The following is a 102,693-nucleotide window of genomic DNA, read 5'->3' on the forward strand; positions in this document are numbered from 1 at the left end:
AGTAGGCAAGCCCGCTCAGCAGCAAGACGATCATGATTATCAGATTCGCCACGAAAGGCGGAGCAAAGTCTCCGGCTACTTTAAACTGATTCTCCGTATTCAAGGCGCTCAGGTAACCGCCTGCTGCCAGGATTGCGAGGACTGACAAGGCATCCGATATAATCAGCATCAGAACGCCGGCTTTCGCTCGGGCCACCTTGACCTGCGGTTCCAGTTCGAATGGATGCTCACTATGCTCTAAGGCTGTTTCCATAGTTTCCTCCTCTTACTCCTGTCCTTGTGGCTGTATAGGAGCCTGTGTCATGGCACCTGAAATGTCTACCGCCGGGGTTGGACGTTCAGGCGTAGGCGAACCGTAGTCATAGGGCAAGGAGGTTACTACCGGCAACTCCCCTTCGAAATTCTCAAGCGGTACTGGTGTTGGCACTGTCCACTCAAGAGTTTTGGCGCCCCATTCGTCGGCAGCAGCAGGCTCACCCCTTACAAGCGTAAGAATCACGTTGTAAGCGGCAACAAACACCGAGGCTGCAATCAGGATAGCAAACAGGCTGGCGATGGTATTAGCAGTCGCGAATGGCGGAGCAACATTTGCCGACCAGCGGGGTTCACCCTGCAGGCCTGCATAGAACAACGCTCCAAATGTCCCGACAAAACCAATCTCAAACAGCCAGAAATGGAGCCTGCCAAGTAGAGGATCGAGACGCTTCCCTACCATCTTGGGGAACCAGTAGTAGAATCCGGCGAAGAAGCCAAAGACCATACTACCCACGATAGTGAAGTGGAAGTGTGCTGTAACAAACATGCCACCGTGCAAAATTTCATCGGTGGGCAGATCGGCCAGGTAAATGCCGGTAATTCCTCCGATAACGAAGTTGACCAGCAGGCCGCATACAAACAGCAAGGGAACAGTGGCCCAGACTTTTCCTCTCCAGAATGTACCTACCATACACAGGAAGAAAACGCCGGTAGGAATAGAGATCAACTCGGTATCGAGCATGTAAGGGGCGGCCAGGGCATTTTCTGAACCACTCGTATAGAGGTGATGTCCCCAAACGATAACACTCAGTACAGCAATGCCGATCAATCCACTTAGCATAAAGCGGTAACCGAAGAGGGGTTTGCGAGTGAACACCGTGGTTACTTCAGCCGCCACTGCCAGGGCGGGTAAGGCGATTACATACACTTCGGGATGCCCCATGAACCAGAACAGGTGCTCATACAACCAGTTGCTACCGCCAGAGGCAGCAAGGAAGAAAGAGGTATTGAAGACCCGGTCCATGACAACCATGATCTGGGAGACGATGAACGAAGGGAAGGCCGTTAAACTCAGAATTACTGAGAGTACAACGCCCCAGACGAAGATCGGAAGTCGCCCCCACGTCATGCCTTTCGTGCGCATGACCAGCACGGTCGTCACGATATTCATGGCCGCTACTGTTGTTGAAGTGGCAAAGACCAGGATGAGGAAGCAGTACGCATCCATGCCGGGAGTCAATTCCTGCACCGATAGAGGTGCATATCCAGTCCATCCTGTTGGAAACCCACCAAGGAATACCGTGGAGAGGAAGATAGGAATAGCGGTGAACAGCAGCCAGTAGCTCAGCGCGTTGAGCCGTGGAAAGGCCATATCGCGCGCCCCAATCATGATGGGGAGGATGAAGTTGCCAAATGGACCGCTGACCATGATGATAGTGGTGGCAATCATGAGCATCCCATGCATACCCACGATGGTGTTATAGGTGCTGGGATCGAAGAAGATGGCGCCGGGCCTCGATTGCTCCAACCGGATCATGAAAGCCCCCATCGACCCCAGGAAGAACATAATCAGTACCGTGAACAGGTACTGCATCCCCACCACTTTATGATCGGTCGTCCAGCGGAAATAGCGCCAGAGTCCCTGACCCTTGCCTGCCAGTTCCATTTCTTCAGCAAATGTTGGCTCGTGGCGACCGAAGCCCCACTTGAAGATGCCGTTGAAAGCTCCTATGCCAATAAAGAAGAAGAGCAGCCAGCCTAAATAGACAGACACGGTAACGGCATCGTCATTCGGGACCATGTCGGGGCTATAGGCAGTTGTTATCTTGTTAATCACCACACCGAAGATGGCAGCGCCTATTACACCGAACACTATTCCAGAAACGACGCTTGGGAAAAGCATATTGATGAGATTTGGCCGTCTCACCTCAGTTGCGGTTGTACTTGCTGTGCTGCTCATAGGTGCCCTCCTTGGCTTTGTATCCAGGAATTGAACGAATCAACACTCACTACTTTTACCGATTCCCACATAAAGGAATGAAGGAGCCCGCATAATTCTACACATCTCACCGCGTATGTTCCAATCTGTGTAGGAGTCACAACCGCTGTATTCGTCGTCCGGCCCGGATTCGCATCGACACGTATTCCAAACTCCTCAATAGCAAAGCCATGCAGGACATCCAACGAGGTGACGTAGAATTCCACAGGGCGATTTACCGGCAGTTCAATGAGCTGCGCGCCCTGGCTGGTCGCACTATACTGTGGGTAACTAAAGGTCCACTGCCATTGCTGCGCGGTAACATTAACGATCAAGGTGTTAGTAGTTGAGGCCGCTGAAGTTTCCTGGTAAAAGGCGAAGAGTCCCCAGATGACAAGAAACAAGCATAGTATTGATGTGATGCCTATCCAGCTAATCTGGAGTGCCGGCCTGGGCAGCAAAGGAACACCATCTTCTGTAGGCCTACCACGAACTCTGAAGGAGAAGAGACTATAGCCAATAAAAACGAAAACGAACATGGCCACCGGTATGGATATGATGGTCAGCATGCTGAATGTGAAACTATCGGCTACGGCAAGTGAAGTCGCAGCCGTTGGCAGAATAAACTGGGATACCGGCACCCAGATCGCGATCAGAATCACAGAGAGCACCACCCAGAGGATAATGGCGCGAAGCAGGTGATTCGGCTCTCTCGGTGGCACAGTGTTCCCCGCGTTTCCTTCGATGTTTGGTTCTGACATGTTGCCCCCTTAATAGTTTGTTACAGTGATCGTCCCGGCCATATACCCGGTGGTAGACATTGGCCCGCTAAACCCATAGGGCGTTTCGCGATCATTGCCACAGGGAACATAGCAGTGCCAGACGTAGGTATGACCTGCTGGACCGGTCTTGAACTGGAACTCGATGACGTTAGGAGCAGGATACTGGTACTGGTTACCATCATTGCCAAGCACATTGGTGTTACTGGAAGCATCGTCAGGGACGCCAATGAGCGGAACACTGACAAATATCGGGCTTGTTGTATCGTCGGGTTCCGACTGAATGGTAAACGTATGAGCAATGTCATCCATCGGAACCTGGCTCTTGGGACCGTTGTATGTCCCCGAATTCGTTTTACCAGTGTAGGTTGCCGTCCCACCAAGCGTACCCTGCACGGTTTGGAAAAACCCGTTGTACAGGCCAGTAGCGCTGTCGTATTGCTTGATGATGACGGTGATGGTACTGTTGGCGGGCAATTCCCAGGTTGTGCCATGCTCATTGTTTGTCCCTGAACAATAAGTTACCCAGCCAATTTGGGGGTTCGGTGCGCCGGGATGACATACCTGACTGTCGGGAAAAGTGGCGATGTTGAGGGTCGCGGAGTCAGGTCCCGTTTTGGGTACCTGATACACGGCAGGTTCGTAGCCAAGGCCGCTCGCGGATTGAAAACCCAGCGCGACTACAGCTACTATGCCGAAACCTAGGACGAGTGCTACTACGAGGCCAATGATAAATCCTGATGAATGCTGTCTCAAAGCCGACCTCCTTATCTGCGATTTTGTTACAGGAGCCGACAAAAGCGACCTACCCCCTCGCTGTCGGACTGTGAATGTCGCTACATGCATTACACCGGATGGACGTCGTGCCGCTTATGATATGAGGATATCTGGAATAAAATAATCATAATGCAGACATCCACTGTGATTGAAGACTTCTCGATCTCCCATATTTCCTACCACACTCCGGGAACTGGAAAAAATCGAGGTGATCAGACAGATTACTCTCCTTTCTAAGGAAACTTACATGGTGTAAGTATACCATAAGCAAACCATAAAATGAAGTGTTTATGACTTTTTGTTCCCTAAAAGTTATAAGTTGCCCACAAAAAAAGCATTCTTCAGCCGCCTTCAGAGCATCATTGCGAAAGTTGTGATTACTCTATAATGCACAGAGTGAGATACTCCCAATCCCCTTGCCTCTGATGAACCCTACTGGGTATACTTTGAGGCATGGAAAAGTTTAAAAGTTCCCATACAATTTTCCAGGCTTTCTCTGTACTTGCGGAAGGGATGTTGTGAATTGATTGCTATCGTGCGTATCTTCTATCTTTGTTCCCTATCGATGCTTCTTTTATTTGTAGGGGTATCCGCCTCAGCAGCTCATGCAGATGGCGGAGCCCCTCAACTGGCCTATGTTGCCGGAACAGCCCGGGGTATTAGCATTATCGATATAGCGCAGCGGCGTATAACCGGGTCAATAGCGCTGGCAGGTGACCCGCACACTGTTTTGCTCAGCCCAGACGGCTCTATGCTCTATGTTTCTCAACCATCGCTGGGTCGGGTTGCGGTGATCGAAACGCAAACAAAGAAGATTCGCTGCATCGCCAACCTTCCCGGCCAGCCATCGCTGCTGGCACTGAGCCTGGATGCAACGGTTCTCTACGCGGCAGGCCAGGGAGATACGAGTGCGCGTGCCATTAATCCGGCAACCTGTGCTATTGAGCATACTTTCGAGACGCAGCAACCTGTTTATGGTTTGGCAGTCGCGGCATCGACCGCCCCTAACGCAACTCCTTCAACACCCAATCAACTCTGGATTACCGGAACCACATCGCTGACGGTCTACGAGGTCAATGGCCACCTGCTGGGTTCCATGCCTATTGCCGGCGGTCCGCAAAATATTTCCATCCCCGGCGGCTTTACTGCTTACGTCACGACACGCCAGGGAACAGTCGTCGCGATTGATCTCTATACACGTAAGGTAATCGGCACGCTCCTCACCGGTGGAACTTTCGGTTCGATGGATTATAACGCTATCACGGGCGAGGTTTACGTGCCTGATGAGCAGCACAATCGGCTGGATGTCCTGGTTCCTGTCACATTGGGTACAACCCCGATACCGCACAAACCAGCCCGTATCATCCCTCTAAGCGGTTCCCCATTGTCAGTCGCCATCACCAATGATGGACAGCTAGGATTCGCGGCGCTTTCTAACGGTCAGGTAATCATGCTCGACATTCCTGGACGAAGCACTGTTGCCAGTATCGCAGTCGGTGGAACTCCGCATTTCATCATTACCGGCCTCTATCCCCCGGCAAGTGGTTCTACCGCTACGATAGAGCATACGAGTTCTTCCTCGTCGCCGGCTTTGCCCATGAATATTTACCTTTTCATCGTTGTGATCGTGCTTGTGGTGGTGCTTGCATTCACTACATTCTGGTTCCTCCGGCGTCTCCACCAGAAGCGGTATACTGGCAGCCATGCTTTGCGCAAGCGTCTTTAACATCTTTTCCAGCACAAGCTGAGGAAGTGAGAAGCCAATGAGCTTGACATAGCCTGATGCCTGCACAATAATGGTGTTGGATTGCTACTGATCCGGATGAGATGGCATATCTGCAGAAATGGACTCTTACATGGCTGAACTTGCTGAAAGTACTCCCATTCAAGGGCAAGTACAGAAGAATAAGCGCCAGCGCAGAATAATTATATTTAGCGTAGTGAGCCTGATAAACCTGGGCTTACTTGCGTTTCTTGTGACACAATTGCTGACACCAGCATCACAGGCTCCCTCAGACCCCCTTATCGGCCATCCTGCACCGAATTTTTCACTGGCGATACTCAGTTCTAATCCTCACAAGGAGATGATTTCGCTCTCAAATTATAAGGGTAGGCCGGTTGTCTTAAACTTCTGGGCCTCGTGGTGCGACCCTTGCCAGCAGGAAGCACCGCTACTGGAGAATGCCTGGAAACAGGCACAGGGGCAGGGAAAAGACCTGGTCATCCTGGGAGTTGACTTTCAGGAGCCTACAAAAGACGGCCTCAACTTCTTGCAGCGTTATAACATCACCTACCCGACGGTTGAGGATGCCGATGGGTCTGTAACCAGCAAGTACGATGTAGCAGGTTTACCGGCTACTATATTCATCAATCGCGACGGGGTGGTTGCGGGCACAGTTCGACAGCAGCTAACCAGCCAGGCTTTATCGAGCAATCTGAAGCTGGTTATGTCGTAGAAGAAATAAGAATATCATTGAAAGGTAATATTCAATGGATGCGAACCTTAAAAAGCAAGTCTTACGTACCTTCACCTACGGCCTGTACGCGGTATCATGCGCGAATGAGGGTGAAGTGAACATATTTACGGCCAACTGGTTGACGCAGGTATCTTTCGACCCACCCTTGATAGCCGTTTCCGTTGAGAACGACTCGAAGTCACTGGGCATGATCCTGCGCAGCCGCGTTTTCACAATAAACGTATATCGTGCTGGCGAGAGGGAGCTGGCAGGCAAACTGGGGAAATCGGCCATTCAACATCCTGACAAGCTCAATGGAGTTGAGTTTACGCTGGGAGCAAACGGCTGCCCTATCCTGCATGATGCCCTGGCGTGGGTCGCATGTGAAGTACGCCATACTGCTCCTGCCGGCGATTCAACCCTCATCGTCGCCGAGGTAGTGGATGTGGGAATGCAGGGCGAAGGGTCAGCTTTGACCATGTCTGAGGCAGGTTTTCGTCATGCCGGGTAGATTTCTACTGCCTGCTAGATCTCAGGTGACTCATTTATGAACTGCGCCTTTTGCCAGCGTGAGGATATTTCCCACATATTCAAAGAGACTCCGCATTTTTTCCTGGCCGCCGATCATGCTCCTCTGGTTGAGGGGCATCTGCTTATCATCCCGAAACATCACTATACCTGCTACGGTGATGTTCCGGCAGTACTTGATGATGAGTTGTTTGCCTTAAAGCACGAGGTGCAGGAGTTTTTTACTCGATATTATGCTCCGCCAGTCTTCTGGGAACATGGCATCTTCCGGCAAACCGTCTTTCACGCCCACTTGCATTGTTTCCCCTGGGGATCGACAGGCTATGATCTCTCCGAAGGATTACACTCCAGGATCGTAAGTTCCCAGGAAGACGTGCGCCAATGGTACCTTTCCCAGGGTCATTACTTCTATATGGAGGATAGCTCGGCAGCGCTTCTATTCGAGCCTGAAATGGAGCGTTACCTGAGCATCATCAAGAGCGTATTCCGGCGCGGCATTGCCGCGCGTGGTGGTTCCGCTGAATGGCGTTCACCACAGCAACGCTATGAAGAAGGTGTTCCGCTCATCCAGGCAGTTATAGAGAAGTGGCAGGTATTCCAGGAGGGCTCGGATTTCGTTAATGAGGCTGCTACGTCCTGAATATCTGCTCACAATCCTCCCCAACTTCTTAATGCTGCCATATGAGCCTTAAGAGGATTCTGGGGTCACCGGTCACATGTGCCTGTGTTATAATCCTCCTATAGACTATTTGTTGCTCTCCACGGTCGCCTTTGGGCGTCAATCCCTTTCCAGGGCCGGATGATCGCAGACTAGAAGGAGCGGGCGGTGTTAACAAAACCAATACACGATGAATATATCGTCGCTGGAGATTTAACCTTTCATTATGTCCAGTGGGGGGAAAAGGGTAAGCCACTCATCTGCGTGCATGGCATTACGGCGAATGCATACTGCTTCCAGGCACTTGCCGATGGGCTGGCAAACGATCACCAGGTCTTTGCCTATGACCTGCGTGGGAGAGGAGATAGCGATAAGCCCGAAAGCGGCTACAGCATTTCCATACATGCGGCGGACCTGGCGGCTATAATCGATGAGTTGGGGTTAGACCATCCTGTCATCATCGGACATTCCCTGGGAGCATTTATAGCGCTCTATTTTGCCGCACACTATCCTGGGAAGCTGAGTAAACTTGTGCTGATCGATGCAGGAGCTCCGCTACCCTGGAATACAGTAGAAGAGCAACCGGCCTGGCTTACCGCGTCGATTGCCCGGCTCGGCGTTCCCGTCGCCTCGTTTGACGAATTTACTCAGCGCCTGAAGGTAGCGCCGTTCCTTGGGCCTTATTGGAACGACTACATCGAGACGTATTTTGAACACGACGTTTATCGCCACAGCGATGGATCGGTTGTCTCTAAAGGCTCCCGGCAAGCGATCCTGGAGGAGCAGCGTAACCAGCAGCAATTCAAGCCTGAGGAGCAATGGGCAAAGGTGAAAGTGCCAACGCTTCTGCTGCGCGCAGGTCTAGGGCTGTTTACTGAGAGCGATCAGCTACTCCCCGAGGCCTCAGCTGCCGCTATTCAGCGTGGCATTAAAAATTGTAAGTATGTGAATTTCCCGAAGCTGAATCACTATACCATTATTTTCGGCGTATCCGGTGGTCCTGCTCGGGCGATTCGTGAGTTTGTTGATGGAGATAAGGAGCAATAGACTATGGCTATAAGAAAAGTCGGAGTCGTAGGCTGCGGTCTCATGGGAGCCGGAATTGCGCAAACCTGCGCGCAATCCGGCTATGAAACCGTTGTGCGCGAGGTAAACCAGCAGCTTCTCGACAAGGGGATGGCTCGTATTAAAGGCGCCTGGGAGATGATGGCCGGCAAGGGCAAGATCACGCAGGGACAGGCGGAAGAGAATCTTGCTCGCCTGCATGGCACGCTTGACCTGGCGGATTTCTCCGATTGCGACCTGGTCATCGAGGCGGTGATCGAGAATATGGAAGAGAAGTTACGCCTCTTTCCAGCGCTCGATAATATTCTTAAGCCCGAAGCCCTCATTCTCACCAACACTTCATCCTTGAACATCACCCAGATGGGCGCGGTGACGAAAAGGCCGGATAAAGTCTGCGGGCTGCATTTCTTCAATCCGGCTCCCGTAATGAAGCTGGTGGAGATTGTGCGCACCATTTCTACCTCGGACGAAACCATTGAAACAGTTAGAGCATTCGCAATTTCGCTCGGCAAGACTCCTGTACTGGCGAAGGATACGGCCGGTTTTATCGTCAACTTCCTGTTGATCCCCTATCTACTGGCAGCGGTCCGCATGTTGGAAAACGGACAGGCCTCACGAGATGATATTGACACGGCAATGAAGCTGGGCTGCGGCTATCCCATGGGGCCATTCACGCTGCTTGATTACGTTGGGCTTGATACGACGTTGTGGGCAGCCGAGGCTATTTACGAGGAATACAAGGATCCGCTCTACGCGCCACCGCCGCTGCTCAGGCGCATGGTGCAATCAGGTATGTACGGCAGGAAGAGCGGCCAGGGCTTTTACGACTATCGAACGAGCATGTAAAAGAGAATAGATGTAAGTTTTGGATGCGCAATACGGCGGCTCATCAAAGATGCCGCCGTATTGCATTCCGGCTGGATATGCCCTTTCATGCTTTAGTAGTCACATGTTGAGGAACCAATGTGTAATGCTTAGCGTCGAAATGGCGCGTCCGGTGCCGGAACTCAAAGGTAAAGCCAGGCCAGAGCGTCGTATTGCGGCCATGCGCGTCGAGGTACCAGCTTGCGCACCCCGAAGTCCATACAGTACCCTGCATGCGCCGCTGTATCTCATTTTCGAACGCCTGCTGAGTTTCAGGTTGTACCTCGATAGCTCCCAACTTCTTCCTATCCATGGTACGCAAACAATCCAGAATATACTTCAGCTGCGACTCGATCATATAGACCATACTGTTATGGCCAAGCCCGGTATTTGGACCGATGAGCAAGAAGAAGTTGGGAAAACCTGAAACAGCCGTACCCAGATAGGCACTCAAACCTTTCTCCCATCGTTGAGCAAGTGATTGACCCCCACGACCATAAATATACTGGTGGAGAGGCGCGTCGGTCACGTGAAAGCCTGTCGCACAGATAATCGCGTCGACCTCATGCTCCCTACCGTCCCCGGTCACGATACTATGTTCCCTCACCTCGCAGATCCGATCAGTAACTACCTCAACATTGGGCTGCCCAACCGCCGGATAAAAATCATCAGATAACAGGACACGTTTGCAACCCATGATATAGTTTGGAGTGAGCTTCGCCCTCAGTTCAGGGTCCGCTACCTGCCTTTCCAGGTGACGCTTCGCCAGCTGCATGGCATTTTTGATCAATGCCGGGCGGTAGACAAATCCTACCGCCAGCAGTTCGTGCTGCCAGTACATTTTGGCACGCACGAAGCGCTGCGCAAGCGGCAGCACTCGATACAACTTGCGATGCCTATCAGGAATTGCACGATCCAGGCGCGGCACAATCCAGGGTGGTGTGCGCATAAACAGAGAGAGCTGTTCCACTTTGGGCTGGATGTGTGGCACAAATTGGATGGATGACGCGCCCGTCCCAATTATAGCTACACGCTTTCCCCTAAGGTCGTAGTCGTGTTTCCATTGTGCCGAGTGGAAAAGCGTACCCGCGAAATTAGTGATGCCTGAGATAGGTGGAAGCGAGGGCTCACTGAGCGGACCGTTGCCCAGGACAAGAATATCGGCAAGTAGTTGACCCTGTAAAGTTTCAATATGCCAGCATTGCTCATCCTCTTTCCAGGTGGCACTCAACAATTCGCAGTTCCACCGGATGTGGGGAAGAATGCCGTAGCGCCTCGCGCAGTCTCGCAAGTACTTCCAGATTTCCGGCTGCGGCGAGTATGTGCGCGTCCAATTGGGATTGAGCGCGAAGGAGAACGAGTACAGGTGCGAGGGAATGTCGCAGGCGCATCCAGGGTACGTATTATCGCGCCACGTTCCGCCAATATCTGCTGCCTTCTCGATCACCACAAAATCTTCCTGGCCTTGCTGCTTAAGCTTGATCGCCATCCCCAGTCCTGAGAATCCCGTTCCCAATATGGCTATACGAACATGTTGGAGCGGCATGTGATCATCAGCCGAGTCATCTGATATACCAGTAGCATGATGGCTATAAGAAGTGAGATGGCTTCCACTGGCTGCAAAATCCCAGAACATACTTGCTATCTCCGGTATTCTAGCTGGTTATACGGATGTTGATAAGCATTATACCATGAACGGCCCTGAGCTTGCGCGTGGATCCATGCCAACTGAGAAAAGCAGAACCTTGCGTGCCAGAAAACGGTCAATTGTAAGATGCCGAGCGGAGAGAGGAAACGACGCTTGACAGCCAGAAACGCCCTGTGATAAAGTGAACACATCTTTTCAAAAAGCAAATAGCAAGTATACCACAGCAAATATATCGATGAAGCAAGGGTGAAGCGCTGACAACTCCTCCAACAAATCTTCATTGTCAGCGTTCTTGCTCATCGTACGAATGTGTTTTCGCCCCATGTGGCGCACGGCGAGGAGAGAGAGCAACAAGAGAAGCTCTGCCATAGCCCATTCTTTTTGGGGCAAAAACCATTTCTTGTCCGTGAAGACCATTCGTAAACAGGTGTGCAGCGTATCTACCGCGCGAGAAAGCTGGGACTTGTTTGAAAAGATTCATGCTCCTCCTTCACATGTGGAGGAGGATAGAATTTTTTACAAAGGTAGAACACTTCCATGAACAAATCAGCTGGTCCTACAAACACGTCTGTAGGACGCACGTCTCTCGTGCTTCTCCTCGTTATCGCACTTTTGAATACGATAGGTATCACGATCATTGTCCCTATTGTTCCGTTTCTCACGCTACGGTACCTGGCTGATCCGAATAATCTCGCGGCTATTGTGGGATGGCTGTTCGCAGCCTATGGGATCTGCCAGTTGATCGCCGCGCCAGGTTTAGGCGTGCTTTCCGACCGTTTTGGGCGACGCCCCATGCTCTTCATCTGTCTACTTGGTTCCGTGTTTGGCTATCTTATCTTGGGCCTGGGCGGTGCGCTCTGGTTGCTCTTCCTCGGACGCATCATCGATGGCTTGACAGGCGGCAACATCAGTATCTTGTTTGGCTATGTCGCTGATATCACGGAACCAAAGGACCGTGGCAAGTACTTCGGCATGCTCGGTGCTGCGGCAGGGGTCGGTTCTCTCATTGGCCCTGCTGTTGGTGGACTGCTGGCAACGATCAACTACAGTGCCCCATTTCTTGCCGCCGCTGGCCTTCTCCTGCTTACCCTCGTCTGGGGGTATTTCTGGTTGCCAGAGAGTTTGGAGAAAGAACACCGCATCACCTCGATTGCTGTAAGCGAACTCAATCCCTTGAAACAACTGGTGTCCATGTTTCGTTGGGCAAACTTGCGCTGGTTACTGCTGGCCTGGTTCTTCTATGCTTTCCCAGTAGGCATGTTGCAAGCGACGCTTACGGTCTTGATGAAAGACAGCCTTGGCTTCAATGTCACGCAGGCCAGTCTCGTGATCACCTTACTCGGCGCGGTAGACATTCTCGTCCAGGGTGTACTGGTTAGCTGGTTGCTTTCCAGGCTGGGAAATATCCGGCTCGGTCTCATCGCTTTAGTGCTGGTCGGCATCAGCTATCTTGTACTCGGTTCCATCGCGTTTCTCGCCGCACCAATTCTCTTGCTTGCCGGTATTATCCTTTTCGCAGGGTCGGGGAGCCTTGTTGAAAATGCTCTGCGAGGTCTCATTTCTGAAACGGTTGGACGGCGCGAACAAGGTCGTGTGAGTGGAACGACGCAATCGTTGCAATCGCTTGGATGGATTGTCGGACCCCTTCTTGGCGGTTTCATCTATACCGCCTGGGGGCATTTTCAAGTCTATGCCTCAGCTTCGTTCATTATTGTCCTCGCCATTGTGTGTGTATGGATCGCTCTTCCTCTTGTTCAGAGGCACCAGGCGAAAAAGCAAACGCCTGGTGCCTCTGAACAAGAGGCCGCATTGCTCCCGAATGAAGAGAACTGAAAAAATTTTCCTTTACAATAGTGCTAGGAAACCTGCAAATCAAATCCCCTTTTGCGCAGCTCCTCCACAAACCTTGACCCGGGAATCGCAAGTTCGACGGGAACTGCGCCACGTGGTGTCTGGCCACGAACCACAAAACCCGCCATAATTGCGGCATGCCAGCCCGTTGTCCGTTCCATAGCCGTGAAGCCTGTCGATTCGTCATAGTAATCGAGCAGATCAATAACTATCTCCTTTTCCTGCCCATTCTTGAGACCACGTGCAAGCACGCGCACTATGACCATATCACGGTCGTCTGGGCGAGCAAGAAGCTGGGATTCCAGAAGCGCATGAAGCACGTGTCTTGGCACAACAGGCACACCATCCACCATCACCGGATCGAGTCCGATCAGACCAGCGTCATTGAAGGTCTTCCACTGAGCATAGTGTCCGGGCCAGCGCAGGGTTTTGTTTTGCAGTGTGCGCAGTTTTCCGGCATAGGTCCAGGGCATCGTACTCGTACCCCCGGCAGTGGTGAAAGCCTCGAGCTGACCGATGGGCGCAGGAAAGTCGAGCAGTTCGTACTCTTCAAAGCAGGGCATTTCAATCTGCTTGCCATCTCTCAAGAAGAGCGTTGTACCAAAGTACTCGTTGGTAAGTCCTTCGATATTGAAAGTCAGGATATAGTTCCAGGGCGGGCGGGGATGCTGCGGAATGCCCCCATCGTACATGATGATATCACGCGGCTCATCAAAAAGCGTCATCGCGTAGGCACAGAGCGATGTGCCTAATCCGGGAACCTGCCCGCAATCAGGAATCAGTGTGATGCCGGCAGATCTGGCTTCGGCGTCGAGCGCCAGTTGCTGTCTCACCTGAGCGGTATTGCCACCAAAATCGCACATGCTGGCACGAGCGCGAATAGCAGCCTGAGCCAGATTCAGGTTATAGAAATAAGGCACTCCCGAAATGAACGCTTCAATTCCAGCATCCCTTAATAAGCGCACAACCGCATCCTCATCCCTCACCTCTACCTGCATGGGAGCAGCTATCTGCTTACCCACCAGCTGATTCACGCGAGTGGAGGCACGTTGGGCCTGCGCAAGAGATTGATCTGCCAGCAATATCTCTCCGGCATCTCCAAAACGAGCAAGGTCGTAAGCGGCAGCCGTGCCCTGCCGGCCTGACCCTATAATAGCGTAGCGATAACCCATGATTTCTTATGCTCCCATTCTGGCTTACAAATCGCGGTCTTAGAAGGCTCTATATCTTATTATAGCCTGTTGTCTCATCAAGAAGGCAGCTTTTCGGGTTTTCTATATATTTCATGGCTATATGAAATGATTGAATTTATAAATCTCTGTCTTAAGATTAAGAATTTGTAACAGATTTTTTCAATATTACGTGATCTAAATAGTTAACCTTTTGGAGATGTAGGCTCCTGAGAAAGTGGTCTACTATCCAAGCAAACTCCCGTTGGACATGTTTTTTAGCAGGTGACGAATCACAAGGAGGTTCGATCATGAGACGTTTATTTCTACGCTTTGCCCACGGGATAGCCATATCCCTGCTGGTAGCAACCACATTGTTATTCTTTTCAACATCCAGTGTAGGAGCAGCGGGCTTCGCATTCAGTACGTTTGAGTTGAGCAGTACACCGGGAGTAGTTTGCCCGCAGAAAAAAGGCACCAGTTGTACCAATACCGCGGCTGAACCTGCCATCCGCGCCGACAAGACCGGGCATTTCTATGCCTCATCAGAGAACGGGCTGGGCGCAGGTACGGATGCCTGGAGAGGATCCAATAACGGGTTGCACTACACGGCCCTCCAGTCTCCCGATTCTGTCTCCAACAACAATGGTAACGGCTTTGCTCCAGGTGGTGGCGATACTGACCTGGCAGTGGCACCGGCCAAGAACTCGCAAGGAAACTACAACGTCTACGTTGCCAGTCTCAACCTTGCCAATGTTGACGTGAGTACCAGCACCGATAAAGGTCAGACATGGAGCCTTAATCCGACCAGCGCTACCATTCCGGGTGATGATCGCGAATGGATTGCCGCCGACCAGGCCTCCAAGGTCTGCATCTCGTACCACGATGTAGCGACCTTCAATATCGATGTGGACTGTAGCTTCGATGCAGGAAAGACATTCACCCAGCTAGGCGAAGCATTTGACACCAACCATGTATGGCTTGCACAAAACAACGAGATCGGGAATCTGGTCATTGATCCAACGAACCACTACATCTATCAGACCTTTAGCGGTATTGCTAACGCTAACGAAGTTACCTGCTCGCAACAGGGAACCTGCGGATATCACGTGGTCTGGGTCGCTGTCTCGACAGATGGTGGTAAGACGTTCACAGACAACATGGTGTATAACAACCCCGATATCACCGTCAGCTATGGACACCAGTTCGTGAACCTGAGCATTGACAAGGCAGGCAACCTCTATTCCGTGTACTGCGACAACCACAACATCTACTACAGTTATTCGACCGACCACGGCACTACCTGGTCCGCACCGGTTCAGGTCAATAGCGATCCATCCGCGACGGCAATCTTTCCCTGGAGCGTTGCGAACAATGCCGGGCACCTCGATATCGTGTGGTATGGCACCTCATATTATGATGGGATCAATCCGCCCGATAACTATCCGATGAGCGCCGCCTGGTATGTCTTCTTCGCCCAGAATCTTAGCGCGACTACACCCGGCAGTGGTTTTACGCAGGTTCAGGCCACGCCAATTGTCCATTACGGAGGTGTTTGCGAAAGCGGCATTTCTTGCACAGGTAATCGCGACCTCTATGACGATTTTGGAGTAGCTGCCAATCCGAAAACAGGGATGGCCTCCATCGTTTACAGCGATGACCAGTACATTAACGATCAGAAAGATCCGCCCTCGTCTGGATGTACTCAGAGTACAAGTAACACTGCATCTTGTGACCATACATCCATTGCTGCCCAGACTTCTGGCCCGGGCATCTAAGGATTTTATCAAAGCACAGGACGGCTTTCTGTCAATCTCATTGCCCATAAATTGACAGGAAGTCTTCCTCGCTAATTGGAAGAGGGCGGCTCAGACTTCAATATATTTGCCTGAGCCGCCCTCTATTGCAACCTGATAAAAACGCTACTCCTCTTTTACTTCTTCGACCTGGGCTGTTTTATCCTGAGCAACGTGTTCCGAAGCTATAGGCAAGGGAGTGTGCATATCTGTATTCATCGCGCTCTGTATCTGAGCCTGATTACTGGGATGGGCGCGTTCTAAGGGAAGATGCTGGTGATGATACAGCCGGTTTGAGAGCAAGGCATTGTTCGCCGTCATTGCCACCTGCATTGATTCAATAATACGCTCAAGATGTTCAATACCGTGCAGGACCTCCTGAATGTTCGTCATGCTGCCGTTGTACGATTGAGGACGGGACTGGCTGTGCAAAAACTCGTCACGCAGGTTATGCAGGCGCACCGAGAGATATTGTTCCAGGTTCTTAACCGTTCGCTGCACCGAATCGCTGAGAATCGCGAAGCGCTCATCAAGAGCTTTGCCGATCACATCCATCAAATCTTCCCAGGGGAGATCAGTCTGGACCTCAATGGCCTCCAACTGCGGCTGTGACGCCCCTGCCGGCAGTTCTGATTCGTCGAGCGATTGCACCGATAACTGCTGGACAAGCAACTGCTCAATCCCAAGCAGTTGGGCCGCCAGCATGCGATCCACGCTGTTTTCAAATTGCTGCTCTCTCTGTTCCGCATCCTGGCTAATGATCTCGGCAAGCGATCTTTGCTGCGTTCTGAATTTTTCATTCAGGACCGCATCTACGACATTCTGGTATTCAGATACCTTCTGCGCCAGTTTACGTATCGTGTCTTGCTGGACGGCAAGAATGCGCTGCTCAATATCGTGGCGAAATTCATCAACACGCTCATCTATAATACGTTCCGTCTCTCTCAGCTGTGCCGCCAATCTCTGCTCGAGAATATCATGGAAGGACTGTAGTTCATCTTCGGTGAATGACATGGAAATGCTCCTTGCTCTGTCGCCTCACAGTGCTGTATTATGAACAAGTATAGAGTCGCTTTAATGAACGTGTCAATGCATCAGATATTTCACGCCCAACATGGCTATTGGAGGATGATTATGCCGCGTGCCATCGACTTTCACGTGCATCTGCCCACGACAGAGTTCATGCAGATCACGCTTGGCCCCTACGCTCAGGCCGCCGAACGATATTTTCGTACCGAAGTAAAACTCAAAGATATTGAGCAATTGGCCGCCGATTATGCTGAAGTGGATATGATCGGTGTCCTGCTGGCCTGGGATGCTGAGACCGCGACAGGATTGCCACCCCTGGGCAATGATTATGTCGCGAAAATTGTGCAGCGCTATCCACAGCAATTCATCGGCTTTGCCAGCGTCGACCCACACAAGGGCAAGGCAGCTGTCAAGGAAATGGAGCGCGCTATTCAAGAGCTAGGATTGGCAGGCGCTAAATTCCATCCAGGGGTTCAGGCATTTTATCCCAATGATCCCACTTTCTACCCACTGATGGAAAAGATTCAAGAACTGGGAGTACCCGCGCTTTTCCATACCGGCACAAATGGCCTGGGAGCAGGCACACCCGGTGGCATGGGCATCAAGCTGGATTACACGCGGCCAATTTACCTGGATTCCCTGGCCGCCGATTTTCCCGGCCTGACTATTATTGGCGCTCATCCTTCCTGGCCCTGGCACGAGGAAATGCTGGCCGCTATGCAGCACAAAACCAATATTTACAACGACCTGTCCGGCTGGTCGCCCAAATACATCCCCGAAACGCTATTGCGCGAGGCGGCCACTCGTTTGCAAGATCGCTTCCTGTTCGGCTCGGATTATCCATTTATTACGCCGCAGCGGTGGTTGAAGGACTTCGAGGCGGTGAAGATCGAGTTCAAGCCGGAGGTGCGGGAGAAACTGTTCTGGAGGAATGGGCAAAAGTTGCTGGCGCATACGGCCGTTGGGCAGATGCATTTCGCCTGGTAATATAGTTGGAATATAGCCCTCCTTCGTTCGGTCCTCAGGCGCTCTTGCTTGCTACCGCTCTTCTTGTCGCAATCCATCAAACAATACGCCGCTCATCAATAGCCAGGCGGGATGAACGAGGACACACCCTGCTCACTTAACTTGACCAGGGTGTGTCCTCGCGAACTTACTTATCTTTGTACTGGCCGTTGCCGCGCATACATGATATCGATTTCGCCATCGTGCCATTCTGGTTCGCCTTCGAGCAGCGGCAGCCACCGGCTAAAGCGAGCATCCTGCTCAGGCCTCTGTGCGTTCGCCCAATATGCCTCTTTGCTCTCGAATACCGCAGCCAGAAAGAAGTCGTTCGGATCTGCATCCGTGCGATAGACGTAGCTTGCCACGAACCCCGCTACCTGTCCGCTTTCAAACGGATACGCCTGCTCTTGAAGGAGCTGCCTGAACTGGTCTTCCCTCCCTGGTTTGATGCGCAAACGCGCGATCGTTCCGTACATGTTCGTCTCCTTTTATAAGCTCCGGTACCAACTACAACGTGACCTCGTAGAGGCTATTGAAAGGATTTTCCATCGGCACTCGCTGCACCTTGCTGAAACCCGCTTCTAAGCACAATGCTCGTACTTTTGACTCTGGCATCCCCATCGTCCCCAGACCTTCTCCGTGCTCAGCCAGTGATGAGGTCATGCAGTAGAGGACGCTGAAGCCGTACAGGAAACTCCCCAGTGGTCCCGCATTCTGCTCCAGTGTTTCCGCCGCATTGATTTCGAGACACACATACCGGCCATCGGGTCGTAAGGCAGCACGAATCGACTTCAATAGCTCTCGTGGCTTTGCTGAATCGTGAATGACATCAAAGGTGGTAATGATGTCGTACTGTTCGGGAAGTCCCTGCGAAGCGTCCAATTGTTCGAATCGAACTCGCTCTGTCACGCCGGCCTGCTGCGCCAGTAGCCCGGCGCGCTCAATTGATGGGCCATACACGTCGTATCCTACGAAGTGGGAATTGGGATACGCCTGTGCAAGCTTCACGATAGCGCGCCCGCGACCACAGCCAATGTCGGCAAGTGTAGTCCCTCGTTCCAGTCTCGCATGCACTTCGGGCATTAATGGCATCCAGACGGGAATGAGTAAACTTTCGAACCAGGTATTAGTGAAGCGTTCCTGCCCGTCCCACGTGATCTCGTCGTAGGCCGCCTGGGGAACGCCGCCCCCATCCCGAAAGGCCTGGATGATGAGTTCAATTTGCCTTGCTAGCGCCGTGACCCACTGGTGGATGCCACCAAAGAACATGGGGCCGCTTTCCTGGACGAGGACCGGACTATGCACTGCTGGAAGCGCGAAACGTGAACTTGCCGGATCATGGGTGATATAGCCGGCACTCGTCATGGCACATAGCCATTCTCGGACATAGCGCTCATCGGTGTGGGTGCGCTGCGCCAATTCTGCGCTGGTCGCGGGGCCTTCAGCGAGATTTCTAAAAAGCCCCAGACGATCACCGATGCTTGCCATGATGGTCGTCGTCAAACCATTCGTGTCACTGAGTACCTTGCCGAGGAACGCCTCGGTCCTGGCCTGATCAGTTGTCGTATACGTTGTCATGTCTTTTCCCTCCATCATTTTTGAGATGAATACATTGAGTAACTATTTTCCAACTCCTGTTCATTTCACAGCTTCTGTTGCCTGCCAATCGGTCTTCCCGGCCTGCGGGCCTCAGGCCTCGATCGGCGTTTGTGGCTGTGTACCCCACTGCGCCCACGATCCATCGTAGACACGGACATCGGGATAGCCCAGCAGATACCGCAGGACCGTCGCTGCCTCGCTAGCGCGGGCACCGATGGTACAATAGGTCACGATGCCGCGCGAAGCCGCCACACCTCGCTCCTGGAAGAGTTGCCGAAGCTCTGCCGCGCTCTTGAAGGCACCATCGGCGGTATGCAACAGATCGATGTGTAGATGGACAGCGCCAGGGATGTGACCGGGGCGACCGGCACCTGCCGTGGCACCTGATGGCCAGAAGCGCTCTCCAACGAATTCGGCCTGCGAACGCACATCGAGGATGAGAGGGTCTCCACTCCCCAGGGATGCTTGCAGCGCATCCAGCGACATGAGTTGGGTAACCTCGGCGTCAGACAGTGTGTAGGTGGACGGAACAGGTTCAGGATGAGTCGTCGTCCAGGGCAAACCGGCCTCGCGCCATTCTTGCCGCGTTCCATTCAGCACCAGTGCGCGCTCGTGCCCGTAGGCCTTCGCCAGCCAGAATCCCAGATAGGGGCCATAGCCATAAAAAACGATGATGGTATCGGGTGTAAAGCCGGACCGGCGCAGCAGCTCTTCAAACTCACTCCGCTTCAACGGACGGTAATCCTCCGCATGATGGAGGTCGGTGTAGGCGTTCCAGAGAATGGCTCCCGGGATATGACCTTGCTCATATGCCGCCCGGCTGACATCCACCTCGACCACGCACACATCTGGGTCGTCGAGGTGCTCCGCAAGCCAGGTCGGTTGCGCAAACACACCCGCAAGCGCCGCACCGTCGGCCAGCATAGAAAGGGTATCTGTCAACGTGTTTCTCCTTGCATCAACTTCTATAAACAGTATCGGTTGGTAGACGGGAGGAATCCTTCTTGATTCCGCTCGTTGACAGTAGTGTACTTAGAAAGCGCGCACATTCCATCGGGGAAAACACAGAGGTTTTTGGATGAACTGCCCGGAGACTGAAGGAGAAGACCTCAGAGAAAAGGTCTTACTGGGAGGTATGAAAAGAGGCATATCACTCTTGCTTCTGCGTGATTTCACCCAGTTTTGTTCATCGTGTTTGTTTGACAAGCCCTACTTCAACGGCCCACACCGCAATTTGGGCCCGGGAGGAAAAGGCGAGCTTAGATAAGATGGCGCCGACATGGGTCTCGACAGTGCGGTAGCTAACGACCAGCTGTTCGGCTATCTCACGATTCGATTTTCCTTTCGCAATCAGCGTCGCCACTTCGCGCTCGCGCTCGGTTAATCCTCCAAATGCTTGCTTGGCGGCACGGCGAGGCGAGGAGGTCACATGGGTGTGTGGCAGTAGAGCTCCAGCGGCCTGGAAGAACTGCTTCTGCATGTGTGCGTCTGGTATGTTCGCTGCAAGTTCCTCGATGATCGCACGGGCAGTCGAAAATACCTGTTCTGCTTCGGCCTCTCGTGATTGGGTTTGATAGAGCGTGCCGAGCGTCACGCAAATGCCCCACAGCAAGGGCCTGGCCCCCTGTGCCATCGTCATCTCTTTGGCGCTTCGCAGCGCCGTTTCTGCTTCTGCTGTCCGGTGGAGCGCGATCAGCGCCTTGCCACGTAATTTCGAGAGACGTGGAATGCCCCGTTGTTCAGAGATGTTTGCCGCGGACGCGCTCAATCGATCCGTGATCTGCAAGGCTAGTTCTGGATCGCTTCGGGCAAGCGCGAGTTCTGCATACGCACACCAGGCCATGCGCTGCCCCATTGTCTGAGCGGGAGCATCCCTACCGAACTCAGTATTGAGGAGGGCTTCTGCCTGGGCAAGCTCGCCGCGCAAAATCAGGGCTGACGCAAGGCTTCCGGCAGCGGTGTTGATCCAATGTTTTGAGCTAATCTCATGCGAGAGCCGCAGAGCTTGCTTCAGATGATGCTGGGCTATGAGCGGGGAAAGAAGATCGAGGTAGAGCGCTCCCATCGCCCAGTGTGCGGCGATCATCCACTGGCGATGTTCAAGTTCTTCTGCGATTAAGAGGCTCTGCTGTAAGGCATCCAACGCGCGGCGGTACTCACCTTGCGCGCTCAAACAGAGTCCCAACTGGTAAAGCGCATAGGCCTCGCCGGGACGCTGGCCGATGTCACGAGCGATCTTGAGCGCCATCTCAACGTCGGGCAGCAGCTCTGCGAGAATAGCCGCGCCTGCAACCATCGTATTGCTGATGGAAACGGCGCCGCGGAGTGTCAGCGAGGCCAGGCTGGAAGTGAGGCCAACCCTATCGTCCAGCTGGTGAAAGAGCGCGACCGCCTGTTCATAATACCTCGTGCCCTGCACCAGGTCGCCGCCCAGGTAACTCGCCATGCCCAGCAAATCAAGCGTCTCAGCAATGCCGTGTTGGTCGTTGAGTTGCTGGAAAATGGCCAGGGCCTCCTGGTGGCACCGGAGCGCCTCGAGCGGCTCTTCCACATTGAGATGCCAGTTCCCTACCCGGTTCAGACTGCGTGCGAGCATAGCTGGCTGGCCCATTGCCTGTGCGTGTTCATAGGCGCGCTGGAAAAATGCGCTTGTTTGGGTGTAGTCGCGTTCCGCCCACAGCGCGCCCAAATCAAGGAGGCTCTGCCACTCCACGACAGCATCCTGGGCAGTATGGGCAGCATTCAGGGCCTGCTCATAATCGCTACGCGCATGCTCAAAGTCGCCCAGTAGTTCATACGCCTGTCCGCGTGCCCGGTAGGTTGCCGGTGAGGGTAGAACCCCCAGGTGATGGGCGGCATCCAACGCCCGCGTAAAGTGTTCGATAGCCGCCCATAACGAATAGAGATGTTGTGCCTTTTCTCCTGCGCGATGAGTATAAAAGAGCGCCTTCTCCCACAGGCCGGCCTCGTAAAAATGGTAGGCCAGTTCCGCCACGTGGGTCTCGGCTGGCGCGTAGAGGCGCTCCATCGTTTCGGCAATCGTGCCGTGCAGCTTCTTGCGTTCGCGCACCAGCAGTTCTGCATACACAGCTTCGCGCGTCAACGCATGACGAAAGGCAAACCGCTCCTCTGATTCTTCGACGACCAGCTGAGCCGACATGAGCTCTTTCATGAGGGTGAGCAACTGCTGTTCATCGTGTTGCGTCAACTGCTGGAGGAGCGCAAAATCGAAGCGACGCCCGGCGACCGCTGCCAGGCGTAACACCTGCCTGGCGGAATCGCTCAACCCATGCGTACGCAGATGTAATGCATCGTGCAGGCTGCGCGGGATATGCAGCTCATTGAGCGGCCTGCGATTCCAGGTGCCATCTTCGTAAAAGATCTCTCCCGCTGTAACCAGTGATTTGAGTATCTCCTCGACGAAAAAAGGATTCCCTTCTGTGAGCGTATATAACCGGTCTGGAAGCTCTAACTGCCGTGAGTGGGGGAGCGCGAAGATGGCGCGCAGCATCGTGTCGAGATCACCGCGTGATAGGCCCACAAGCATCAACTCCTGGGCCAGCCGCTCACGATCAAACTGCGCCAACCAGTGGCTGAGAGTGGAACCAATCTCCTCACTGCGATAGGTCACCACGAGCAGTAATGGATGAGCGGCACAGCGCCTTGCCAGGTAATGGAGCCACTCCAGGCTGGTATTGTCACCCCAGTGTACATCCTCGATGACTAACAGGAGCGGTTGCTTGGCCGCCAATCCGGTGAACCAGCGTGTCAGTGCTTCAAAAAGGCGACGTTTCTCTTGTTCTGGTTCAAGCCGGGAAAGTGGAGACAGGGGAGCCGCATCGGGCAGTCGATGAACCAGATCAGGGATGAGTTGAGCGAACTCGCGCACAAATGGTCCTAACTCCCTGGCGACCTCAGTTTCGGTCTGGCCAGCAAAATGCGTTCTTAGCAGGTCGAGGAGAGGAGCATATGGGCAAGAAGTATCCCCTGGAAAGCAATTTCCCCGTAGAAATCTAAAGCCCTGTGCAAGAGCATAGTTTTTCGCCTCAGCCATCAGGCACGATTTACCAATCCCTGCCTCGCCACTGAGCAGCACGACACGTGAGTGCCCACCCGCGACCTCGTCTACAATGGAATGGAGGGTGGTAAGTTCGATCGCGCGACCGACAACGGTTGGACAAACCAAAGGCTTGTTCATCACCGGTAGCTCACTCATAACCTTAATCCTGGCAGTTGCAAAAACCGGGCGTTTTCCCTCACCTCAGCAGTTAAAAGTCTCTTACACTTGCACTCCCTGGTACTGCTAAGCTATCTTAGCGGCAGTATAACACATAATAAAGAAGATAGTAGCTCGTCATCAGTTAAGAAACGCTGCTTAATATACGCTGCCTCATAGAGTTGGTGCGCAAGTGGAAGCATTACTGCATACCATCGTCCTTGTGACCAACGTCGAGAGGTGAGGGCTAAAAAGAAGACATCAGTACAAAAGTACCCCGGTTTTCATGTGAAAAAACCGGAGTACTTTTTCTCTGCCATCCAATTCTTCTCAGTATATATACCGTGTCAATTCATTTCATTTTATATGATCTCATATCTTTTCATCCATCTTTGTCATCACGATGCATGTAATAGTTGTGCTTGCTCGTCTCTTTGCCCCTCAATATACTTGACTTAGTAATGGTTCTGATTGTCTCTCTATTTGAGGGGGAGGGATAATAAGCGTGAAAGAGAAACAAGGGATAAGCTCTTTAGCGCCCAACACTCAACGTGCCTTTTATGATATCTGGGTTGAATCTCGCGTGCGCAAAAACCGGCGAAAGTTTCAAATCGCTACTTTGCTGATGGTGATAGCAAGTATGCTGGTTATTTTCGCTTTTGTACTCACTGCCTGGAACCTGACCACCTCTGCTGCACCGCTTGATCGCACTCCGGTTCCTGCGGCGCAGGTTGCTACTCGAGTACAAAAGCCGACTCTCACTCCCACGCAACAGGCGACTCCCAGCCCACAGATAAGTCCGCAAATCGCTTCTCAGATTGATAGTCTGCTGGAGAATAAGGCTTCACAGCAGCAGTTCAGCGGCTCGGTACTGATCGCAATAAACGGCCAGGTACTGCTTAGCAAGGGTTACAGCATGGCCGATTGGAACAAGAATATACCCAACACTGCTCAGACAAGGTTTTACCTCGGCTCGGTCACCAAACAATTCACCGCCATGGGTATACTTATATTGCAAGAGCAAGGCAAGCTGAACGTCCATGACCCACTCTGCAAATACATCCAGCCCTGCCCTCCGCCCTGGCAGCCATTGACCATTCACGAACTATTGACACACACTTCCGGCATTCCGCAACTGGACGACTCCCAACTATCGGGCAGCTCTCCTCAAGCGTGGATGAACAGTTACGACAATGTGCCCCTGGAGTTCACACCGGGCACCCAATTCGATTATTGCAGCGTCTGCTTCCAGATTCTGGGCTACGTTATCCAGCAGGCTTCAGGCAAACCATACAGCGAGTTCATCGAGGAATCAATCCTTGACCCCTTGCAAATGAAACATACAGGCTTCGGCTCAGACTACTATTATTCACTGACCAATCATGCTACCGGATACGCTTCCTGGCAGGTTCCAGCCATGCAACTTGGTTGGGATGTTGATCCTCAGTGGTCATTCCTCTTTGGCTCAGGATTGATGCAAAGCACTGTTGGAGATCTCTATATCTGGGACCAGGCCCTCTACACACAAACACTGGTCTCCCGGCAAACACTGAACGAGGCTTTTACTGAATACGACGCTACTTCAGAGTTCGCGGGATCGGGCTATGGCTACGGCTGGTTTATTGCCAAATCGCCTGTAAGGGGTCACCGCCTGATCTGGCACGACGGGAGAATCGATGGCTTCAGAACCTACATCGGACGCTACGTCGATGACCATGTCACCATCATTTTCTTGAGCAATCTGGCATCACTGGATGAATTGGCGCTTGCACAGCAAATCCAGCAGATCGTCTTTGCCAATTATCATAAATGAGAAGAAAATACTGCTACCGATACTTTCCTTGCCACATCTATTAGGACATGCTAGAATAAGTACATATTCCACTGAATGGAACAAGTTGGCAGAGAGAAACAATATGGGATATATGCTGTGATGACTTTTCTTATTGAGGTAGAGGCAGTTTCTCAAGAGTACGATGCTCAAGCAAACAAACTTGCTCGTGAAATACTCTTTTTACCTATTGCCCATCTTCCGTCGCTTGCCGCAATCGTAGCTAACAAGACTCCCCTTACCACCCGCACCGCTCACCTCTACTACCTCACAGGCAACCTTTCCCTCATCGAAATTGACCGGCTCGCACAGCAGTTATTGATCGACCCGGTAGTGCAAAGGGCCACCATCCTTACTTCCTCAGTAAAGCCGACCACGCATCAGGAAGAGTACAAAGAGCAAATATCGGCTTATACCATCGATGTTTTTTTTCACCCAGGTGTCACCGATACATTGGCCGAGAGCGTAATGGATGGAGCCTCGCTGCTGGATATTCATGGCCTGGAACAGGTAGCAACAGGTAAGCGCTATATACTCGATGGACGTTTGAGCGAAGAGGATGTGCAGTTCATCACGGGAGCGCTGTTATATAACCCGGTGATCCAACGATATACCTTGTATCGTTCTGGGCAAGATGGTTTTCAAACCGGTGACCTGCAGGATGTACCTGCTGAAAGGTTACAAGCACAGGTAGAAGCTAGAAGTAATGCAAGCCGGTTCCATATGCTCGATATGACGGATGAAGAACTGCTCGAACTGAGCAAAGCAGGCATGCTCGCGCTTGACCTCGCTGAGATGCGAGCTATCCAGGCGTACTATCGAGAGCAGCGACGCGAACCAACGGATGTTGAGCTTGAAACCCTCGCTCAAACCTGGTCTGAACATTGTTCGCACAAGACCTTCAAGGCAATCATTGACTATCGCGAAGTGAATAGTGCCGGCACCATCCTGAAAGAAGAAACCATCGACGGCCTGCTCAAACAGTATATTATGTGTGCTACAGAGCAAATCAACCCACCCTGGCTGGTATCCGCATTCAGTGATAACGCCGGAATCATTCGTTTTACACAGTCTCACGATATTGCCTTCAAAGTCGAGACACATAATCATCCCTCGGCCATTGAGCCTTTCGGTGGCGCAAATACCGGCGTCGGAGGTGTGATTCGCGACGTATTGGGAGTTTCGGCCCGGCCCATCGCCTGTACAGATGTACTCTGCTTTGGACCTCCTGATACACCTATCGAGGATTTGCCTCATGGTATTCTCTCGCCTCACCGTATTGCCAGCGGCGTCGTCGATGGTATTCGCGACTATGGGAACAAGATGGGCATTCCTACGGTCAATGGCGCAGTACTTTATGATCGTGGCTACCTGTTCAATCCGCTGGTCTTCTGTGGATGTCTTGGTTTATTGCCACACGGGAGCCATCCACGCCGGGTACGGCCAGGTGATCTCATCGTCGTCCTCGGTGGGCGCACGGGTCGTGATGGTATTCACGGTGCGACATTTTCCTCCGGCGAAATGAGCAGCGAGATCAACGCCCGTGCCGGTAGCGCGGTACAGATTGGTGCGCCCATCACCGAGAAAAAAGTCACAGATGTGCTGATCCAGGCCAGAGACCGCCATCTCTATACAGCTATTACTGATTGTGGGGCCGGTGGATTCTCATCGGCAATCGGTGAAATGGGCGAAGAGACGGGAGCAAGGGTGGAACTGGCAAATGCCCCACTCAAGTATGCGGGACTGGCGCCCTGGGAAATCTGGCTCTCAGAGGCACAAGAACGCATGGTACTCGCCATCCCGCCCGATCATCTCGCCGACCTGCTGGAAATCTGTGCTATTGAAGAGGTAGAGGCCAGCGTAATCGGCAGCTTTACAGCCGATCAACGCCTGGTAGTCAGCTATCTCGGTGAAGTCGTTGCCGACCTTGATATGGCATTCCTGCACAAGGGCAGACCCGGGAGAAGGCTGGAGGCAACCTGGACAGGTAGGCAGGAAACGCCTGTTTCTGCCTCTAACCTTGCCGCGTTAAAAGAAAACAGCCTCTCCGTGAAAAATCACTCTGACATTCTCCTTGCGCTCTTACGTCATCCCAGCACCGGCTCGAAGGAAGCCATCATACGACGCTACGATCACGAGGTGCAGGGGGCAACAGTTCTCAAGCCACTGGTGGGCAAAGCCGGAAATGGACCCGGCGATGCCGCTGTACTCCAACCCATCCTTGATGAACCAACCGGGGCGGGAATCGTAATTTCTAGCGGCATCAACCCACTTTATGGCAGAATCGACCCTTACGCAATGGCAACCAATGCCATCGATGAAGCCTTGCGCAATCTCACGGCAGTTGGTGGAGACATAGAGCATGCAGCCATCCTCGATAACTTCTGCTGGGGCAACCCCACCGACCCTGCACAACTTGGAATGCTCGTGCGCGCCGCCAAGGGCTGCCACGATGCCGCAATCGGCTTTCGCGTGCCGTTTATCTCAGGCAAAGACAGCCTCAACAACGAGTATCGCGCCAACGGGCAGCGCCTGCCTGTGCTGCCCACGCTGCTCATCTCAGCAGTCGGCGTTATCGACGATGCGGTTCGCACTATTGATATGTCGCTCAAAGATTCTGGCAACCTGCTCTATCAAATAGGGATAACACACAACGAACTGGCAGGTTCCCATCTCGTGGAAGTTGTCAAAAGCACTACCTTTGAGCAATCGTTTCCTCAAACGAATGTCCCACAGGTTGATTTTCAAGCGGCTCGCACCCGGATGAAAGCCCTGGGCAATGCTATCCGCGCCGGCATGATTGTTTCGTGTCATGATCTTTCGGAGGGCGGACTTGCAGTCGCAGCGGCTGAGATGGCGCTTGCCGGTTTGCGTGGCCTGTATATCGATATTGGCAAAGTCCGGCATGATATTTCAATGCCAGAGGACTCCCTGGCTACATTGCTGCTTTTTAGCGAGAGCGCCTCACGTTTCCTGGTTGAGGTGGTACCTGAGCAACAGCATAGATTTGAGGAATATATGCGCTCGCAAGGTGTACGGAATTTCGCCTGTATTGGCGAGGTAACGAACTCAGACCGCTTCGTTGTGCAGTATGAGACACAAAAGCTGGTCGATCTACCTGTTGCGACTTTACAGAGTACGTGGAGTGGAGAGGAGGTGAAGCTATGACAAGGGCGCTCGTATTGCGCGCACCCGGCATCAATTGTGATCGCGAAACGGCACATGCATGTCGCCTGGTTGGCTTCGAGACTGAACTTGTACATATCAATCACCTGCTCAGGGCACCCGAACGTCTCTTAGCGTTTGACTTCCTTGTCATTCCAGGAGGCTTCTCCTATGGCGATGACCTTGGTGCTGGCACATTGCTGGCAAAAAATCTTACCGTTCATTTTGGCCAGCAACTGCACCAATTTATTGACGAAGGACGCCCCGTACTTGGCATCTGCAACGGTTTCCAGGTACTTGTTCGCGCCGGACTGCTCCCCGGTCAAATCGTCGATTCTCCCAACATTGCTGATACAAAGACTTCCACCCAGGTTTGCAGCCTCACTGATAATGCTTCAGCTCAATTTGAATGCCGCTGGATCAGGCTTGCCATACATCAAAGCTCCTGCATTTTCACACGTGATGAAGGACAGGTGATCGAATTGCCGGTGGCCCATGGCGAAGGCCGATTTGTTATGGTCAACTCCCAATCTTTGGCCCGGCTACGGTCAAACGGCCAGATTCCACTTGTCTATACAGAGCTAGAGTCTATGGCTATAAGAAATCGCGACGATATTGACCGGGCCATCCCTTACCCGAATAATCCTAATGGCTCCTCCGGCAATATCGCGGGCATCTGCAATGTGCGAGGCAATGTGCTTGGTTTGATGCCACATCCTGAACGATACGTCAACGCGCTCCAACATCCTCAGCACCGTGGGAGGGAGAATGGAGAGGGCGATGGCCTGCTCATCTTCAAAAATGCTTTCGAGTATGCCAGGCAGCAAGAGAGGATAGTGCTGTGATGCCACAGGAAATGGACAAATCTCTTAATACAGATAGCGTCTATGCTGCCAGCGGAGTTGACATCGCAGCCGCGGACCGCACCAGGAGGCTCATGCGTGATGCAGTCAAGGCCACGCAGGGCAATAGCGTGCTGGCAGGGATGGGAGCATTTGCCGGCATTCTTGACGCGAGCAGTATTCAGAACATGAAGCACCCGGCGCTTGTTGCTTCAACCGATGGTGCCGGCACCAAGACTTTACTGGCAGCACAGGCGGGCAGGTTCGATACCATCGGTTTTGACCTCGTGCATCATTCCGTGAATGACCTGCTGGCGCAGGGAGCTACGCCGCTCTTTTTCATGGACTACCTGGCGATGGGAAAACTTGATCCCGAACAGGCAGCGACAATTGTGCGCGGCGTCGCCCTGGCCTGCCAGGAGGTTGGCTGCACATTGCTCGGTGGCGAAACGGCCGAGATGCCCGATGTGTACCTGCCAGAAGCATTCGATCTTGCCGGAACGATTGTCGGCATTGTCGAGCGAGATGAGATTATTGACGGATCATCCATTGCTCCTGGCGACGTGCTGCTTGGCCTGCCATCGAACGGCTTGCACACTAATGGCTACTCGCTGGCACGACGTGTTTTCGCGCCATTTTCGCTCGAGACAGTTTTTCCTGAGCTGGGCGAGCCGCTGGTTGATGCTCTGCTACGTCCACATCGCTGCTACCTGCGCGAAATACAGGCACTGCGCGAGTTTTTAGAGAAAAAGACCACGAATCGCCCTGCGATGAAGGGTCTGGTACATATTACGGGAGGTGGGTTTGAGGGAAATATCAGCCGTATTTTGCCCGCCGGAACCCAGGCTGTAGTAGAAACAAGTTCATGGAGCGTTCCACCTCTCTTCCGGTTGATCGCCCAGCTGGGCCATGTTAGCCAGGAAGAGATGTACCGCACGCTGAACATGGGTATCGGCATGGTAATGGTCTTATCGCCTCAAGACGCTGAGGCAACATTGGGCTTTCTCCCTGAAGCGAGTACAATTGGTTTTATCAGGGAAGGCGAAGGAGTAGTCGTCGATTTTTCAGTTCTATAAGGAAAGGGCAACGTTGCTATGATTGAACAACCTGTTTTTGGTCCCCTGCTGGCAGAGGGCAAAACCAAATTGATTTACGCGTATCCTGATGATCCAAACCTGGCGTATATGGTCAGCAAAGATCAAATCACGGCAGGCGATGGGGCACGACGCAATGAACTGGTGGGGAAATCGCGCTGGAGTACGATTACGACCGCTAATGTCTTCCGCATCCTGAACAATGAGGGCATCGCGACCCATTTCGTCGAGCAAATCAACGACACAACGCTCCTCGTGCGCCGCTGCCGCATGCTACCGGTTGAGCAGGTCATGCGTCGCATTGCCACCGGTTCGTACCTCAAACGGCATCCCGAAGTGAGCGAGGGGACACGCTTTGATCCGGTGCTGGTAGAGACATTTCTCAAGGATGATGCGCGCCACGACCCTCAAATCTGGGAGCAGGACATCATTCAAATGGGCCTGGCAACGGCCACCGAAATTAGCTGGATGGCGGACCAGGGACGACGCGTTTTCGAGGTACTGGAAAAGGCCTGGGCCTCGATAGATGTGACCCTGGTTGACCTCAAAATTGAGTTTGGACGCGACGCAAACAATGATTTGCTGGTCGCCGATGTCATCGATAACGATAGCTGGCGGCTATGGCCGGGGGGTGATAAGTCGCGCATGCTCGACAAGCAGGTATATCGCAACCTGAAAGAAGTCACGCCCCAGGATTTGCAAGAGGTCGCGGATCGCTACGCCCTGGTAGCCGACCTGACCGGAAAAATCAAGGCGAGTTGAGAAACTCAAAAGGGTGCTGATGGAAGAAGCTGGTGGTTCACAAGGGGAGGGAGTAAATGGAACGGTTACATGACGCCTGTGGCATAGTAGGTATCTACCTGCAGGAACATGACGAGCACATCGATGTGCGGAACTATCTGGCATTAGCTCTCACATCTTTGCAGCATCGTGGTCAGGAGAGCGCGGGCATCGCCGTCTATGATGGAGACGGCAAGATAGCCACCAGGGTTGGCATGGGAAAAGTGCGCGAAGTCTTTGCCGATTCAGGGGCGGGACTACCCCCTACCTGCTGCGGAATCGGCCACGTGCGGTACTCTACTACCGGCTCAAGCTGTGTTGAGAACGCAGGCCCTTTTGTGGTAGGTGAAGGACATGTCCATCCAGGCGCGATTGCTGTTGCGCATAACGGCAATCTGGTAAACGGCGATAGGTTGCGCGCGCAATTTCCATCCGGCCTCCTCAATTCGACCACCGACAGCGAGGCTATTGCCCTGTTGTTGCTATTTTCTGAGGGTGGAACGCTGCGAGAACGCTTGATTGAGACGATTCCCTTGTTGCAGGGAGCCTATAGCCTGGTAATTCTCTCCGAGGACAAGCTCTTTGCCATGCGCGACCCCTGGGGTATGCGCCCTCTCTGCCTTGGACAAATAGGGAAGAACTGGATGGTCGCTTCCGAATCATGCGCGCTAGATCGCGTCGGAGCAGTGTTTGTAAGAGAAGTCGAGCCGGGAGAACTCATCACTATTGATCAAGACGGCCTGCATGCCGAGACCTTGCTCGCGGAACCCCGTCACGCGTTGTGCGTCTTCGAGTATATTTACTTTTCCGATGCAACCAGCAGCTTAAATAACAGGTATGTCTACGAGGTGCGCGAGCAACTGGGCCGGGAACTGGCGAGGGAACATCCCATCGATGCTGATCTTGTAGTGCCTGTGCCCGATTCTTCCATTCCAGCGGCGCTGGGCTATGCTGCCGCATCAAACATTCCCTACGGGCAGGCGATCATCAAAAATCGTTACGCAGATCGCACCTTCATCAAACCAGATCAGCGGCTGCGGCAACTAGAGGTGGATTTGAAATTCAACTTCGTCAAGTCGAAGATCGCCGGGGCGCGCTTAGTGATCGTCGACGACTCAATCGTGCGCGGCAATACGATGAAGCGACTGGTAGCGGCGCTGCGGCATCAAGGAGCGAAAGAAATTCACCTGCGTTCGAGCGCTCCACCATTGCGCCATCCCTGTTACTTCGGCATAGACATACCGCGTGAGGAGGAACTGATTGCCGCCGGTCGCAGCGTGCAGGAAATCGCGGATTATATCGGAGTGGATAGCCTGGGCTACCTGAGCCTGGAAGGTCTGGGAAAAGCCTTACGCGTGGTAAAAGATGATACCAACCTTGACGATGCTGCCGCCATTGCATCTCTGCATGCCGAGTGCTGCTATGGCTGTATGCATACTGCTGGCTGGCCGTTCGATCCTACAAAGCCACCGCTTCTAATGCCGGTACGAAACGAAAAATTGCTGAGGGTGTCATAATGCAAATACTGGTGATCGGCTCGGGCGCGCGCGAACATGCAATCGTCCGGAAACTGGCGCAGAGTCCTCGCGTCAACCAGATTTACGCCGCTCCTGGAAATCCTGGCATGATGGCACAGGCCGAATGCATTCCTCTAGGAGTGACACAATTCACGGAACTGGCGGATTTCGCGGAACGCAAGCACATCGACCTCACAATCGTCGGGCCAGAAGTGCCACTAGTAGAGGGTATCGCGGATTTTTTCCGCCGCCGAGGTTTGCGCATCTTCGGGCCAGGCGCCGCGGGTGCCGCACTCGAGGGCAGCAAAGCTTTCGCGAAGGAACTAATGACCACCGCCGGTATTCCAACTGCGCAGCATCGCACCTTTACCGATGCCACAGCAGCTAATGCATACCTGGAAGAGCATGGTGTTCCCGTGGTCGTCAAGGCCGATGGAAACGCTGCCGGCAAGGGAGCGATTGTTGCACTCGACATGGAAACGGCTCGTAACGCTATACAGCAAATGATGGTCGAACGTGTTTTCGGCGCGGCAGGAGATATTGTCGTGATCGAGGACTACCTGCAAGGCGATGAAATAGGCTCGACCGCTATCTGCAACGGCACCCATTATTTGCCTCTACCCCTCAGCCAGGATCACAAACGCGCCCTGGACAACGACCAGGGCCTGAATACCGGTGGCATGGGCGTCTATACCCCTCTGCCATTTGTGAATGCAGTGACCCAAACGCAGATACAGCAGCGCATTATATCGGCCACTCTACAGGCACTACAAGAGCGTGGCATCCACTTCTCAGGCGTTCTCTATTCAAACATCATGCTCACGCAACGCGGCCCCATGGTACTCGAACACAATACCCGTTTTGGCGACCCGGAAACGCAGGCTTTCATGATGCTGTTGCAAGACGATATAATGAAGCTCCTTGAATTCGCAGAAACGGCATTGCCTGCCACCTATCCAGAGATAGCCTGGCATAAGGGATACGCCGCCAGCCTGACATTGGCATCGCGAGGCTATCCAGGAAGGTACCCGATTGGCCTACCCATTACGGGCATCGAGGAGGCTAACCGCCTGGAACACGTGCAGGTCTTTCACGCCGGAACAGCCTTACGGGACGGACGCCTGGTAACGGCTGGAGGGCGCGTGCTGAGCGTTGCTGCTCGCGGTGAAACACTGCAAGAGGCCGCAGCAAGAGTGTACGAAGCGGCGGCGCGCATTTCATTCGAGGGTATGCATTATCGCCGCGATATTGCGCATCGTGGCTTGAAAGCAAAGGAATAGGAGTACAATACATGACAGCACAAGTAATTATTATCATGGGTAGTAAGGGCGATCTTTCTCAGGCCGAAGGCGTCGCCAAGACGCTCAAAGCCCTGGAGATCAGCTACGAGATGCGCGTGTGTTCGGCGCACAAAGCAACTACGCGCCTGCTAGAGATATTGTCCGAGTATGAATCCGCCGGTCCGCTTGTCTACATCACCATTGCAGGCCGCTCAAACGCGCTCTCGGCGGTGGTCGACGCCAATACACGCTTTCCGGTAATCGCCTGCCCACCCTATAGCGACCGCTTCGGCGGCATGGACATACTTTCATCGTTACGGCTGCCATCAGGCATTGCCTCACCAACGATTCTGGAACCCGAAGGGGCAGCGCTCCTTGCCGCCAAAATGCTCGCGCTGTCTGATCCTCTGCTGAGCCAGCGTATCGTCAACTACCAGCAGCAGTTTGCCGCGATTCTGGCGCAGGCCGATGAAGAGGCACGTTCTCATGGCTAACAACTATGAGAACGCCAGCCTGCATCTCGGCGTACTCATCTCGGGCAGTGGCAGCAACTTGCAGGCCCTTATTGATGCGATTGAAAGCAAGGAACTACAAAACGTTGCAATCGCATTAGTGGTGAGCAATAGAGCCGGTGCCCAGGGGCTACAACGCGCTCTCCGGCATAAGATACCCACAATCTACCTGCCCTGGAATGAGCCGCAGGAAAGTGAAGCAAAGCTCGTTGCTCTCCTGCGGTTGTTTCAGGTTGATCTGATCGTGCTGGCCGGCTGGATGCGCATCCTGAGCGCCGGCTTCCTCGCACAATTCCCGCGGCGCGTTATCAATCTGCACCCCGCGCTCTTGCCCGACGACGGCACAGGTTCGCACTATATTACGAGCGATGGGACAACCATCCCGGTCTTCCGTGGGTTACACGCCATCCGGCAGGCCCTGGAGAGCGGTGTGACAATCACAGGAAGCACGGTTCATTACGTGACGGCAGAGGTGGATGCCGGACCCGTCATATGCAGGGAAGAAGTAAAGATCGAGTCGGGCGATACAGAGGAATCGCTGCATGAGCGGATAAAGAGGGTTGAGCACCGGTTGATTGTGGAGGCGGTGAGGAGATTGAGGAGCGAATTCGCTTAGCGCGACCCTGGATAAGCCCTTGATATGGCTACCCTTTTCTCCAAACCAGCGAATAGCGCCACAACAAATGCCTTCTCACCCTCGCTCCCGGCAAAACCTTTTTACAAATCTGGCGCAACTGCGCAAGCGTGAGATAGGTATCATGCTTCCCATGTTCAGCCCAGGCTTGCCGCACTGCTTCCGACTCCCTGGTGCGCCCCGTTTTGAGGAATTTCAGCATATAATTATATGGTACGGCTATAAGAAATATGGACAAATCGAATAAACTGGCCTGATAGAGATCAAGTACAATCAGCTTTCCACCGGGGGCAAGCGCAGTTTTCAACTTACTGAGGATGTCTTCCATAGGCAAATGGTGCAGGGTCGCGATGGAGACGATGCAATCGAACTGTTCAGGGGCGAAATCCCATGAGAGTACATCGGCTACCTGGTAGTCGATGTTGGTGTATTGCTGCGAACGCTCCTTTGCCAGTCTAATCATCTGCGGTGAGAGATCCAGCGCCAGTACGTGCTCGGCCTTTTGCGCCAGGAGACGCGCGAATGCTCCGCTGCCACAACCTATTTCCATTGCATTCCTGCAAGGCGATGGAACCTGGCGCAAAAGGAAATCATGATAATGGTTATTGTGATTCCAACTCTCGTCCCCTACTAACGCGAGCCGGTCAAAATCAGCCTGTATAGTGGCCATATCAACATACTCTGTCATGGCTTTAGTATGCACAATGATTATTAGCGAAGGCAAGGAACGATAGCGAAAGTACTAAGAATTAACTTACCTAGTGCCGGAAGTGCCGCCTGCCCGTAAAAATCATGGCAATTGCATACCTGTTAGCCATACGAATCGCTTCATCGTCACGGATGGAACCACCTGGCTGGATAATTGCTGTCACTCCGGCCCTGGCAGCGGTCTCGACGCCATCGGGGAATGGGAAGTAGGCATCCGATGCCAGTACCGAGCCGCGCGCGCGGTCGGCGGCTTTTTCGACCGCCAGTTGTACGCTGGCAACACGGTTCATCTGGCCCGCTCCAACGCCCACTAATACCAGCTTATGCGCTAACACGATGGCATTCGATTTGACATGCCGCACTACTTTCCAGGCAAAGAGCAGGTCCGTCAACTCTTCCAGATTTGGTTCGCGCTCGCTGACGACCTTGTATGTCAGTTCCGGCTCCCCCACGGCATCAGGCGTTTGCAAAAGCAGACCCCCACTGACACTACGAATATCGAAGCGCCCGGACTGGAGCAACCCGGTATTGATGCTGGGTGGATCGATGGGAGTATGTGTCGCCAGCAATCGCAGATTCTTCTTCTTACGCAATATCTCAAGCGCCTCAGGTGTATAGCCCGGGGCAATGATTGCTTCATAGAACAACTGGCTGATCTCGTGCGCCGTGGCTTCATCAATGGAACGATTTGAACCAATGATGCCACCATACGCTGAAATAGGATCGCCCATATGGGCTTTTTTGTAGGCCTCCACAAGCACATCGCCGCAGGCTAATCCACAAGGGTTCGTATGCTTGATGATGGCGATTGTCGGAGCGGTGAAACTACCGGCAGCTCCCATTGCCGCATCGAGGTCAATCAGATTGTTAAAGGAAAGCTCCTTTCCATGTAATACCTCCGCACTCGCGATAGTAGGCGTTTTAAGGGAGAAATTGGGCATCGCCCAACGATAGAAAGCCGCCTGCTGGTGTGGATTTTCGCCGTAGCGCAAGGACTGCACCAGGTGCAGGGGCAGCGTCAGGTCTTCAGGGAATAGTCCTTCGGACTGCACGCGAAGATGTTCAGCAATGGCGGTGTCATAGCTGGCTGTATGCTGAAATGCAACAGCGGCAAGATGGCGGCGTGTCTCAAAACTTACCTGTCCAAGCATATGCCACTCCCGCATTACAGGAGCGTAATCTTCGGGCCGCACCAGCACAATCACGTCCTGGAAATTCTTGGCCGCGGCGCGGATCAACGAGACACCGCCGATATCAATCTGTTCTTGCGCTTCACCGAGTGTTACGCCTGGACGGGCAATGGTTTCGGCAAAAGGATAGAGATTGACCACTACTATATCAATGGGGGCTATCTGGTATTCCTGTAACTCAGCAAAATGCGCCGGATCATCGCGGCGCGCGAGAATACCTCCAAAAATCGCGGGGTGCAGCGTCTTGACCCTTCCACCGAGTATTTCGGCAAAGCCGGTCAGTTCGCTGACTGCATGTACAGGAATCCTTTCCTCCTGCAATACACTGGCGGTTCCTCCGGTCGCGAAAATATCTATCTGATGAGCCTGTAGCTCCTGTGCTAATTCACTGAGACCTTCACGGTTGGCAACACTGATAATTGCTCGCATGTATTCCTCTTTCTACCCGGCAGGCAAGATGCACAAACCTGTTCTTTTCAATAGGCAATAACGCCTTTCCCACTCATTATAAGACATGTGAGAATAGTGCCATATGTGCTATACTCCCATTGTGACTTTATTCTCTTCAATTGACCAATGAATGATTTGTTCCTCAAGGAGGCCAGCATGCTTTTTCATCCTGATGCCCCTGGTGATTGGGGCCAGATGCAGGGATCATCCACTATCAAAGTAACCACAGAAGAGCTATCTACCTCTGATGGGTGCAAACTTTTCTTACGCAATTGGGATAGCGGGAGTAGCGAGATACTGCTGATTTTGCACGGTCTGGGAGCACACAGCGGCTGGTTTATCGATATGGGCAATTCCCTGGCTTCACATGGTCTGACCGTTTATGCTATGGATCACCGCGGATTCGGTCGCTCTGGAGGTCTGGCAGGGCATATCGATAACTACCACATGTTCCTGGCGGATATCGCGTTCATTGTTGCCCAGATACGCAAACGCCATCCAGGAGCCAAACTTTACATACTCGGTCATAGTATGGGCGGTATCTTCGCCACCTATTTTGCCGCACAACATCAGGATATGCTCAATGGTGTGCTTTTCCTTAATCCCTGGGTAGCTGATACCTCAAAGGTTTCCATACTGACGACGCTAGGAATTTTGCTGGGCGGCTTATTTAAGTCTAAACATTACTGGCAGGTGGCTTTCGGCACCGACAAGATGACGACTAACCCTGAAGCTGTAAAGATGTTGAATGCGGATACCTTCTGGCGGTTAAAAGAAACATCCTCGTTTTTCTTTCAGATATTTCTCATGCGCTCAGGCATACTCGCCAAAGCAAAGCAGATAGCTATTCCCGCGCTCGTCATACAAGCCGAGAATGATAAATCGGTCGTCCCCGAAGCATCACACAAGCTTTACGAGACAATAGCCAGCAAGGACAAGGCATGGATAGCATTGCCCCACTACGAGCACGACAGCGAGTTCGAACCAGACCGTTCACTGCTGGATAATACGATTGCTAGCTGGATCAAAGAACATGCGGCTCCTGGCACTAAAGCAACATCATAAGCCAGGAGCTGAAATGCTGGCTTATTACAGTATCTTCTGCAACCTCAGCAGATCATCCATATTACCTGTGACCTTGAGCTTGCGAGTGATATAGGCCTGGATGGGATTGACCTTGCGGTCCATAATACCGGCCAGCAAATCACTGTTGCTGATCACTTTGACATCCGGTTGAGGAAGTGTCTCCTCGGACAGCGTGGCAGTCCCATTTTCGGCGATGTTCAGGACAAAGTTGCGTTGCAAATCGGGAAAGATGAACTGCAAGGTTTTGGCAAAGCCTTGGAACGAGGCCTGAATATCAGGCTGGTCAAACCGGGCGCGGATTCGCTCTAAATACGGCACAATATCAGTCATGCTATACTCCTATTCTGGATTGATGAAACGCGGAAGGTAGGCTCTCTGGGTAGAAGCCATCTCATCGAACATTTGCCGGATTTCTGGCAGCGAGCAGACCGCCGCGGTAAGCGGATCAAGCATCAAAGCATGCACTGCTGCCTCGCGGTCTTCATTGAGCAAGGATTGCACCAGCAGGTCATGTATCATCATATGCGCGCTATCTAACGCGGCAAGCTGTGTAGGCAGCCTTCCAAAGTGAACAGGTTGGATGCCATTGCGATCAATCAGGCAGGCCACTTCCACACAACCATCGTGCGGCAGATTCTCGATCAATCCGGCATTATAGACGTTGCCGTAAATCGCCTGGGGCCGGTTCAAAGCATGCCCCTCAATGATGTATGAGCCATAGTCCAGGCCGCGTTCAGTGTAAAATGCGCGTTCTCCCCGGCGCTCGCGTTCGAGGTAGTCATGCAGCCGCTCATCGTGTTCAATACGCTCGCGCGGCCACCTTATCGCGCGCTCTCCACCGGCGATATCATGGTTCATACGAACATAGGGCTCGAGCACATCCCGGCGTTTGCGGAAATAAGGCAGGTACTCGGAAATATGCCCGCTCTGCTCGGTCGTAAATGCCCCAAACTGGCGCAACATATCGAAGCGAATGGGGTCGAGTTTGTAAATTTCTGGGTCTTCAGCTGCACGCAGCACACGTGGATAGAGGTCTTCTCCATCCATTTCCAAGGTCACAAACCAGGATAAATGGTTGATTCCGGCGCAGCGGAAGCGCATGCGCTCATATGGTACATCCGCGTATTCGGAAAGCTCATAGGATGTGAGCAGAATGGAATGACAGAGGCCGATTACCTGCAGGGATGTAGCGCGCAGGGCAGTCAGCACGATAGAGGATAGAGGATTGGTATAATTAATCACCAGGGCGCGCGGGCAGAGTTCCTCGATATCGCGGCAAATAGCAAGCCAGGACGGGGCGGTACGTAAATATTTAAAGATTCCGCCCGGCCCGATAGTATCGGCGATACATTGATTCACGCCGTATTTCAGGGGAATGGCAAAATCGTCGTGGATGGTCGCCAGACCACCAACTTCAATGGCATTAATTACATAATCGCACCCTGGAAGCACGCTTCGCCGGTCGGTCGTTGCCTGCACTGTCCAGGATTTTCCCGTGAGTTTGATCAGTACTTCGGCCACTTCGTGGGTCAGTTCGAGGCGTTGGCTATCCAGGTCTACCAGGGCAAACGTACCCTCGTCCAGTCCTTCGATTGCCAGGATATCGGTAATCACTTCTTGCGCGAATGTGGCGCTTCCGGCACCAATGAGAGCCACTTTTACCATGCGGTTTCTCCAATGTAAAGTCTGAGGTACAATCGCTCTTCATTATAAAACATTATGATTTCTTATTAGCCGCATAATTCAATGGATTCTTGTTCTGTTCCGCCGACAGCACGATTTGCTGGATCCTTTTCGAGCGCGTCTCGGGCCGTTTAGCGCTTTCAACCCACCAGAGGAGTTGCTTTTTGGTTGAGTTACTGAAAGCCTCAAAGTTGGCATTTGCAACGTTGTTGGCCACTAATGCTTCTCTCAAATCTTCCGGCATCGTCAATGCTTCGATTGCGTCGTACACATTCCACATGCCATTCTTTTTGGCAATCTCGATTGCTTTAAGCCCTGCCGCTGTCATCAAACCTTGCTGGATAAGTTTCTCTACGCGCTGTTTGTTTGATTTAGACCATGGGCTTTTCGGCTTTCTGGGAGAAAAGAGTTGCATGTAACGCTCGTCATCCAGCGTATTTGGGCGGCTGTCGATCCAGCCAAAGCAAAGCGCCTCTTCCACGGCTTCGTCATAAGAGACGCGCGGTTGATTGCTGTTCTGCTTGTAATAAATGAGCCAGACGCCTTTTGCAGTCGCAGCGTTTTGCTCCAACCACGCTCGCCACTCCTGGCGGTCCCTTGCATAAAAACGTTCTAACTGGTCGTTGGTAGAATCAGGCATACAGATGGTTCTCCTGAAAAATTCATCTCATAGAACGGAAAAGTGTGAACCCAGGCACCTGCTATTCAGGTCAGGCTTATGGGTTCACACTATGGTAGCTCTCAGTTCCCGTTGTTTTCTCAGAAGTGAGACTGCATAGCTGCCGTTCCTGTAAAATCAGGATACAATGGCTTGACATCATTCGGCTGGGTTGGATCGACCTGAAAGATGACCGAATCGCGAGTTGGCACACGCTGATCAGGCGAATCTCCATAGGTGGCATTGGGATACAACCCTTGCAGATCGACAGTATGCAGGGAAATGAAGGCATTGTACAGGCCATCACGTGTCAGATCATTTTTCGCCATAGCCGCCTTCAGAATGGCATAGGTGATCTCGGACTCGGTATAGCCAAACTCGAAGTAGCCATCGGGCTTTTGATCCGGGGCGTACTTTTGCACATCCTGCAACATCTGTGCCATGCCTTTCACGCTCGTATCACCCCAGGTAGCTCCCTGGCCAACTACCCAGACTTTGGTGAGCAACGGCACCAGGGCAGGAACGCCGAGTAGCGCATTCGCCCAGGCCGGGCTCTGGAGAATAAACTGGGGGAAGTAGTTCAGCTTAGCAGCTGTGCCGATGATACTGGCCGTGACGGTTGGAATCGTGGTGAGGAAGACGTACTTCGCTCCTTTCGATTTCATTAAAGAGACCTGCGCAGTAAAGTCCGTGTCGGTGGCCGCGTAACTGGCCTCAGCCACGTCGTTCATATGATAAACTGAAACCGCCTCCTTGTAGCCCGTCAATCCATCCTGACCATACTCATCATTCTGATAAATGATGCCGGTTGCTGGATTTTGTACACCCAGTTTGTTTACGACATAATCGAAGGCATTTTCGACCTGCAAGCGGTAGGGAGTGCCGACCAGGATCAGGTACTTCTCACGCGCAAGAGCGGAAGAAAGTGTTGCCGCCGAAACCAGCATATGATCTGCGTCTGCCAGATCTTTGATGGCGAACGTTGTAGGCGTTCCCAGGCTGTCAGCGATCATCAGCACCTGATTGTGGATCTGCTCGTATTTCTGCACCTCTATCTGCGGATTATACTGCGTATCCTCCTCAAGAAATTTGACCTTGAAGCCGTTAATGCCACCATTATCATTGACATGGTCGAAGAACACCTCCACGCCCCTGGCAAGTGGAACGCCAATCGGAGCGGCCACCGGGCCGGAGTAAGGGGAGAGTATGCCCAGCGTAATGGTCTTATGGGCCACATCGACACCAGGGCCTACTTTGAGCGTACTTCCACTACCACTACTGCCGTTACTTGAGCTGTTACTGGCGCACGCGGAAAATACCATCATGCAGATGGCAAGCAGACCCGCGCTCGCATAGAGCGTCTTTCTGATAAACATGTGTTACACCTCTTCATCGAAAATTTCTGCTACGACGGTTGAGAATGTAAAAAGCGCTCCATTCGACAAATTAATTCTATCTGATCTACCGCGCACAAATGGCTACGCGCTTTCGCCTTTTGTGATCGTCGAGCCATCAGGATCAACCTGGGACTCCGCGCTCGTCGGCAGATCAGTTATCTCAGCTGGTTCACCTCCTTCATCTCTACGTGTATTGAACCTGCGATTCAACCCCTGGATGCGGCGCGCAAGTCCAATCACGCCTCCCGGTTCGAAAAGCAGGAAGACGATAGTCAACAGACCATATATGAAGGCATTGAGATCGCCACTGCTGATCATACCCGAACCGCTTGCGACAGGCAGCAGGTTGAAATGATCGATGATCAGAGGCAATCCGAACACGAATGCTGCGCCAAGAATTGATCCCCATACACTGGCGACTCCGCCAATAATGATGGCCGCGACAAACTGGATCGAAAGCGCCAGGCTCCAGTAATCGGGGATAATATACTGGCTGTACGAGGCAAATAGCGCTCCGGCGATTCCCGCTATAAAAGAGGACAAAATGAACGAACCCATCTTGGCCTCAAACAGGTTGACGCCCATGATGCTGGCGCCAATTTCATTGTCACGTACAGCCTGGAAGGCCCGTCCCGCGCGAGTGCGCACAACATTATAGACAAAGACGGCCACCAGCACTAACACGATCAGTATCAAGAGGAAATATTGTTGGCCGGAAGTAAGCGCAATACCGAAATACGAGTTTTGCTGGCTGAAAACAGCGTCGCCAATCGCGGGCACCGGAAACGTTCGACCCTGGGGGCCACCCGTGACACTGCGAACATTGAAAAACAGATATTGCCCGATGAAGATCAATGCAAGTGTGACGATGCCCAGGTAAAAGCCTTTCAGTCGCAGCGCCGTCGGACCGATCAATGCGCCGGCTAGGGCCGCCACGATACCCGCCGCCGGAAGCCAGATGATGAACGGCAATCCCAGGCCGAGCGGATCAAACGAGGACGTTGGTATGTTGCCTCCAAGCCATGCCGATGTATAGGCGCCAATTGCCATGAAGAAAGCTATACCGAGCGAAATTTGTCCTGTATAGCCCGAAAGCACGTTCAGTGAAATGGCAGCAATCGCGGCGATGAGCGTATAGTTGGCAATCGAGAACCAGTCATCGTTGGCTATGGAGAAAAAGATAACTATGGCTACGATCAGGAGAATAATGCCTATCCAGCGCGATGCCTTTCCTCCAAGCAGTCTTGACGATGATGCAGCCGTGGATGGCGTACCTGCCCTGGGAGTTGCGCTCATACACGTTCCACCTTTCTGGTGCCGAATAATCCATAGGGTCGAATCAACAGCACGAGAATCATGACCAGGTAAGGGGTGATCTGATGGATTCCGGCCCCCAGAATGCTGGCGACCTGGCTTTCATAGCCAGCAGTCAGTTCCTGTACCAGGCCAATAATAATACCTCCTACCACTGCTCCCGTTATCGAGTCCATCCCGCCCAGAATGATGGCAGGGAATGCCAGCAGCGCCGCGCCTCCCAGCGATGTATCCATAGCATAGGAACCAAAAGCCAGGAAGACACCCCCTATGGTAGCGACGGCGGCGGCTATTCCCCAGGCCAGGGCATAGACCGTGCGAATGTTGATGCCTACGGCCAGCGCCGCTTCCTGGTCGAGTGCCGTAGCGCGCATTGCCAGTCCGTAGCGAGTATAGCGAAAGAAATAGAAGAGCAAAGCGCACAGAATAACCGTCACGATAATCGTCAAGAGATCATCCGCGCCAAAATGCACTCCGCCAAGGGCAAAACCATTTGCAATGGTAAATGGGGAAGCAGCCGGGATCGGATTCGATCCCCATATCACCACAACGCCGGTGCGTAAGATCGTATCCAGGCCAATCGTAATCATCAAGATGGAAAAGACCGGGCGACCGATCATACGCCGCAAGATAAAGCGTTCGAAAAGCAGGCCGATAATTACCGTCACTACAACGCCCAGCGCCAGCGCGAAAATGAAGTTCAGGTGCCACGAGAACACCCCTGATGAGACAACGTAGGCTCCTACCAGCAGCAACTCGCCCTGCGCAAAATTAATCACCTCGCTGGCCTTGAAAATAATCGAAAAACCGAGTCCGATCAGCGCATAAATACAACCAAGGGCTACGCCAGAAAACACGAGTTGAATGAAAAAGGCCATTTCCCCTCCTTGCTAGCGCATTTACACTTCACGTTTTCGGGTTTGGCATGCGGGCGACCACAAGGTTCACCTCTGCTTGCCTATAGGAAAGGGCAGGAGCCAGACCCTCTCCTGAAGCCGTTTAGGGATTGAAACTCATTGAAAATTCCTCGCCAAGGTACGCCTTGATGACATTGGGGTTCGCCTGTACTTCGGCAGGCACTCCCTGCGCGATGGCACGGCCAAAATCCAGCACCAGCACGCGGTCAGCAATACCCATGACGAGCGCCATATCATGCTCGACAAGAATCTGGGTGACGCCCAATTGTTCTTTAATATCGAGAATTACAGCAGCAATATCTTCCGTTTCATCAACATTCATGCCGGCTACCGGCTCGTCGAGGAGCAAGAGTTTGGGTTCCAGCGCCAGGGCACGTGCGATATCGGCGCGTTTTTGCAGGCCGTAGGGCAAACTTCGCAGCGGAAAATCGCGCCAGCGAGCTAAATCTAGCAATTCCAGCAGGCGCAGGCAATATGCGCGATTTTTCTTCTCCTCTCGCGCCGCCGGACCGACATAGATACCACCAAGCAGGATGCCGCTCCTCATGCGCGTATGCCGCCCCAGCAGCAGGTAATCTAGCACCGTTGTATTGGGAAACTGACCGAGGTTCTGAAAGGTGCGTGCAATACCGGCACGTGCCACCTGGTAGGCCTTGAGCTTTAGCAGATCCCGCCCATCAAACGTTACCTTTCCCGAAACCGGCTGATAGACGCGCGAGAGTACGTTGAAAAGCGAGGTCTTTCCCGCGCCGTTGGGACCAATCACTGCAAATAACTCGCCCGGCTGCACCGAGAACGAGACATCTGTCAGCGCCTTGACGCCCGCAAAGCGCACCGAGATTCCTTCGACCGAAAGCAGGGGCTCTCTGCTGGCCGGTTCCTGCTGAATGCCTTCTCCCGCAGCTACATCGCTCATATTGCCCACCTCCTTGCGGGACGACGCTGGCGGAGCGTAATCATGTTGCTCTGCTCTTTCTCCTCATGCAAGCCAAGATAGAACCTGCGCACGCTCTCGTCCTTCATGAGATCTGCGGCAGACTGGGCCAGCACGATTTTGCCGGTTTCCAGCACATACCCATAGTTGGCTACAGAAAGCGCCATTTGCGCATTTTGCTCTACCAGCAGCACAGCAGTGCCACTGGCGTTGATTTCGCCAATAATGTTGCGAATCTGCTGAACCATAAAAGGTGCCAGTCCAAGCGACGGTTCGTCCAGTAAGAGCAACTTCGGGCTGGTCATTAAACCACGCCCGATAGCAAGCATCTGCTGCTCGCCACCGGAAAGATAGCCCGCAACGCTATGGCGGCGCTCGCGCAGTATGGGGAATAGCTCCATAACCCGATCATAAGCGCGGCGGACGACAGCAGGATCGCGTGAGGAGATAGCGCCCGCCCGTAAGTTCTCATCTACCGTGAGGTCTGTAAAAAGGCGCCGGCCCTCCATAACCTGTGCAATACCACGGCGAACAATTTCAATAGCGTCCAACCGATCGATGCGTTCTTCATTAAAGAAGATGGAACCACGCACGATGCTGGCATTATGGAATTTCAGTAGACCGGAGATAGCGCGAAAGATAGTGGTTTTACCTGCTCCATTCGCACCAAGCAGCGCCACGACCGATTTATCCGGTACCTCCAACGAGACGCCCTGAACAGCAGGTACCGTGTTCTGATAGGTCACCGCTATGTCCTGAAGAACGAGCATTCCTTCCTCCCCGGTAGAGCACTTGCTATCTATGAGTCGGTAACGTTAAAGGATAAGCGGGATTGAGTGTTCCTGCCTCAAATCATACACTTCCATGGTTTGCATGTGTATAACTGTGCAGATTCAATATTAAGAGAGAAGCTGGTGGGCCGGAAACCACCGTAATATTATGAATACTATACACTATCGTTTCCAACTCCGCAATAGACGCCATGCTCATATTTTTAGCAGGCACGCTACGCACTGCAAGCTTTCGTGTTATGATATTACATGATATTCAACTGTACAGTATACTGCTTTTGCCGGATACGTCATCGAACGTTGATTCATGGGCACAGAGTGGATCATTCATCATTGCAACAGGGAGAGAGTGTGAAGAACAAACAGAATCTAACCGGCGCGCAGGCCGTTATTGCTACCTTACGGGCTTACGACGTTGATACGATCTTCGGCATACCGGGCGTGCATACGCTGCCACTTTACGACGCGATACGACAGGAACCCGGCTTGCGGCATATACTGGCACGACACGAGCAGGGCGCCGGTTTCATGGCGGACGGGTACGCGCGCATCTCAGGCCGTCCTGGGATTGTCTGTACCATCACAGGGCCAGGTGTTACTAATGTGGCTACCCCCGTCGCCGATGCCTATGCCGACTCTATTCCGCTGCTCGTCGTTAGCACCAGCTTACCGCGGGCATCGAAAGGTCATTTCCGGGGCGAGCTGCATGGATTGAAAAATCAGCTGGGCATGATGGAGGCGCTGGCAGGTTGGACTCGCGCTGTCGAGCGCGTAAAGGAGATTCCCGGCGCGCTCGCGGATGCTTTCCGCGTCATGCGTTCAGGACGTTCCCGCGGCGCTTACCTGGAAATTCCACTCGATCTCCTGGAAGCCCAGGCCGAGGTAGATATCCCTTCACCAACACCTTCTGAAGAAGAGCTACCTCGCCCCTCACACGAAGCAATTATAGCGGCAGCACGCATGCTAAGCGAGGCCGAGCATCCCTTAATTATTGCCGGCTCTGGCGTCACTTTTGCGCGCGCCAATGAGCAATTGGCCCAGTTAGCCGGGCTTCTCCAGGCACCCGTCCTGCTCGGTGCTAAGAGCCATGACGTATTGCCCAGCGATCATCCGCTTGTCATCCCATCGCGTGGCTATGTTCCGCGAGAATTACAGCCACTGGTTGAAAGCTCCGACGTCGTTCTGGTCGTCGGAAGCAAACTTGGAGCGCAGCGCACGAATGTCACAGTTCTTGAGGGCGGGAAACTGCGCACGCTGAGAACAAGCGATCTGGGTCTTCCACTGCCCGCCCAGCTAATCCATATCGATATTGATCCCTCTGAGATCGGGTTTAATTATCCAGCCAGAGTTGGCATCGCTGCCGACGCACGTCTCACACTCGAGGCACTACTTGCCGAACTCAGTAATTATCCTGTCAAAGCCATGCCGCGAGCGGATGAGATTGCGGAAATCAAGCAGGCATTGCTTATTCGCGCTCGCCGTGCCTATGGAGAGGCCGTCGCTCTACTTGATGGTGTGCGCGAGGGACTACCGCGGGATGGCATTGTCGTTACGGATATGACAATGCTGGGATACGCCAGCACCCAATACCTGCCTGTCTACGAACCCCGTACTTTCATACATGCCTCGGAACTCTGCGCGATAGGATGTGGCCTTCCCCTGGCGCTCGGTGCCCAGGCCGCAGCACCGGATAAGCCCGTTGTAGCGCTTTGTGGCGATGGCGGATTCCTGCTCAATGTGGGCGAGCTGGCAACCGCAGCGCAAGAACAACTACCGGTCGTGACGGTGATCTTCAACGACGCAACCTATACCGCTGTCAAGAGCGACCAGCACAGGCGCTTTGGCAGCCGCTACATTGCCACCGACCTGATCGCCCCCGACTATGTCGCGCTGGCCCAGGCCTTCCATCTTCGTGCGATGCGAGCAGAGGGTCCCGAAGCACTCAGAGATGCGATCAGCAAAGCTATACAGAATCCAGGCCCAACGTTGATCGAGGTACCTTTACCCATCAGAGAATGGTAGGGATAAGGAATCTCTAGTAAATGAGAACGTGCGTATACAGTTGCACAAAGTTATACAGCCAGCCAGCGTCGTTCTCAGACAGGTTGACGCAGCCATGCGAGCCATGAATGGAATATTGCGTGCCGCCGGGATCGAGGTGCGGGAAGTTTGTCCCCGGACCATATTCGGTGCGCCACCAGCTATCGTGCAAGAAGTAGCCATTGCTATGAAATTGCATGGCATAGTGGATCGGCGTCGGTGGATACCAGTATGGAGAAGATGGCGGCACATCAGCTTTAAATTCGGTCGGCGATTTTTTCCCCTCGACCCACCAGGTTCCCGGCGGTGTTGGCAGGTCCGGCTGCCCCGTCACAACCAGGAAGGCGTTGACCAGCTTCCCATTGTCATAGACACGCATGGCCTGCTCGATAATGGAAACTACCACGACCTTCGAGTGCATGTAGCCGTAGTGCTGCAACAATTGAATATCGCTCTGGTGTACCTGGTTGTAGGGCGTCTTGTCACTGTAGTCCTGCACCATCGCTTGAAAATTCGTCAGGTCCATGTTCAGGTCTTCGATGGCTTGCTGGTAGTCGTCCAGCGTCTGGGCCGAGTCTATTTCGCCTTGCAGCCATAAGGGGCCGGTAGCTCCAGTTGGCCCATACTGGTAGCCGAGTGGATACGTCGTATTATCATACGAATCGTGATATGTATGCTGTTTCCCAAAACTGGTCGCTTCCGATTGCAATTCTTTGAATAAGTCCATAGTCTCGGCCTTCATCGCCGGAATACGGATAGCAGCAACATGACCTTGCAGGGTATGTAATGCATGAGTATAAGCGCTGCTGCTGGTAGCGGATTGGAGCGCCTGCTGGTCGCTGCTATACTGCTGCTGGTAAGTGGTCACATCGCCATGATATTGCTGCATCAAGGCAATCCATTGCTGAAAGGTCTGGAGCTCAGCATTCCCCTCGTTTTGCTGGGTGAGGCTAATGGTCGGAGTAGCAATAGATGTTGGACTATTATTTACACTTGCGTGCGTCGTATTCTGCGTTGTCGTTCCGCTGCACGCACTGAGCAAAAAGAAACAGCCTGCGAGAACACATAAGGATGCTTTTTTCATACTTGTCCATAACGAAAGAGATTTTTTGGTATCAGCTTGATGCATAGGTTCATCTTTCATCGGCACCGGCAAGGTGCGGTTTTAAGTCTATAGAATATATTGCCTTCTGGTTGCTTCCTATAATAGATAACGATTGAAGGGCACAGAAAAGTTCTTAAAAGTCTACCCAGATACTGCCTTTTTGCGAGCTTTCAACGGCTTTTGTGATAAATTGCATACCGCGCAGGCCATCATACACCGTTGGATAGCCACCTTCCGGCTGAGCTCCCGATTCGACGCGCCGGATATCAGCAATTGCCAGGCGGTAGATATTGGCGAAGGCCTCCAAAAACCCCTCTGGATGTCCCGCCGGCAGGCGTGTCAGCGCTTTAGCCTCGTCGCTCATATATGGTAGGCCCGTTCGCAGCACCTGGACTGGCTGCCCCGGTTGCTTGAAGAGCAGTGTATTCGGCTCCATCTGGTGCCATTCGAGGCCCGCTTTACTACCATAGATACGGATACTCAACGCATTCTCCTCACCAGCCGCAATCTGCGAACAGGTCAGCACACCTTTTCCACCATTTTCCAGGCGCAGCAGCATATTCGCATCGTCGTCCAATTGCCGGCCTTCGATGAAAGCGGTCAAATCCGCGCACACAGCCGCTATTTTCAGGCCGGTAATAAATTCAAGCAGGTTTTCCGCGTGCGTGCCGATATCCCCCACAGCGCCCGCGATACCCGATTTCGTTGGATCGGTTCGCCAGGATGCCTGCTTGTTTCCGGCACGCTCAACCGGCCCCATCAGCCAGTCCTGTATGTATTCTACCAGTACCTTACGAATCGTGCCGATTGCGCCTGTGCGGACAAGATGGCGCGCGTGCCTTACAGCAGGATAGCCGGTGTAGTTATGCGTTAAGGCAAAAATTAACTTCTTCTCTTCGACGAGCTTTACAAGTGCCTGGGCCTCTTCCAGGTTGAAGGTCATCGGCTTATCGCATACGACATGGATGCCATGTTCCAGAAATGCGCGTGCCACCCGGTAGTGCAGGTAATTGGGCACTGTTACCATAACAAAATCGATGCCATCAGGCAAACCGGATTCGGTCGCCGCCATCTCTTCGAAGTTCTTGTACGAACGCTTCAGGTACCACGCCTGTGCTGATGCTTCGGCGCGTTGGGGATCGGTTGACATTGCTCCTGCCACAACTTCGGCCTGCCCATCCAGTTCGGCGGCGATGCGATGCACGGCGCCAATAAATGAACCCTGCCCGCCACCAACGATGCCGGCGCGCAATTTTCTCTGCGAAATATCCTGTTTCATGGTCGTAACCCCAATATGCGATAGTTGGTTTCGACATCCTGCGCCCCGCCCGCGAAATCATCAAAAGCGCGGCCTGGCACATCGATGAGCATACTGCGAATGAATGTGCTCCCTTCGCGCGCTCCCTGTTCAGAATCCTTGATGCAGTCTTCCCATTCAAGCACAGCCCATCCATCGAAGCCATTTTGCGTCAACTTGGAGAAGACACGTTTGAAATTCACCTGCCCATCACCAGGGCTGCGGAAGCGCCCGGGACGATCTTTCCAATTCGCATAGCCACCGTAGACGCCCGACCTGGGCGAAGGATGATATTCAGCATCCTTCACATGAAAGGCTCGAATATAGTCTTTATAATAGTCAAGGTAGCCAATATAATCCAGGCATTGCAGGATGAAATGAGATGGGTCGTACAAAATACGCGCGCGTGGATGATTGCCAGTAGCTTCAAGGAATCGTTCGAAGGTGGCACCGTCGTGCAAGTCTTCGCCAGGGTGGATTTCGTAGGCCAGATCGATACCATATTCATCAGCTTTGTTGAGCAAAGGCAGCCAGCGCTTTGCCAGTTCTTGAAAGCCGAGTTCTACCAGTCCGGCAGGACGTTGCGGCCAGGGGTACATGGTATGCCACAGAAAAGCCCCCGAGAAGGTCGGCATGACATGCAACCCCAGGTTGTGCGAGGCCCGCATTGCTTTGACCATCTGATCCATCGCCCACTCTGTGCGTTCTCGCGGATGCCCGTGCAGTTCTTCCGGCGCGAAGGCATCGAATTGCACATCGTAGGCAGGATGAACAGCCACTAACTGGCCGATCAGATGCGTGGCCAGTTCTGTGATCACCAGCCCGTTACATCTCCCCTTGAGATCATCGCAATATTGCTTCGATTCCGCCGCCTTATCAAGGTCTATCAGACGCTTCTCCCAGGCCGGAATCTGAACGCCGGCGAAACCCAATCCCCTGGCCCATTGCGTAATGCCCTCCAGGGTGTTGTAAGGAGGAACGTCCTGCACGAATTGGGCCAGAAATAGCGCCGGTCCTTTGATTTGAGACACGCATGGCCGCCTTTCCATTGTGGAGTATAAAATATTTGTCCTATGAAGCTTGACTTATGTCCTAATTATAACCTAAGGTGGGAGTACAAGCGGAAAAGGAGAAATGGCATAGGCCTGAATGGTGATAAAGATCGAAAAATTTGCATGACTGGTTTATAGTAGATAGACATACTGGCAAAAAGTAAACGTATCACTTTGGTTGCGACACAGACAGACGGACATGAGATGAGGTAAGTCAGAATGATCCAAATATTTGTATTGAGCGCCTTAATCGCCCTGCTTGTAGCTCTCGCAGGTACCTATATAGCGATACGAATGCAATCTCGCGCCCTGCTGAAACTCCATGTACAGCAAGAGGCATGGCAACGAGCGCAGGAGGCCCAATTACGCACCTGGGAAGTACGACAGGGTAGCCATGCCCTTGAAGTTGAGAAAAAGCTGGCCAACCAGGTGAAGCAGGTACAGGAGAACTGGCGCACATGGGAAATCAAGGACCAGCAACGCATTGCAGCCATGGTACAGGAATTTGAAGCATTGATGGGCAAATTGAACCTGGAACATGAACTGGCCAGACTTCCCCATATCGATGAGACGCCGCTGCCCGCAATTGACCATGATCAGCACCAACAACCTTTCAAGAACTGGCGTCCTCCTACTTTCTGTGGAGCCGATTTGAGCGGGCGCGATCTTTCCCATCGTTATCTTGTCCGGGCCGATTTCAGAGAAGCACAATTGAGAGGCACCAACTTCTACATGGCCGACCTGAGGGGCGCATGCCTCGCGGGTGCTGATCTGACGGGCGCTGATCTCTCCGGCACCGACCTTTCGGGGGCCGATTTGCGGTCTGCTATATTGAATGGCGTTAATCTTCTGGTAACGGACATACGTAATGCAGTGCTCAATGGCGCAGATTTACGGGGCGCGCGCAACCTGACGGCAGATCAGGCCTACTCCGCTATATTCGATGATACGACGCGGTTCGATGAACATGCCGATGTAACACTGCCCCGTATCCCCAGCATTCGTCTGACGGTATACACCGAATCCACACCTCTGGTTTCCCTCAAATCGTCCGAGGATGTCAAACAGTTGGAATTACCACCAAATTCCATCGAGGCAGCACCTGTCTTCACGCTGCCCGAAACTACCGAAAAACAGCCAGCCGTGGGCGAAATATCCCCAGATGCATCCGATACGCTTCAACCGCCATCGACTGCACAGTTTGAAGCACCCGAGCCTGCTAATCAGTTACTACCGGATAAAGAAGATACTTTCGAGCTGGCAATTCCTGAATCTGCCACTCATGAAGAACTAATCGACCAACTCCAGACTGCCGGTGATAGTGGTTGGCCGATACCGGGAGATACTGCTATCGCGAATGGGTATGCGAATGGAAACTCGGCAAACCATGCACATAATGGCGCCGCGACGAATGGCATGAACGGCCATCTAGCACAAGCTCCAGACCTGGATTCGTTTACGGAACAGCCTGCTGAGGATACTCTTTTGAGGCCGCAACCATCAAACGGAAATTCGCACGTCCCAATGAAGAAAGATCCTCGATCAGCTACCCAGGAAAATAGACGTACTGGAGGATCCGGTAAAGCCAATCCCAGGAAAGGACGCAATGACCGAAGGCGAGCAAAGGCAAATTAACCCGGTCTGCCGCGACTTCGCCAGCTTCATCAAAAATCCTCAATTGTTTGTTTTGCCTTACTTACTGCTGCCAGCCAGCCAAGGACTGGCTATTATCAGGTGTTCCAACATAGCCATAAAGGATATTGTGCTATACTAGCATCGATGGGCTGGTTGGGCTGGGACATAAAGCAACTTCTGAGGAGAAACTAGTATGACTGAAGAGCAGATGCCATTAGCAGGGAAAATCGCCTTGGTGACAGGCAGCAGTCAAGGTATCGGGCGAGCGACGGCAGAGCGGTTGGCACGCTCAGGTGCCGATATTGTCATAAATTATCGTAGCAACGCCAGCGCTGCAAATGAGACCAGGGAAAGTATCGAGGCGCTGGGCAGGCGTTGTATCGCAATTCAGGCCGATGTGAGCCAGGAAGAACAGGTTACTCGCCTCTTCAATGAGGCAAATGCGGAACTCGGCCCGATCTCTATTTTAGTCAACAATGCCGGAACGACGCGCGATAAACTGATCTTACAGATGCCGCTTGCCGATTTCGAGCATGTCATCCATACGAATTTATATTCGGCTTTCCTTTGCACGAAAGCCGCCCTGCGCGGCATGATGAAGGCCCGTTGGGGCCGCATCGTCAACGTTGCTTCGGTAGCGGGTCTGCTAGGAAATGCTGGCCAGGCGAACTATAGCGCATCCAAGGCCGCCATTATCGCCCTGACCATCAGCACAGCGCGCGAAATGGCGAGCCGCAATATCACGGCCAACGCAATTGCACCCGGATTCGTGCCGACGGAATTGACCTCCACACTATCAGAACAGCAGCGAAAATATATGCGGGATATCACGCCTCTAGGACGTTTTGGTACTCCTGAAGAGGTGGCGGCAACGATCCATTTCCTATGCCTGCCAGAGGCCGGCTATGTCACCGGCCAGATCATCTGTGTTGATGGTGGAATGGCAATGCATATCTAACATAACAAATGAAACAAATTTGGCGCGGTTCTCCTCTAAACGGATAATAATCGCCTTATACAAAGGAGACCGCGCTATGACTTTGATTGAAACAGAGGAAACCAACCAATATACGTTTGAGGCCTTCGCGGCCCACGGTTTTTATACCGAGATTAACCGTTCACTTGTCCGGCGCGCGCTTGCGTCTATCGCAACTCGCCCCAATCGTTCAACACTGACCATCGTAGACATGGCCTGCGGAACCGGAGCTATTTCTCGCCTCGTCGCGGAAGAGATTCGCCATCATGGCAGGCAGGCACACATTATCGGCGTGGACCCATCGGCGGAAGCGTTGCGGCGTGCCCAAAGAGGAATGGAAGAAGCCGGGTTAGAAGGCTCGGGGGTCCATACGGACTTTATCCAGGGAGAGGCCGATGATCTCCCCAAGATCGTGCAGCATGCTGATGCTGCATTCTTTTGCAACGCCATCCACCTGCTCCCTGACAAGCTCTCGGCATTCCGCTTGACGGCCAGCATTCTTGCTCCCGGCGGTATTTTTGCCTGCAATAGTGGCTTTTACGAGGGTACTTACGTTGAGGGAACCGAACGCTTTTACCGCCTCTGGACACGCCGGGCCGTGGGATGGCTGCGTAAGGAACATCCCGAAATCCGCCTATCACGCGAATCAAAAGCGACGGCGATGCAATGGCTGACACCCGAAGAATACATAGACCTGCTCAAACAGAGCGGCTTCGATAGTGTCGATGCCAGGCAGGAATGCGCCATTATGACAGTAGATTCGTACCACGATATCGGTCAATACTGGTTATTCATCGAGGGGGCTTTGCCAGGCGTTCCATTGCCCGTCGGCGCGGCCGCATTGGGGATATCCGTCTACCAGGCCGGGCAGGAACTGGGCATCAAAGAGATACCCCGCAACTGGCTGCAAATTGTGGCCCGTAAATTGTAAAAGGGAGAAGCGACTTACAATAGCCCACGGCAGCATGCTTCCATATGATATCATTAACAAAGAGGGCTAAACCCCCCTGTAAGGATTTTATTGGGAAAATTCACCTTTCATCTGAAATAGCATGTGGTAGAAAAGGAGAAATCTCGCATGCAATGGGCCATTGCAACGGCAGCATTCCTGGCCTCTGCTGTCGAATTCGTCGAGGCGCTCACAATTGTACTCGTGGTCGGTGTAACGATCAACTGGCGTAGCTCCCTGGTAGGGGCTTTTGCGGCAGCCCTTACATTAGCGGTTATTGTTGGCACGCTGGGCGTAGCACTTGTTGTATATGTTCCTATCGTTATCCTGCGGCTTGCAGTCGGCATTGTACTGGTACTCTTCGGCCTGAAGTGGCTCAAAAAGGCCATTCTGCGCTATAGCGGGTTGAAAGCCCTGCATGACGAAGAGGCCATCTTCGAGGAGAAGATGGCGGAACTGCGAGGGCGAGGCGAAGCCACAACTCAAATCCAACCTTTCGGTGTGGCATTATCATACAAATCCGTCCTGCTCGAAGGGCTGGAAGTTGCTTTCATCGTCATCACTTTTGGCAGTAACGTCACAACCAGCGGTGGAATCGGCGGTATAGGCTCCGCCGCGATAGGCGCGGCAATCGCCGGTATCCTTGTTATCGGCGCAGGTGTGCTGGTAAGAGCACCTCTTAAGCGTGTACCAGAGAATACGTTGAAGTTCATAGTAGGTATCATGCTAACGAGCTTTGGTACATTCTGGGCCGGTGAGGGCTTTGGCTACAATTGGCCGCTATCGGATGCTTTCATTCTCATCCTGGTCGCTCTTTACCTTGTAGCCTCGTTTATCCTCGTCACCTGGCTTAAACAGGTGAAACAACGGCAGACAGAGGCCATTGCCATGCACAAAGACGCGATGGTAACCACAGAACAAGAAGGAGTACGCTCATGAAGGTAATCAACGCAATCTACCAGTTTATCGTGGGCGATATGATTATTCTGACAGGCATCGTCATCGCGCTGATCATACTTTTCTTGATTGAGTACGTTCCTTTCCTGTCTCCACTTCGTGTAGCGATTGGTCCCATCTTAATTGCAGCTGTACTGGTTGTTCTGGTTGCTACGCTAAGCCGGGAAGCGTTCAGCAAACGGTAAAACAAGTCCAGAAAAAAATCCTTACCAGCACACTGCCGGTAAGGATTTTTTCTGGCTTATTCATTGCAGGACAATCTGGCAACGATTGTGATAATCTCCCAGCTACAAACCCATCCAGGGCCTGCTCCTGAGTTTGCTAGAAGGCTTGCTGCATGCTACATATCTTATAAGCAGTATTGCACTAACTATAGGTAGAGTTATGTGAAGGGAGAAGAGTAAGTAGTATGGCAGACAATGACAAGGATCAGAGCAACAAATCACTTTTAAGCGCAGCCGCCATCGGTGTAGGAAAAACCGTTGTGAGTCTCAGACAAAAGAAAGAAGAGCCGAAACTCGTAGGTCAGATAGTGCTTATAACGGGCGGGTCGCGCGGCTTAGGTCTCCTTCTCTCCCACGAGTTCGCCCGCCAGGGAGCAAAAATAGTAATCTGCGCGCGTGATGAGCAGGAACTGGCACAGGCGAGGCAACAATTGGAAGAACGCGGTGCCGAAGTAATGGCCATTCCTTGTGATATCACCGACCGCGTACAGGCGCAGAATATGATTCAGCAGGCGACGGAAGCGTTCGGACGCATAGATATACTGGTGAATAACGCGGGCATTATTACGGTTGGTCCGCTCATGGCGCAGACACTGGAGGACTTTCGTGAAGCGATGGACATCATGTTCTGGGGCATGTTTTATACCACCATGGCTGTGCTGCCACAGATGCTAGACCGCAAAGAAGGACGTATTGTCAACATCACCTCTATTGGTGGAAAAGTGAGCGTGCCTCACCTGCTCCCCTATGACAGCGCGAAATTCGCGGCGGTAGGATTTTCCGAAGGCTTGCGAGCCGAGATGGCAAAAGAAGGCGTCAAAGTAATTACCATCGCTCCTGGTCTCATGCGCACCGGCTCCGAGATAAACGCTTACTTCAAGGGTAACAACCGGAAAGAATATACCTGGTTTACAGTCCTGGGTAGTTTACCGGTTCTCTCAATGAGCGCAGAGAAAGCAGCGCAAAAGATCGTGCAGGCCACATATCGTGGTAGCGCCGAGGCGATTCTAGGCTTTCCCGCAAAAATGCTGGCAAAATTCCATGGGCTTTTTCCAGGGGCGACTACCGGTATCCTCGGGTTGATCAATCGTTTCTTACCTGGCGCAGGGCCGGTATGGGGGTTGGAGCGTCACACGGGGAAAGAGAGCGAAACACCTGTTACACAATCTTTCATAACCGGTTCTACACAAAAAGCTGCCCAGGAGTACAACCAGACATAAAATTCTCATTAATTTTTTCCAATGTAACTAACGTTCGGTTGACACGCTATTGTTAAGCTGATATCATGGATGTTCATAGGGGCGTTTGTGCGCTATTAACGCAGCAGGGAAAGGGATATGCAGCAAGGAACCGGAGATTGGCGCGAACTGCTGGGAACGATTATCAGCAATCCTCAGGAGCGACAACGCATAGCTCAAGAGATGAGAGTCCAGCCAATTACCCTGGCGCGCTGGATCAAGGGGGAGGCGGAGCCTCGCCCCCATAATCTGCGTCAATTGCTGCATGTCCTTCAACCGGCACATCGCGACCTGCTCATGAAATCGCTGGGTGATAAACTGGGGGGATGGCATGATGAGACAGCTGAGGATGTATCCAACGAAATACCTTCTGAATTTTACCGCCGCATCTTCAGTGCGCACGCAGGAACGAATCCGGCATTGCGCTACTGGTCGATGTCCAGCCTGATTTTACAACAGGCTCTTAGCCAGCTAGATCCCGAACGCAAGGGCTTAGCAATTACTCTTGTACGATGCATGCGTTCTTCAAATAGCAAGAAGATTCGCAGCCTCAGGGAAGGTGTTGGTAAAGGCACCCCACCATGGTCAGGCGACCTGGAACAGAAAGGAATGTTCCTTGGAGCCGAATCGCTAGCCGGTTATGTCGTCACCACCTGTCATCCGGCTCAGATCCAGAATATTTTTGAAGATAGATCGCTTCCAGCGCACCAGGTAGAATATGAGGTAAGCGCTGCTGCCCATCCAATATTATATACGGGGCGCATTGCCGGCTGCGTACTTATCTCCAGTACCCAACCCGACTATTTTATCTCACCAGCCCGCAATGCCCTGATAGGCGAGTATGCCAACCTGCTGGCGCTGGCAATCGAGCCGGAAGAGTTCGTCGACCCACAAGATATTGAGCTTATGTTGATGCCTCCGCATGAGAAACAGAGACACTATTTCGCCACTTTCCGCCAACGCGTGACGCAAGTGCTCATGACGACCCCAATGAGCAATCAGCAGGCCGAGCAACATGTATGGGAGCAACTAGAAGAAGAACTCCTGCTGGCTCAACTGGAGAGCGCTGTATCCGGTTAAAAGATAGTTCAGGTTAAAGATGTTCGACGACTTCACCGCACCCCTCGATCAACGCTGGACGCAAACGTGCATCGGTGCTGGCTCACTGGAAATCGTGAATTCTGCCTTACGCATGTCGTTCGCTTCGGCCCAACATGGCACTTATACTGATGCGCAAATCGATGATTACGGGGGACTTGCCAGATCAGCTTTCCCATGGAAACCACCGCTGCGCATGGAGGTGCGAGCAAGGTCCTCGCTGCCTGCGGCAACATTAACCAGCGCCGGAGACCACCCGGATTATTTGCGGGGCACAGCAGGATTTGGTTTCTGGAACTACCCTTTTTCCGTGCGGGGAGATATCCTTATGCTGCCGGAAGCTGCCTGGTTTTTCTATGCTTCGCCGCCCTCTAATATGGCGCTGGTTCCCAGCATTCCTGGTTTCGGTTGGAAAGCCCAGGTGATACATAGTATGCGCCCGGGCGCTCTTGCTGCCACAATCCCCCTGGCACTCACTACCGGTCTAGGTCTCTTGACAGGCCAGACGCGACCAGCTTCACGTTGGATGCAGCGATTGACGGGTGCGCGTGAAGCGCTGATTAATGCAGACATGTCATTCTGGCACACCTATGTTCTGGAATGGCGCCAGGACGAAGCCCTCTTCCAGGTTGATGATCAATTGGTACTGCGTGCTTCAGAACCGCCCACTCGTCCACTTGGTTTCGTTGCCTGGCTGGATAATCAGTACGCGGTTGCCACGCCACGGGGTGTATTGCGATTTGGAGCAATCGCGAGCGGGCCGCAGTGGTTTGAGATCGACTTTGTCAGGATTGACGGCCTGGCTTGAGCAGCAATAGCTCACATGAAAACTTTCGGAGAATACATTGGACAAAACAACCTTGCTGAACACAATACAGACAGAATATTCGCAATTCGAATCGCTTATCGCCCCTTTAAGCGAGATACAACTCTGTGCCTCACCTTCTCAAGGAGAATGGTCTATCAAGGATATCATGGCTCATATTGCCGCCTGGGAACAAATCTGCACCCGCTGGCTCGATGAGGTCGTGCGGGGAGAAACGCCGCAGCCAGCAGAACGGGTTGATATGCATTCGAATGAGCGAATTTATCAACAGCATAGAGACAACTCCCTGGCAGAGATAGAGCAATTCTTCCATGATGCTCACCAGCAGCTCCTCAAACAGGTGGATATACTCTTTCAAACGCTTTCGGAAGAGGAGATCAATGCGTCGCATCGCTTCGCCTGGACCGAAGCGTGGCCCGGCGCTTCAATTATTGCTGTGATTGCGGATAATTCCTACGAGCATTATCAAGACCACGCGCAACAGGTACGTAAATTGCTCGCTGGCTCCAAATAGGACGTTTCTAAGCATCTATCTTAACGGGGTCATGTCATTCTTCGCTGCGCTCAGAATCGCTGGTTCCAAATAGGACGTTTCTAAAGCATATGTCTTAACGGAAGAAAAGGCTTTCTGAAAAGCAGCAGGGATGGCATTGAAAGTAGTTTCCAATGCCATCCCTGCTGCTTTTCATACATTCAGCTTATTTTTGCATTGTTCAATGAATGTCACCTGCGCTTCCATTCGCAGCTGGTAATACCATCAGTAGTATCGACACCCCACCGCAAGGCCATATAATCGAATACAATAAACAGCGCTACGATAATGATGAGAGTCAGCATGATGGCCTCCTTCGTTGTTTTCATATATCTATCGCCGACCTGATATTTGTCAGCTTTTACGCTTTAATTGTAACCCCAACCTGGTGTATAATGAAGTGAAAAGCAAAGGTCTTTTCGCAGAAATGGCTACAAGAGTAAGGTAAAGGTGCAAAATGGCTTTAGAAATTGAGAAGCTGCTGGATGATACCGGTTGGCGGCTTTTAGAGGCGCTGCAAGAGAACGCCCGTCTCTCGTATAGTGAACTTGGACAGCGTGTTGGGCTCTCCTCACCTGCCGTGGCGGAACGTATTCACAGGATGGAAGATGCGGGTATTATCAGCGGATATCATGCTCAGGTCAATGTGGCAAAGATTGGTTTCCCCGTCACTGCTATTATCCGCATGGGTTCTGCTCCCGGGGAGAGATGTACACGTTCTGTACCTTATATACAGGAAATACCTGAAGTATTGGAGTGTTACCGCGTCACAGGCAGCGATTCGTTCATCCTGAGAGTAATGGCTTCATCGGTTGAACAGCTGGAGGCCCTTATCGACCGCCTATCAGGACACGGTTCCCTCACCACCTCAATCGTACTTTCTACGCCGCTATCGAGGAGAATCATTACTCAAAAATTGGCCAGTATGGAAGGCGAGGAGGTCGAAGCCACAGCCTGATTCTGTAGAGAAACATGATTCCTGGCAAGGCTCAATTTGACGTATGCAACAGGCGGATCGATCAGATACATCGACCCGCCTTTCCCAATAAATCGATAGCTACTTTTCGGCCAGTTTGAGTATCTCATCGACGATGCCGTACTCGATGGCCTCTTCGGGACTCATGAAGAAGTCGCGTTCGGTATCGCGTTTGATTCGCTCGAGCGGCTGGCCCGTATGGTAGTGGATGATCTCATTGAGAACATCGCGCGTGTGCAGGATTTCACGGGCATGGATATCGATATCGGTAGCCTGTCCACCAATTCCGCCCTGAATAAGAGGTTGATGGATGTGAATACGAGCATGCGGCAGCGAACGTCGCAGCCCCTTGTCACCCGCCATCAGCAGAATGGTGCCGAAACTGGCGGCAAAGCCTACGCAGGTCGTGGCAACCGGGCAGGACAGCGAACGCATCGTATCGTAAATCGCCAGGCCCGAAGTGACCTCACCACCGGGCGAATTGATATAGACATTAATCTCGCGCTGGCTATCTTCAGAATACAAAAACAGTAACTGGGCCACGACCAGGCTGGCCATCGTCGACTCGACAGGACCGTTAATCATGATAATGCGATCCCGCAGCAGGCGCGAGTAAATGTCGTAGGCGCGTTCTCCACGCCCCGTCGCCTCTATTACCGTTGGAACTACAAGACTCGATGTCATAGTTTTTCTCCTATTTACTCCTGTCTACTCCTGGCGCTGCCGCACAAAGTAGTAATGAACGAGCGAACTTCTTCCGGTCGCTCCTTGATCCAGAATTCCAACCAGCAGCCAGCCCTGACTACCCAGTTCATTCAAATGCTCGATTGAGGGCAAATCTTCTTCCCGTGCGTCGACGCTGAGAACGCGATATTCCCAACGTAACGGCTCGCTGTGGACGCTCTCATAGACCATAGGAATCGGTAATGAAAACCGGACATCCTTTTGATCGGATAAGAGATCTCCAAAATGAAATGCCATAGGACATAACCTCCTTTGTAAGGCTTGTTTGGCAAGGACGACCGCCAGGCTCGCCCCTACCTTATGCGGGTGACCTTTCAGTCCTCCAATTGTTGCTAGAAACTGGACATTGCTTCCACTTGCATATTACCATGCCGATAGCCTATACTAATAGACAAAAGATATGCTTTTAGCATAGTTTCCATCGAAGATATGCCATAAGCATACATAGAAAGGGAATACGATGGCAGATTTGCAAGAAATTGTGGGAAGAGTGATCCGGCGCGAACGACAAGACCGGCAGATGACGATCAAAGAGCTTGGAGATAAGGCGGGACTTTCAGAAATTTACGTAGGTGAGATTGAACGAGGGCAGAAGTATCCCTCCTCGAAGGTTCTTGAAAGTCTGGCTAACGCGCTCGACCTGGATATAGCGGATTTGCTAGAACTGATGGCGGATGAAATTCGTGGCGAACGTATGCCACAAACCGCGAACGCTATCGGCTTCACGTTGCCATCCACGCCCAACCAGCCTCACCGCATCGTGGTCAAAAAGATTGTCAATATGCTCAACGAGGGTGAGGTGGAGAGCGTAGTAAACTTCAGCGAATTTTTGCTTTCCAGGCGTATTAATCAGTAGCTTGAGAAGCCGGAATCCGTGGAAGTTTCTTCTCTACTCCCACGGTAGGATTGCCCCGTAATCATGCGTAAGCGTTAACGCATCCTTCGGCGTATTGACATGGCGTGGGGGCGACTCGAAAGATTGATAAGGACGCAGGCGCAGGCGAACGCGCCGCTCCCTGATAACACGCTCTCTTGTCGCATCACGCACCGATTCCGGCATTGGCTGGCCGGCCATCAAGCTTGAAATAGCCATACTCATGTCAACGACTTTTTCAAGGTCGGTATCGATGGTAGCATCGATTTCGGCGTGGCAGTACAGCAGCAGATAAGATGGCGGCCACTTCTCGTCGAGAACACAGAATGAAACTTTAGGGTCGCGCTTCACGGATTTGGCTTTGCCGCGGCCCTCCATAGTAGAAATAAGCAGGTCATTTCCGTCCATGACGTAGTAGACGATTGTCATGGCCGGGCCTGAGTTCTTGCGATTCGTGCCGAAAACACCCACGCGGTGAGCGCGAACGAAAGCTCTTCGTTCTTCCTTATTCATAGTCTACCCTTTCTTCAAGTGCTTTCTTCAGGTTTCAGGAACTGGCAGAACCTGCCCGCCTTCCTGACTTTTTAGGTCCGGTGGCATTCATACCACCCTGCGAGATTTGCAGGGCCGTTCGTACAGCTGCCGGTTCGTACTCCGGCGTCAATTGAGCCAGAAGCGTCAGGGCGGTGCGAGCAAGATGCTGTGTCAAACGATATGCCGCCGTTTCAGTATCTCGCGCAACACACGCCTGCAAAATCGCCTCATGTTCAGTATCAGCGATCACGCGATTACGAGGATCGCTCTGCATGTACATGCGCCGGTAAAATGTGCAGCGATCAGCATAGCCCGCGATTGTATCATAGAGATATTCACCGGCGTATGCTACGAGGAGCCTGTGAAACCGGCGGTGTGGTTCCTCCCGGCTCTCCGCGTCTCTGGCAGCAAGTAATTCCGCGAGCGTGTTTTGCAGCATAGCGATATCATGCGCATGCAGGCGAGGAACGGTCAATCGAATGCCCAGTGCCTCGAGGAGAACGCGGCTGGCATAGATACTGTCAAGAACCCGCGGATTGAAAGAGGGAATGCGGGCGCGCTGGTTATGTTCAGCCTCGACCAATCCCTCCTTTTGTAGCATGCGTAGCGCTTCCCGCAGCGGCGTGCGGCTTACTCCTAGCGCTCCCGCCAGTTCAACCTGCGACAGCATAGTTCCAGGTGCATAGGCTCCATCCAGAATCAGCTTGCGCAGGCGATAATACAGAGCCACAACCCCGTTCAAATCCTCCCCTTTATCAATGGAAGGTAAAGGTTGGATTTTCCCGGAGCTACTGCCCATTGCGCTTCTCCTTAGCAAGGATCGGATTGCGAAATAAGAAATTACTTAAGGCACAAGGCAAAATACGCTTCCTTTTGTTCGTTCTGTAAGGACGAAACTGCATACATATCAGCAGCTAATGGGTTGTAATTTCCCTTTCTGCATGTTACATTTAGCAGCAAGTGTATACATTAGTTTATGTTTTGTCAAGGTTTATCCCAGGAGTCCTCGTGCTCGCGAGTTCTTGCTGTAAAGTTCAGCTAGCACGTATTTAGTTGTACATCCCTTCGAAAGGAGATTTTTTATGTCAATTGTGAACGTCAAGCGTATCTCACATGTGGCATTGAAGACGAAAGATGTGGAGCAACAGATGGATTTCTATACAAAGATGGTGGGATTGGGTGAAACTGAGCGCGATAGCGCAGGTCGAGTCTATTTACGCTGCAATGCCAACCATCATTCCCTGATCCTCGTGCCATCCACTGAGACTGGGATTGACCACTACGCACTGGAAGTCGGCGGGCCGGCGGAATTCGAGACCGCGGCTACGGCTTTGACGCATGCCGGTATCCCGTATGAGATCGAGCAATCAGATGAACTCGGTCAGGGCACTTCTTTACGCTTGCGCGATCCCGAAGGATTTGTGATTGAATTGATCGGCGAGATGGCGCAGGTCGACGCGAATTATGGGCCGCGCGCTGTTCAACCGCGCAAACTTGGCCATATCACTTTCAAGGTAAGTGATTGCAAACGCAGCGCCGATTTCTACCAGGAAGTGCTGGGATTCCGCATTTCCGATTGGGTGGAAGATAAGTTCGTCTGGATGCGCTGCAATCCGGATCATCATGGGATTGCATGTTCCGTTGGTGATATGGCAAAGCTGCATCACTTCGCATTCGAGGTACAGGACCTTTCTTACCTGGCACGCCAGGCCGATCATCTCGCGCAGAATGGCTATTCCCTGATTTACGGGCCTGGTCGCCATGGACCCGGCAAGAATCTATTCGCCTATTTTCGGGACCTTGAGCGGAATATAGTCGAATTTACCTGCGATGTGCAGCAGATCTGGGATGACGCAACATACGAACCAAAGGTCTGGAGCATGCAGGAACAATGGTCGAATGTCTGGGGATCGCCTAAACCTGCCGATTTTTAATAGTGCAGGGGAGAACACCATGCGTATTCGCCCGCTCGAACCAGGTGAATTTGATGCGAGCCTGGCACCTGTGCTGGAGGATATTCTGCGCCTGCGCGGCACAGTCTATAACCTGCACCGGGTGCTTGCCCATAGCCCGAAGGCCTTACGCGCGTTCATGACCTTCTCAGCATACGTTCGTGATGAAGCCGACTTAAGCCCACGCCTGCGCGAACTGGCCGTGCTACGTGTGGCAACACTGCACAACGTGGCTTACGAAATTGCGCAGCATCAAGGCCCGGCAAAACGAGCAGGCCTGACGCAGGAACAGATTGCAAATGTTGCCAACTGGCGCGAACATGTAGATATCTTCGAGCCACAAGACCGTGCCGTGCTGCAATTTGCGGAGGAGACAGCCAGCACGTTCCGCGTTTCCGATGCAACCTTTTCCACCGCCAGCCAATATTTAAGTGAAAGCGAAATGGTTGACCTCGCACTTGTTGTAGGATGGTATCTGCTCTGCGCCTCTGTACTTGTGCCATTTGAAATTGAGCTTGAGGATTAACGATCACCATTTCTCATCTTTCCCAGGAGTGGCCTGTTCAGTATCGCCTCAATAGTTAAGAATCGTACTAAATGGGTGGGAAGTTTAGTACGCGCTTTTTTAGCTCATGAGTTGGAAGAGCGATGAATGAATGAAAGAGGCAATATATGACAGACCAGAATAACATCAATGAACAAAGCAAGCAGCAAAACCTGGAGCCTGATCGCGTCCAGAACGATCAACAGTACCTGACGACGAACCAGGGTGTGCGCATCAACCATACGGACGATTCTCTCAAGGCTGGAGAACGAGGACCAACGCTGCTGGAAGACTTCCACTTCCGTGAAAAGCTCATGCACTTTGATCACGAGCGCATACCGGAGCGTGTAGTGCATGCCCGTGGCAGCGGCGCCTTTGGATATTTCCAGGTCTATGAGCCAATGACCGAATATACGAAGGCAAGTTTTTTGCAAAATCCCTCGGTGAAGACGCCCGTCTTTGTGCGCTTTTCAACAGTAGTCGGCTCGCGTGGCTCGGCTGATACAGTACGTGATGTGAGAGGATTCGCGACGAAGTTTTATACCTCGGACGGTGTGTTTGACCTGGTGGGAAATAACTTCCCGGTCTTCTTCATTCAGGATGCCATCAAATTCCCCGACCTGGTACATGCCGTCAAGCCGGAGCCACCTGACGAGATGCCGCAGGCAGCTACGGCTCATAATACGGCCTGGGATTTCTTCTCATTGCTACCTGAATCGACTCACATGGTGATGTGGCTACTCTCAGATCGCGCGCTGCCGCGCAGTTTCCGCATGATGGAGGGCTTTGGAGTCCACACCTTCCGCTTCGTGAACGATCAGGGCAAGGCGCGCTTCGTCAAGTTCCACTGGAAGCCGGTGCTGGGCACCTATTCGCTGACCTGGGACGAGTCACAGCAACTGGCAGGAAAGGACCCCGACTGGCTGCGGCGCGATCTCTGGGAGGCCATCGAGAAAGGCGATTATCCAGAGTACGAACTGGGCGTGCAGATGTTCGAGGAATCGGAAGAATTTGCCTTCGCCTTCGATATTCTTGATCCAACCAAGATTTTGCCGGAGGAAGTCATACCCGTGCGGCTCATTGGTAAGATGACCTTGAACCGCAACCCGGACAACTTTTTCGCCGAGACAGAGCAGGTTGCGTTCCATCCAGGTCATGTCGTACCCGGCATTGACTTTACTGATGACCCTCTCTTACAGGGCAGGCTCTTTTCGTATCTCGACACCCAGCTGATTCGCCTGGGTGGGCCGAATTTCGCCGAGATACCTATCAATCGCCCCGTATCACCTGTTCATAACAACCAGCGCGACGGATACATGCGGCAGGCAATCAACGAGGGCCGGGCGAGTTACTACCCAAATTCGCTTGGCAAGGGCTGTCCGATGCTGGCGCCTGAGACGGCCCACGGCTATGTACATTATGCCGAGAAGATCGAGGGGAGAACGACTCGCGCTCGCAGCGAGAGCTTCAAGGACTTCTTCAGTCAGGCAACGCTCTTCTGGAAGAGCCTGACGTCGGTCGAGCAGGACCACCTGGTTGCCGCGGCCCACTTCGAATTAGGCCATGTGAATGTCAAAGAAGTGCGTGAGCGCATGGTCACGCTATTCAATTATGTTGACCATGATCTGGCAGTCCGCGTTGCGGAGGGTATCGGCGTGCCAGCTCCGGCAGAAAGAGTACATCCCAGCATCACTACTCCCACAGGCCGCCGCAATGTCGAGCGTTCTCCTGCGCTCAGTCTGGAGCACCTGGCGAAGAATACCATTAAGAGCCTGCGCATTGCGGTACTGGCCGCGGATGGCGTCGATGCCAATGCTTTACAAACCGTGAAGAAGGCGCTCGAGGAGAAAGGAGCGCATGTATTCGTCATCGCGAAAGGCCCTGGCTCTGTTAAGGGGGCAAAGGGCCAGGCAGTGCAGGTCGATGCCAGCGCAATTACGACCAGTTCGGTGATGTATGACGCGGTATTCGTTCCGGGTGGTCAGGAAAGCGTCTCGCAATTGCTGAAGCAAGGGAATGCTCGCCATTTCGTTGCCGAGGCCTTTAAGCATGGCAAGCCAATCGGGGCCGTAGGTGAGGGCGTCGAATTACTTGTGCGCTCCGACCTTCCGGGCCTATCCTCAGGCGGTGCGCTATCGAGCGGAGGACTGTCCAATTCAAATGGCGTCGTGACCATGCGCAACATGTCGGACATGAACTCGTTCATCCAGCAGTTTACAGCCGCCATAGCGAAACATCGCCACTGGTCTCGCCCGCAGGAGCAAGTACCAGCTTAAGAAGAGAGTGATGGCTAGATGCTTCCAAGTTGATCATGCGGCATGGGTAGGCAACAGAGAAACCTCCTTCTCCTTGTCAGGTGCGAACGGACTGCCGATATGACGAAGAATCTCGGCAGGCGTCCGAGCCAGTGCCTGAAAATGCGCCTCCAGATCCGCAAGGAGGAGGTCGAAGGTGCTACGATGATGATTATGCGTGACCACCCGCCGCGAGACGCGCCAGAGCCATTCAATACGGTTGGCGTCAGGATCATAGGCAGGGGTGTAGACCAGGCGCAGATGCTCTTTGAGTTCGGCCAGCATACCGCGCACGAGGAGAGAGCCAGCCGAGGTATGGGTCTTGAGATTGTCGGCAATCACGATGGCGATGCGTCCTCGTTGTTGAGAACGAGCCACAGCGCTACGCACTTGTTGACAGAAAACATCAGCAGTGCGCCCTGCGGCAACGCGGCCATCAAACCAACCATCACGCCAGTCCAGCAGGCCAAAGCCATAGACTTTCCGATTATCCCCAGGTGCTTCAACCAGGCGTTGCCCGCATCGTCCTTTCTGAGACCAGACGCGCGTGAGAGTGGGGTGAAAGGCCACTTGCATCTCGTCTTGCAGATACAGGTCAGCCTGTGGCAGCAGGGCAAGCAAATCAGCCAGGTCGTCGGGAAGCTGATCCCAAAGGTCAGCCTCAACCAGATCATGAACGGGTAGAGGTTCGGGTACAGTTGTACCGGCTAAAAGAACCTCTACCCGCAGGCGTTTCCCACGTAGTCCGTTTTCTCTTCCGCCTTGCGCTTCAGCGTCCAGGTGGAACGTTTGCAGACGTAGTCATGGGCATGTAAGTACACGCGAACCGTCTCTTCGGTGACGTGAATACCTGTCTGCTGGCCCAGATACGCCGCAAGTCCCTCGGTAGTCCAGTTCGCGGTCTCTACACCGACTTCATGAGGGTCCAACTCAATCACTCTCAGCAGTTCGGTTTCCCAGGCCGTTGTGACCCGTCGCTCTCGGCCTGGGGCAGTGCTCCGTGGAACGGCATCCAATCCGCCGTTCAAGAAGCGCTTGAGCACACGCACGACAGTGTCCGGGCTGCGCAGCACGGTTTGGGCAATCTGGCTCGACGTTTGTCCTCGCTGCGAGAGCAAGAGCATCTGGTAGCGTGTGCGTGTTTCGGCATCCGTTGTTTCTTCATAGCGCTGGCGCAGTTCGGCCAGTGTTGGTTTCTCCAATGAAGTGAGGGTTATGGGAGCGGTCATTCCGTCTTCCTTTCGTCACTTTTCCACTTCTCTCTGACACCTCGTCATGAGAATCGGCCACACACAGCCCTCTTGTTGTAATACATCGTTGCCGCCCCATCGCCCGTCTCGGCAGCGCTTCACACCTGAGCATTTTCTCCGAGCAAGAAGATCAAGTACTCCTTTTTACGCTGTTCCATCTCCTCCTCTGGAAAGACCGGCGCTTTCCCTAAAAGGGAAGCCTTAAACTCTTTGACCAAGGCATCGCGCAGTGGTGTCTTGCTATGACCCAGGCGGAGCTTTTTTCCTTCCGGTACTCTGATCCCTTCCCGCTGGAGCAGGTACCTGGCAAAGGCCAGTTCAGGCGTCAGCCCATCGGCTAACAAGACTCCCATTTGCTTGAACAGTTCGTCTGAGACCAGGATGGGCGCTTCCAGAAGCAGAGCTAATCCGATGGCGTCGCCAATACGCATCTGTTTCATCTGCTCTTGCACCATCGAGTCTGCGCGCCACCTGAGTTGGCACCGACACAGATGATAGAGAGGAGGAAGCATTGAGTAACTTTCTATGCGTACCTCTTCCAACTTGTAGTTCAGCAACGTGAGTGTCTCAGCCATCAGATGGATGGAAAGAGGGCGTGGCAGGGTCAAGTGATTCAAGGCAGCAACAATGGGCAAGGCTTCGTGCCGCTCAATGCCGAACACCAGCAGGCGTTGACCTGGTTCGTCGATCAAGGAAACGCTGTATAGCAAGGGGCTATCAATCGTAAAATTTCTTCTGACACCCTCTACCTTTACAGGGATCATGAACATCCTCCATTTTTCTCTCTTCAGAATGTACCCAATGTTCCTGAGTCTTCGCCAGGTTTCTGTCCAAAAGGACTGACCCCCGATCTGCGCATCATATGACGAGGTGTTTTCTCTCTCATTCTATCATATCTCCGCAGGATCTATCTGGAAGCATATAGCGTGTACAGACCCCAACGGCAGGCCACAATGCGGCCTGCCGTTGGGGTCTGTACACGCTAGCTATCACCTGGATACTCATGATAAACTAACAGCGATAACCATTAGAATGCTCGTCTCAAAAATATCTGGTCTTAAGGAGTATCTATATGAAAGCTATTTATCTGCATTCAAAACAAGAAATAGAGGCTTACCTGCGACGCGATACCTTCCTTCATATTTACTCGCTTGGTGATCTAGACGATTTTTTCTGGCAATACACAACCTGGTATGCCCTGGTCAATGATCAGCAAGAAATAAGCGCAATTGCGCTCATCTACTCAGGGATTCATGTTCCCGTCCTGCTGGCCCTTTCCGAAGAGCCCGGAGATGATCTGGGCGAATTACTGCAATCCATTTCGCATCTTCTACCCCGGCATTTCTATGCGCACCTCAGTGGGGACCGGGCTCCTATCTTCGAGAGAGACTACGCGATACATTCATTCGGACCGCATTACAAAATGGCGCTGATCTACAAAGAGCGGGTAGATACTATCGATATATCCAGAGTTATTCCACTCACCGTTTCCGACCTACCAGCCTTGCAAGCACTCTATCAGGCAAGCTATCCGGTCAATTCATTCGACCCGCGCATGCTCGAAACCGGCTACTATTACGGTATCCGGCGAGGTTCAGACATCATCAGCGTGGCAGGCATCCACGTCTATTCGCAACGTTACAAAGTAGCAGCTCTAGGCAATGTGACAACGCACCCCGAATTTCGTGGTCAGGGCCTGGGAACGGCAGTATGCGCGAAACTCTGCCAGGCTCTGCTGCATACAGTTGATCACATCGGATTGAATGTGAAGGCGGATAATATGAGCGCAATATCTGCTTATAGAAGGCTGGGATTTGAGGTTGTTGCGGAGTATGGGGAGTATGAGATGAAGTTGAGATAGAGGGAACTTTTCCCCATCCCCCATCGTCTGCTTGTTGAACCATCCAAATAAACTCAACAAGAGGAGACCAGACGATGATGAAACGACTTGCAATCCTTGTATCCGCGCTCGCATTCTTCCTATTGCAATCCCAATCCGCACTGGCTTGCGGCGGATTGATAGCACCCGATGGTGATGTGCATCTCACCCGCGCCAGCACACTTGTTGCGTGGCATAATGGCATCGAACACTACCTGACCAGTTTCACCTACCAGGGCAGTGAATCCGATATTGGTTGGATTGTACCTCTGCCTGCCGTACCCATGAAAATCGAAGAGGGGGGAGCCTGGACGCTGCAGCGACTCGCAATCGAAACGCAACCTCAGCCAACCGTAGTAATTAACGCTTCTGCAAGTATGGCATCCCCAGCGCAGATTTTGCAGCAGGTGAAGATCGAAGCGCTCAATATCACGGTGATCCGGGGTAGCGGACAGGCCATATTGAACTGGGCCACCGGCAACAGCTTCTTCCTGAACGGTGATACACGCGACCATCTGCTTACCTATGCGAAAGGCAGCCCGATTTTCATGGCCGCGAAATATGATACCGCGGCAGCGAAGGCACGCGGCCAGCTTGAAGGCGATGGCGTGCCCATCCTGATTACCATGAAGACCCCAAATTTGTGGGTACCCCTCGAGGTGCTGGCTCTGGATGGGCAGCAAGTGCAGGCCGACATTTACCTGCTGACCGATGAACCTGTTAATACAAGCGAGGTTGATGCGAAAATTGGACAATCCGCTGTGGGCACCGAAGTCCCAGGTGCGCCCGGTCTGAAAGTAGCATTTCAGGAACAGATGACTCCCACGCTTTACCACGACCTGTCAAGCGACCGCAATATGAGCTGGGTTCCATCAAATGGCTGGTTGACCTACCTGAGTCTCGATGCGCCTGATACATCGGTCACGTATGATATGGGCGTCGGTACTTCAGGTGTGATACGTATTGCCCATTTCGGCACCCCGCCGGCTCAGGTGGTCACTGGACCGCAATCAAACGCACTTCCGGGCTGGTTGCCAACACTGCCTATGGGAACTCCGCAGTTTGCCGAATCGCTGCTCATCATGCTGGGCATCGTCGTGGCGCTGGTCCTGATCTTCCGCGCGCGGGGGCGTTACCTGGCAAGACAAGCCTGATTTGCTATTAGTCTGATAGCTTTTTGCCTTCAGGCACACACTAAAATTCACATGAATCGAGCCTGTATGTGCCGGTATATACGACACCTCGCCGTATGATACTTGAAAGGGGAGTCAATCCGTTTGGACAAAAAAGAGATGTTCTGGTGATTACCTATAAGGGGCGAGAGATGCTTCGTGGCACTCAGCATGACATGCCCGCCCTGTCATGCTGAGTGCCACGAAGCATCTCTCGCCCACTTTCATGCAGCTGAGCCGACGGACTTCTGGGAAATCACCAAAGAGATGTTCTCTTGACGCTTGCAGGTGGTCTATGTCATACTGGTTGTAGCTTGATGAATATCAGCTTGTAATGATTGTCTCGAAGGAATGCTGATGCGTACTCAGATGTAACTGTCCTGATCAGCGAACGTTCGCAGATGCCTCTTCACGCCAGCTTCCCCTGGTGTATTTCCTTGTGCTCGCGCGCCCCCTCATGGCTGTTCCATTTCCCCATTGCGTGTGCCACTAAGAGTGGTCATTACAGAGGAGATGATCGAAAGAAAGGGTCATCTCAAGCAAAGAAAGGAATAGCCATGAGTGAACACCAACAAGCAAGAGGTCATGAGCGCTGGCCGTTGCTGGAATCCGTCAATATGATCGAGATGCTGTCCTACCTGGGCACCTCACCATTGGCCGAAAGGCATGTGACCGATGAGATTGAGTGGGTCATCACCGGGGTCTGGGACAACACCTTTAATGGAGTGGTACGGGCGCAACTCTCGGAGGTGCATGCCGATCAGGTAATCGACGAAGTGACTTCGCGCTTTCGGGAACGAGACATTCCCCACCTGTGGTTTCTCAATGTAGATAGCCGTCCTGCCAATCTGGAGCAACTCCTCCTGGCACATGGCTGGGTACGCTTGCGTCAGGGCGTAGGAATGGCCATCGATCTTTCGGCCATCCTTTCCCCCCTCCCGCCACCACCAGGTCTGAGCATCGAGCGCGTCGTTGATGAAGAGGGGGTGACGCTCTGGGGTACCTTCCATCGCTACCTGGAGGACAACCAGCGGGACGAACCTCGCGAGCGGCTCTACATCAGCCTGGGTCTGGACGGAGATCAACCCCTGCGTCACTACATCGCAAAGTTGGGTGGAGAGCCTGTGGGGGGCCTCTCGCTCTTTCTTGGACGAGAGGCTGCGGGCATCTATAACGTTGAGGTTGCGCCGGCAAAACAGCGTCAGGGGGTGGGAACAGCCATGACACGAGCGGTTCTGGAAGAAGCGAGCAAGCTTGGCTATCGTGTCGGAGTACTCGGTCCAACGCCCGAGAGCCGCTCTATGTATGAGCGCCTGGGCTTCGTGCTGCACGGGCAGGCTCTGTCGATGTACTGGTATCCGCACCAGCCATAGTATGCGGTGACGGAACAGCAGGAACTATGTGCCTGCATGTGCCTGGTGGATTTTCACCAGGCACATGCTTGTATCAATTACAAGCCCTCATTCGTGTACAGGTATGTGCGAAAAGACGTTTTGAGTTGAAAGTACAAGAAGGAGAAAACCATGGCAGTTAACCCAATTCAGCTGCAGAAATACCTGAAAGGTGTGAATTACCCCGTCAGCAAGAAAGACCTGATCAAGCAGGCCGAGCAGAATGGCGCCGACCAGAAGGTGCTTGAAACGCTTAAGCAATTGCCTGACAAGCAATTCGAGGGACCTTCCGGTGTCAGTAAAGCCATCGGTGACATAGATAACAAAAAATAGCGACCATCTGAGCATAAAAATGGGGATGCAAAGCGAATTTGCATCCCCATTTTTATGCTCAGATGGTCACTACTCGCTTGGAGTCTTCGTAGGCGCCGGGTTGACGGTAGGGCCGATCCAGACGGTCTGAATATTCACAAATTCGTGAATGCCAAATGAGGAAAGCTCGCGACCATAGCCGCTGCGTTTGACGCCCCCAAAAGGCAGGCGAGGATCTGACGCGGTCATGCCATTAATGAAGACCGCTCCGGATTCCAGGTGACGAGCTAATTCACGGCCTCGTTCGATATTGCTGGTCCACAGGTTACCGCCCAGGCCAAATTGCGAATCGTTGGCGAGTTCAATAGCGTGCTGGGTATCGCGGGCGCGAATGACGGCAGCCGCGGGACCAAATGTTTCCTCACGGAACATAGGCATCTGCGGAGTCACATTGGTCAAAATCGTTGGAGCATAGAAGTAGCCCTTGCCTTTAAGAGGTTTGCCGCCGAGTATGACTTTCGCCCCCATCTCAACGGAGTCGCACACCTGCTTCTCCAATGACTCACGGAGGTCGCCACGCGCCATTGGCCCGATTTGCGTCTCACGCTCAAGCGGGTCGCCCACCCGCAGCTTCGAGGCGGCCTCGACAAATTTCTGCTCAAACGCATCTGCCACTGAATCGACGACGATGAAACGTTTGGCTGCGATGCAGCTCTGGCCGGTGTTCTGGTAGCGAGCCCGCACCGCCATTTGCGCAGCGGCATCGAGGTCGGCATCTTCCAGCACGATGAAAGCGTCCGAGCCGCCCAGTTCCAGCACATTTTTCTTCAGCACGCGCCCGCTTGTCGATGCCACCACGACACCTGCCGCATCGCTGCCGGTCAGCGTGACAGCGGCGATACGCGGATCGGTAATCAGCTTATCCGTCTCCGCACCCGGCACCAGCACCGTCTTGAAGACACCTTGCGGGAAGCCACTTTCCACAAACATCTTCTCGATCTCCAACGCGCAGCGAGAGACATTCGAGGCATGTTTGAGAACGCTGGTATTGCCTGCCATCAATGCAGGCGCGGCAAAGCGAAAGACCTGCCAGTAGGGAAAGTTCCAGGGCATCAAGGCCAGCACGACGCCGAGTGGTTGAAACGAGACGTAACTATCGGTCGCATTCGTAGAGATATGCTGGTCTGCCAGGAACTTTTCAGCATTCTCCGCATAGTATTCGCAGTTCCAGGCGCACTTCTCAACTTCGGCCTCCGATTCAACAATGGGCTTGCCCATTTCTAGTGTCGCGGTGCGCGCCAGTTCGGCTTTATGATCGCGCAGGTGGCTGGCGATGCGGCGAAAGAGCGCGCCGCGTTCGGCAAACGATGTCTCGCGCCATTGCCGAAATGCATTGCGGGTCTGGTCAAGCGCTTCATTGATCTGCGCCTCGGTATAAGGCTCGAAGGTTTCAATGACTTCTCCGGTGGCCGGATTTATGGATTGAATGCTCATATACTTCCCCTTCTCTAAAAAGCTGGCGAGTAGCAATAGCTGGAGTATTGCCAGTTGGGTGTTTCTCGCCCTTGTCCGTTGTCCTTCTCTCTATTTTATCCCAAATGAGGAAGCCGTGATAGAACCTCTGAAAGAAGTATTCAACGAAGTGTCAAAACTTCCTGAAGACGAGCAAATGCCCATTGCTGAGATCATCAAAGAAGAATTAGCCTCTGACAGGTTACTTTCTCGATTATAACCTGGACTTTCTCATTTTCGCCAGATCGTCAATCACCAGGCGGCTCGTAATATCAGCAGAGAGTAAGACCCCCGGAACACCGGCGCCAGGATGGGTGCCCGCTCCTACGAAATACAATCCTCCAATATCATTGGAGCGATTATGGGGTCGGAAGTAGGCAGACTGGAAGAGCGTTGGCTCAATCGAGAACGCTGCTCCCAGGTGGCTGCCCAGTTCGGATGCGAAATCGAGCGGCGTGAAGGTATGTTCGGTTATAATGCTGTTCTCTAATCCATGCAGGCCCGCTTCCTGTTCCAGAAAGCGAATGATCCTATTACGGAAAGTGGGTGCCTCGCGTGTCCAGTCAATGCCATGCCCCAGGTTAGGTACCGGTGCGAGTACATAGAGGCTTTCATCGCCCGGTGGTGCCATCGATGGATCGGTCTTCGTCGGAGCGTGCAAGTAGAGCGCCAGGTCGCCCGGAATGCCTTGACCGTCGAAAATAGCGCGAATCAACTGCTGATAGCGATCAGGCATAAAGATCGTGTGATGGCGCAAGTGTTCATACCGGCGGTTTAACCCCAGGTACAACAGGAAGCAGCTCATAGAGTAGCGGTACCGTTTCATACGGCTACTCGTAGGCTGGGAACGGTATGATGCTGGCAAGAGTGTGAGAAGGGTAGAGGCAACATCGCTATTAGCGACCACAACATCAGCCTCGAACGCTGTCCCATCTACCAGCCGGACTCCCGTCACACGCCGCGCTTTGAGAATAAGTTGCTCGACGGGCATACCGCAACGGACTTCACCGCCGAGCGAGCGAAACAGGCAGGCCATTGCTTCGACGAGCGTGTACATTCCACCCATCGCGAAATGCACGCCGCCAACCCGCTCGAGATAGGGCACGATGCTGTAGATGGCGCTGGCGCGGAAAGGATTACCTCCGATGAAAAGCGGGTGGAATGAGAAGACCATGCGGAGCTGTGGATTGCGGAAGTAGCGCGAGACAAAAGCGTAAACACTGCGCTGTGCGCCGAGGCGCACTAACTCCGGCGCAACCCGCAGCATTGCTCCTGCCGTGAGGAAAGGCTGATTGGCCAGATCCGCAAATGCGCGCCGGTAAATGCGTTGTGTATCGACAAGAAAGGCGCGATAGCCTGCTACATCGCGTGGCTCAAACCGGGCGATCTCCGCCTCGTCCTCGGCGGCCGTTCCCCAGTAATCAAAATGGCGTCCATCGCGGAAGTAGATGCGATAGAAAGGGCTAAGGGGAATAATCGGCACATCTTCTTTCAGACTTCGACCGGCAGTAGCCCATAGATCCTCCAGCAAATGTGGCGCGGTAATCAGCGTGGGTCCCGTATCAAAGGTGAACCCGTCTTCCTTCAACTGGTAGGCTCGGCCCCCCAGCTTTTCACGGGCCTCTACAAGCGTAACAGCGTGCCCGGCAGCTTGTAAGCGAATGGCAGCGGCAAGACCCCCAAATCCACCACCGATAACGATTACCTTGCCATGATAACGCTCGCTCGTCATCAAACCGGCACGATCATGAGAAAGTAGCTGCATCATAGTTGAATGGCCTCCTCAGTATGGGAACATGCAGAACCGGCTATTTGATTCGAGAGACCGCGTACCCGTTTCTCAATCGCCTGCAACAGGTGGGTAGAGTCGGGATAGTCATCACGGAAGAGCGCCGGGCCGAAGCGCAGCGTGATATACCAGCGCTCCCCTTGGACATAGGTAAATCCCGCTGGTATGATGGACACCCTGGTGTTCCCATCTCTCTCTGCCATCTCTACCAACCTGGCAAAGCCTGGGCGGAATGGAAGAAAAGCGTCCTTATCCTTCTTCGGTGTGGGTGCAGGGTCAATGTTGGGATACGCCTCTGGAAAAATCACTAGCGCCTCGCCATTGCGTAGCAATTGAACCGAGTCCCTGGCTGCTCGCCGCAGGTAGCGCCCGAACTCGCCTCGCACATATGCACTACTGGCCGCTATAGAGACGCGATTTATCGTATCTTCAGCCTCTCCAAGCCTCTCGATGCGCAACAGCGCAGGCCAATCAACCATAGCACACGCCCACTCCATCAGCCTGCGTAGCCAGCGCTTCTGAACCCAGTCAAGTGCTACCAGAATGTGTAGACGTCGTGGGACAGTTTCGAGCAGAACGCATCCATCATAGAGATGATGAAAGTGGCGCGCGACGATTAGCACCGGGCCAGAGCGCGGTACGTATTCCAGCCCCTCGACCATCACCCGCACCTTGCGGCGGGTAAGCATCCGGCTACCAGTGTACACCGTTAGCAGCGAGAGGCGCCTGGCAATTGAAACCCTGGGTTCACTTGTTGCAGCCACCTGCCGCATTTTTCTAGTTGGTTTGAACAGTAGAGCCAGCGATGCAGGGAGCAGCCCGAGTACTATAGCTACCAGCACGGGAATCCAGAGTCCCACACTCAGGTTCAGGGCAATGGCAAAGCCGGTGTTCGCGGCATATACGCCGAATGGAAACCACGTCGCTACAGCCTGCGCATCAAGATTAGCACGCCAGAGCAGGCGACTGAGTCCCATGTAAATCAGGCCGGTCAGCGACCATCCAACCAGGTTACTGATTGGCATGCCGAAGTAAGGGCCACCCTGGTGCCATATCCAGAAGTGGATGGGCAGGCTTTGACTGGCCATCGCCGGGTCCAAAGAGAGATCCCAGACCGTCAGGAAATAGACCCCCAGTGCCAACGACCAGCCTGTACGATGGCGAAGCCGTAAGCCGGCAACAATCACATTTGCCAGGATATACGAGGTAAACCCCATGTAGAACCACGACAGGGGAATAGAGTAAGGAACAAGGCCGGCCACTTTCCAGCCAAGAAAACTTGTGTAGGAATAAGGCCCGAAAGGGAATCCTGTGCTGGTTCCGAGCAATTCCATGCTTAAAGGGATCGTGGTTGCGACGGCAAAGAATATGAGCGTCTTGCGCGTGCCAACCATGAACAGGCCGAAGAGCAGCACTGCCGCAGCCCCGAAGAGGATGTGCAGCGACCCCGCGTAGACGATGCCAAAATTGAATACTTCCACCGCGAAAGGACTGTTCGCCCACAGTTCAGGGTGTGGCAGCGCGATCAGGAGACCGCCGAGGCCAAATAGCAGGGCCGCCAGGTGACAGACAAAGAGGATTTTAATAGTTCTCATAACGTTTCTCCACGAACCAGAATACGACCACGCCAGATGTGGCGACGTTGCAATGCGCTTCTCGCCAACTGAATAGTCACAGGTATGTCACAGAGCGGTGAGAGCCAGTAAGACCAGGGATGGCGGCAATACGCCCGGGCGATGCCAAAGAGTACTCCTATACGCATAGCCGTTAGTCCGCCATTCAGCACCATAAACCTGCTACGTCGCGCATGTCCAATCACGAGAAAGAGGAATAGCGGTAGTGGTAGTGCCTGCACCAGCGCCACTTCGAGCCATCCAAGCAACGTATTTATGCCTGAGTATTGATCATGCATTGGAAGCGAGCGAGGCCAGTTGCGCCAGGTATCGCGCCAATCAGCGTACATTTTGACGCTCACAAGATCGCCGGCCTCGTAAAAACCGGTGGAATAGCCTCTTGCCACAAGCGTTCGCGCAATCGTAACGTCTTCACAGACAGAGTTCCGGGCCTCCAGAAAGCCACCGCATGCTTCCAGCGCATCCCTGCGAAACAGGAAGCACTGTCCATTCGCCTGTACTTCGTCTACGCGCGTGAAGGCCTTTCCGGGTATGCCAAAGCGATAAACCAGCGTGGCGAGTAGTGAGGGATGCAATAGTCCCTCACCAATGCCATTGATCTCTTGCTGCGTTGCTATACTTAGAGCCGAGAGCCCGCCTCGTTTTGCTCGCCCAAGCAGCGCGCGCGTCAGTAGAGCGCCAGGGCGAACATCAGCGTCCACTGTGAGAATCCAGCGCGAGTCAGGGTCGGCAGAATGCAATCCGACCTGCAATCCCCAGGCTTTGCCGTTCCAGTTCGAAGGGATGGGACTCGCATTCACGAGGCGCACGCGTGCATCACGCCCCGTGTAAATATCAACCAATTCTTGCGTACCATCATCTGAGCCGCCATCCACCACCACAATCTCGTTTACTTCTGCACTCTGGACAATCAGTCCTTCCAGGCATGGTGAGAGCCTGTCATACTCGTTAAGCACCGGTACAATGACAGAAACACGCTCCTCGCCAGCGACCAATGCCTCTTTGGGCGAGATACGCTCTCCTCCTGCGCTACGGAGCAAACGCAAGATGACGCGTATACCCAGGAAAGCCTGTGCAACAACGATCATTGGCTCCAGGAAACTGAAGATTCTCTTAGTCTTCAAAGACTACCTCCACTTCGCTACTGGTGGTGCCCTCTCCACAGCGCCAGAGCTGATCGAGTGTAAAAGCGATAGCAGCCTCCCATAGTTTCTCTGGAAAGCTGGTCGCCGCACGGGAGCGCAGTACGTCGTAATGTTTCCCCTCTATCGCTCTGAGTATGCGGCGATAGAGCCGGCCTGCCACGAGTATGGGCAATCGGCAGTTGCGAGGAAGTAGCCAGATGCCCGACATACCATGAACATAGTAGCGGTGAGCACGTGCAACCTGGTAACGCATCATGGCGCAGAAGCGATCATCTGGCCCGTGCTGATTCTGGTATAGCTGGATCAGATGGGCGCTCGAACTACCGAAACGTTCCAGGTCCTCCTGTGGCAGGTAGATACGACCAGAAGCGAGATCGCCTCCTACATCCCGCAGGATATTCGTCAGTTGCATCCCAATTCCCAGACTTTGCGCAGCGGCCAGCCCTTGAGAGGATTTGACACCCAGGATATAGGCCATAGCCAGCCCCACCGTTCCCGCGACGCGGTAGCAGTAGCAGTAGAGTTCGCTAAAGTCGCGAATCTCTCCCGGCTCCAGGTCTGATGCAAGCCCATCAAGAAAGTCCAGGAAGATGGGAATGGGAACGGGACGTTCAGCCAGTACAGCGGCCAGCCTCGCTCCAAGAGGTTCCCGTGGCGCGGGAAGCAGGCAGCCCGATATGAACCAGTCCTTCCAGGCATCCAGTTCTAAACGAATATCCTCGAGCCGGCGACCCTCCACCGGTTTATCTACCAGGTCATCCAATGTACGAAAAAAAGCATAGAGAGTAATCACCAGTTGTCGATGCTTCGGCGGTAGAAAGCGCGCAGCAAAATGGAATGTCCGTCCATGAGTTGCCAGGAGCCCCTCATCTGAACTGCTTGAAGTGGTAAGCCATTGTTGCGAAAGGATACCGGCCTCGCATTGTTTCCCTGCCGGTTCGATGCTTCCGGTATCTTTTTTGCCTATCTCTACCATTCTCATATCGAACTTACGCTTCCTTCCCTACACTATCAGGAGTCAGCTATACCGGCCTATACCGGATGCATTGGTGGCTTTTCTTCGAGAGCTTTGCTCACACGAAGCTTAAAGAATGTCTCCACGTAGTAGATGCGAGATCGAGAGAGAACGGGTGTATTCCTGTAACTACACAATGTGCTATTAGAATCTGTGTCCGGGGAGGCCTTGATACGCTCGCAGTTTACTGGAGCATGAGAAAGGGGAAATACCCATTCGTATGCTATAAAGCATCTTTTCATCAGGTCGCGCTGATGGCATGTTTATACGGCTAAGCGGACATAAAAATCTGTCGCGGCGGCATCTGACCGGCCAGTTGCGCCGGATAAAACGCGCCTAATGCGCCAAGAATCATCCCAAGAGCAGCAGCAATGACAACAGCCCCGATGAATAACAACGGCAACCAGATATGATAAGCCACGAGAAAGATCAGGATGGCAACAATCCCTCCTGATGACCCGCCCGCAAAGCCTAGCATTATGCCCTCTCGCACAACTTCTTGCGCGACGGTGCGACCGCGCCAGCCAATCGCCAGCAGCATAGCAAATTCGCGCTTCCGCTCGCGTACCATCATCAGGATTATCAATCCCGCCGTCAAAACGGCGCTGGCACAGGTCAAAGCTGCCGTCACGAGATGGATGCCCGAAAGGGTAATTTGTACCTGCTGCCCCAATAGCGTCGTATAGAGCAGGCCATCCAGCCCCCAGTAGACCAGCAGCATCAGGCTCACCAATCCGCAAGCCCCCAGAATAGAAAGCACGACGAGCGCTATACTCCCCGGTCGATTGAAGACCTGCCGGTAAAACATGAGCAACCACCAGGGCCGGTTGCTTATAGCACCAGGCACCTGACCTTCATAGGAAATCCTGCGGCGGAGCCGTAGGGGCCGATTGATCGCGCCCACCGCCGATTCATCGGCCCCCCGTACCACTTGCTTACCACCTTGCGAAAAAATGATAGCACGACTTGCAAAAGTGGAAACAATTATGTAAAGTAGAATTGCAGCGCTTAAAGCGTATAAAATGGTGACCGGCGCGATAGATGGTATCCCCAACTGGTTTAACAGTAAGGCAAATCCGCATGCGGGTAGTGCTGCCAGGAAGGCCGTAACCATCGATTCGATGAACGATTCGATCAATATCCTGCTACCCTGCCATCCTATGCGCACGAGGATTGCGAATTCGGCTGCTCGACCGCGGGTTGATAACAACGCGGCCGCTACCAGCGCCAGGGCAGCGACACTGACCTCAGAGAGCAGCAGCAAAATGTTTGCGCCACTCACTCCACTCGCAATGGTGACTGCGGCATGCGGTTGAATCCAGATCTCGGAGAAAGTGGAAGTGGATTTATTAGTGAGAGCAATCTGAACCTTTATTTGTCTTCCAGATGCGCCTCTCAGCACATCAACATGCAAACCTGTGCGACGTTCGATATCAGCAGCTACCTGTTGCAGAATCGCCTCGCTGCGCTGGCCAAACGAATCTACCCCGGCAACGCGCACGCGAACGGCGCTCACACACTCTAATCCTGTCAGCTGGCAGGCGACGCTCACGGTCGTGAAGAGCAGCGGCGGGAGGGAGATGACGCTATGCTGCGGCGATAGGCCCGGTGCTTCCGTTCCGGGCTGCGGCAAATAAAGCCCTGCCGCTCCTGATGCTTCCCATGATAACGCATTGTCGCGTATAAGAGGCAGTTTTGTGCTATCGAACGTAGTGAAGCTACCACCACTGCCATTAAATGCGATCCACGGAGTCGTTGCTTCCGGCAGCAGCGGCAAGCGCGTAAGGAGACCACCGGCATCCGAACCCATAGTGAGAACGCTGAGGAGCGGCGGAGCATTGTTCGCGCTTTCCGGTAAAGTCGTTATTGTATAGCCAGGGCGCGCGTAACGTATGATACCTCCGCCTTGTAGTGGCCCATTGAGCCTGGCACTTACAAGGGATGCTACTCCATTTTTACCGGCACATGCGCCCAGGCATGGTATTTGCTGTTTTCCACCCAATTCTAGAGCTAACATATTCAGCAGATTTTTGGCATCCAGTTGCTGCTCCGCGAACATAGCCCAGGCGGAAGACGGAACATTCATATTATCGCCATTTGCTGTGGCCGGGCGATTGTCGCCATTTTTGCCAGGATCAGGCAATGCGGCATATTCTGCCGTGACCATCGCACTGAGGGATGTCCAGGGGTGTGTATCCATCAGCAGGGGAACCCCAACAGCTCCACCGGACTTCATAGGCCTAGGTTGCCATTGCAGACCCGATAGCCCGGCTTCTGCGCCTGGATCAATACCTACCAGCAAGGTTGATAGGGGCCAGTAAGCCGCGACGGTAGCCGTGCCGGAGGCATTGAGTGGTACGTAGGTGAGCTTTGCCGTGTTCTGCCCTGCTATCGCTCTATATGCCGCGAGTGGGAGGATTTCGTAAAGATTCTGGAGGGTGCTCGGCGGAGATTTCGATCCCTGCACCATCAGCCGGGTAGTGACACGATACAATCCTGGCCTGTTGAAGGTGATAAAAACGTATGGCCGAAGCGTTAGCCAGCCGATTACTGCTTCGGGCGCGGCGGCAGCAACATGAGGAATATGAGCGATGGTGTCAACTTGCTGAAGCGAAATCCCTCCATACGTCTGTTCTGGAGCGCCCGGATCAACGATCTGCAGCTGCCGCTCAACAGGACTGAGCGCGGAGGGCGAGCGCACAAGCAGGTCATATGGCGCGGATTGCCAGGCGCGGTTTAACTGCCGGTCGGCGCTCAATGTTGAAAGTTGGGCCAGGCTCGCCAGCAGAGTCGTGCAGATTGAAATGCAGATCAACCCCAGGCAAAGTGTCAGGATACGCGACCAGCGACTCCGCAATGACCACAAGGCAAAACGCAGCAAGGATGCACCTTTCTTCCTACGGGTTTATCGGCGTTGGTGTGGGCAGACCAAGCTCTTGCCGCTTTTCTTGCAGCGAAACCACCGTTACTTTCATTTTGGCATAGCGCGTGCCATCAACAGTGCCAACGAGGACAAACTGGCGCACCTGTCCCGGTCCAACATCCTCGGCAGTACCGGTGGCACTCCCTACAGATTGACCGCTGTTATCCATCAAATCCGCCTGCATGGTCACGTCAAAAGGAAATTTCATCGTGCTCGTATTTTCTACATCGCCAAATATCTCCGCTTGATTATCGGCTATCAGTACACGCGAATCCAGAACGGTGAAATATTTGAGACGCGGATCAGGCTTTGATGACTGATCGTTGCAAGCAGCCAGCGCAAGCGACAGGAGCAGCAACAGGCAAAAGACCTTAGCAAGGACATAGATCATAGAAGCTCTTTTTTTACCAGGACTTATTGCTTTGCCCATGAACGCATCCCATCTATCTCAAATACAGTGATTGCTAAATAATGATGTAATCGCCTGCACGCGAGCGTTTGCGGGCGCAGGCAGGCATAGCGCCCGTGTCGCAGTAGTCGCCACCGCGAAGCTGGAAACCGGTTTCTGATCTATTATACCCCTTGCGATTCCTGGGCCAGAGATCACCAGCGGGACGTGCAGGCTGCTGCCAACGCCCTGCGGCCCCATACCATAATAATTATCAAAGGCAGTCTCATTCACCTGGGCTTCGGAAGCGGTCACCAGGATAACAGTGTTAGAGAGCAGGCCTGAATTAGCCAGCCAGCTGCGTAACAATCCCAATAGTTCGTCGTCTGCCTGCATTGCCCGTGCATAAGCGCCGCCCGGCGCGTCGGGAATAGCGCCTGCTGCTCCTGCCGGGCCAAAAGGTGGATCCAATTCGCTGTAGAAGACGAAGCCGTTAGGATTACTTGCCATATTCTGGATAAGATGCTGCGCAGTCGCCAGCCAGCCGGCGCTATCGAAGACCAGTCCTACCTGGGTAGTCTGCACGCCGCGCGTACTGACATCGCTTAAAGCATACCTGGGACCACCAAGCGCCGCTGTACTCATACCATAACCGAGGGCAACATCGAACAGGCTCTCCTGGCCAAAATTCAGGGCCGTGGGGTCCGAGTTGTACCAGAACGTGGTATCTATGCTATCAGGAGTACCCCACGGCACCAGGTTGGGCCAGGGATCATAGACACGCCAGGATGGGTAGGTGCCGCTGAGCAAGGCATATTGATCGGCAGGATGCCAGCCATAGGGCGCATTCACCTCTGTAGCGGAAGCACCGGAAGTAGCCAGCGCACGCATGTTACTCGCCTCGAGTTGCAGCGCGGGATCATCGAACCAGGAGTCGGCGTAGATGCCGCTCATATCCAGGATGATCAAGTTTTTCGCAACTCCTGGCACAGGTTGACGCTTCCCTGGAGCCAGTTGAGGCAGAAGCGACAGGCGCAAAGAAGATTTTTGCGGTACTACCACGCCTGTTTGCACCACCTCCGGGTACATGAATTGCCCATTGCCATTTTGCAGGTAATAACGCGCCGCCGCCAGGTTGTACTTCCCCGATGCGAGATGAGAAAATGAAAACTCGCCGGCCAGCGTCGATACCGAGCGCAGTTCCGGCGCGGTACGCTGGCCGAGAACCGGCGGCAGCGTAATCCAGACTGAGACGCCACCAACCGGGCGTTTCGACCGCGCATCAATTGTCACGCCACTTAATGTATAGCCACCGCTTTTGAACTGAAACGAGGGTATCGCTCCAAGCGCGACGGTCGCACCATCATCCAGGTCATTGGCATCCACATCGCCCACTTTGGGCACAAATGTCGGAGATGGAGTAGGAATAGAGACAACAACAGGAGAGGATCGTGGCCATACAGCCAGTGCTCCCGCAACCGCCGCGATAACGACGACAATCAGTGCGAGAGCTATGACTGACCATACCAATTTCGAACGGCGCCGCCGCTTGCCAGGGGCAGACGAAACCTTATCCGGTTGTAAGCTAGTCGGTACCTTGACCATCCACATTCTCAGTGACTTTGGTGATGACAACGGAAACAGTTGACCATGTAGGCTGGGTAAGTGTACCATCCAGTATATATGTATCCGTCTCGCCTCCTGGCACATCATCTGCCAGGCCAGTAGCAGTACCCACTACTTTGCCGCTGGCATCCTTGAGTGTGGCCTGCAGGTGAATATCATGCTGTTTGGTGTCCAGATTCTTTACCTGGCCCGTTACCTCAAAATTGGCCCCTGATGTGATTTTCGCCGTTGGCGTGCCGATTAACCTGGCCAGTGAAATATGATTCGGGTCGGTGGGAGTAGCAGTACTCGAATGTGTAGTACTACCACTGCCGGTGCTGGTCGATCCGCTATTGTTCCCGCAGGCGACGAGCAGAAACATACTGATAACGATGAGCAATCCAAGAAAACTGAAACGAAGATTGATATTATTGCGCTTAGACTTCAAGATGACTTCCTCCTGATCCTGCTGTATTTCAAACTGCGCAACCAGCAGTGCTACAAATCTAAACCTGGCTCCGGGCAAGTTTTCCGCTAAGTTCTCTTAATTTAGGGCAAATAGGCCATGCTCGCTGACAGAACCGGCAAAAAGCATACCGTTGACCAGCACTGGCGCTGAACGCAACTCCCCCAGGTAGATATGCCATTCCAATGATCCATTATTGACGTCGAGCGCGGTGAGCATGCCGTTCTGATTAGTAACAAACACATCCATTGTTGTGCCACTTACCGAGCGTACAACCGGAGTCGCAACTACCGATCCATGATCCTGGTATATCCAGCGTGTTTTACCATTATGGGTATCCAATGCTATGATCTGGCCCGTGTAGTCGCCAATAAAAAGGGTATCGTTCGCGAGCGCCGGGCCAGAGGCAAAACCTGTTCCGGTATTGCCTGCCCCTGGCAGACTGAAGCGCCATTTGATCGTACCTGTGCGAGCATCCATCGCATAGACATGACCTGCCCAGGTCGCGACAAAGACGAGTCCCAACGATGCATCGTAAACGGGCGAACCAACCATACGCGAATCCACTGTTTGCTCCCACACTTTGCGACCCGTACGCAGATTCAAGGCGTTGAATTCTGTTGAGGCGCCAAGAGCCGCGAAGGCCAGCCCGCCATCATCGATAGTAACCGCGGGAAACCCCTGGCTGGGCCAGAAGTTGCTCAGTACGTCTTCTGATTTGAATTCCCAGTATTCTTTACCGGTCGCTCGATCCAGGCACAACAGATCATTAGCACCCGCCATTACCAGAAGCAATGACCCGACAACCATAGGGGCTGCACGCACCGGTAAATGTGTATCGACCTGCCATAGTGTCGTGCCAGATCGCAAATCGAGCGCCATTAATCCATGACCCTGAGCCGCGACGTAGACGACGCCCTCCGCCACCGCAGGAGTACCGGCAACCAGCGCGTCACCGACCGGTACGCGCCACCTGAGATTTCCGGTGCTGCTGTCGATAGCATACAGTACACCATCTCCACCATTCACCAGCGCCAGCCCACCGGCCACGATAGGTGATGCCAGCACCGGACCGGGGGTCTGAAAAAACCAGCGTATCGCTCCTCGCACGGGCGAACCTGTCGTGGCAAAGGTATTGGCAGAATCGTGCCCTGCCAGCGACCAGGATTGATTTGTGGCAGCGATATCGCCAGCAGATGGCAATGGGGCATCGCGATATAGTTTTTGCAATTGCGGCAGCACCGGCTCACCGCCCGCAAACTGCGGCGTTGGCGTGGGCATGAACGTGGATGAGCTACTCCATGGAGATGAACAACCGGCAAGCAGTATCATGATCAGCAGGCTCCCAATTGCCAGTATCTGTGTCACAGGCATACTACTGCTTCGCCCCGATGTTGCTCCCATTACCTTGCTAGTCCAACGCATAAACAAATCCCTGTACTGTACCTGCATAGAGCCGGCCAGACCCTAACGCGAGATCATTACGCACATCGCCTAATGCAAGGCGCCATCCCACAGTCCCATGCTTTACGTTAAGCGCATAGAGCGCCTGGCCGCCACTTACATATAACGTGCCTCCCGCAACAACTGGCACATCAAGCACCGGCGCATCGATGAGACGAGACCAGAGCAGCCGCCCATCTCCGGCATCGATGGCAAGAATATCGCCATCGTATGTACCTATAAAGATAGTCCCATTGGCAGCCGCCGGCGATCCGGCAATGCCATCCCTCGGCATACCGCGCGGCAAAGCAGTGTTCACGTCATACATCCATTGAAGCAAGCCGGTAGCCTTATCCAGGGAGAGAACATGACCATCGTAGGTGCCTGCTATCACATCCTGCCCCGTCACAAGCGGCGTAGAGATCAGGCGTCCGCCAACCCTATAAGACCATACTGTGTGGCCATTGACAAGGTTCAGAGCATAGACGACCGGGTTCGTCCCCTGAACCACATAGACCAGGTTGCCCTGCACTGCCGGGGATGCCGTCGTTGGCCAGCCCGCTCCTGATTCATGAAAGCGCCAGCGCACCATGCCGGTTCGTGCATCCAATGCCAATGTCGTTGTGCTGGCATTAACGAGTACCATACCACTTGCATAGGTTGGAGCCGCCTTAATCACCTCATGCGTGTCTGTAGCCCAGAGTTGCTTGCCACTTGTTGCGTCCAGCGCCAGCATCCACGTGCTTTCGGCGGCCACAAAGACAACGCGGCCCACCACTACCGGGGTAGAATCATTGAAAAATTGACCTATGGCATGTTTCCAGCGCACTACACCGGTTGCGGCATCCAGCGCCAGCACATCCCCGCCCGTCGAGCCGATGTAAACAGTTCCATTCGCCAATACCGGTGCCGAGAAGATAGAACCACCCGTATTCTGCTGCCATACAACATGTCCATGCAATTCTGGTAAACTTTTCTGGTCCTGGGCTCCATACATACCCGTATGGGCAGCATCATGCCCTATGGTTGGCCATGCATTTCCATCCAGGTTGGCAGCTAACCAGGAAGTCGCAATTACAATGTTGGTCTGGGGATGGGCTGTGGAACCACAGGCCTGAACCAGAAATAATACTATGCAGTAGATACCTAGCAGCGTAATGCGGTGCTTTGTCTTCAAGTCGTTCCACATAACATGCCTGTCACTGAATCGAGCCACCAGCAACGGTTATAGCCTGGGTCCGCCTGCTAATCCAGGCTATAACCGTTGCAAAGCTGTTACCTCTATACGAGTCTCAGCATGCATCAGCCGTACATCACAAAATCCGACTTGAGCAGTGGATCAATTTCGCCTACAGACGTTTTGTAATTATTGCCGAACAACTGCAGTACGCCGGTCGTCACCACCTGCTCGCCTTGATGAAATTTGCTCAGGTCGATGTTCTTCTGAGCATAGGAGTCGAAGTAAGCGTTGCATTGCACACCGCTGCTGTCCGTCAGGCCTAGAGAGGGCGGATTATAAGAGGTGATTGTGGAAACGGGAATCGTGACCAGTTCGCCATCAATCGGAGAGTTATACTTCAACTGCGCGATCTGCTGAGTCGTTACCACTACCGGCGCGGGTATCTTGCCGGTACCTGTCTTGATCACGTCACTGGCGCTGCTCGGATCAATTTCAAGCTCACCGCTGTATGTGGTTAGCACGCCGGTCACGGTTTCAATATCACCGTCCTGCTGGCCTGCTCCCCCTCCAACGTAAACGCGAATGCCGCCCGTACTATCCTGGATAAACCAGTTCGGGCCGAAACTGCGGGTAACAATCGCGCCAACGACTGTCACAACCAGGCCATTGAACGAGCTGAAATTCTGTCGCAATTGGCCGATGGTCAGGACTAACTGTCCCGTCTGCGCCTGACTGCCATCGTAGCTGCGCACCTCATTGCCGCTGTATGTTACAACGACCGAGGAATGCTGAAAGGCGCTGGAAGTCACTACCGCCGAACCTTTAAAGCCTGCAGGCAGTCCTGAAGATGGGTCTCCCTGATTGAAGGTATAGGACGCACCGGGAGCGAGAGTTGCAGTCGGCGTATTCCCAACGGATTCGCCATTATAATTGAAGTACTGGATCTGTTCTGTTGTTGATTGGGTGCCTGTATTCGTCACGGTCACCGAACTGGTAACACCTCCTACGGCATTCTGTACCTGTGGTTCGTACACGGAGGTATACAAGGTATAATCCAGTGAGCGTATAACATTGAATGCACTCACATACTTGCCGTGGCTTACCTGCGAGATTACAGCGACTCTATGATCAGATGTGATTACCGCCGATCCAGTGAAGCCGGAAGGTAAACCTGCCCCTGCTGCTGTCTCCGTCGCGCTGCCACGCGCGACGACGGTCACATTCTGTGTTGCCACCGTCTTGCCGCTTGTATCGCGATAAGTAATCGTGACATGATCGGTCATGGTAGCCGAATTTTCCAGCGTGAGGCTGGTACTCTGCCCGCTAACAGCATTTTCGACTAAAGGATCGTTCAATGAGAGATCACCATTCGAGAGCGCATTGTATGTAAATGAACGCGCCTGGCCGCTTAGGGTGTAAATAGTAGCCGCAAGCGCCTGTGGTGGATTGCTGGTGATTATGGCATCAACAGTTGCCCCTTTCGGCAGGCCAACTTTGCCGGCATCGACGCGCATCTGCCCGAAAGGCTTGAGCTGTGAAGAGGTATGGGCAAGAGGTTGCCCTTTCGCATTATAGAATGTTACCGTTACCGTTGTGCCGCATTGCTGGCATGGTGAAAGATTCGAGATGGATAGATAACTGGTGACTCCATTGACAGCGTTCAACACGAGCGGAGCATAGAGGCTAGAGCCTGTTTCTAATGCTGAATAACCCTCCATGCTCTGCGTCGGGCCATTCGGCGATGTCTCGTTACTGACGACGGCAAGCGGTTGATCAGCCTGAAGCAGTGCGGTACCGGCAAAACCAGCGGGCAGGCCCAACTTCGCGGCATTAATGACCCAGGCACTGTTGGGCATCAAGGGCGCGTTGAGCTTCTTCGTCACAACCACGTTACCATGCTGGTCATAAACAGTAATCGTGCCCGACTGGATAGGAGAAGTACTCTCGTTCTGAGCCGAGATGGTCGTGGTATAACCGCCGACATTATTTTCAAGCAAGGAGATGAAACCCTGGCTCTGCAACAGGTTCGGACTCAGTTTCCCGGCCAGGAATAGATCACGCTCTTGAGCGCTGAGAAATTGGGCATCGAATCCACCAGCACCGCCATTTCCTGGTACAAAAGCCACGCTTTGACGCCCTTGAACAGGAGGCTGCAACACCTGCGGCTGGTGAATGAAAAACTGCGGGATCAGGTGTCCACGTGAATCATACGGTGCCGGCAGGCCCAAAGCTGCCATCGCGTTTACCGATGTGTCATCGATACGCATCTGTGCCTTATAGACCTTGTCCTGGTAGATATTTGGCCCTTCGATAAGCCAGGGTGTATGGCGAGTGGTACCCAATCCAGGCTCGCCCGGACCCGTAGGATAGAAGTTATCGAAGTTGGTAATGTCATTCTCTGCCTCGTCGCCCGTTACAATGATGGCGGTATTCTGGTAGAGCGTTGACGGGCCCTGCTTCGTTTTCTTGAGAAAGTCCAATAATTGACCGAAAGCCTGGTCATCCCAGATACTGGCCTGCGCGTAATCCCAGCCATTCTCGCTCGAGCAGCTGAAGACCTGTGGAGGAGCATCGGGGCTGGTATTCTCCGTATTGAAACCCTCTGCCTGCGTCAGGGGAGCGTACAGCAGGAAACCATTGGGATTGTTAAGACTGGAGGTAATAAAGTTCTCCATCTTTTTGATTTCACCGGACGGCGTGGAGCAGGGATTAGTACCGGCCAGGTTAATCTCGTCAATGTTGGCATCGGTGATATGACCGGATGGGTAATCGTTGCCTCCAATAACGGCAGTATTCATGCCGTAGCTCTTGGCGACATCAAAGATGGATTCCTGCCCAAATTCCTCGGCAGTCTTCGGCCCTCCGCTGTACCATAGATTCACATCCAGATTGGGATCGGGCTGCGTCCAATACTTTGCCGGACCATCAGGAGTGCGCCATACAGGGAAGCCGCCGGTGGCTAACTGGTAATGGTCAATAGGCGAGTAACCATATTGCGTCCATTCTTCGATAGCATTCACAGCCTGCTTCGCAAAACCGTGGATCGCGGGAGTCACCTTTGGGCTGGCTACCGAGTTGTAGTCGGTGAACCAGGAGTTGAAATAGGTCTCGTCCATGTCCACGATGATCAAATTCGTGGCATCGTTACTGCCTATTTTGCGATAACCCGGCGATTGCAAGGGCGTGAGAGCGACATTCACCGTTACCTTGCCAGAGCCAACAGGTATCTGGTATACCTCACTGTCGCGGTAAAGCGGTTCCGTTCCCATGACCGTCCAGCGACTGGCAGAGAGATTGTAGGTGCCAGGGTCCAATTTGTTGAAATCAAAGCTACCATCCGCATTGCTATGGGTATAGCAAGCAAAGCTATTGACTGTTCCAGGACTGATGCCGATATAGGCATTGGCTACCGGTTTGCCCGTATTCGCATCCGTAATCGTCCCTTGAACAACTCCTTTACCCGTACCCGCCCGCGTACAGCTGATAGGCGCGGTTGGCGCTACTGGAAGATCATCTTTATCCCCCAGCGTATCAATGAGCTGCCGGGTCCCCTGTCCCGCGTGAGCAGCACCTAGAGTATTGGCGAGCTGAAAGCCGACGAGGGCTACCAGGGTGAGAAAGATCAGCGACAAAAATACTTTACCTTTAGTCGAACCAATGAGAGCCTTAGTGCGCGTATGAGGACGAAACATCGATGGCCTCCTCACTTTCATCCAACGAAGGAATGAATGAAAAAGGGTACAGTCAACAAGAGCCGCCAGCACTACAAAGGAGATACATATTATTACTTACCCCCATAAAATAGTTTGGCTCACTTATGTTAAGAGAATATTAAGAAAATGTTAAGCGAATGTTAAATAACCCACAACGTCGTTAAATACTGCAAAATGGTTGTACAAAAATCTAGTACAAGCTGTACAATAATTAATGATCAGCTATGCCGGGCTATTTTATGAACACGGCACTATCTTTACGAAGAATTTGTGAACCACCTCCTATTCTTTAAGCATCTTTTCGCGTATACTATGCTTCAAAGATCAGGTATCTTGAGATCAAGACGCAATTTGGAGGAATTACCATTATGCGCTTCTGCTTTATCCTGGAAGAGTACTATGCGAAGAAGCCCATGCCACTGGTTATAGCCGATCAGTTACAACAATGGGGACATAGCATTGATATCTTACAACCATATGCCGCTGTGACCAACCTGACCGATCTCTCATTAACGACCTACGACGCCTACGTTCTCAAAACCGTCTCTGATGGCCCCGGATTAACGATTCTGGAAGCAGCCGAAGCTATAGGTATACCAACCATTAATAATTCGCGCGCAATTCGCCTTGTGCGCGATAAAGCCGTTGCCGTCGCGTTCGCCCAGGCGCAGGGGCTTCCTGTCCCTTTGACATATTTTGTTGGTCATCCCCGCGCCTTAATCCATGTGCCGCACGAAGTCTATCCCGTTGTCGTCAAACCGAGCAATGGCACCTCTCTGCAAGACATCCATCTTGTGCATACCCCAGAAGAAATGACGAAACTCGCATTAGATGAGCAGACGTACTACCTGGCTATGCACTATGTCGAAAACACCGGATACGATATCAAACTCTACGTCACCGGCCAGGAGGTTCACGCGATTGTGAAAAGTTCACCACTGCATGGAGAGGTGCAGGAGCAAGAAATACCGGTGAGTCGGGAGATGCTCAAAATTGCTCGCCGGGTAGGACAGGCATTTGGCCTCGATTTATATGGTGTGGATGTCCTGGAAACCCCGCAGGGGTTGATGATCGTCGATATCAACGATTTCCCCAGTTTTTATGGTGTTCCCCGAAAAGTGGCCAGCGTGGCCGAATATATCCTGCATGCCGCATATCGCGCGCGGCGAGAACGAGAGAAGCGCCTTGTCTCTCATTTGAAAACCCACTCCAGGACTCTCCATAGGCAAGATACCTCGCTTGTTCCCGCCGAACTGGTGGGCCATAATCTGAATGTAAAGCGGGCACATATGCATTAATACCATTCTTTGCTACACACCAGAATTCTCTTGTACCGTTGTGTATCAGTTGCCTCTCCCCAAAGCGTATTTTTTAGTAGAAGCATCGCAAGTAGAAGTATCGCAAGGCGATAAATTCAACAATTACTGTCATGATAAGTTGCCCAGGCACGAAGGCAGGGAACCGCAACGGAGAGCAGACCCTGACCCATGTTCCTGGCGCGCAATGTCATTTCGCCCCTACTAGAAAGCCCGGTGTGAGCAATGATGAATATGCATATTGTATTAGCGGCAACAACCTACTTCCCCCTCTGGGAACGAATCCAACACTATTTCAACCTGCTCTTTATAGGAATCATGATCCGCAGCGGCATCCAAATTTTAGCAGCCCATCCCCGGCTTTATTGGACAGATAGCAGCAATCCGAAGAAAGAGTGGATTAGATTTACTACGACGAAAGTGCCCGAGAATAAACTCTACACATCGATGGATGATGAAGTGCCTGTATCACCCTGGCTGGCGCAGCCAGGAGGAGATAACCTGGGTCTGGGTCGTCACTGGCATTTTTTCGTCGCCATCTTCTGGCTGTTGAACGGTATCATCTACTGGGCACTGTTGTTCGCGACAGGTGAGTGGTCGACGCTTATCCCAACATCCTGGACAATATTCCCGCATGCCTGGCATGCCTTCGTCACTTATATCACGCTTCATATCCCACCGAAAAGCGATTTCACGCCCTATGATCCTTTACAGCAGCTCGCTTACGCTTTTGTGGTCTTTGTACTGGCTCCATTTCAGTTGGTAACTGCCGCCGCCATGTCGCCCTCAATTGAGGCACATTATCCCTGGTACCTCAAGCTCCTGGGTGGCAAACAAAGCGCGCGCAGCCTGCATTTCGTGGGCTTGATTCTCTTCATCGGCTTCATTATTGTGCATACAGCACTCGTATTCTACGTCTATCCAACGGATAATATCCTCAATATCACGCTTGGCAGCGAGCATGGAACCTTCTGGTTAGCTGCCCTGATATTCTCGCTCGGTATCATCTTTGCGTTTGCCTTCTATGCATGGTCAACGCGGTTCACGCTGCGGCATAAGCGACTGATGCAACACGCGCTGGGCGCAGTAGTCGACCCTATCAGAATGTTTTTGTTGCACCGTGAGACATCAAAACAACACTACACGTCCAAAGACATCACGCCATACTTCTGGGTCAACGGCCGCCCACCAGAAACCGAGGAGTATCGTCGCCTTGCGCAAAATAACTTCCTGGATTGGAAGCTGGAAGTATGCGGACTGGTTGAGCAACCGCTGCAGCTTTCACTCGCCGACCTGCGGGCAATGCCTAAACAAACGCAAATCACCAAGCATAACTGTATCCAGGGCTGGAGCGGCGTGGCAGAATGGGGAGGCGTATGTGTTAGTGAGGTTTTGAAACGCTGCAAACCGCTGCCCAATGCACGCTACCTTGTTTTCGTCTCCTACCAAAAAGGGAAAGAATCGGTAAAACCCGAACTTACCGAAGCGCTGAGCCATACCTTTTATGAAGTGATCGATATGGAACTGGCGAACCATCCACAAACAATACTGGCATATGAAATGAATGGAGAGCCATTACCAATTGTTCATGGTGCGCCTGCCAGACTACGCATCGAGACCCTGCTCGGTTACAAGATGGTAAAGTATCTCCGCTCCATCGAACTGGTCGAAGATTATAGCCAGGTCGGGCAGGGACAGGGAGGTTTCCGCGAGGACTTTCAGTACTATGGTCGGGGAGCGGAAATCTAAATTTCCTATCCCTGCTGGCGTAATGAAACTCAATTAACCCTTTAACCGTGCTGTAAGTGAGCTTTTAGCGCGACGCTTTCGACGCTATGCATGAAAAGATGCTATTTCAGCGTAGAGCGTACAAATATAGAGAGAATATCCTCTCTCCATAACAGGAATGAGAGGGGAAAAGAAGCGAGGTGTACCATGAAAACAATGGACGTGCAACAACTCAACGGCAACGACTTGAAGAGTAAAGCCAAAGATGTTGCGCAATCGAGCGTCAACGTGGTTCAAGACAAGGTACAATCAGCTGTATCAACTGCTCAGGATACGGCACAGACAGGGCTGTCAAAGGCCCAGGAAGCTGTTCTTCTGGCGTTAGAAGCGGCCCAGGATTTGTTGCAAAAGAATTCGACAGTCGCTACTAAGCAAATGACCAAAGCTCAGAAGAAGGCACAGAAGAAAGTGCAGGACGTGCAGGATTCTGTGCAGGACAAAGTCTCAACGGGCGCATCAATAGCGCAGGGCGCCTTACAAGTTGGGCTGAACGCGGCCCAGGGAATGCTCGCAGAGAATGTGAAAAGCGCGCAGAAGAATCTGAAGAAGGCCCAGAAAAATCTACAGAAAGCCCAGAAAAACGTGAAGCCGCTCGCATCCTCGGTTCAGGAGAATGTCCAGTCTGGATTATCACAGGCTCAGAGCGCGCTGCAATCAGTATCAGACACGGCACAGGATACACTGCAAAAGAGCGCGAAAAAGGCTGGGCAGGGCCTGAAGCAGATGCAGGATAGTTTAGGCGATACGCGAGACTCCATACAGAGCCAGGTCGCTCAGTTCCAGCGCAGGAGAAGGCGGGCTCGCACCCTCTTCCGTCTTGGTCTTGTCGCCGGCATTATCCTGGCGCTGCTCTTTACGCCCTGGCCCGGCGCGGAAAGCCGCCAGCAGATTATGGACCTCTGGCACAGATTTTTCCCGTCCCAGTAGTAGCGGTTAACTATTTCGGCTGTAGCAGATCAATAGCAATGGGCTTCCTCAAGAAAACCGCCTGGCAGCATTGAGGGAGCCCACTTCATGTATATCACGAAGCGCTCATAGACCTCTTCATATGCCCGATATCATTTAAGATGTAGAGTACGCGGTGTGTGCCTGCAACACGTACCACGGTAATTGACGTATTGGCGGCGGGAAAGAAGAAATCCTTCTCCAGGCCTAATACCTCGGCGGCATAGGCATTCACCACACCCCCGTGAGCGCAAATCAGCACGCGCTCGCCGATATGCTGATTTGCAATACCATCTATAGTATCAACCACTCGCTTGCGAAATGCTTGCGACGGCTCGCTGCCAGGAATCGCATCCCAATTGCCGCTTTCTCCAGCTATACGCACGATGTCTATTTGCCGCTCCTGCAACGCGGCATAAAGCGCGGCCAGGTCATTTCCATCTTTGGGTATGGGTCGTACTTCGCCCAGCCGGATTTCTTTCAGGTCTTCAACAACGATTGGCGTCAGATGCAACTGTTCGGCAAGAGGCGCCGCGGTTTCCAGGCAGCGCCGCAGAGGACTGCTGTAGATGGCATCGAAACGCGTGTTGCCCAGGCGCTCGGCTAATGCCCGTGCCTGCTCACGTCCTATGCGACTCAGAGGTAGATCATCATATACTCCACTGGGAATAATCTCTTCCGGTCCTGGAATAGCATCGGCGTGACGCACGATAAACAATTCGGCGGCATTAGCCTTCTGAAACAAAAAAGGGTCTTCCATAGATATGTTTGTTTCCTACGATTCTTTATGAGTCAACTGGCGGATGACAGACCGGGCAAGCGAGCGTTTATGCACTTCGTCAGGGCCATCAACGATATGCAGCGTGCGACCGTGCGCCCACATCGACGCCAGCGGGAAATCATCGCTGACTCCTGCACCGCCAAAGAGCTGAATAGCCCGGTCGACGACATCCGTATTGACCTGCGGGGCTACGATCTTAATCATTGCAATCTCGTTCTGAGCCGCCTTTTTGCCCAGGGTATCAATCATCCAGGCCGCCTTGAGCGTTAAGAGGCGCGCTTGCTCGATCTCCAGGTACGATTGCGCAATCCATTCCTGAATCATGCCCTGTTCGGCAAGCGGTTTGCCAAAAGCGACGCGCGTAGTAGCACGCTGGCACATCAACTCTAATGCCCGCTGCGAAACACCTATAGCACGCATACAATGATGAATGCGTCCCGGCCCCAGGCGTGCCTGCGCAATGGCAAAGCCGCTACCCTCTTCACCCAGCAGATTTGTCACCGGTACGCGCACGTTCTCAAAAGCGACTTCGCAGTGGCTTTCATTATCCACGTAGCCCATAACGGGCAGGTTTCGCACAACCGTCACACCGGGCGTATTTTTGGGCACCAGTACCATGCTCTGCTGCCTGTGCCTGTCCGGGTTATTTGGGTCGGTCTTGCCCATGACGATGAATATCTTGCAGCGTTCGCGGGCCGCGCCCGATGTCCACCACTTGCGACCATTCAACACGTATTCATCGCCTTCGCGTTGAATGGTAAGCTGGATGTTCGTGGCATCCGAACTGGCCACATCCGGTTCGGTCATAGCAAAGGCTGAGCGAATCTCGCCATCTAACAAGGGCATCAACCACTGTTGCTTCTGTTCCGGTGTCCCGAACTGGGCCAATATCTCCATATTGCCGGTATCAGGCGCGGCACAATTAAAGACTTCAGAAGCCCATCCAACCCGGCCCATGATCTCAGCAAGGGGCGCATATTCCAGGTTGGTCAGCCCGGCGCCATACTCCTTGTCCGGCAAAAAGAGGTTCCATAACCCCTCGGCCCTTGCCTTTGCTTTCAACTCATCGACGATTTCGGCATGATGATGAGGGTTACCGGAAGCAGCAATCTGGTCGCGGTACACCTGCTCATTCGGGTAAATATAGCGGTTCATGAAATCATTCAGACGTTGTCGTAGCGCATTGACCTTGTCAGAGTAAGCAAAATCCATTGTGATCCTCCAGGTGTAATCAGACATCTTCCGCTTTGACTATATCATATTTACCCGGCTTACCGGTGAAACAAGGCTCATCGTTTTCAGGCGCATTGAGTGATAACGAAAGCGAGGGAATATCTCGTACCCATTGCATGTTATCATAAGTGCATTAGCATTCTTGCCCGCGAAGTGCCACACAGCTTCCTGCTCGCTCATCATTGATTTGCTTTCCCAACTCTTCTCAGTTGGGAATATCTCGCTATTTTCCCCTGTTATAAAGAGTGAATTAGCAATCTCACGTGATGAGTGCTAGACAAAGAGAAAACCATGTGTTATAATCTGGCAATCACAAGGTGAGTCTGCTAAACCCAGACGCGATTATGAAAGTTGCTTGCAAACGAGGTAGCAGGTTAATGATAGGGTGCTTCCCTCAGGTATATCAGACCTTTCAGGTAAGTTTCCCCTTAGCCGATGTGAACGAGTAGGTAAGATTTTCATGATCGTGCTTCTAGAACAAGGAGCATAGAATTACATGAAGTGTGAACGTTGTCAACAAACCCCCGCTCGTGTGCGTGTCGACGAAATCGTCAATGGCCGCCGGGTACAGCATTACCTGTGCCAGCAGTGCGTTGAGGAGTTGATGAGCGCGATGGGGCAGACGGGCGGCCTTGACTCAGGTATGCCTGAGGACGCTCCCTCGCCTTTCGGTTTCGCTTCCAACAACGGCAATCCTGTTTCCGCTGCCGGCGCCAGGAACACGGCAACCGCCCAGCGACAGGCTAACAATAGCAAAACGCCAACTCTAGATCAATATGGACGAGACCTTACGAAAGAGGCGGCGGAGGGCAAGCTTGATCCGGCTGCCGGTCGTCAGCGCGAGCTGAAACGCGTAATCACGGTGCTGGGTCGTCGCCAAAAGAATAATCCTGTACTCATCGGCGAGCCGGGTGTAGGTAAGACAGCCATTGTCGAGGGGCTGGCACGCCGCATTCATGCCGGTGATGTTCCCGCTACGTTGCGCGGTAAGCGTATTGTAACATTGAACATTGGTGGTATGGTTGCAGGTGCCATGTTCCGCGGGCAGTTCGAGCAGCGCATCAAATCAATTCTCGAGGAACTGCGCCAGGCCGATGATGTGATCGTCTTCATAGACGAATTGCACACGGTCGTTGGAGCCGGGGCCGCCGAGGGAGCAGTTGGAGCTGCCGATATGCTGAAACCAGCGCTGGCACGTGGTGAACTGCGCTGTATCGGCGCGACTACGCTCGATGAGTACCGCAAACATATAGAGAAAGATGCCGCCCTGGAGCGCCGTTTCCAGCCAGTGCTGGTTGATGAGCCTTCGGTCGAAGAGGCTATCGAGATGCTGCGCATCGTGCGCCCCAATTACGAACTGCACCACGGCATAGGTATCACCGACGAAGCGATTGAAGCGGCTGTCAAGCTCTCTGATCGCTACATCAATGATCGCTTCCTGCCTGATAAGGCTATCGACGTGATGGACGAAGCTGCTTCAGCCTTACGCCTTGAGGCGACAGAGAAGGGCATTATTAGCCCGATCCTGATCTCCGATCTTGAGAAAGAGCTGGCAGACATCCAGGCTAAGAAGGAAGCCGCTGCAAACGCTGAAGATTACGAGCGCGCGGCTACACTGCGGCAGAAGGAACTGCAGACACAGGCCAAACTGGACAAAGCACGTGCTGAGTCTGGCAATGCTGTGACCCTGCTGGTCACTCCTGAACTGATCGCTCAAGTTGTTGAGAACTGGACAGGCGTACCCGTCAGCCAGATGGTCGAGGGAGAGCGCCAGAACCTGTTGAACCTGGAAGATGACCTGCGCAAGCGTGTGATCGGTCAGGACGAGGCTATCAGTGCTGTTTCCCGCGCTATTCGTCGCTCGCGTGCTGGATTGAAAGATCCAAAACGCCCAATTGGATCGTTCCTGTTCCTTGGTCCTACCGGTGTAGGTAAAACGGAACTGGCGAAAGCCATTGCCGCTGAACTATTCGGCGGTGAGGATAACCTGATCCGCCTGGATATGTCGGAGTACATGGAGCCGCATACGGTCTCGCGTTTGTTCGGTAGCCCTCCTGGCTATGTTGGTCACGACGAGGGTGGTCAATTGACCGAGCAAGTACGCCGCCGCCCGTACAGCGTAATCCTGCTGGACGAGGTCGAGAAGGCCCATCCAGAGGTCTTCAACGCGCTGTTGCAGATTATGGATGATGGTCGTTTGACCGATGGTCAGGGTCGCACGGTAGACTTCAAGAATACCGTGGTGATTATGACCAGTAACGCCGGCAGCGCCGACATGAAGCGCGCCGTTCGCATCGGTTTCTTGCCAACAAAGCCTGAAAACGAGCGCGACGAGCAGCACGAGGTGATCCGGTCGAAGGCGATGGAGGGCCTGAAGCGCATGTTCCGGCCCGAGTTCATCAACCGTATTGACCAGATCGTAGTCTTCCACGCGCTGGGCCGTGAGGAACTGTACCAGATCGTTGATCTGTTGCTGAACCAGGTACGTGCCCGCCTGAGCGAGCAGCATATCGAGTTGGTTGTCAGCGACGAGGTACGAGACCTGCTGTTACGCGAAGGCTTCGACGAAGAGTATGGTGCGCGTCCTCTGCGCCGCACCATCCAGACTTACGTCGATGATGCACTGGCAGATGCATTGCTCGCGGGCGAAATCGCTCCCGGAACGACCGCCCACTTGATGCTACGCGATGGCAAAGTCGTCGTCGAAGGCGAGAAAGTGGCACAGGCCGCGTAATAGAAAAACTGTAATCAAAAAAGCCGCTAGAGAAGACGGTATCTTTAGCGGCTTTTTTTGACGCCAATTGATGAAGCATAAGGCAACCAGTATGCGAAAAATACTATATGGTATAATGTACGCCAATATCAGAAAAGAAGCATTCTGACAAATAGAACAAGAGGTGCCATATGATGGAGTTCAAGACAAAATTGACGGAAGGTGGTCGAATAGTAATTCCAGCAGAATATCGTCAGGCTCTGGGCTTGCATGTGGGAGATGAGCTGATTCTACGCCTGGAAGACGGAGAAGTGCGCATCTTTACCGCGCGTCAGGCAATCAAGCGGGCACAGGAACTGGTACGCCGCTATATCCCTCAATCACGCTCCCTGGCAGATGAACTCATTACCGAACGCCGGCAGGAAGTTGAGCAATGAGTAAATCTGTACTGGATGCTTCAGCACTACTGGCCCTTTTAAAAGACGAACCTGGAAGTGAGGAGGTAATCGATGCCATAACCGGGGGAGCCGCAATCAGCACAATTAACTTTTCCGAAGTGGTGGCAAAACTGAGCGAGGGAGGTATGCCGGAAGACGCGATCCATGAATCACTTGATTCATTAGGTCTGGAAATCGTTCATTTTGACAAAGAACTTGCGTAACTACTCAGGTAGTCTGAAATGAAGGAAGGACAGGATGACCGCGCAACGTGGCCTCCAAAGCAGAAAGCAGATCCACGCCCTGCTTGCGCAACGTCGACAAATAACCGCGGATGCGACAAAAGGCCGTCGCTCCCGC

At 53.0% G+C, this 102,693-nt stretch carries 90 protein-coding genes (1 of these 90 running past the window's edge); 44 read left to right on the top strand and 46 right to left on the bottom strand.

Going from position 1 to position 102,693, the window contains the following annotated elements; translation table 11 throughout:
• The 4 genes in view from VFA09_26230 to VFA09_26245 are tightly spaced (at most 12 nt apart) and all read right to left on the bottom strand, a layout consistent with a single transcriptional unit that may run on beyond the window.
• Positions 1–253, bottom strand: the start of a protein-coding gene (locus tag VFA09_26230) for a hypothetical protein (protein ID HZU70800.1). The gene continues 347 nt to the left of window position 1, outside the view; 253 of the gene's 600 nt are visible here — the first part of the coding sequence; the start codon lies at positions 251–253; its stop codon lies beyond the left edge, outside the window.
• A gap of 12 nt (positions 254–265) precedes the next feature.
• On the bottom strand, positions 266–2,215 hold the full coding sequence (locus VFA09_26235; protein HZU70801.1) for a cbb3-type cytochrome c oxidase subunit I: 1,950 nt from the start codon (positions 2,213–2,215) through the stop codon (positions 266–268).
• Positions 2,212–2,994, bottom strand: coding sequence for a cytochrome c oxidase subunit II (locus VFA09_26240; protein HZU70802.1), 783 nt, complete (start codon positions 2,992–2,994; stop codon positions 2,212–2,214). Before VFA09_26240 ends, VFA09_26235 begins: the two co-directional genes overlap by 4 nt.
• Positions 2,995–3,003: 9 nt before the next feature.
• Complete coding sequence (locus VFA09_26245) at positions 3,004–3,768, bottom strand: hypothetical protein (protein HZU70803.1); 765 nt, start codon at positions 3,766–3,768, stop codon at positions 3,004–3,006.
• A gap of 544 nt (positions 3,769–4,312) precedes the next feature.
• On the opposite strand from VFA09_26245, the gene VFA09_26250 reads away from it, so the two are divergent.
• The 6 genes from VFA09_26250 (at position 4,313) to VFA09_26275 (ending at position 9,342) form a co-directional block, all read left to right on the top strand.
• The gene (locus VFA09_26250) at positions 4,313–5,515 is read left to right on the top strand and encodes a YncE family protein (protein HZU70804.1); all 1,203 of its coding nucleotides are present in this window, start codon (positions 4,313–4,315) and stop codon (positions 5,513–5,515) included.
• A gap of 130 nt (positions 5,516–5,645) precedes the next feature.
• Positions 5,646–6,245 carry a TlpA disulfide reductase family protein gene (locus tag VFA09_26255; protein HZU70805.1) on the top strand — a complete coding sequence of 200 codons (600 nt, stop codon included), beginning with the start codon at positions 5,646–5,648 and terminating at the stop codon, positions 6,243–6,245.
• Positions 6,246–6,279: 34 nt separating this feature from the next.
• Positions 6,280–6,756: a flavin reductase family protein gene (locus VFA09_26260; protein HZU70806.1), complete on the top strand. Its 477-nt coding sequence runs from the start codon at positions 6,280–6,282 to the stop codon at positions 6,754–6,756.
• A 36-nt stretch (positions 6,757–6,792) separates the two neighbouring features.
• Positions 6,793–7,413, top strand: a complete 621-nt coding sequence (locus VFA09_26265; GenBank protein ID HZU70807.1) for an HIT family protein — start codon at positions 6,793–6,795, stop codon at positions 7,411–7,413.
• A gap of 186 nt (positions 7,414–7,599) precedes the next feature.
• Positions 7,600–8,478: an alpha/beta hydrolase gene (locus VFA09_26270; protein ID HZU70808.1), complete on the top strand. Its 879-nt coding sequence runs from the start codon at positions 7,600–7,602 to the stop codon at positions 8,476–8,478.
• Between the two features lie 3 nt (positions 8,479–8,481).
• Complete coding sequence (locus tag VFA09_26275) at positions 8,482–9,342, top strand: 3-hydroxybutyryl-CoA dehydrogenase (GenBank protein ID HZU70809.1); 861 nt, start codon at positions 8,482–8,484, stop codon at positions 9,340–9,342.
• A gap of 85 nt (positions 9,343–9,427) precedes the next feature.
• Here VFA09_26275 and VFA09_26280 read toward each other — a convergent pair whose 3' ends face one another.
• Entirely contained in the window at positions 9,428–10,996 is a 1,569-nt protein-coding gene (locus VFA09_26280) for an NAD(P)/FAD-dependent oxidoreductase (protein ID HZU70810.1), read from the bottom strand.
• 207 nt (positions 10,997–11,203) lie between these two features.
• Positions 11,204–11,377, bottom strand: a complete 174-nt coding sequence (locus VFA09_26285; protein HZU70811.1) for a hypothetical protein — start codon at positions 11,375–11,377, stop codon at positions 11,204–11,206.
• Positions 11,378–11,545: 168 nt separating this feature from the next.
• Here VFA09_26285 and VFA09_26290 point away from each other — a divergent pair, with 168 nt between their 5' ends.
• Positions 11,546–12,841 carry an MFS transporter gene (locus tag VFA09_26290; protein HZU70812.1) on the top strand — a complete coding sequence of 432 codons (1,296 nt, stop codon included), beginning with the start codon at positions 11,546–11,548 and terminating at the stop codon, positions 12,839–12,841.
• Positions 12,842–12,864: 23 nt separating this feature from the next.
• On the opposite strand, the gene VFA09_26295 is transcribed toward VFA09_26290, so the two are convergent.
• Complete coding sequence (locus VFA09_26295; GenBank protein ID HZU70813.1) at positions 12,865–14,031, bottom strand: saccharopine dehydrogenase C-terminal domain-containing protein; 1,167 nt, start codon at positions 14,029–14,031, stop codon at positions 12,865–12,867.
• A gap of 308 nt (positions 14,032–14,339) precedes the next feature.
• Here VFA09_26295 and VFA09_26300 point away from each other — a divergent pair, with 308 nt between their 5' ends.
• Positions 14,340–15,806, top strand: a complete 1,467-nt coding sequence (locus tag VFA09_26300) for a sialidase family protein (protein HZU70814.1) — start codon at positions 14,340–14,342, stop codon at positions 15,804–15,806.
• 144 nt (positions 15,807–15,950) lie between these two features.
• Here VFA09_26300 and VFA09_26305 read toward each other — a convergent pair whose 3' ends face one another.
• Positions 15,951–16,838: a hypothetical protein gene (locus tag VFA09_26305; GenBank protein ID HZU70815.1), complete on the bottom strand. Its 888-nt coding sequence runs from the start codon at positions 16,836–16,838 to the stop codon at positions 15,951–15,953.
• 75 nt (positions 16,839–16,913) lie between these two features.
• Here VFA09_26305 and VFA09_26310 point away from each other — a divergent pair, with 75 nt between their 5' ends.
• A complete protein-coding gene (locus tag VFA09_26310; GenBank protein HZU70816.1) occupies positions 16,914–17,840 on the top strand; it encodes an amidohydrolase family protein in 927 nt (308 codons plus the stop codon).
• A 170-nt stretch (positions 17,841–18,010) separates the two neighbouring features.
• On the opposite strand, the gene VFA09_26315 is transcribed toward VFA09_26310, so the two are convergent.
• From VFA09_26315 to VFA09_26330, 4 genes are all read right to left on the bottom strand, one after another.
• On the bottom strand, positions 18,011–18,334 hold the full coding sequence (locus tag VFA09_26315; protein HZU70817.1) for an antibiotic biosynthesis monooxygenase: 324 nt from the start codon (positions 18,332–18,334) through the stop codon (positions 18,011–18,013).
• A gap of 31 nt (positions 18,335–18,365) precedes the next feature.
• Positions 18,366–19,436: a class I SAM-dependent methyltransferase gene (locus tag VFA09_26320; GenBank protein ID HZU70818.1), complete on the bottom strand. Its 1,071-nt coding sequence runs from the start codon at positions 19,434–19,436 to the stop codon at positions 18,366–18,368.
• A gap of 111 nt (positions 19,437–19,547) precedes the next feature.
• The gene (locus tag VFA09_26325; protein HZU70819.1) at positions 19,548–20,399 is read right to left on the bottom strand and encodes a sulfurtransferase; all 852 of its coding nucleotides are present in this window, start codon (positions 20,397–20,399) and stop codon (positions 19,548–19,550) included.
• Between the two features lie 244 nt (positions 20,400–20,643).
• On the bottom strand, positions 20,644–23,673 hold the full coding sequence (locus tag VFA09_26330) for an AAA family ATPase (protein ID HZU70820.1): 3,030 nt from the start codon (positions 23,671–23,673) through the stop codon (positions 20,644–20,646).
• 505 nt (positions 23,674–24,178) lie between these two features.
• On the opposite strand from VFA09_26330, the gene VFA09_26335 reads away from it, so the two are divergent.
• The 9 genes from VFA09_26335 (at position 24,179) to VFA09_26375 (ending at position 35,310) form a co-directional block, all read left to right on the top strand.
• On the top strand, positions 24,179–25,486 hold the full coding sequence (locus VFA09_26335; GenBank protein HZU70821.1) for a serine hydrolase domain-containing protein: 1,308 nt from the start codon (positions 24,179–24,181) through the stop codon (positions 25,484–25,486).
• A gap of 120 nt (positions 25,487–25,606) precedes the next feature.
• The gene (gene purL / locus VFA09_26340; protein ID HZU70822.1) at positions 25,607–28,672 is read left to right on the top strand and encodes a phosphoribosylformylglycinamidine synthase subunit PurL; all 3,066 of its coding nucleotides are present in this window, start codon (positions 25,607–25,609) and stop codon (positions 28,670–28,672) included.
• On the top strand, positions 28,669–29,514 hold the full coding sequence (purQ, locus tag VFA09_26345) for a phosphoribosylformylglycinamidine synthase I (protein HZU70823.1): 846 nt from the start codon (positions 28,669–28,671) through the stop codon (positions 29,512–29,514). Before purL ends, purQ begins: the two co-directional genes overlap by 4 nt.
• The gene (gene purM / locus VFA09_26350) at positions 29,514–30,587 is read left to right on the top strand and encodes a phosphoribosylformylglycinamidine cyclo-ligase (protein HZU70824.1); all 1,074 of its coding nucleotides are present in this window, start codon (positions 29,514–29,516) and stop codon (positions 30,585–30,587) included. Before purQ ends, purM begins: the two co-directional genes overlap by 1 nt.
• An 18-nt stretch (positions 30,588–30,605) precedes the next feature.
• Positions 30,606–31,367 carry a phosphoribosylaminoimidazolesuccinocarboxamide synthase gene (locus VFA09_26355; protein ID HZU70825.1) on the top strand — a complete coding sequence of 254 codons (762 nt, stop codon included), beginning with the start codon at positions 30,606–30,608 and terminating at the stop codon, positions 31,365–31,367.
• A 56-nt stretch (positions 31,368–31,423) separates the two neighbouring features.
• Positions 31,424–32,902, top strand: coding sequence for an amidophosphoribosyltransferase (purF, locus tag VFA09_26360; protein ID HZU70826.1), 1,479 nt, complete (start codon positions 31,424–31,426; stop codon positions 32,900–32,902).
• Positions 32,902–34,182 (top strand): phosphoribosylamine--glycine ligase, encoded by a 1,281-nt coding sequence (purD, locus tag VFA09_26365; protein HZU70827.1) that lies wholly within the window; start codon positions 32,902–32,904, stop codon positions 34,180–34,182. The genes purF and purD overlap by 1 nt, the downstream gene beginning before the upstream one ends.
• 11 nt (positions 34,183–34,193) lie before the next feature.
• Positions 34,194–34,676, top strand: a complete 483-nt coding sequence (locus tag VFA09_26370; GenBank protein ID HZU70828.1) for an AIR carboxylase family protein — start codon at positions 34,194–34,196, stop codon at positions 34,674–34,676.
• Positions 34,669–35,310, top strand: a complete 642-nt coding sequence (locus VFA09_26375) for a phosphoribosylglycinamide formyltransferase (protein ID HZU70829.1) — start codon at positions 34,669–34,671, stop codon at positions 35,308–35,310. The genes VFA09_26370 and VFA09_26375 overlap by 8 nt, the downstream gene beginning before the upstream one ends.
• 28 nt (positions 35,311–35,338) lie before the next feature.
• Here the strand turns inward: VFA09_26375 and VFA09_26380 are convergent, their stop codons facing one another.
• The gene (locus VFA09_26380; GenBank protein HZU70830.1) at positions 35,339–35,998 is read right to left on the bottom strand and encodes a class I SAM-dependent methyltransferase; all 660 of its coding nucleotides are present in this window, start codon (positions 35,996–35,998) and stop codon (positions 35,339–35,341) included.
• An 88-nt stretch (positions 35,999–36,086) separates the two neighbouring features.
• Positions 36,087–37,655 (bottom strand): bifunctional phosphoribosylaminoimidazolecarboxamide formyltransferase/IMP cyclohydrolase, encoded by a 1,569-nt coding sequence (gene purH, locus VFA09_26385; protein ID HZU70831.1) that lies wholly within the window; start codon positions 37,653–37,655, stop codon positions 36,087–36,089.
• Between the two features lie 177 nt (positions 37,656–37,832).
• On the opposite strand from purH, the gene VFA09_26390 reads away from it, so the two are divergent.
• On the top strand, positions 37,833–38,741 hold the full coding sequence (locus VFA09_26390; protein ID HZU70832.1) for an alpha/beta hydrolase: 909 nt from the start codon (positions 37,833–37,835) through the stop codon (positions 38,739–38,741).
• A gap of 24 nt (positions 38,742–38,765) precedes the next feature.
• On the opposite strand, the gene VFA09_26395 is transcribed toward VFA09_26390, so the two are convergent.
• From VFA09_26395 to VFA09_26430, 8 genes are all read right to left on the bottom strand, one after another.
• A complete protein-coding gene (locus VFA09_26395) occupies positions 38,766–39,092 on the bottom strand; it encodes an SCP2 sterol-binding domain-containing protein (GenBank protein HZU70833.1) in 327 nt (108 codons plus the stop codon).
• A 9-nt stretch (positions 39,093–39,101) separates the two neighbouring features.
• A complete protein-coding gene (melA, locus tag VFA09_26400; protein HZU70834.1) occupies positions 39,102–40,427 on the bottom strand; it encodes an alpha-galactosidase in 1,326 nt (441 codons plus the stop codon).
• Positions 40,428–40,479: 52 nt separating this feature from the next.
• The gene (locus tag VFA09_26405) at positions 40,480–41,085 is read right to left on the bottom strand and encodes a YdeI/OmpD-associated family protein (protein ID HZU70835.1); all 606 of its coding nucleotides are present in this window, start codon (positions 41,083–41,085) and stop codon (positions 40,480–40,482) included.
• A gap of 119 nt (positions 41,086–41,204) precedes the next feature.
• Entirely contained in the window at positions 41,205–42,479 is a 1,275-nt protein-coding gene (locus tag VFA09_26410) for an ABC transporter substrate-binding protein (GenBank protein ID HZU70836.1), read from the bottom strand.
• A 102-nt stretch (positions 42,480–42,581) separates the two neighbouring features.
• Entirely contained in the window at positions 42,582–43,796 is a 1,215-nt protein-coding gene (locus VFA09_26415; protein HZU70837.1) for a branched-chain amino acid ABC transporter permease, read from the bottom strand.
• Positions 43,793–44,692, bottom strand: a complete 900-nt coding sequence (locus VFA09_26420) for a branched-chain amino acid ABC transporter permease (protein ID HZU70838.1) — start codon at positions 44,690–44,692, stop codon at positions 43,793–43,795. Before VFA09_26420 ends, VFA09_26415 begins: the two co-directional genes overlap by 4 nt.
• A 121-nt stretch (positions 44,693–44,813) precedes the next feature.
• Entirely contained in the window at positions 44,814–45,647 is an 834-nt protein-coding gene (locus VFA09_26425) for an ABC transporter ATP-binding protein (protein ID HZU70839.1), read from the bottom strand.
• Positions 45,644–46,435, bottom strand: a complete 792-nt coding sequence (locus VFA09_26430) for an ABC transporter ATP-binding protein (GenBank protein ID HZU70840.1) — start codon at positions 46,433–46,435, stop codon at positions 45,644–45,646. Before VFA09_26430 ends, VFA09_26425 begins: the two co-directional genes overlap by 4 nt.
• Positions 46,436–46,807: 372 nt before the next feature.
• Here VFA09_26430 and VFA09_26435 point away from each other — a divergent pair, with 372 nt between their 5' ends.
• A complete protein-coding gene (locus VFA09_26435; protein ID HZU70841.1) occupies positions 46,808–48,478 on the top strand; it encodes a thiamine pyrophosphate-binding protein in 1,671 nt (556 codons plus the stop codon).
• 13 nt (positions 48,479–48,491) lie between these two features.
• Here the strand turns inward: VFA09_26435 and VFA09_26440 are convergent, their stop codons facing one another.
• The 3 genes from VFA09_26440 to VFA09_26450 all read right to left on the bottom strand — a co-directional run bounded on the left by VFA09_26440 (position 48,492) and on the right by VFA09_26450 (position 51,929).
• A complete protein-coding gene (locus tag VFA09_26440) occupies positions 48,492–49,580 on the bottom strand; it encodes a L,D-transpeptidase (GenBank protein HZU70842.1) in 1,089 nt (362 codons plus the stop codon).
• 154 nt (positions 49,581–49,734) lie between these two features.
• Positions 49,735–50,880, bottom strand: coding sequence for a Gfo/Idh/MocA family oxidoreductase (locus VFA09_26445; protein ID HZU70843.1), 1,146 nt, complete (start codon positions 50,878–50,880; stop codon positions 49,735–49,737).
• The gene (locus VFA09_26450; GenBank protein HZU70844.1) at positions 50,877–51,929 is read right to left on the bottom strand and encodes a sugar phosphate isomerase/epimerase family protein; all 1,053 of its coding nucleotides are present in this window, start codon (positions 51,927–51,929) and stop codon (positions 50,877–50,879) included. Before VFA09_26450 ends, VFA09_26445 begins: the two co-directional genes overlap by 4 nt.
• A gap of 240 nt (positions 51,930–52,169) precedes the next feature.
• Between VFA09_26450 and VFA09_26455 the strand changes: the two genes are divergently transcribed.
• From VFA09_26455 to VFA09_26500, 10 genes are all read left to right on the top strand, one after another.
• On the top strand, positions 52,170–53,585 hold the full coding sequence (locus tag VFA09_26455) for a pentapeptide repeat-containing protein (protein HZU70845.1): 1,416 nt from the start codon (positions 52,170–52,172) through the stop codon (positions 53,583–53,585).
• A gap of 193 nt (positions 53,586–53,778) precedes the next feature.
• Positions 53,779–54,543: a 3-oxoacyl-[acyl-carrier-protein] reductase gene (fabG, locus tag VFA09_26460; GenBank protein ID HZU70846.1), complete on the top strand. Its 765-nt coding sequence runs from the start codon at positions 53,779–53,781 to the stop codon at positions 54,541–54,543.
• Between the two features lie 76 nt (positions 54,544–54,619).
• Complete coding sequence (locus VFA09_26465) at positions 54,620–55,492, top strand: methyltransferase domain-containing protein (GenBank protein HZU70847.1); 873 nt, start codon at positions 54,620–54,622, stop codon at positions 55,490–55,492.
• A gap of 147 nt (positions 55,493–55,639) precedes the next feature.
• Positions 55,640–56,449, top strand: a complete 810-nt coding sequence (locus VFA09_26470) for a hypothetical protein (GenBank protein HZU70848.1) — start codon at positions 55,640–55,642, stop codon at positions 56,447–56,449.
• Positions 56,446–56,652 (top strand): hypothetical protein, encoded by a 207-nt coding sequence (locus tag VFA09_26475; protein ID HZU70849.1) that lies wholly within the window; start codon positions 56,446–56,448, stop codon positions 56,650–56,652. The genes VFA09_26470 and VFA09_26475 overlap by 4 nt, the downstream gene beginning before the upstream one ends.
• A gap of 224 nt (positions 56,653–56,876) precedes the next feature.
• On the top strand, positions 56,877–57,911 hold the full coding sequence (locus tag VFA09_26480) for an SDR family oxidoreductase (protein ID HZU70850.1): 1,035 nt from the start codon (positions 56,877–56,879) through the stop codon (positions 57,909–57,911).
• Between the two features lie 117 nt (positions 57,912–58,028).
• Positions 58,029–59,009, top strand: a complete 981-nt coding sequence (locus VFA09_26485; protein HZU70851.1) for a GAF domain-containing protein — start codon at positions 58,029–58,031, stop codon at positions 59,007–59,009.
• A gap of 19 nt (positions 59,010–59,028) precedes the next feature.
• Positions 59,029–59,835: a hypothetical protein gene (locus VFA09_26490; protein HZU70852.1), complete on the top strand. Its 807-nt coding sequence runs from the start codon at positions 59,029–59,031 to the stop codon at positions 59,833–59,835.
• A gap of 37 nt (positions 59,836–59,872) precedes the next feature.
• Entirely contained in the window at positions 59,873–60,367 is a 495-nt protein-coding gene (locus VFA09_26495) for a ClbS/DfsB family four-helix bundle protein (GenBank protein ID HZU70853.1), read from the top strand.
• A gap of 475 nt (positions 60,368–60,842) precedes the next feature.
• A complete protein-coding gene (locus tag VFA09_26500) occupies positions 60,843–61,343 on the top strand; it encodes an Lrp/AsnC family transcriptional regulator (GenBank protein HZU70854.1) in 501 nt (166 codons plus the stop codon).
• A 99-nt stretch (positions 61,344–61,442) separates the two neighbouring features.
• On the opposite strand, the gene VFA09_26505 is transcribed toward VFA09_26500, so the two are convergent.
• Positions 61,443–62,045, bottom strand: a complete 603-nt coding sequence (locus tag VFA09_26505; GenBank protein ID HZU70855.1) for an ATP-dependent Clp protease proteolytic subunit — start codon at positions 62,043–62,045, stop codon at positions 61,443–61,445.
• Between the two features lie 24 nt (positions 62,046–62,069).
• Positions 62,070–62,342 carry a hypothetical protein gene (locus tag VFA09_26510; GenBank protein HZU70856.1) on the bottom strand — a complete coding sequence of 91 codons (273 nt, stop codon included), beginning with the start codon at positions 62,340–62,342 and terminating at the stop codon, positions 62,070–62,072.
• 223 nt (positions 62,343–62,565) lie between these two features.
• Here VFA09_26510 and VFA09_26515 point away from each other — a divergent pair, with 223 nt between their 5' ends.
• On the top strand, positions 62,566–62,961 hold the full coding sequence (locus VFA09_26515; protein HZU70857.1) for a helix-turn-helix transcriptional regulator: 396 nt from the start codon (positions 62,566–62,568) through the stop codon (positions 62,959–62,961).
• A 33-nt stretch (positions 62,962–62,994) separates the two neighbouring features.
• Here the strand turns inward: VFA09_26515 and VFA09_26520 are convergent, their stop codons facing one another.
• Together VFA09_26520 and VFA09_26525 are read right to left on the bottom strand one after the other, a co-directional pair.
• Complete coding sequence (locus tag VFA09_26520) at positions 62,995–63,492, bottom strand: pyridoxamine 5'-phosphate oxidase family protein (GenBank protein ID HZU70858.1); 498 nt, start codon at positions 63,490–63,492, stop codon at positions 62,995–62,997.
• 34 nt (positions 63,493–63,526) lie between these two features.
• Complete coding sequence (locus tag VFA09_26525; protein HZU70859.1) at positions 63,527–64,312, bottom strand: GntR family transcriptional regulator; 786 nt, start codon at positions 64,310–64,312, stop codon at positions 63,527–63,529.
• Between the two features lie 283 nt (positions 64,313–64,595).
• Here VFA09_26525 and VFA09_26530 point away from each other — a divergent pair, with 283 nt between their 5' ends.
• The 3 genes from VFA09_26530 (at position 64,596) to VFA09_26540 (ending at position 68,285) form a co-directional block, all read left to right on the top strand.
• Positions 64,596–65,447 (top strand): VOC family protein, encoded by an 852-nt coding sequence (locus tag VFA09_26530; protein HZU70860.1) that lies wholly within the window; start codon positions 64,596–64,598, stop codon positions 65,445–65,447.
• Between the two features lie 19 nt (positions 65,448–65,466).
• A complete protein-coding gene (locus VFA09_26535; GenBank protein ID HZU70861.1) occupies positions 65,467–65,991 on the top strand; it encodes a carboxymuconolactone decarboxylase family protein in 525 nt (174 codons plus the stop codon).
• A gap of 146 nt (positions 65,992–66,137) precedes the next feature.
• On the top strand, positions 66,138–68,285 hold the full coding sequence (locus VFA09_26540; GenBank protein HZU70862.1) for a catalase: 2,148 nt from the start codon (positions 66,138–66,140) through the stop codon (positions 68,283–68,285).
• A 33-nt stretch (positions 68,286–68,318) separates the two neighbouring features.
• Here the strand turns inward: VFA09_26540 and VFA09_26545 are convergent, their stop codons facing one another.
• The 3 genes from VFA09_26545 to VFA09_26555 form a co-directional block, all read right to left on the bottom strand.
• Positions 68,319–68,879: a transposase gene (locus VFA09_26545; GenBank protein ID HZU70863.1), complete on the bottom strand. Its 561-nt coding sequence runs from the start codon at positions 68,877–68,879 to the stop codon at positions 68,319–68,321.
• Positions 68,880–69,022: 143 nt separating this feature from the next.
• Positions 69,023–69,532 (bottom strand): helix-turn-helix domain-containing protein, encoded by a 510-nt coding sequence (locus VFA09_26550; protein HZU70864.1) that lies wholly within the window; start codon positions 69,530–69,532, stop codon positions 69,023–69,025.
• Between the two features lie 119 nt (positions 69,533–69,651).
• The gene (locus tag VFA09_26555) at positions 69,652–70,317 is read right to left on the bottom strand and encodes a bifunctional nuclease domain-containing protein (GenBank protein HZU70865.1); all 666 of its coding nucleotides are present in this window, start codon (positions 70,315–70,317) and stop codon (positions 69,652–69,654) included.
• Positions 70,318–70,625: 308 nt separating this feature from the next.
• Between VFA09_26555 and VFA09_26560 the strand changes: the two genes are divergently transcribed.
• The 4 genes from VFA09_26560 (at position 70,626) to VFA09_26575 (ending at position 74,328) form a co-directional block, all read left to right on the top strand.
• A complete protein-coding gene (locus VFA09_26560; protein HZU70866.1) occupies positions 70,626–71,414 on the top strand; it encodes a GNAT family N-acetyltransferase in 789 nt (262 codons plus the stop codon).
• Positions 71,415–71,488: 74 nt separating this feature from the next.
• Positions 71,489–72,586 carry a DUF2330 domain-containing protein gene (locus tag VFA09_26565; GenBank protein HZU70867.1) on the top strand — a complete coding sequence of 366 codons (1,098 nt, stop codon included), beginning with the start codon at positions 71,489–71,491 and terminating at the stop codon, positions 72,584–72,586.
• 575 nt (positions 72,587–73,161) lie between these two features.
• A complete protein-coding gene (locus VFA09_26570) occupies positions 73,162–73,977 on the top strand; it encodes a GNAT family N-acetyltransferase (protein HZU70868.1) in 816 nt (271 codons plus the stop codon).
• A gap of 150 nt (positions 73,978–74,127) precedes the next feature.
• Positions 74,128–74,328 (top strand): DUF2795 domain-containing protein, encoded by a 201-nt coding sequence (locus VFA09_26575; GenBank protein HZU70869.1) that lies wholly within the window; start codon positions 74,128–74,130, stop codon positions 74,326–74,328.
• 69 nt (positions 74,329–74,397) lie between these two features.
• Here VFA09_26575 and VFA09_26580 read toward each other — a convergent pair whose 3' ends face one another.
• The 12 genes from VFA09_26580 to VFA09_26635 all read right to left on the bottom strand — a co-directional run bounded on the left by VFA09_26580 (position 74,398) and on the right by VFA09_26635 (position 93,099).
• Positions 74,398–75,801 (bottom strand): NAD-dependent succinate-semialdehyde dehydrogenase, encoded by a 1,404-nt coding sequence (locus VFA09_26580; GenBank protein ID HZU70870.1) that lies wholly within the window; start codon positions 75,799–75,801, stop codon positions 74,398–74,400.
• A gap of 232 nt (positions 75,802–76,033) precedes the next feature.
• Positions 76,034–77,587 carry a phytoene desaturase family protein gene (gene crtI / locus VFA09_26585; GenBank protein HZU70871.1) on the bottom strand — a complete coding sequence of 518 codons (1,554 nt, stop codon included), beginning with the start codon at positions 77,585–77,587 and terminating at the stop codon, positions 76,034–76,036.
• Positions 77,584–79,203, bottom strand: a complete 1,620-nt coding sequence (locus VFA09_26590) for a carotenoid biosynthesis protein (GenBank protein ID HZU70872.1) — start codon at positions 79,201–79,203, stop codon at positions 77,584–77,586. Before VFA09_26590 ends, crtI begins: the two co-directional genes overlap by 4 nt.
• Positions 79,200–80,366: a glycosyltransferase family 2 protein gene (locus tag VFA09_26595; protein ID HZU70873.1), complete on the bottom strand. Its 1,167-nt coding sequence runs from the start codon at positions 80,364–80,366 to the stop codon at positions 79,200–79,202. Before VFA09_26595 ends, VFA09_26590 begins: the two co-directional genes overlap by 4 nt.
• Entirely contained in the window at positions 80,356–81,369 is a 1,014-nt protein-coding gene (locus VFA09_26600) for a phytoene/squalene synthase family protein (protein HZU70874.1), read from the bottom strand. The genes VFA09_26595 and VFA09_26600 overlap by 11 nt, the downstream gene beginning before the upstream one ends.
• 304 nt (positions 81,370–81,673) lie before the next feature.
• Positions 81,674–84,283: an ABC transporter permease gene (locus VFA09_26605; protein ID HZU70875.1), complete on the bottom strand. Its 2,610-nt coding sequence runs from the start codon at positions 84,281–84,283 to the stop codon at positions 81,674–81,676.
• Positions 84,284–84,299: 16 nt separating this feature from the next.
• Positions 84,300–84,716 (bottom strand): FxLYD domain-containing protein, encoded by a 417-nt coding sequence (locus VFA09_26610; GenBank protein HZU70876.1) that lies wholly within the window; start codon positions 84,714–84,716, stop codon positions 84,300–84,302.
• 57 nt (positions 84,717–84,773) lie between these two features.
• On the bottom strand, positions 84,774–86,318 hold the full coding sequence (locus VFA09_26615) for a hypothetical protein (protein HZU70877.1): 1,545 nt from the start codon (positions 86,316–86,318) through the stop codon (positions 84,774–84,776).
• Positions 86,299–86,766: a hypothetical protein gene (locus VFA09_26620; protein ID HZU70878.1), complete on the bottom strand. Its 468-nt coding sequence runs from the start codon at positions 86,764–86,766 to the stop codon at positions 86,299–86,301. The genes VFA09_26615 and VFA09_26620 overlap by 20 nt, the downstream gene beginning before the upstream one ends.
• A gap of 96 nt (positions 86,767–86,862) precedes the next feature.
• The gene (locus tag VFA09_26625; GenBank protein ID HZU70879.1) at positions 86,863–88,209 is read right to left on the bottom strand and encodes a PQQ-binding-like beta-propeller repeat protein; all 1,347 of its coding nucleotides are present in this window, start codon (positions 88,207–88,209) and stop codon (positions 86,863–86,865) included.
• A complete protein-coding gene (locus VFA09_26630) occupies positions 88,196–89,404 on the bottom strand; it encodes a PQQ-binding-like beta-propeller repeat protein (GenBank protein ID HZU70880.1) in 1,209 nt (402 codons plus the stop codon). The genes VFA09_26625 and VFA09_26630 overlap by 14 nt, the downstream gene beginning before the upstream one ends.
• 125 nt (positions 89,405–89,529) lie before the next feature.
• Complete coding sequence (locus VFA09_26635) at positions 89,530–93,099, bottom strand: carboxypeptidase regulatory-like domain-containing protein (GenBank protein HZU70881.1); 3,570 nt, start codon at positions 93,097–93,099, stop codon at positions 89,530–89,532.
• 389 nt (positions 93,100–93,488) lie between these two features.
• On the opposite strand from VFA09_26635, the gene VFA09_26640 reads away from it, so the two are divergent.
• From VFA09_26640 to VFA09_26650, 3 genes are all read left to right on the top strand, one after another.
• Positions 93,489–94,418 carry a hypothetical protein gene (locus tag VFA09_26640; GenBank protein HZU70882.1) on the top strand — a complete coding sequence of 310 codons (930 nt, stop codon included), beginning with the start codon at positions 93,489–93,491 and terminating at the stop codon, positions 94,416–94,418.
• A 252-nt stretch (positions 94,419–94,670) separates the two neighbouring features.
• Positions 94,671–96,185, top strand: a complete 1,515-nt coding sequence (locus VFA09_26645; GenBank protein ID HZU70883.1) for a molybdopterin-dependent oxidoreductase — start codon at positions 94,671–94,673, stop codon at positions 96,183–96,185.
• 186 nt (positions 96,186–96,371) lie between these two features.
• Positions 96,372–97,151, top strand: coding sequence for a hypothetical protein (locus VFA09_26650; GenBank protein ID HZU70884.1), 780 nt, complete (start codon positions 96,372–96,374; stop codon positions 97,149–97,151).
• A gap of 94 nt (positions 97,152–97,245) precedes the next feature.
• Here VFA09_26650 and VFA09_26655 read toward each other — a convergent pair whose 3' ends face one another.
• Positions 97,246–97,929: a histidine phosphatase family protein gene (locus VFA09_26655; GenBank protein ID HZU70885.1), complete on the bottom strand. Its 684-nt coding sequence runs from the start codon at positions 97,927–97,929 to the stop codon at positions 97,246–97,248.
• A gap of 15 nt (positions 97,930–97,944) precedes the next feature.
• Positions 97,945–99,162, bottom strand: coding sequence for an acyl-CoA dehydrogenase family protein (locus VFA09_26660; GenBank protein HZU70886.1), 1,218 nt, complete (start codon positions 99,160–99,162; stop codon positions 97,945–97,947).
• A gap of 517 nt (positions 99,163–99,679) precedes the next feature.
• On the opposite strand from VFA09_26660, the gene VFA09_26665 reads away from it, so the two are divergent.
• The 3 genes from VFA09_26665 (at position 99,680) to VFA09_26675 (ending at position 102,557) form a co-directional block, all read left to right on the top strand.
• Positions 99,680–101,917 (top strand): AAA family ATPase, encoded by a 2,238-nt coding sequence (locus tag VFA09_26665; GenBank protein ID HZU70887.1) that lies wholly within the window; start codon positions 99,680–99,682, stop codon positions 101,915–101,917.
• Positions 101,918–102,087: 170 nt separating this feature from the next.
• On the top strand, positions 102,088–102,333 hold the full coding sequence (locus VFA09_26670; GenBank protein ID HZU70888.1) for an AbrB/MazE/SpoVT family DNA-binding domain-containing protein: 246 nt from the start codon (positions 102,088–102,090) through the stop codon (positions 102,331–102,333).
• Positions 102,330–102,557, top strand: a complete 228-nt coding sequence (locus VFA09_26675; protein HZU70889.1) for a PIN domain-containing protein — start codon at positions 102,330–102,332, stop codon at positions 102,555–102,557. Before VFA09_26670 ends, VFA09_26675 begins: the two co-directional genes overlap by 4 nt.
• The last annotated feature ends 136 nt before the right edge of the window (positions 102,558–102,693 follow it).

The organism is Ktedonobacteraceae bacterium, assembly GCA_035653615.1.
In the GTDB taxonomy this organism is placed as follows: Bacteria; Chloroflexota; Ktedonobacteria; order Ktedonobacterales; family Ktedonobacteraceae; genus DASRBN01.

Coding starts and splice junctions, on each gene's coding strand:
- VFA09_26330 (HZU70820.1), bottom strand. CDS start 23,673: ATGAGTGAGCTACCGGTGATGAACAAGCCTTTGGTTTGTCCAACCGTT.
- VFA09_26660 (HZU70886.1), bottom strand. CDS start 99,162: ATGGATTTTGCTTACTCTGACAAGGTCAATGCGCTACGACAACGTCTG.
- VFA09_26440 (HZU70842.1), bottom strand. CDS start 49,580: ATGAAAAAAGCATCCTTATGTGTTCTCGCAGGCTGTTTCTTTTTGCTC.
- VFA09_26590 (HZU70872.1), bottom strand. CDS start 79,203: ATGAGAACTATTAAAATCCTCTTTGTCTGTCACCTGGCGGCCCTGCTA.
- VFA09_26490 (HZU70852.1), top strand. CDS start 59,029: ATGTTCGACGACTTCACCGCACCCCTCGATCAACGCTGGACGCAAACG.
- VFA09_26645 (HZU70883.1), top strand. CDS start 94,671: ATGCATATTGTATTAGCGGCAACAACCTACTTCCCCCTCTGGGAACGA.
- VFA09_26310 (HZU70816.1), top strand. CDS start 16,914: ATGCATCAGATATTTCACGCCCAACATGGCTATTGGAGGATGATTATG.
- VFA09_26455 (HZU70845.1), top strand. CDS start 52,170: ATGATCCAAATATTTGTATTGAGCGCCTTAATCGCCCTGCTTGTAGCT.
- VFA09_26600 (HZU70874.1), bottom strand. CDS start 81,369: ATGAGAATGGTAGAGATAGGCAAAAAAGATACCGGAAGCATCGAACCG.
- purL (HZU70822.1), top strand. CDS start 25,607: ATGACTTTTCTTATTGAGGTAGAGGCAGTTTCTCAAGAGTACGATGCT.
- VFA09_26255 (HZU70805.1), top strand. CDS start 5,646: ATGGCTGAACTTGCTGAAAGTACTCCCATTCAAGGGCAAGTACAGAAG.
- VFA09_26675 (HZU70889.1), top strand. CDS start 102,330: ATGAGTAAATCTGTACTGGATGCTTCAGCACTACTGGCCCTTTTAAAA.
- purQ (HZU70823.1), top strand. CDS start 28,669: ATGACAAGGGCGCTCGTATTGCGCGCACCCGGCATCAATTGTGATCGC.
- VFA09_26470 (HZU70848.1), top strand. CDS start 55,640: ATGCAATGGGCCATTGCAACGGCAGCATTCCTGGCCTCTGCTGTCGAA.
- VFA09_26285 (HZU70811.1), bottom strand. CDS start 11,377: ATGGCAGAGCTTCTCTTGTTGCTCTCTCTCCTCGCCGTGCGCCACATG.
- purD (HZU70827.1), top strand. CDS start 32,902: ATGCAAATACTGGTGATCGGCTCGGGCGCGCGCGAACATGCAATCGTC.
- VFA09_26535 (HZU70861.1), top strand. CDS start 65,467: ATGCGTATTCGCCCGCTCGAACCAGGTGAATTTGATGCGAGCCTGGCA.
- VFA09_26405 (HZU70835.1), bottom strand. CDS start 41,085: ATGCCTGATTCTACCAACGACCAGTTAGAACGTTTTTATGCAAGGGAC.
- melA (HZU70834.1), bottom strand. CDS start 40,427: ATGGTAAAAGTGGCTCTCATTGGTGCCGGAAGCGCCACATTCGCGCAA.
- VFA09_26520 (HZU70858.1), bottom strand. CDS start 63,492: ATGAATAAGGAAGAACGAAGAGCTTTCGTTCGCGCTCACCGCGTGGGT.
- VFA09_26305 (HZU70815.1), bottom strand. CDS start 16,838: ATGTCATTCACCGAAGATGAACTACAGTCCTTCCATGATATTCTCGAG.
- VFA09_26300 (HZU70814.1), top strand. CDS start 14,340: ATGAGACGTTTATTTCTACGCTTTGCCCACGGGATAGCCATATCCCTG.
- VFA09_26425 (HZU70839.1), bottom strand. CDS start 45,647: ATGAGCGATGTAGCTGCGGGAGAAGGCATTCAGCAGGAACCGGCCAGC.
- VFA09_26510 (HZU70856.1), bottom strand. CDS start 62,342: ATGGCATTTCATTTTGGAGATCTCTTATCCGATCAAAAGGATGTCCGG.
- VFA09_26475 (HZU70849.1), top strand. CDS start 56,446: ATGAAGGTAATCAACGCAATCTACCAGTTTATCGTGGGCGATATGATT.
- VFA09_26355 (HZU70825.1), top strand. CDS start 30,606: ATGATTGAACAACCTGTTTTTGGTCCCCTGCTGGCAGAGGGCAAAACC.
- VFA09_26480 (HZU70850.1), top strand. CDS start 56,877: ATGGCAGACAATGACAAGGATCAGAGCAACAAATCACTTTTAAGCGCA.
- fabG (HZU70846.1), top strand. CDS start 53,779: ATGACTGAAGAGCAGATGCCATTAGCAGGGAAAATCGCCTTGGTGACA.
- VFA09_26445 (HZU70843.1), bottom strand. CDS start 50,880: ATGAAACAGGATATTTCGCAGAGAAAATTGCGCGCCGGCATCGTTGGT.
- VFA09_26420 (HZU70838.1), bottom strand. CDS start 44,692: ATGGCCTTTTTCATTCAACTCGTGTTTTCTGGCGTAGCCCTTGGTTGT.
- VFA09_26415 (HZU70837.1), bottom strand. CDS start 43,796: ATGAGCGCAACTCCCAGGGCAGGTACGCCATCCACGGCTGCATCATCG.
- VFA09_26430 (HZU70840.1), bottom strand. CDS start 46,435: ATGCTCGTTCTTCAGGACATAGCGGTGACCTATCAGAACACGGTACCT.
- purM (HZU70824.1), top strand. CDS start 29,514: ATGCCACAGGAAATGGACAAATCTCTTAATACAGATAGCGTCTATGCT.
- VFA09_26545 (HZU70863.1), bottom strand. CDS start 68,879: ATGCAAGTGGCCTTTCACCCCACTCTCACGCGCGTCTGGTCTCAGAAA.
- VFA09_26375 (HZU70829.1), top strand. CDS start 34,669: ATGGCTAACAACTATGAGAACGCCAGCCTGCATCTCGGCGTACTCATC.
- VFA09_26390 (HZU70832.1), top strand. CDS start 37,833: ATGCTTTTTCATCCTGATGCCCCTGGTGATTGGGGCCAGATGCAGGGA.
- VFA09_26560 (HZU70866.1), top strand. CDS start 70,626: ATGAAAGCTATTTATCTGCATTCAAAACAAGAAATAGAGGCTTACCTG.
- VFA09_26315 (HZU70817.1), bottom strand. CDS start 18,334: ATGTACGGAACGATCGCGCGTTTGCGCATCAAACCAGGGAGGGAAGAC.
- VFA09_26380 (HZU70830.1), bottom strand. CDS start 35,998: ATGGCCACTATACAGGCTGATTTTGACCGGCTCGCGTTAGTAGGGGAC.
- VFA09_26370 (HZU70828.1), top strand. CDS start 34,194: ATGACAGCACAAGTAATTATTATCATGGGTAGTAAGGGCGATCTTTCT.
- VFA09_26260 (HZU70806.1), top strand. CDS start 6,280: ATGGATGCGAACCTTAAAAAGCAAGTCTTACGTACCTTCACCTACGGC.
- VFA09_26635 (HZU70881.1), bottom strand. CDS start 93,099: ATGTTTCGTCCTCATACGCGCACTAAGGCTCTCATTGGTTCGACTAAA.
- VFA09_26320 (HZU70818.1), bottom strand. CDS start 19,436: ATGACAACGTATACGACAACTGATCAGGCCAGGACCGAGGCGTTCCTC.
- VFA09_26655 (HZU70885.1), bottom strand. CDS start 97,929: ATGGAAGACCCTTTTTTGTTTCAGAAGGCTAATGCCGCCGAATTGTTT.
- VFA09_26555 (HZU70865.1), bottom strand. CDS start 70,317: ATGATCCCTGTAAAGGTAGAGGGTGTCAGAAGAAATTTTACGATTGAT.
- VFA09_26410 (HZU70836.1), bottom strand. CDS start 42,479: ATGTTTATCAGAAAGACGCTCTATGCGAGCGCGGGTCTGCTTGCCATC.
- VFA09_26580 (HZU70870.1), bottom strand. CDS start 75,801: ATGAGCATTCAATCCATAAATCCGGCCACCGGAGAAGTCATTGAAACC.
- purF (HZU70826.1), top strand. CDS start 31,424: ATGGAACGGTTACATGACGCCTGTGGCATAGTAGGTATCTACCTGCAG.
- VFA09_26570 (HZU70868.1), top strand. CDS start 73,162: ATGAGTGAACACCAACAAGCAAGAGGTCATGAGCGCTGGCCGTTGCTG.
- VFA09_26525 (HZU70859.1), bottom strand. CDS start 64,312: ATGGGCAGTAGCTCCGGGAAAATCCAACCTTTACCTTCCATTGATAAA.
- VFA09_26500 (HZU70854.1), top strand. CDS start 60,843: ATGGCTTTAGAAATTGAGAAGCTGCTGGATGATACCGGTTGGCGGCTT.
- VFA09_26465 (HZU70847.1), top strand. CDS start 54,620: ATGACTTTGATTGAAACAGAGGAAACCAACCAATATACGTTTGAGGCC.
- VFA09_26395 (HZU70833.1), bottom strand. CDS start 39,092: ATGACTGATATTGTGCCGTATTTAGAGCGAATCCGCGCCCGGTTTGAC.
- VFA09_26235 (HZU70801.1), bottom strand. CDS start 2,215: ATGAGCAGCACAGCAAGTACAACCGCAACTGAGGTGAGACGGCCAAAT.
- VFA09_26575 (HZU70869.1), top strand. CDS start 74,128: ATGGCAGTTAACCCAATTCAGCTGCAGAAATACCTGAAAGGTGTGAAT.
- crtI (HZU70871.1), bottom strand. CDS start 77,587: ATGATGCAGCTACTTTCTCATGATCGTGCCGGTTTGATGACGAGCGAG.
- VFA09_26625 (HZU70879.1), bottom strand. CDS start 88,209: ATGCGTTGGACTAGCAAGGTAATGGGAGCAACATCGGGGCGAAGCAGT.
- VFA09_26275 (HZU70809.1), top strand. CDS start 8,482: ATGGCTATAAGAAAAGTCGGAGTCGTAGGCTGCGGTCTCATGGGAGCC.
- VFA09_26650 (HZU70884.1), top strand. CDS start 96,372: ATGAAAACAATGGACGTGCAACAACTCAACGGCAACGACTTGAAGAGT.
- VFA09_26515 (HZU70857.1), top strand. CDS start 62,566: ATGGCAGATTTGCAAGAAATTGTGGGAAGAGTGATCCGGCGCGAACGA.
- VFA09_26280 (HZU70810.1), bottom strand. CDS start 10,996: ATGTTCTGGGATTTTGCAGCCAGTGGAAGCCATCTCACTTCTTATAGC.
- VFA09_26505 (HZU70855.1), bottom strand. CDS start 62,045: ATGACATCGAGTCTTGTAGTTCCAACGGTAATAGAGGCGACGGGGCGT.
- VFA09_26550 (HZU70864.1), bottom strand. CDS start 69,532: ATGACCGCTCCCATAACCCTCACTTCATTGGAGAAACCAACACTGGCC.
- VFA09_26610 (HZU70876.1), bottom strand. CDS start 84,716: ATGATCTATGTCCTTGCTAAGGTCTTTTGCCTGTTGCTGCTCCTGTCG.
- VFA09_26265 (HZU70807.1), top strand. CDS start 6,793: ATGAACTGCGCCTTTTGCCAGCGTGAGGATATTTCCCACATATTCAAA.
- VFA09_26295 (HZU70813.1), bottom strand. CDS start 14,031: ATGGGTTATCGCTACGCTATTATAGGGTCAGGCCGGCAGGGCACGGCT.
- VFA09_26290 (HZU70812.1), top strand. CDS start 11,546: ATGAACAAATCAGCTGGTCCTACAAACACGTCTGTAGGACGCACGTCT.
- purH (HZU70831.1), bottom strand. CDS start 37,655: ATGCGAGCAATTATCAGTGTTGCCAACCGTGAAGGTCTCAGTGAATTA.
- VFA09_26665 (HZU70887.1), top strand. CDS start 99,680: ATGAAGTGTGAACGTTGTCAACAAACCCCCGCTCGTGTGCGTGTCGAC.
- VFA09_26540 (HZU70862.1), top strand. CDS start 66,138: ATGACAGACCAGAATAACATCAATGAACAAAGCAAGCAGCAAAACCTG.
- VFA09_26615 (HZU70877.1), bottom strand. CDS start 86,318: ATGGTCAAGGTACCGACTAGCTTACAACCGGATAAGGTTTCGTCTGCC.
- VFA09_26240 (HZU70802.1), bottom strand. CDS start 2,994: ATGTCAGAACCAAACATCGAAGGAAACGCGGGGAACACTGTGCCACCG.
- VFA09_26485 (HZU70851.1), top strand. CDS start 58,029: ATGCAGCAAGGAACCGGAGATTGGCGCGAACTGCTGGGAACGATTATC.
- VFA09_26640 (HZU70882.1), top strand. CDS start 93,489: ATGCGCTTCTGCTTTATCCTGGAAGAGTACTATGCGAAGAAGCCCATG.
- VFA09_26530 (HZU70860.1), top strand. CDS start 64,596: ATGTCAATTGTGAACGTCAAGCGTATCTCACATGTGGCATTGAAGACG.
- VFA09_26565 (HZU70867.1), top strand. CDS start 71,489: ATGATGAAACGACTTGCAATCCTTGTATCCGCGCTCGCATTCTTCCTA.
- VFA09_26670 (HZU70888.1), top strand. CDS start 102,088: ATGATGGAGTTCAAGACAAAATTGACGGAAGGTGGTCGAATAGTAATT.